General features: G+C 62.8%; 145 protein-coding genes and 3 tRNA genes (2 of these 148 running past the window's edge). 80 read left to right on the plus strand and 68 right to left on the minus strand.

What is annotated here, in order from left to right; genetic code table 11:
• The 4 genes from rpsA to aroA all read right to left on the minus strand — a co-directional run.
• Positions 1-1327, minus strand: the 5' portion of a protein-coding gene (gene rpsA, locus LH19_RS06335; RefSeq protein WP_054725981.1) for a 30S ribosomal protein S1. Its footprint begins 386 nt before the window's first position; the window shows 1327 of its 1713 coding nt (coding positions 1-1327); it begins with the start codon at positions 1325-1327; its stop codon lies off the left edge, out of view.
• Between the two features lie 170 nt (positions 1328-1497).
• Positions 1498-2130 (minus strand): (d)CMP kinase, encoded by a 633-nt coding sequence (locus LH19_RS06340; RefSeq protein ID WP_054725985.1) that lies wholly within the window; start codon positions 2128-2130, stop codon positions 1498-1500.
• Positions 2130-2657, minus strand: a complete 528-nt coding sequence (locus LH19_RS06345; protein ID WP_054725988.1) for a hypothetical protein — start codon at positions 2655-2657, stop codon at positions 2130-2132. The genes LH19_RS06340 and LH19_RS06345 overlap by 1 nt, the downstream gene beginning before the upstream one ends.
• Before the next feature lie 103 nt (positions 2658-2760).
• Complete coding sequence (gene aroA / locus LH19_RS06350; RefSeq protein WP_054725991.1) at positions 2761-4104, minus strand: 3-phosphoshikimate 1-carboxyvinyltransferase; 1344 nt, start codon at positions 4102-4104, stop codon at positions 2761-2763.
• 125 nt (positions 4105-4229) lie between these two features.
• On the opposite strand from aroA, the gene LH19_RS06355 reads away from it, so the two are divergent.
• The 3 genes from LH19_RS06355 to LH19_RS06365 all read left to right on the plus strand — a co-directional run bounded on the left by LH19_RS06355 (position 4230) and on the right by LH19_RS06365 (position 5418).
• On the plus strand, positions 4230-4553 hold the full coding sequence (locus LH19_RS06355; RefSeq protein WP_054725994.1) for a TIGR02300 family protein: 324 nt from the start codon (positions 4230-4232) through the stop codon (positions 4551-4553).
• A gap of 119 nt (positions 4554-4672) precedes the next feature.
• Positions 4673-4748, plus strand: a tRNA-Ala gene (locus LH19_RS06360).
• 436 nt (positions 4749-5184) lie between these two features.
• The gene (locus tag LH19_RS06365) at positions 5185-5418 is read left to right on the plus strand and encodes a hypothetical protein (RefSeq protein WP_054725996.1); all 234 of its coding nucleotides are present in this window, start codon (positions 5185-5187) and stop codon (positions 5416-5418) included.
• 34 nt (positions 5419-5452) lie between these two features.
• Here the strand turns inward: LH19_RS06365 and LH19_RS06370 are convergent, their stop codons facing one another.
• A complete protein-coding gene (locus LH19_RS06370) occupies positions 5453-5899 on the minus strand; it encodes an RrF2 family transcriptional regulator (protein ID WP_054587438.1) in 447 nt (148 codons plus the stop codon).
• Positions 5900-6093: 194 nt separating this feature from the next.
• Between LH19_RS06370 and LH19_RS06375 the strand changes: the two genes are divergently transcribed.
• The 4 genes from LH19_RS06375 (at position 6094) to LH19_RS06390 (ending at position 8243) form a co-directional block, all read left to right on the plus strand.
• Positions 6094-6609, plus strand: a complete 516-nt coding sequence (locus LH19_RS06375) for a hypothetical protein (RefSeq protein ID WP_234715762.1) — start codon at positions 6094-6096, stop codon at positions 6607-6609.
• A gap of 11 nt (positions 6610-6620) precedes the next feature.
• Positions 6621-6878, plus strand: coding sequence for a hypothetical protein (locus LH19_RS29735; protein ID WP_082395467.1), 258 nt, complete (start codon positions 6621-6623; stop codon positions 6876-6878).
• Positions 6862-7572: a COG3904 family protein gene (locus tag LH19_RS06385; RefSeq protein WP_054726002.1), complete on the plus strand. Its 711-nt coding sequence runs from the start codon at positions 6862-6864 to the stop codon at positions 7570-7572. The genes LH19_RS29735 and LH19_RS06385 overlap by 17 nt, the downstream gene beginning before the upstream one ends.
• A 71-nt stretch (positions 7573-7643) precedes the next feature.
• Positions 7644-8243, plus strand: a complete 600-nt coding sequence (locus tag LH19_RS06390) for an HD domain-containing protein (RefSeq protein ID WP_054726004.1) — start codon at positions 7644-7646, stop codon at positions 8241-8243.
• A gap of 39 nt (positions 8244-8282) precedes the next feature.
• Here the strand turns inward: LH19_RS06390 and LH19_RS06395 are convergent, their stop codons facing one another.
• Together LH19_RS06395 and LH19_RS06400 are read right to left on the minus strand one after the other, a co-directional pair.
• A complete protein-coding gene (locus LH19_RS06395) occupies positions 8283-9083 on the minus strand; it encodes an enoyl-CoA hydratase-related protein (protein WP_054726007.1) in 801 nt (266 codons plus the stop codon).
• A gap of 703 nt (positions 9084-9786) precedes the next feature.
• Positions 9787-10428 carry a hypothetical protein gene (locus LH19_RS06400; RefSeq protein WP_054726010.1) on the minus strand — a complete coding sequence of 214 codons (642 nt, stop codon included), beginning with the start codon at positions 10426-10428 and terminating at the stop codon, positions 9787-9789.
• A 76-nt stretch (positions 10429-10504) separates the two neighbouring features.
• Here LH19_RS06400 and LH19_RS06405 point away from each other — a divergent pair, with 76 nt between their 5' ends.
• The gene (locus tag LH19_RS06405) at positions 10505-12097 is read left to right on the plus strand and encodes a peptide chain release factor 3 (protein WP_054726013.1); all 1593 of its coding nucleotides are present in this window, start codon (positions 10505-10507) and stop codon (positions 12095-12097) included.
• A 56-nt stretch (positions 12098-12153) separates the two neighbouring features.
• A complete protein-coding gene (locus LH19_RS06410) occupies positions 12154-12615 on the plus strand; it encodes a hypothetical protein (protein WP_145923446.1) in 462 nt (153 codons plus the stop codon).
• Here the strand turns inward: LH19_RS06410 and dinB are convergent.
• Positions 12608-13738: a DNA polymerase IV gene (gene dinB, locus LH19_RS06415; RefSeq protein WP_054726019.1), complete on the minus strand. Its 1131-nt coding sequence runs from the start codon at positions 13736-13738 to the stop codon at positions 12608-12610. The genes LH19_RS06410 and dinB overlap by 8 nt on opposite strands.
• Positions 13739-13838: 100 nt before the next feature.
• Here dinB and LH19_RS06420 point away from each other — a divergent pair.
• A tRNA-Gly gene (locus tag LH19_RS06420) sits at positions 13839-13912 on the plus strand.
• Here LH19_RS06420 and LH19_RS27825 read toward each other — a convergent pair.
• Positions 13881-15512 (minus strand): recombinase family protein, encoded by a 1632-nt coding sequence (locus LH19_RS27825; protein ID WP_082395469.1) that lies wholly within the window; start codon positions 15510-15512, stop codon positions 13881-13883. The two genes, LH19_RS06420 and LH19_RS27825, sit on opposite strands and share 32 nt — an antisense overlap.
• 338 nt (positions 15513-15850) lie before the next feature.
• Between LH19_RS27825 and LH19_RS28445 the strand changes: the two genes are divergently transcribed.
• The 6 genes from LH19_RS28445 to LH19_RS06445 all read left to right on the plus strand — a co-directional run bounded on the left by LH19_RS28445 (position 15851) and on the right by LH19_RS06445 (position 19383).
• Entirely contained in the window at positions 15851-16711 is an 861-nt protein-coding gene (locus LH19_RS28445) for a hypothetical protein (protein WP_145923445.1), read from the plus strand.
• A 105-nt stretch (positions 16712-16816) separates the two neighbouring features.
• Entirely contained in the window at positions 16817-17056 is a 240-nt protein-coding gene (locus tag LH19_RS28450) for a helix-turn-helix transcriptional regulator (RefSeq protein ID WP_145923444.1), read from the plus strand.
• On the plus strand, positions 17053-17424 hold the full coding sequence (locus tag LH19_RS28455; protein ID WP_145923443.1) for a hypothetical protein: 372 nt from the start codon (positions 17053-17055) through the stop codon (positions 17422-17424). The genes LH19_RS28450 and LH19_RS28455 overlap by 4 nt, the downstream gene beginning before the upstream one ends.
• 16 nt (positions 17425-17440) lie before the next feature.
• Positions 17441-18655 carry an IS256-like element ISSpma2 family transposase gene (locus tag LH19_RS06435; protein ID WP_006954973.1) on the plus strand — a complete coding sequence of 405 codons (1215 nt, stop codon included), beginning with the start codon at positions 17441-17443 and terminating at the stop codon, positions 18653-18655.
• Between the two features lie 2 nt (positions 18656-18657).
• Complete coding sequence (locus LH19_RS06440) at positions 18658-19125, plus strand: hypothetical protein (RefSeq protein ID WP_054726028.1); 468 nt, start codon at positions 18658-18660, stop codon at positions 19123-19125.
• 3 nt (positions 19126-19128) lie between these two features.
• Positions 19129-19383 (plus strand): hypothetical protein, encoded by a 255-nt coding sequence (locus LH19_RS06445; protein WP_054726030.1) that lies wholly within the window; start codon positions 19129-19131, stop codon positions 19381-19383.
• Positions 19384-19479: 96 nt separating this feature from the next.
• Here LH19_RS06445 and LH19_RS28460 read toward each other — a convergent pair whose 3' ends face one another.
• Complete coding sequence (locus LH19_RS28460; protein WP_145923442.1) at positions 19480-19704, minus strand: hypothetical protein; 225 nt, start codon at positions 19702-19704, stop codon at positions 19480-19482.
• Between the two features lie 408 nt (positions 19705-20112).
• Between LH19_RS28460 and LH19_RS29830 the strand changes: the two genes are divergently transcribed.
• A complete protein-coding gene (locus LH19_RS29830) occupies positions 20113-20649 on the plus strand; it encodes a hypothetical protein (protein ID WP_407696711.1) in 537 nt (178 codons plus the stop codon).
• Positions 20650-20663: 14 nt separating this feature from the next.
• On the opposite strand, the gene LH19_RS06455 is transcribed toward LH19_RS29830, so the two are convergent.
• The 4 genes from LH19_RS06455 to LH19_RS06470 all read right to left on the minus strand — a co-directional run bounded on the left by LH19_RS06455 (position 20664) and on the right by LH19_RS06470 (position 22030).
• Positions 20664-20867, minus strand: coding sequence for a hypothetical protein (locus tag LH19_RS06455; RefSeq protein ID WP_054726037.1), 204 nt, complete (start codon positions 20865-20867; stop codon positions 20664-20666).
• An 81-nt stretch (positions 20868-20948) separates the two neighbouring features.
• Positions 20949-21188 (minus strand): hypothetical protein, encoded by a 240-nt coding sequence (locus LH19_RS06460; protein ID WP_054726039.1) that lies wholly within the window; start codon positions 21186-21188, stop codon positions 20949-20951.
• Position 21189: 1 nt separating this feature from the next.
• Complete coding sequence (locus LH19_RS06465) at positions 21190-21624, minus strand: hypothetical protein (RefSeq protein WP_054726044.1); 435 nt, start codon at positions 21622-21624, stop codon at positions 21190-21192.
• Between the two features lie 37 nt (positions 21625-21661).
• Positions 21662-22030 (minus strand): hypothetical protein, encoded by a 369-nt coding sequence (locus tag LH19_RS06470; protein WP_054726047.1) that lies wholly within the window; start codon positions 22028-22030, stop codon positions 21662-21664.
• Between the two features lie 427 nt (positions 22031-22457).
• Here LH19_RS06470 and LH19_RS06480 point away from each other — a divergent pair.
• Positions 22458-23629, plus strand: a protein-coding gene (locus tag LH19_RS06480; RefSeq protein WP_145923318.1) for an IS3-like element ISSpma3 family transposase whose coding sequence is annotated in 2 segments (ribosomal slippage) — positions 22458-22710 and positions 22710-23629 — 1173 coding nt in all. Because the reading frame shifts where the segments join, the coding sequence is not laid out codon by codon here.
• Here LH19_RS06480 and LH19_RS27830 read toward each other — a convergent pair.
• Entirely contained in the window at positions 23601-23918 is a 318-nt protein-coding gene (locus LH19_RS27830) for a response regulator transcription factor (protein WP_082395471.1), read from the minus strand. The genes LH19_RS06480 and LH19_RS27830 overlap by 29 nt on opposite strands.
• A gap of 437 nt (positions 23919-24355) precedes the next feature.
• Between LH19_RS27830 and LH19_RS06485 the strand changes: the two genes are divergently transcribed.
• A complete protein-coding gene (locus LH19_RS06485; protein WP_145923441.1) occupies positions 24356-24838 on the plus strand; it encodes a T6SS immunity protein Tdi1 domain-containing protein in 483 nt (160 codons plus the stop codon).
• A 124-nt stretch (positions 24839-24962) separates the two neighbouring features.
• Here LH19_RS06485 and LH19_RS06490 read toward each other — a convergent pair whose 3' ends face one another.
• Positions 24963-25274, minus strand: coding sequence for a hypothetical protein (locus tag LH19_RS06490; protein ID WP_054726053.1), 312 nt, complete (start codon positions 25272-25274; stop codon positions 24963-24965).
• Positions 25275-25368: 94 nt separating this feature from the next.
• Here LH19_RS06490 and LH19_RS06495 point away from each other — a divergent pair, with 94 nt between their 5' ends.
• The 3 genes from LH19_RS06495 (at position 25369) to LH19_RS27840 (ending at position 26798) form a co-directional block, all read left to right on the plus strand.
• Complete coding sequence (locus tag LH19_RS06495; RefSeq protein ID WP_054726055.1) at positions 25369-25677, plus strand: hypothetical protein; 309 nt, start codon at positions 25369-25371, stop codon at positions 25675-25677.
• A 1-nt stretch (position 25678) separates the two neighbouring features.
• The gene (locus LH19_RS06500) at positions 25679-25972 is read left to right on the plus strand and encodes a hypothetical protein (RefSeq protein WP_054726058.1); all 294 of its coding nucleotides are present in this window, start codon (positions 25679-25681) and stop codon (positions 25970-25972) included.
• A gap of 553 nt (positions 25973-26525) precedes the next feature.
• Positions 26526-26798: an excalibur calcium-binding domain-containing protein gene (locus LH19_RS27840; protein ID WP_082396258.1), complete on the plus strand. Its 273-nt coding sequence runs from the start codon at positions 26526-26528 to the stop codon at positions 26796-26798.
• A gap of 234 nt (positions 26799-27032) precedes the next feature.
• Here the strand turns inward: LH19_RS27840 and LH19_RS28465 are convergent, their stop codons facing one another.
• Positions 27033-27275 (minus strand): hypothetical protein, encoded by a 243-nt coding sequence (locus tag LH19_RS28465; protein WP_145923440.1) that lies wholly within the window; start codon positions 27273-27275, stop codon positions 27033-27035.
• A 35-nt stretch (positions 27276-27310) separates the two neighbouring features.
• Here LH19_RS28465 and LH19_RS06510 point away from each other — a divergent pair, with 35 nt between their 5' ends.
• The 6 genes from LH19_RS06510 (at position 27311) to LH19_RS06535 (ending at position 37684) form a co-directional block, all read left to right on the plus strand.
• Positions 27311-31261 carry a peptidoglycan DD-metalloendopeptidase family protein gene (locus tag LH19_RS06510; protein WP_054726065.1) on the plus strand — a complete coding sequence of 1317 codons (3951 nt, stop codon included), beginning with the start codon at positions 27311-27313 and terminating at the stop codon, positions 31259-31261.
• 1008 nt (positions 31262-32269) lie between these two features.
• Complete coding sequence (locus LH19_RS27845) at positions 32270-32443, plus strand: DUF1328 domain-containing protein (RefSeq protein ID WP_082395475.1); 174 nt, start codon at positions 32270-32272, stop codon at positions 32441-32443.
• A gap of 313 nt (positions 32444-32756) precedes the next feature.
• Positions 32757-33386, plus strand: coding sequence for an EF-hand domain-containing protein (locus LH19_RS06520; protein ID WP_054726070.1), 630 nt, complete (start codon positions 32757-32759; stop codon positions 33384-33386).
• A gap of 134 nt (positions 33387-33520) precedes the next feature.
• Entirely contained in the window at positions 33521-34255 is a 735-nt protein-coding gene (locus tag LH19_RS06525; RefSeq protein ID WP_054726073.1) for a response regulator, read from the plus strand.
• The gene (locus LH19_RS06530; protein ID WP_054726076.1) at positions 34252-35595 is read left to right on the plus strand and encodes a sensor histidine kinase; all 1344 of its coding nucleotides are present in this window, start codon (positions 34252-34254) and stop codon (positions 35593-35595) included. Before LH19_RS06525 ends, LH19_RS06530 begins: the two co-directional genes overlap by 4 nt.
• A 286-nt stretch (positions 35596-35881) precedes the next feature.
• The gene (locus LH19_RS06535; RefSeq protein ID WP_054726080.1) at positions 35882-37684 is read left to right on the plus strand and encodes a CocE/NonD family hydrolase; all 1803 of its coding nucleotides are present in this window, start codon (positions 35882-35884) and stop codon (positions 37682-37684) included.
• Here LH19_RS06535 and LH19_RS06540 read toward each other — a convergent pair.
• The 8 genes from LH19_RS06540 to LH19_RS06575 form a co-directional block, all read right to left on the minus strand.
• Positions 37675-38475: an acyl-CoA thioesterase gene (locus LH19_RS06540; protein WP_054726083.1), complete on the minus strand. Its 801-nt coding sequence runs from the start codon at positions 38473-38475 to the stop codon at positions 37675-37677. The two genes, LH19_RS06535 and LH19_RS06540, sit on opposite strands and share 10 nt — an antisense overlap.
• 7 nt (positions 38476-38482) lie before the next feature.
• Positions 38483-39655 carry a saccharopine dehydrogenase family protein gene (locus LH19_RS06545; protein ID WP_054726086.1) on the minus strand — a complete coding sequence of 391 codons (1173 nt, stop codon included), beginning with the start codon at positions 39653-39655 and terminating at the stop codon, positions 38483-38485.
• Between the two features lie 71 nt (positions 39656-39726).
• Positions 39727-40239: a DoxX family protein gene (locus tag LH19_RS06550; protein WP_054726089.1), complete on the minus strand. Its 513-nt coding sequence runs from the start codon at positions 40237-40239 to the stop codon at positions 39727-39729.
• 67 nt (positions 40240-40306) lie between these two features.
• The gene (locus LH19_RS06555; RefSeq protein ID WP_054726092.1) at positions 40307-42028 is read right to left on the minus strand and encodes a cellulase family glycosylhydrolase; all 1722 of its coding nucleotides are present in this window, start codon (positions 42026-42028) and stop codon (positions 40307-40309) included.
• A 179-nt stretch (positions 42029-42207) separates the two neighbouring features.
• A complete protein-coding gene (gene dcd, locus LH19_RS06560) occupies positions 42208-42762 on the minus strand; it encodes a dCTP deaminase (RefSeq protein ID WP_054587467.1) in 555 nt (184 codons plus the stop codon).
• Between the two features lie 39 nt (positions 42763-42801).
• Positions 42802-43260 carry a cytidine deaminase gene (locus tag LH19_RS06565; RefSeq protein WP_054726095.1) on the minus strand — a complete coding sequence of 153 codons (459 nt, stop codon included), beginning with the start codon at positions 43258-43260 and terminating at the stop codon, positions 42802-42804.
• Positions 43257-44018, minus strand: coding sequence for a glycoside hydrolase family 25 protein (locus tag LH19_RS06570; protein WP_054726099.1), 762 nt, complete (start codon positions 44016-44018; stop codon positions 43257-43259). Before LH19_RS06570 ends, LH19_RS06565 begins: the two co-directional genes overlap by 4 nt.
• A 2-nt stretch (positions 44019-44020) precedes the next feature.
• Positions 44021-44518 carry a UPF0262 family protein gene (locus LH19_RS06575; RefSeq protein WP_054587470.1) on the minus strand — a complete coding sequence of 166 codons (498 nt, stop codon included), beginning with the start codon at positions 44516-44518 and terminating at the stop codon, positions 44021-44023.
• A 242-nt stretch (positions 44519-44760) separates the two neighbouring features.
• On the opposite strand from LH19_RS06575, the gene LH19_RS06580 reads away from it, so the two are divergent.
• On the plus strand, positions 44761-46272 hold the full coding sequence (locus LH19_RS06580; RefSeq protein ID WP_054733130.1) for a replicative DNA helicase: 1512 nt from the start codon (positions 44761-44763) through the stop codon (positions 46270-46272).
• A gap of 35 nt (positions 46273-46307) precedes the next feature.
• Here the strand turns inward: LH19_RS06580 and LH19_RS06585 are convergent, their stop codons facing one another.
• The 6 genes from LH19_RS06585 to astD form a co-directional block, all read right to left on the minus strand.
• Positions 46308-47093 (minus strand): phosphoadenylyl-sulfate reductase, encoded by a 786-nt coding sequence (locus LH19_RS06585; protein ID WP_054726102.1) that lies wholly within the window; start codon positions 47091-47093, stop codon positions 46308-46310.
• On the minus strand, positions 47086-47499 hold the full coding sequence (locus LH19_RS06590) for a DUF934 domain-containing protein (protein ID WP_054726105.1): 414 nt from the start codon (positions 47497-47499) through the stop codon (positions 47086-47088). Before LH19_RS06590 ends, LH19_RS06585 begins: the two co-directional genes overlap by 8 nt.
• Positions 47492-49123, minus strand: a complete 1632-nt coding sequence (locus tag LH19_RS06595) for a nitrite/sulfite reductase (protein ID WP_054726106.1) — start codon at positions 49121-49123, stop codon at positions 47492-47494. Before LH19_RS06595 ends, LH19_RS06590 begins: the two co-directional genes overlap by 8 nt.
• A 1-nt stretch (position 49124) precedes the next feature.
• Positions 49125-49421, minus strand: a complete 297-nt coding sequence (locus LH19_RS06600; RefSeq protein WP_054587476.1) for a DUF2849 domain-containing protein — start codon at positions 49419-49421, stop codon at positions 49125-49127.
• Complete coding sequence (gene cobA, locus LH19_RS06605) at positions 49418-50206, minus strand: uroporphyrinogen-III C-methyltransferase (RefSeq protein WP_054726109.1); 789 nt, start codon at positions 50204-50206, stop codon at positions 49418-49420. Before cobA ends, LH19_RS06600 begins: the two co-directional genes overlap by 4 nt.
• A gap of 79 nt (positions 50207-50285) precedes the next feature.
• Positions 50286-51737 (minus strand): succinylglutamate-semialdehyde dehydrogenase, encoded by a 1452-nt coding sequence (gene astD / locus LH19_RS06610; RefSeq protein WP_054726112.1) that lies wholly within the window; start codon positions 51735-51737, stop codon positions 50286-50288.
• Between the two features lie 123 nt (positions 51738-51860).
• Between astD and LH19_RS06615 the strand changes: the two genes are divergently transcribed.
• The 4 genes from LH19_RS06615 to LH19_RS28470 all read left to right on the plus strand — a co-directional run bounded on the left by LH19_RS06615 (position 51861) and on the right by LH19_RS28470 (position 55821).
• On the plus strand, positions 51861-52754 hold the full coding sequence (locus LH19_RS06615; protein ID WP_054733137.1) for an alpha/beta fold hydrolase: 894 nt from the start codon (positions 51861-51863) through the stop codon (positions 52752-52754).
• Complete coding sequence (locus tag LH19_RS06620) at positions 52751-53896, plus strand: glycosyltransferase family 4 protein (RefSeq protein WP_054733140.1); 1146 nt, start codon at positions 52751-52753, stop codon at positions 53894-53896. Before LH19_RS06615 ends, LH19_RS06620 begins: the two co-directional genes overlap by 4 nt.
• A 99-nt stretch (positions 53897-53995) precedes the next feature.
• On the plus strand, positions 53996-55399 hold the full coding sequence (locus LH19_RS06625) for an NAD(P)H-dependent flavin oxidoreductase (RefSeq protein ID WP_054726115.1): 1404 nt from the start codon (positions 53996-53998) through the stop codon (positions 55397-55399).
• A gap of 17 nt (positions 55400-55416) precedes the next feature.
• Positions 55417-55821 (plus strand): hypothetical protein, encoded by a 405-nt coding sequence (locus tag LH19_RS28470; protein WP_145923439.1) that lies wholly within the window; start codon positions 55417-55419, stop codon positions 55819-55821.
• Positions 55822-55827: 6 nt separating this feature from the next.
• Here the strand turns inward: LH19_RS28470 and LH19_RS06630 are convergent, their stop codons facing one another.
• On the minus strand, positions 55828-56826 hold the full coding sequence (locus tag LH19_RS06630) for a 2-hydroxyacid dehydrogenase (RefSeq protein ID WP_054726118.1): 999 nt from the start codon (positions 56824-56826) through the stop codon (positions 55828-55830).
• Between the two features lie 126 nt (positions 56827-56952).
• Here LH19_RS06630 and LH19_RS06635 point away from each other — a divergent pair, with 126 nt between their 5' ends.
• Entirely contained in the window at positions 56953-57411 is a 459-nt protein-coding gene (locus LH19_RS06635) for an SH3 domain-containing protein (RefSeq protein ID WP_054726121.1), read from the plus strand.
• A 22-nt stretch (positions 57412-57433) separates the two neighbouring features.
• On the opposite strand, the gene LH19_RS06640 is transcribed toward LH19_RS06635, so the two are convergent.
• From LH19_RS06640 to LH19_RS06650, 3 genes are all read right to left on the minus strand, one after another.
• Positions 57434-57829, minus strand: coding sequence for a hypothetical protein (locus LH19_RS06640; protein WP_054726124.1), 396 nt, complete (start codon positions 57827-57829; stop codon positions 57434-57436).
• Between the two features lie 130 nt (positions 57830-57959).
• The gene (locus tag LH19_RS06645; RefSeq protein ID WP_054726128.1) at positions 57960-58424 is read right to left on the minus strand and encodes a hypothetical protein; all 465 of its coding nucleotides are present in this window, start codon (positions 58422-58424) and stop codon (positions 57960-57962) included.
• 171 nt (positions 58425-58595) lie between these two features.
• Complete coding sequence (locus LH19_RS06650) at positions 58596-59783, minus strand: thiolase family protein (protein ID WP_054726131.1); 1188 nt, start codon at positions 59781-59783, stop codon at positions 58596-58598.
• Between the two features lie 157 nt (positions 59784-59940).
• Between LH19_RS06650 and LH19_RS06655 the strand changes: the two genes are divergently transcribed.
• Positions 59941-61395 carry a coniferyl aldehyde dehydrogenase gene (locus LH19_RS06655; RefSeq protein ID WP_054726134.1) on the plus strand — a complete coding sequence of 485 codons (1455 nt, stop codon included), beginning with the start codon at positions 59941-59943 and terminating at the stop codon, positions 61393-61395.
• Between the two features lies 1 nt (position 61396).
• Here LH19_RS06655 and LH19_RS06660 read toward each other — a convergent pair whose 3' ends face one another.
• Positions 61397-62494: an AI-2E family transporter gene (locus LH19_RS06660; protein WP_054726137.1), complete on the minus strand. Its 1098-nt coding sequence runs from the start codon at positions 62492-62494 to the stop codon at positions 61397-61399.
• A 115-nt stretch (positions 62495-62609) separates the two neighbouring features.
• Here LH19_RS06660 and LH19_RS06665 point away from each other — a divergent pair.
• Positions 62610-62694 (plus strand) — tRNA-Leu (locus LH19_RS06665).
• Between the two features lie 167 nt (positions 62695-62861).
• Complete coding sequence (locus LH19_RS06670; protein ID WP_054726140.1) at positions 62862-63857, plus strand: tyrosine-type recombinase/integrase; 996 nt, start codon at positions 62862-62864, stop codon at positions 63855-63857.
• A 2-nt stretch (positions 63858-63859) separates the two neighbouring features.
• On the opposite strand, the gene LH19_RS06675 is transcribed toward LH19_RS06670, so the two are convergent.
• Together LH19_RS06675 and LH19_RS28475 are read right to left on the minus strand one after the other, a co-directional pair.
• Entirely contained in the window at positions 63860-64135 is a 276-nt protein-coding gene (locus LH19_RS06675) for a helix-turn-helix transcriptional regulator (protein ID WP_054726143.1), read from the minus strand.
• 31 nt (positions 64136-64166) lie between these two features.
• The gene (locus LH19_RS28475) at positions 64167-64334 is read right to left on the minus strand and encodes a hypothetical protein (RefSeq protein ID WP_156344002.1); all 168 of its coding nucleotides are present in this window, start codon (positions 64332-64334) and stop codon (positions 64167-64169) included.
• A gap of 173 nt (positions 64335-64507) precedes the next feature.
• Here LH19_RS28475 and LH19_RS06680 point away from each other — a divergent pair, with 173 nt between their 5' ends.
• A complete protein-coding gene (locus tag LH19_RS06680) occupies positions 64508-65578 on the plus strand; it encodes an RNA-guided endonuclease InsQ/TnpB family protein (protein ID WP_054726146.1) in 1071 nt (356 codons plus the stop codon).
• A gap of 478 nt (positions 65579-66056) precedes the next feature.
• Here LH19_RS06680 and LH19_RS06690 read toward each other — a convergent pair whose 3' ends face one another.
• Positions 66057-66755 (minus strand): hypothetical protein, encoded by a 699-nt coding sequence (locus LH19_RS06690; RefSeq protein WP_054726151.1) that lies wholly within the window; start codon positions 66753-66755, stop codon positions 66057-66059.
• Positions 66752-67219: a helix-turn-helix transcriptional regulator gene (locus LH19_RS06695; RefSeq protein ID WP_167346267.1), complete on the minus strand. Its 468-nt coding sequence runs from the start codon at positions 67217-67219 to the stop codon at positions 66752-66754. Before LH19_RS06695 ends, LH19_RS06690 begins: the two co-directional genes overlap by 4 nt.
• 58 nt (positions 67220-67277) lie before the next feature.
• Between LH19_RS06695 and LH19_RS06700 the strand changes: the two genes are divergently transcribed.
• Entirely contained in the window at positions 67278-68492 is a 1215-nt protein-coding gene (locus LH19_RS06700) for an IS256-like element ISSpma2 family transposase (RefSeq protein ID WP_006954973.1), read from the plus strand.
• A gap of 120 nt (positions 68493-68612) precedes the next feature.
• On the opposite strand, the gene LH19_RS28480 is transcribed toward LH19_RS06700, so the two are convergent.
• From LH19_RS28480 to LH19_RS29405, 25 genes are all read right to left on the minus strand, one after another.
• Entirely contained in the window at positions 68613-68960 is a 348-nt protein-coding gene (locus tag LH19_RS28480; RefSeq protein ID WP_145923438.1) for a Lar family restriction alleviation protein, read from the minus strand.
• Complete coding sequence (locus LH19_RS06705) at positions 68957-69223, minus strand: TraR/DksA C4-type zinc finger protein (protein WP_054726158.1); 267 nt, start codon at positions 69221-69223, stop codon at positions 68957-68959. The genes LH19_RS28480 and LH19_RS06705 overlap by 4 nt, the downstream gene beginning before the upstream one ends.
• On the minus strand, positions 69220-69489 hold the full coding sequence (locus LH19_RS06710; protein WP_145923437.1) for a hypothetical protein: 270 nt from the start codon (positions 69487-69489) through the stop codon (positions 69220-69222). Before LH19_RS06710 ends, LH19_RS06705 begins: the two co-directional genes overlap by 4 nt.
• Positions 69482-69697 carry a hypothetical protein gene (locus tag LH19_RS28485; protein WP_145923436.1) on the minus strand — a complete coding sequence of 72 codons (216 nt, stop codon included), beginning with the start codon at positions 69695-69697 and terminating at the stop codon, positions 69482-69484. The genes LH19_RS06710 and LH19_RS28485 overlap by 8 nt, the downstream gene beginning before the upstream one ends.
• Positions 69690-69965 carry a hypothetical protein gene (locus LH19_RS06715; RefSeq protein ID WP_145923435.1) on the minus strand — a complete coding sequence of 92 codons (276 nt, stop codon included), beginning with the start codon at positions 69963-69965 and terminating at the stop codon, positions 69690-69692. Before LH19_RS06715 ends, LH19_RS28485 begins: the two co-directional genes overlap by 8 nt.
• The gene (locus LH19_RS28490) at positions 69962-70135 is read right to left on the minus strand and encodes a hypothetical protein (protein ID WP_156344003.1); all 174 of its coding nucleotides are present in this window, start codon (positions 70133-70135) and stop codon (positions 69962-69964) included. Before LH19_RS28490 ends, LH19_RS06715 begins: the two co-directional genes overlap by 4 nt.
• A complete protein-coding gene (locus LH19_RS06720; protein ID WP_054726168.1) occupies positions 70132-70530 on the minus strand; it encodes a hypothetical protein in 399 nt (132 codons plus the stop codon). Before LH19_RS06720 ends, LH19_RS28490 begins: the two co-directional genes overlap by 4 nt.
• 92 nt (positions 70531-70622) lie before the next feature.
• Entirely contained in the window at positions 70623-71033 is a 411-nt protein-coding gene (locus LH19_RS06725; RefSeq protein WP_054726171.1) for a DUF1367 family protein, read from the minus strand.
• Complete coding sequence (locus LH19_RS06730) at positions 71030-71368, minus strand: hypothetical protein (protein WP_054726172.1); 339 nt, start codon at positions 71366-71368, stop codon at positions 71030-71032. The genes LH19_RS06725 and LH19_RS06730 overlap by 4 nt, the downstream gene beginning before the upstream one ends.
• A gap of 1 nt (position 71369) precedes the next feature.
• A complete protein-coding gene (bet, locus tag LH19_RS06735; RefSeq protein ID WP_054726175.1) occupies positions 71370-72296 on the minus strand; it encodes a phage recombination protein Bet in 927 nt (308 codons plus the stop codon).
• 11 nt (positions 72297-72307) lie between these two features.
• Positions 72308-72667: a hypothetical protein gene (locus tag LH19_RS06740; RefSeq protein WP_054726178.1), complete on the minus strand. Its 360-nt coding sequence runs from the start codon at positions 72665-72667 to the stop codon at positions 72308-72310.
• A complete protein-coding gene (locus LH19_RS06745) occupies positions 72664-73518 on the minus strand; it encodes a hypothetical protein (RefSeq protein ID WP_054726181.1) in 855 nt (284 codons plus the stop codon). Before LH19_RS06745 ends, LH19_RS06740 begins: the two co-directional genes overlap by 4 nt.
• A gap of 13 nt (positions 73519-73531) precedes the next feature.
• Positions 73532-73921: a hypothetical protein gene (locus tag LH19_RS06750; RefSeq protein WP_054726184.1), complete on the minus strand. Its 390-nt coding sequence runs from the start codon at positions 73919-73921 to the stop codon at positions 73532-73534.
• Positions 73918-74112, minus strand: coding sequence for a hypothetical protein (locus LH19_RS06755; protein WP_054726188.1), 195 nt, complete (start codon positions 74110-74112; stop codon positions 73918-73920). The genes LH19_RS06750 and LH19_RS06755 overlap by 4 nt, the downstream gene beginning before the upstream one ends.
• On the minus strand, positions 74109-74333 hold the full coding sequence (locus LH19_RS06760) for a hypothetical protein (RefSeq protein WP_054726191.1): 225 nt from the start codon (positions 74331-74333) through the stop codon (positions 74109-74111). The genes LH19_RS06755 and LH19_RS06760 overlap by 4 nt, the downstream gene beginning before the upstream one ends.
• On the minus strand, positions 74330-74575 hold the full coding sequence (locus LH19_RS06765; RefSeq protein WP_054726193.1) for a hypothetical protein: 246 nt from the start codon (positions 74573-74575) through the stop codon (positions 74330-74332). The genes LH19_RS06760 and LH19_RS06765 overlap by 4 nt, the downstream gene beginning before the upstream one ends.
• Positions 74572-74745, minus strand: coding sequence for a hypothetical protein (locus tag LH19_RS28495; protein WP_156344004.1), 174 nt, complete (start codon positions 74743-74745; stop codon positions 74572-74574). Before LH19_RS28495 ends, LH19_RS06765 begins: the two co-directional genes overlap by 4 nt.
• Entirely contained in the window at positions 74742-75071 is a 330-nt protein-coding gene (locus LH19_RS06770; protein ID WP_054726196.1) for a hypothetical protein, read from the minus strand. The genes LH19_RS28495 and LH19_RS06770 overlap by 4 nt, the downstream gene beginning before the upstream one ends.
• Positions 75068-75532, minus strand: coding sequence for a hypothetical protein (locus LH19_RS06775; protein ID WP_054726199.1), 465 nt, complete (start codon positions 75530-75532; stop codon positions 75068-75070). The genes LH19_RS06770 and LH19_RS06775 overlap by 4 nt, the downstream gene beginning before the upstream one ends.
• A 560-nt stretch (positions 75533-76092) precedes the next feature.
• A complete protein-coding gene (locus LH19_RS06780) occupies positions 76093-76566 on the minus strand; it encodes a hypothetical protein (RefSeq protein WP_145923434.1) in 474 nt (157 codons plus the stop codon).
• Entirely contained in the window at positions 76544-76837 is a 294-nt protein-coding gene (locus LH19_RS06785; RefSeq protein WP_054726205.1) for a hypothetical protein, read from the minus strand. Before LH19_RS06785 ends, LH19_RS06780 begins: the two co-directional genes overlap by 23 nt.
• 78 nt (positions 76838-76915) lie before the next feature.
• Complete coding sequence (locus LH19_RS06790; RefSeq protein WP_054726208.1) at positions 76916-77314, minus strand: DUF2846 domain-containing protein; 399 nt, start codon at positions 77312-77314, stop codon at positions 76916-76918.
• Positions 77314-77745: a hypothetical protein gene (locus LH19_RS06795; RefSeq protein ID WP_054726211.1), complete on the minus strand. Its 432-nt coding sequence runs from the start codon at positions 77743-77745 to the stop codon at positions 77314-77316. The genes LH19_RS06790 and LH19_RS06795 overlap by 1 nt, the downstream gene beginning before the upstream one ends.
• Complete coding sequence (locus LH19_RS29005; protein WP_054726214.1) at positions 77742-78137, minus strand: HIRAN domain-containing protein; 396 nt, start codon at positions 78135-78137, stop codon at positions 77742-77744. The genes LH19_RS06795 and LH19_RS29005 overlap by 4 nt, the downstream gene beginning before the upstream one ends.
• 14 nt (positions 78138-78151) lie before the next feature.
• On the minus strand, positions 78152-78919 hold the full coding sequence (locus LH19_RS29405) for an XRE family transcriptional regulator (protein ID WP_082395480.1): 768 nt from the start codon (positions 78917-78919) through the stop codon (positions 78152-78154).
• A gap of 9 nt (positions 78920-78928) precedes the next feature.
• On the opposite strand from LH19_RS29405, the gene LH19_RS06810 reads away from it, so the two are divergent.
• Positions 78929-79156, plus strand: a complete 228-nt coding sequence (locus tag LH19_RS06810; protein ID WP_054726220.1) for a carph-isopro domain-containing protein — start codon at positions 78929-78931, stop codon at positions 79154-79156.
• Positions 79153-79671, plus strand: a complete 519-nt coding sequence (locus tag LH19_RS06815) for a hypothetical protein (RefSeq protein ID WP_054726222.1) — start codon at positions 79153-79155, stop codon at positions 79669-79671. Before LH19_RS06810 ends, LH19_RS06815 begins: the two co-directional genes overlap by 4 nt.
• Before the next feature lie 6 nt (positions 79672-79677).
• Here the strand turns inward: LH19_RS06815 and LH19_RS06820 are convergent, their stop codons facing one another.
• On the minus strand, positions 79678-79929 hold the full coding sequence (locus LH19_RS06820; RefSeq protein ID WP_145923433.1) for a hypothetical protein: 252 nt from the start codon (positions 79927-79929) through the stop codon (positions 79678-79680).
• Positions 79930-79955: 26 nt separating this feature from the next.
• On the opposite strand from LH19_RS06820, the gene LH19_RS06825 reads away from it, so the two are divergent.
• From LH19_RS06825 to LH19_RS06955, 31 genes are all read left to right on the plus strand, one after another.
• Positions 79956-80330: a LexA family protein gene (locus LH19_RS06825; protein ID WP_054726228.1), complete on the plus strand. Its 375-nt coding sequence runs from the start codon at positions 79956-79958 to the stop codon at positions 80328-80330.
• The gene (locus LH19_RS06830) at positions 80323-80820 is read left to right on the plus strand and encodes a hypothetical protein (protein WP_145923432.1); all 498 of its coding nucleotides are present in this window, start codon (positions 80323-80325) and stop codon (positions 80818-80820) included. Before LH19_RS06825 ends, LH19_RS06830 begins: the two co-directional genes overlap by 8 nt.
• 1 nt (position 80821) lies before the next feature.
• Positions 80822-82186, plus strand: a complete 1365-nt coding sequence (locus tag LH19_RS06835; protein ID WP_054726233.1) for a DNA-methyltransferase — start codon at positions 80822-80824, stop codon at positions 82184-82186.
• Positions 82183-82374, plus strand: coding sequence for a hypothetical protein (locus tag LH19_RS06840; protein WP_054726236.1), 192 nt, complete (start codon positions 82183-82185; stop codon positions 82372-82374). Before LH19_RS06835 ends, LH19_RS06840 begins: the two co-directional genes overlap by 4 nt.
• Entirely contained in the window at positions 82371-83231 is an 861-nt protein-coding gene (locus LH19_RS06845; RefSeq protein ID WP_054726239.1) for an MmcB family DNA repair protein, read from the plus strand. The genes LH19_RS06840 and LH19_RS06845 overlap by 4 nt, the downstream gene beginning before the upstream one ends.
• Position 83232: 1 nt before the next feature.
• On the plus strand, positions 83233-83499 hold the full coding sequence (locus tag LH19_RS06850; RefSeq protein WP_054726242.1) for a DUF2312 domain-containing protein: 267 nt from the start codon (positions 83233-83235) through the stop codon (positions 83497-83499).
• Positions 83496-83876, plus strand: coding sequence for a hypothetical protein (locus tag LH19_RS06855; protein ID WP_062912903.1), 381 nt, complete (start codon positions 83496-83498; stop codon positions 83874-83876). Before LH19_RS06850 ends, LH19_RS06855 begins: the two co-directional genes overlap by 4 nt.
• On the plus strand, positions 83873-84631 hold the full coding sequence (locus LH19_RS27850) for a DNA cytosine methyltransferase (protein WP_082395482.1): 759 nt from the start codon (positions 83873-83875) through the stop codon (positions 84629-84631). The genes LH19_RS06855 and LH19_RS27850 overlap by 4 nt, the downstream gene beginning before the upstream one ends.
• Positions 84628-84804, plus strand: coding sequence for a hypothetical protein (locus LH19_RS28505; protein WP_156344005.1), 177 nt, complete (start codon positions 84628-84630; stop codon positions 84802-84804). Before LH19_RS27850 ends, LH19_RS28505 begins: the two co-directional genes overlap by 4 nt.
• On the plus strand, positions 84750-85298 hold the full coding sequence (locus LH19_RS06860) for a MerR family transcriptional regulator (RefSeq protein WP_156344006.1): 549 nt from the start codon (positions 84750-84752) through the stop codon (positions 85296-85298). Before LH19_RS28505 ends, LH19_RS06860 begins: the two co-directional genes overlap by 55 nt.
• A complete protein-coding gene (locus tag LH19_RS27855; RefSeq protein WP_082395483.1) occupies positions 85298-85549 on the plus strand; it encodes a helix-turn-helix domain-containing protein in 252 nt (83 codons plus the stop codon). Before LH19_RS06860 ends, LH19_RS27855 begins: the two co-directional genes overlap by 1 nt.
• A gap of 31 nt (positions 85550-85580) precedes the next feature.
• Entirely contained in the window at positions 85581-86444 is an 864-nt protein-coding gene (locus tag LH19_RS27860; protein ID WP_145923431.1) for a hypothetical protein, read from the plus strand.
• Positions 86445-86460: 16 nt separating this feature from the next.
• Positions 86461-86757 (plus strand): hypothetical protein, encoded by a 297-nt coding sequence (locus LH19_RS06875; RefSeq protein ID WP_145923430.1) that lies wholly within the window; start codon positions 86461-86463, stop codon positions 86755-86757.
• Positions 86754-87056 (plus strand): hypothetical protein, encoded by a 303-nt coding sequence (locus LH19_RS06880; protein WP_054726259.1) that lies wholly within the window; start codon positions 86754-86756, stop codon positions 87054-87056. Before LH19_RS06875 ends, LH19_RS06880 begins: the two co-directional genes overlap by 4 nt.
• Positions 87053-87298 (plus strand): hypothetical protein, encoded by a 246-nt coding sequence (locus tag LH19_RS06885; RefSeq protein WP_054726261.1) that lies wholly within the window; start codon positions 87053-87055, stop codon positions 87296-87298. Before LH19_RS06880 ends, LH19_RS06885 begins: the two co-directional genes overlap by 4 nt.
• Before the next feature lies 1 nt (position 87299).
• Positions 87300-87602: a hypothetical protein gene (locus LH19_RS06890; protein WP_054726263.1), complete on the plus strand. Its 303-nt coding sequence runs from the start codon at positions 87300-87302 to the stop codon at positions 87600-87602.
• Positions 87599-87772, plus strand: a complete 174-nt coding sequence (locus LH19_RS28510) for a hypothetical protein (protein WP_156344007.1) — start codon at positions 87599-87601, stop codon at positions 87770-87772. Before LH19_RS06890 ends, LH19_RS28510 begins: the two co-directional genes overlap by 4 nt.
• A 92-nt stretch (positions 87773-87864) precedes the next feature.
• Positions 87865-88398 carry a putative metallopeptidase gene (locus LH19_RS06895; protein WP_234716104.1) on the plus strand — a complete coding sequence of 178 codons (534 nt, stop codon included), beginning with the start codon at positions 87865-87867 and terminating at the stop codon, positions 88396-88398.
• A gap of 23 nt (positions 88399-88421) precedes the next feature.
• Positions 88422-88898, plus strand: coding sequence for a DUF2280 domain-containing protein (locus LH19_RS06900; protein WP_201258451.1), 477 nt, complete (start codon positions 88422-88424; stop codon positions 88896-88898).
• Entirely contained in the window at positions 88870-90375 is a 1506-nt protein-coding gene (gene terL, locus LH19_RS06905; RefSeq protein WP_205626793.1) for a phage terminase large subunit, read from the plus strand. The genes LH19_RS06900 and terL overlap by 29 nt, the downstream gene beginning before the upstream one ends.
• A gap of 91 nt (positions 90376-90466) precedes the next feature.
• Positions 90467-91810, plus strand: a complete 1344-nt coding sequence (locus tag LH19_RS06910) for an anti-CBASS protein Acb1 family protein (protein ID WP_167346268.1) — start codon at positions 90467-90469, stop codon at positions 91808-91810.
• Complete coding sequence (locus LH19_RS06915) at positions 91807-92958, plus strand: hypothetical protein (protein WP_054726292.1); 1152 nt, start codon at positions 91807-91809, stop codon at positions 92956-92958. Before LH19_RS06910 ends, LH19_RS06915 begins: the two co-directional genes overlap by 4 nt.
• A 3-nt stretch (positions 92959-92961) precedes the next feature.
• Positions 92962-93450 (plus strand): hypothetical protein, encoded by a 489-nt coding sequence (locus LH19_RS06920; RefSeq protein ID WP_054726295.1) that lies wholly within the window; start codon positions 92962-92964, stop codon positions 93448-93450.
• Between the two features lie 12 nt (positions 93451-93462).
• A complete protein-coding gene (locus LH19_RS06925; RefSeq protein ID WP_054726298.1) occupies positions 93463-94545 on the plus strand; it encodes a major capsid protein in 1083 nt (360 codons plus the stop codon).
• A 14-nt stretch (positions 94546-94559) separates the two neighbouring features.
• Positions 94560-95144, plus strand: a complete 585-nt coding sequence (locus tag LH19_RS06930) for a hypothetical protein (protein WP_054726302.1) — start codon at positions 94560-94562, stop codon at positions 95142-95144.
• A 73-nt stretch (positions 95145-95217) separates the two neighbouring features.
• Entirely contained in the window at positions 95218-95715 is a 498-nt protein-coding gene (locus LH19_RS06935) for a DnaT-like ssDNA-binding protein (protein WP_054726304.1), read from the plus strand.
• Entirely contained in the window at positions 95715-96107 is a 393-nt protein-coding gene (locus LH19_RS06940) for a hypothetical protein (protein ID WP_054726306.1), read from the plus strand. Before LH19_RS06935 ends, LH19_RS06940 begins: the two co-directional genes overlap by 1 nt.
• Entirely contained in the window at positions 96104-97279 is a 1176-nt protein-coding gene (locus tag LH19_RS06945) for a structural protein (protein WP_054726308.1), read from the plus strand. Before LH19_RS06940 ends, LH19_RS06945 begins: the two co-directional genes overlap by 4 nt.
• 11 nt (positions 97280-97290) lie before the next feature.
• Positions 97291-97509: a hypothetical protein gene (locus LH19_RS28515; protein WP_145923429.1), complete on the plus strand. Its 219-nt coding sequence runs from the start codon at positions 97291-97293 to the stop codon at positions 97507-97509.
• Positions 97509-97931 (plus strand): hypothetical protein, encoded by a 423-nt coding sequence (locus LH19_RS06950; RefSeq protein WP_054726310.1) that lies wholly within the window; start codon positions 97509-97511, stop codon positions 97929-97931. The genes LH19_RS28515 and LH19_RS06950 overlap by 1 nt, the downstream gene beginning before the upstream one ends.
• The gene (locus LH19_RS06955) at positions 97931-98359 is read left to right on the plus strand and encodes a phage tail terminator-like protein (RefSeq protein WP_054726312.1); all 429 of its coding nucleotides are present in this window, start codon (positions 97931-97933) and stop codon (positions 98357-98359) included. The genes LH19_RS06950 and LH19_RS06955 overlap by 1 nt, the downstream gene beginning before the upstream one ends.
• On the opposite strand, the gene LH19_RS28520 is transcribed toward LH19_RS06955, so the two are convergent.
• Both LH19_RS28520 and LH19_RS06965 read right to left on the minus strand, forming a co-directional pair.
• A complete protein-coding gene (locus tag LH19_RS28520; RefSeq protein WP_145923428.1) occupies positions 98356-98829 on the minus strand; it encodes a hypothetical protein in 474 nt (157 codons plus the stop codon). The genes LH19_RS06955 and LH19_RS28520 overlap by 4 nt on opposite strands.
• A gap of 3 nt (positions 98830-98832) precedes the next feature.
• On the minus strand, positions 98833-99201 hold the full coding sequence (locus LH19_RS06965) for a hypothetical protein (RefSeq protein ID WP_054726319.1): 369 nt from the start codon (positions 99199-99201) through the stop codon (positions 98833-98835).
• Between the two features lie 246 nt (positions 99202-99447).
• Here LH19_RS06965 and LH19_RS06970 point away from each other — a divergent pair, with 246 nt between their 5' ends.
• The 8 genes from LH19_RS06970 to LH19_RS07005 form a co-directional block, all read left to right on the plus strand.
• Positions 99448-100125, plus strand: a complete 678-nt coding sequence (locus LH19_RS06970; RefSeq protein WP_145923427.1) for a hypothetical protein — start codon at positions 99448-99450, stop codon at positions 100123-100125.
• A gap of 70 nt (positions 100126-100195) precedes the next feature.
• The gene (locus LH19_RS06975) at positions 100196-100609 is read left to right on the plus strand and encodes a hypothetical protein (protein ID WP_054726326.1); all 414 of its coding nucleotides are present in this window, start codon (positions 100196-100198) and stop codon (positions 100607-100609) included.
• A gap of 110 nt (positions 100610-100719) precedes the next feature.
• A complete protein-coding gene (locus tag LH19_RS06980; RefSeq protein WP_054726329.1) occupies positions 100720-100989 on the plus strand; it encodes a hypothetical protein in 270 nt (89 codons plus the stop codon).
• Position 100990: 1 nt separating this feature from the next.
• On the plus strand, positions 100991-103510 hold the full coding sequence (locus LH19_RS06985; protein ID WP_054726331.1) for a phage tail tape measure protein: 2520 nt from the start codon (positions 100991-100993) through the stop codon (positions 103508-103510).
• A complete protein-coding gene (locus LH19_RS06990) occupies positions 103507-104166 on the plus strand; it encodes a hypothetical protein (RefSeq protein WP_054726333.1) in 660 nt (219 codons plus the stop codon). The genes LH19_RS06985 and LH19_RS06990 overlap by 4 nt, the downstream gene beginning before the upstream one ends.
• Positions 104167-104180: 14 nt before the next feature.
• Positions 104181-104822: a hypothetical protein gene (locus LH19_RS06995; protein WP_145923426.1), complete on the plus strand. Its 642-nt coding sequence runs from the start codon at positions 104181-104183 to the stop codon at positions 104820-104822.
• Entirely contained in the window at positions 104819-105211 is a 393-nt protein-coding gene (locus LH19_RS07000) for a DUF6950 family protein (protein WP_054726338.1), read from the plus strand. The genes LH19_RS06995 and LH19_RS07000 overlap by 4 nt, the downstream gene beginning before the upstream one ends.
• Positions 105211-105420, plus strand: partial view of a phage tail protein gene (locus tag LH19_RS07005; protein WP_201258449.1) — the 5' portion only. 1881 nt of this gene lie beyond the right edge of the window; the window shows 210 of its 2091 coding nt (coding positions 1-210); it begins with the start codon at positions 105211-105213; its stop codon lies beyond the right edge, outside the window. Before LH19_RS07000 ends, LH19_RS07005 begins: the two co-directional genes overlap by 1 nt.

Genomic DNA, 105420 nt, shown 5'->3' on the forward strand with positions numbered 1-105420 from the left:
GCTTGATGCCGAGGCTGATGCGTTCCTTCTCGACGTCGACGTCGAGAATGACGACCTGCACATTCTCGCCCTTGCGGTGGAGGTGCAGCGCTTCTTCGCCCGAGATGCCCCACGCGATGTCCGACATGTGGACCATGCCGTCGACGTCGCCGGGCAGGCCGATGAACAGGCCGAATTCGGTCGCGTTCTTGACTTCGCCTTCGACGACCGAGCCAACCGGATGTTCTTCGGCGAACGCGCCCCACGGGTTCGACTGGGCCTGCTTGAGGCCGAGCGAGATGCGGCGCTTGTCGCTGTCGACTTCGAGGACGATGACATCGACTTCCTGGCTCGTCGAAACGATCTTGCCGGGGTGGACGTTCTTCTTGACCCACGACATTTCGCTGACGTGGACCAGGCCTTCGATGCCGGGTTCGAGTTCGACGAACGTACCGTAATCGGTGATGTTCGTGACGGTGCCCGACAGCTTCGCACCGACGGGGTATTTGGCGGCGACGCCTTCCCACGGATCGCTTTCGAGCTGCTTCATGCCGAGGCTGATGCGCTGCGTGTCGCGGTTGATGCGGATGATCTGGACGCGGACGGTGTCACCGATGTTGATGACTTCGCTCGGGTGGTTGACACGCTTGTAGCTCATGTCGGTGACATGGAGCAGGCCGTCGATGCCGCCGAGGTCGACGAACGCACCGTAATCGGTGATGTTCTTGACCGCGCCTTCGATGATCTGGCCTTCTTCGAGGTTCTGGATCAGGCCCGAGCGCTGTTCGGCGCGCGTTTCCTCGAGGATGGCGCGGCGCGACACGACGATGTTGCCGCGGCGGCGATCCATCTTGAGGATCTGGAACGGCTGCGGCAGGTCCATGAGCGGGCCGACGTCGCGCACGGGGCGGATATCGACCTGCGAACCCGGAAGGAACGCCACGGCACCGCCGAGGTCGACGGTGAAGCCGCCCTTGACGCGGCCGAAGATGACGCCTTCGACGCGGGCTTCCTTGTTGAATTCTTCTTCCAGGCGGTCCCACGCGGCTTCGCGGCGAGCACGGTCGCGCGACAGCATGGTTTCGCCATTGGCGTTTTCGACGCGGTCGACATAGACTTCGACTTCGTCACCGACGTTGAGGTCGGCCTTCTGGCCCGGCATGGCGAATTCGCGAAGCGGCACACGGCCTTCGCTCTTCAGGCCGATGTCGATCACTGCCAGGTCGTTTTCGATCGCGGTCACGGTGCCCTTGACGACGCGGCCTTCAAAGCCGCCGTCGGCACCACCAAGCGATTCGTCGAGCATCGCGGCGAAATCGTCGCGCGTCGGGAAAGCCGTAGTGGCCATAGAGTGTATTCCTTACTTCATTGTTCCGGCCAAGCGGTTGGGTCCGCTGGTCTTGTGGCCGATCCGTCCTGCCCGCCGGATGCGAGGCAGAACATCCGCGAAGCGGCACGAAAGCGAAGCACGGGCAAAGCAAAATGGGCGCGACGGGTGAACCCCATCACGCCCGACGCTCAGGTGGAGCGGCGGCCTGTCAGTGCCTCAACCAGCGTTATCGCCCGTTGGACGGCGTCGCCTATAGTCAAATCGCCCGTATCGAGCAAGTCCGCATCGGCGGCACGCAGCAGCGGCGCATCGGCGCGCCCGGTATCGCGTGCGTCGCGCGCATGGATGTCGGCGAGCACGGCGTCGTAGGTCACGTTGACGCCGCGCTTCTGCATCTCGGCGAAGCGGCGCTGCGCGCGAACTTCGGGGCTTGCGGTGACGAACAGCTTGGCGTCGGCGTTCGGCGCGATGACGGTGCCGATATCGCGTCCGTCGAGCACCGCGCCGCCCGGCTGGTTCGCGAAATCGACCTGGCGCTGGAACAGCGCGGCGCGCACCGCCGGGTGCACCGATACCCGGCTGGCGAGGCCGCCGGTCGTTTCATAGCGCAGCGCCGGATCGCCCAGCAGGCTGTCTGGAAAATCGCAGGCGGCGAGCGCGTCGGCGGCATCGTCGGCGTCGCCATGATTGAGCTGCGTCTGATAGCCGACGGCGCGATAGAGCAATCCGGTGTCGAGCACGGGCACGCCGAAATGCTCGGCGAGCGCCTTGGCGATCGTGCCTTTTCCCGATGCAGTCGGGCCGTCGACGGCAATGATCATCAGTCGATCTGGAACGCGTCGATGCGCGCGCTCATCAGTCGGCTGTCCGGGCCGAACAACAATTTGAACCAGCCGCCATTGGCGAACGAGCCTTCGCACGAGGCGATGCCGTTGCCTTGCCCTGCCTTGCCGGGTTCGAGACAGTCGACCGGAATCTCGGGCAGGAAGGCGCGCACCTTCGCCAGTACCGCGCTGCGGGTGCGGGCGGGGCCGATCCCGAGCGCCGCAATGTCGCGGGCGCCGAGCGCCTTCGCATCGACGATCTTGATCGCAAGGATGTCGCCGGCGAAGATATGGACGACGCCGTCGGGGTCTTCCCACTCGCAGGCGAGGCCGTCATCGTCGCAGGAATCGCCGTTGGTCAGCCGCCCGATCGCTTGCGGCGTGCTCGGCAGGTTGAGCGGGTAGCGCGAGAAGCTCGCGTCGGCGCGATCGAACGGGTCGGCAAGGCGCTCGTCGGCATGCGCGGAGCTCGCAAAAGCGCTGGCGAACAGCGCGAGGGTGAGGGCGGCGGGCATGATCTTCATCGCATCGGGTTCCTTGGTTGTTGCATCCGGCCGCAGCTTGCCTCGTCATGGTGACAGCGTCGATGACATTGATCACACACGAGATTTTGTACCGAGCCGGCGCTCATGGTGCGCCTGCGGCCCCTTGCAATCCTGCGAGCAGCACCTCGAAATCGGGAAAGCTGGTTGCGACAGGGGCCATGTCGTCGACCGTTACCGGCGTGGTGCTGACCAGACCTGCGATGGCAAAGCTCATGCAAATGCGGTGATCGAGATGGCCGGCGATGGTTGCGCCGCCGGGCAGCGGGTCGCCGCCGGTGCCGTCGATGATCAGCCCGTCCTCGCTTTCCTCGACGCGCGCGCCGATTGCCTTGAGACCCGTCGCCATCACCGACAGCCGGTCGCTTTCCTTGACGCGCAATTCGTCGAGGCCGGTCGTCACGGTGCGCCCTTCGGCGAGGGCGGCGGCGACGAACAGGATCGGGAATTCGTCGATCATGCTGGGGGCGACGGCGGGATCGACGTCGATGCCCTTGAGCGCGCTGTGGCGGACGCGAAGGTCGGCGACGGGTTCGCCGCCGACGTCGCGGGCATCGAGCAGTTCGATGTCGCCGCCCATCGCCTGCAGAATCTCGATCAGCCCCGCACGCGTGGGGTTGAGGCCGACATTGGCGACGGTGATATCCGAACCGGGCACGATCAGCGCCGCGACGATGAAAAACGCCGCGGAAGAGGGATCGCCGGGAACGACGATCGTCTGCGGCTTCAGTTCGGCCTCGCCACGGATGCGGATATGGCGCGTGCCATCGGCATCGGTTTCGACTTCAAGGTCGGCGCCGAAGCCGCACAGCATGCGCTCGCTGTGGTCGCGTGTCGGGACCGGCTCGATCACCTCGGTGATGCCGGGGGTGTTGAGCCCGGCGAGCAGCACCGCGCTCTTCACCTGCGCCGACGCCATCGGCAGGCGGTAGGCGAGGGGAATGGCAGGCGCGAGGCCGCGCACCATCAGCGGCAGGCGGCCGCCCGGCGAGGCGCCGATGTCGGCGCCCATCTGCGAGAGCGGCTCGATGACGCGCCCCATCGGGCGGCCCGACAGGCTGGCGTCGCCGGTGAAGGTCGCGGTGATCGGGTGGCTGGCGACAAGTCCCATCAACAGCCGCGTCGAGGTGCCGCTGTTCCCCATGTCGAGTGCTTCGCGCGGCTGCAGCAGCCCGCCGACGCCGACGCCATGGATACGCCATTCGCCATCGTCGCGGCGTTCGATGCCCGCCCCCATCGCGCGCATCGCGGCGGCGGTGGCGAGAACGTCATGCCCCTCCAGCAGGCCGGTCACGCGGCTTTCGCCGACGGCCAGCGCCGACAACATCAGCGCGCGGTGCGAAATGCTCTTGTCGCCCGGAATCGCGATCCTACCTTTGAGCGGAAGGGAAGCGGAAAAGCTGCGCGGCGAGGCGGGGTGATCGGTCATGACGAGCGGCTTTTGACAGCGGCCTTGCAATCTGGCAAGGCGCACGCCGATTTGACGGATAGCTATTCAGCTGGCGTCGCTTTTCCGATATTTATATCCAGTTTCCAGAAGGTTATGAGGCGTTTATGGTGAAGGCTGAATGGGGCACGAAGCGTAGCTGCCCGAAATGCGCCACGCGATTCTATGATTTGACCAAGGATGATCCGGTAAGCTGCATCAACTGCGGCTATGCTTGGATCCCGGAATCGGTCCTGAAGTCGAAGCAGCCGATGCCGTTCGAAGAAGTCGAAAAGCCCGGCAAGGTCGTCAAGGAAGAAGGCGTCGATGAGGATCTGGATCTGGACGTCGATGTCGACGAGGACAGCGATTCGCCGGACAATGACGTCGACCTTGGCGGCGACGACGATCTGGGCGTTGCCACGGCTGACGACGACGACGACGAAAGCTGATTTTTTGGTGAGGGGCCAAAAAAGCATCGCAGGATGCATTTGGCCCCTTGCATAACGGACGTGCGCTGGTAAAGGCGGCGTCCCGGTCGCACCACCCAGGGCGACCCGCAAAATGGCACGGGGCCTTAGCTCAGCTGGGAGAGCGCTACAATGGCATTGTAGAGGTCAGCGGTTCGATCCCGCTAGGCTCCACCATTTTTGGATATCGGCGCCGGAGCGCCGTTTCTCCCATAATTATCCGGCCTTTGCCTCGCTGGCCCGCCGCCCGGCATTTCCCTCTTGCGCAACGCGTGCGCACTGCCCACATTCCTTCTATCGTCAACAAGCGAAAGGAGGTGGTCGAATGTCTCATTGTCCGATGCCCGGTGCGGCAGGAAATACGAGCATGGCCTTCCTTGCGGGGGCCCGGCTGAACTAAGCTGACCGCGTCAGGCAAGACAATGGAAGGGTCGTCCGCAAGGGCGGCCCTTCATGTCTTCATGGTCTCAAAGCGTCATGCATTGGCTTTCGACGTGTCATCCAACTTCGCCCCTGCAGAAAAATTTGCGAATGGTTCCGGTTCCGATCGGATCGAATTGGCGGTTTCGTGCGTTATCTCCGTTCTGAGGACCAATTGTGACGGAGATACAGAATGGCCTTGCTAAAGAAAGCTGCGATTTCGGCCGCAGTCCTGTCGGTGATTGCGGCGCCGATCGCGGCGGCAGCCGCGCCCGCGTTCGACGGCGCGCGCGCCACTTCGGCGAGTAAAGGAAAGAATAATCTCGACAGTGAATGGAGTGCGGCGCTCGGGGTGCTGGGCTTGATCGCGGGCGTGGTTGCCATCGCTATTGTTGCCGACAATAACGACGATCCCGTCAGCCCGTAATCACCTTCACGGGATGCAAACGGGGCGGCGCGGTTTACTGCGCCGCCTCTTCTGTTTCGAACAGCGGCTCGAGCTTGATGGGATCCGCCAGCGAAATCCGGTCGAGGATCGACGCCGTGTCATCTCGCACCCTCAGCATCAGGCTCCGCAGGCGGCATTCCGCCTCCGGCAGACAATTCTTGCAATGTTCGTGCGCATTGCGCGCGGCACAGGGAACAAGCGCGAGCGATCCGCGGGTGAGCCGCACGAGGTCGCCGTAGCTGATATCGATCGGCGGCAAGGCGAGCTGATAGCCGCCGTCGCGGCCGCGCTGCGAAATGAGCAGCCCTTCGCGCGCCATTTCCGACAGGATCACCGTCAGGAATTTCGGCGGAATATTCTGCGCTTCCGCAATATCCGCAAGCTGGACCTGCCCCTTGCCCCAATGGTCGGCAAGATGCTGAAAGGCACGGATCGTATAGCGGGTCTTCTGCGACAGCATGACCGTGGTACTGTGACATATTCAGCTTTAATTCAACCTGTCTGGATGAGATTTCGGCAAGAGTTGATGAAAATCACAGCGGGTGGCATCAGGGCGGAATAAGAGGGCCGCCTGTCGCCCGATCAGGGCAGCGATTTGGGGTGAAGCGGATGACACGCAAAATATTGGCAGTTCCGGCAGTTCTGGCAGCATGCATGCTCGCGGTCGCACCCGCACAGGCACAGTTCGGCGGATTGCTTCGCAAGGTGACGACGCCGGCGCCGAAGCCGAGCGAAGACGATAATGGCGGCTGCCCCAAGGGCAAGAAGGGCAGCGGCATCGGCCGGAATATCCTCGGCAATGTCCTGAACGATGCCGTCGGCGACGTCGCAAGCAAGGCCGGCGTCTACAGCTATGTGCCGATCGCCGAAGTCAGCGGCACGCTCACCGATGCGATCGCCTGCCGGCTCGATCCCGGCGAGCAGGTGCAGGCCGCCGCAGCGACCGAGGAAGTGACTCGCGGCGAAAAGGTCGGTGCCACCGCGAGCTGGACGAGCGAAACCCGCCCCGAAGTCAGCGGTTCGTCGACCGTGGCGTCGATCAACACCGAAAGCGGCGGGCGCAAATGCATGAACGTCAACGACTTCATCATCGTCGATGGGGAGGAGACACAGGTCTCGAAGCGCATGTGCAAGGGGCCGGGTGATACGCGCTATGTCCTTGCGGCCTAGAGCGCGATGTCATGATATTCACCCACCGCGATTGCCGCCGGAAGTTTGCCGGCAAGAAGCGTCTCGCAGGCCGGGCCGGTGGCCCGGTCCAGGGGCGCGACGCCGTCCGGCGGGCTTCCGGCGGCAACCCCTGCGGGGCGGGCCGATTTTGGCCGATTGCCACGTTGCTCGTCGGGCACGATGTCCCGCATCGTGCCGCTCCTCGCGCCTCGCACTCGGCCAAAATCGGCTCCGTCACGATGGGTGAATATCATGACATCGCGCTCTAAACTCTTCCGGCTGGCGCTGTCCGCCTTTGCGCTGGTCGGACTGACCGCCGCGACCGATATCGATCCCGCGAATCCCACCTGCCCGCTCAATCCGAACTGGTCGGCGAATCCGACCATGACGCTGAAGGTGGAAAAGCGCGGCCGCATGAAGGTGATGCTCGCCGAAGGGCGGATCGATTCCGGGCTCCCCGACCGGCTCTCCGCTGCGTTGAAGGCGAATCCCGACGTCGAGGAAATCTGGCTGCGTTCGCCGGGCGGCGATGCGCGCGCCGGAAATACGGCCGGCCGCATCATCCGCAGCAATCCGGGCATATTGACCCGGGTGCCGACCGGCTGGACCTGTTTCAGCGCATGCAATTTCGTGTTCATGGGCGGCTTGCCGCGGGTCATCGATCCCGGCGGCGTTTTCATGGTCCATATGTTCACCCGCACCGGCGACAGGTCGACGATCGACATGAGCGTCGCGATGGGAACCGACGCGACGCGCGAACTGATCGGCGGCATCGAACAGGATTCGGCGCTGCTGGCGAGCGAGGATAATGATTTCCTGATCAAGATGGGGGTCTCGCGCAAGTTGCTGACCGACGTCATGTATCAGCAGCAAGCGGTCGCCACTGCCGAGGATAGGTCGACGCGGCGCTGCCTGACCCTCGACGAGGCCTTGAAATATGGCGTCACCTACGCACCCGAATGAGCGGGAATGCGGACAAGGTTGCATTCAGAAACGAATGACGTAGGCTGGCGGCCATAACAGGAGAGGCTGCCATGAACGAGATGACGCACGACCACGCCAAATTCCGCTCGATGATCGACGGAACGCAGCAGGACTGGGACATCATCGCGCGCGAGCAAAAGGAATTTGCGCCGGGCAACGGCGCGCGCATCCTCGAGCATCTGAAGCTGCTCGGCGGCGATTATGGCGGTTTCCCGGTCGACCGGCTCGAGCATTGCCTGCAGACTGCGACGCGTGCCCACAGGGACGGCCGCGACGAGGAATATGTCGTGATGGCGCTGCTCCACGACATCGGCGACACGCTCGGCGCGTTCAACCACCCCGACGTCGCCGCGGCGATCCTCAAGCCTTTCCTGTCAGAGGAAAATCTGTGGATCGTCCAGCACCATGGCATCTTCCAGGGCCATTATTTCTTCCACTATCTGGGGCTCGACCGCGACATGCGCGATCGGTTCCGCGATCATCCCTATTATGGCGCGTGCGCCGAATTCTGCGAAAAATATGACGCGCCAGCGTTCGACCCCGATTACGACAGCGAACCGCTGGAATTTTTCGAACCGATGGTGAAGCGGCTCTGTTCCTATCCCAAGGCGAGCATCTACAAAAAGGTGATGACCGAAGAAGCGGCGTGAGGTCATTGCCCTCCGCTTTCGCGGAGGGCGCCGTTGCTCTTATTTCCCCTTGAACGCGGTCTTGCGCTTTTCCTGGAAGGCCAGCACGCCTTCGACCGCGTCTTCGCTGTTGCCGGCGACAAACTGGCCCATCGCCTCGGCGTCGAGCGTTTCGGAGAAGCTCTGCGACAGCCCCGCGCGGAGGATCTTGCGCATCGTGCCGAGCGAGACCGTCGGGCCGGCTGCGAGGCGCGCGGCAAGCGCCTTTGCTTCGCTGAGCAGGTCGGCGTCGTCGACGCATTTATAGACCATGCCCCAGTCGGAGGCTTGCTCGCCCGAAATCTTTTCGCCCAGCATCATCATCTGCAGCGCGCGCGGCACGCCGACGAGGCGCGGCAGCAGCCACGACGAGCCGCCGTCGGGGACAAGGCCGATGTTGACGAAGGCCTGAAGGAAATAGCCGCTCTTGCCGACGAGGGTGAAGTCGCCCGAGAGCGCAAAGCTGCAGCCGACGCCCGCCGCCGGACCGTTCACCGCGGTGACGACGGGAATGTCGAGATTGGCGAGCGCAAGCAGCATCGGGTTGTAATGGTTGCGCAGCGCCTTGCGGCTGTTCGCGCCGCCGCCGACCGCCGACGCCGTGCGGTCGCCGCCAAGATCGGCGCCCGAGCAGAAGCCGCGGCCTTCGCCGGTGATCAACAATGCACGCGCGCCCAGCACCGGCAGATAATCGAGCGCTTCGCGGATTTCGTCGGCCATTGCGGGGGGCATCGAATTGAGACGCTCGGGCCGGTTGAGCGTGAGCGTTGCGACATTGTCGGCGATGTCGAGCTTGATCGTTTCGAAGGTCGGGGTGGTCATGGGGAAGAAATCCTCTCGGCTCTGCTTCGGTCTTTACCTTTACGTTCACGTAAAGTTGTGACCGATTTGTCGGATAAGCGCAAGAGGGATGGGGGAGGATATCGGACGTTATGCTGTCGATTGCGAACGCCTTATCTAGCCAATCATTGCCGGCGCAGTCGTCGATCCAGCTCTTTGAGATGCTGCTTGTAGCGTTCCATTCCTCCGCGATAGTGTCGGCAGCCTAGGTGCACGGGTATAATGTCGTCATTGTCGCCGGGCATAGTTGCTCGAAAGGCCCATAGTTTCTGTTCAAGCTTGCGATAAGGCCGCAAGATTTTTGATACGGAGTCCGGGTCTAAACCTCGGCACCTTAAGTCCAGAAACGCGTCACTACTGCTAGTGGATTTCCACAATGCTTCGATGCTCATGCTCCTAATGCTTTCGTGTCGGGAGGCGCATCCGCTCAACGCCAATGCGGCAGCCAAAACGATAAGGGCGCATTGAATTTTCATAACAAAAACTATGCCTCGGCTGGGTTAACGTCCGCTTTCCACCTCAAAGCGGCCCTCGGCTACCCGTTAAAATCGCTGTCCTACAATGCCATGCCGTGCCAGCCTCTGGGCGGTTCTTTGATATCGTCGGCTGTCCGCGAACCGAGATTGAAGCGACAAAGCACACAGTTTCGATGCATGCGCGCGGGGCTCTTGAGGCTTTAAGCGCGCTATTCGGCCCCCAGCTTGCGAAAGCGCAGTTCGCCGTCGGTCCGGTGGAGGATCGTGCGGCCATCCTCGCCAGCTTTCAGGCACGCGCCGTCAAAAGCAACGACGCCCATATCATTGGGGATCAGGTTGACGTGCAGCTTGCCGCCGTCGGCATCGGTCAGCTCGTAGCGCGGGGCGGTAACGTCATAGATCGGCTCGCGGACCTCGATCCAGCGCGGGATGCGCTTTTCGTCTTCGGGCAGCGTCCAGCCATAATCCTGGGTATAATCCTCGACCGGATCGCCGCTGTCGAAGCCGATGGTGAAATCGACACCCGCGATGCCTCTGCCGTTCGGCCAACTGACGAACAGCGTCGGGATCGCGCCGTCGACTTTGACCGGTTCGGCCTTTTCGAAAGCGGGCGGCACCGGCTTCGGCTCGGTGAACAGGCAGATGGTATCGCCGCGCGCTTCCCACCGCCCCTCGGCGCGCTCGTCGAGGGCGCCCGCAGCGAGGACATATTGGAAGCGACCATCGTTCCGGATGAGCAGCCCGCCGCCGACGTCGGGGCCTTCGGCGAGGCTGTATTCGCCGACGAAGGGCGAATCCTGTGCCGCGGCGGGCGCGGCGATCAGGGCGGCGGCGAGGAGCAGGGTGCGCATGTGGCGATCATGCGGTCATCGGCGCAGGGACGCCAGCCCTTTCCACATCTCACGCCACCTGCTAGGCGCCCGCGCCATGTCCAAGCACCCCGACCGCCGCACCTTCGCCATCATCTCGCACCCCGACGCGGGCAAGACGACGCTGACCGAGAAACTGCTCGTCGCGGGCGGCGCGATCCATATTGCGGGCGAGGTCAAGGCGCGTGGTGCGGCCCGCCGCGCGCGCTCCGACTGGATGAAGATCGAGCAGCAGCGCGGCATTTCGGTGACCTCGTCGGTGATGACCTTCGAGCATCAGGGGCTCGTCTTCAACCTGCTCGACACGCCGGGGCACGAGGATTTCAGCGAGGATACCTATCGCACGCTAACCGCCGTCGACAGCGCGGTGATGGTGATCGACGCGGCCAAGGGCATCGAGCCGCAGACGCTGAAGCTGTTCGAGGTCTGCCGCCTGCGTTCGGTGCCGATCATCACCTTCGTCAACAAGGTCGACCGCGAGGGGCTGCCGCCGTTCGAACTGCTCGACGAGGTCGCCGACCGGCTCGCGCTCGATGTGTGCCCGATGAACTGGCCCGCGGGCATGGGCGGGCAGTTCGAGGGAATTTACGACCTCGCCGAGCCGGCAATCATGCGGCCGGGCGGCGACGCCTCGCGCATGTACGAGGGGCACCGCGCCAAAGTCTCGGGGCTTGATGACGCGGCGCTGGCGGCAGAGCTTTCGGAGCGCGCGCTCGCGCTGCTCAAGGAAGAAACCGAGCTGGCGTCGGCCTGTTACGCGCCCTTCGATGCCGCCGCCTACCGCAATGGCGACCTGACGCCCGTCTATTTCGGATCGGCGCTCAAGGAATTCGGCGTCGTCGACCTGCTTTCCGCGCTCGCCAACCACGCGCCGGGGCCGCAGCCGCAGCCCGCCGAACCCGCACCGGTGCGCCCGGACGACGACGCGGTGACCGGCTTCGTCTTCAAGGTGCAGGCGAACATGAACCCCGCGCACCGCGACCGCATCGCCTTCATGCGCCTCTGCTCGGGCAAGTTCGAGCGCGGCATGCGGTTGATGCAGGGCGGCACGGGCAAGGCGATCGCGATCAGCCGCCCGATGCTGTTCCTCGCGCAGGACCGCGAAATGGCCGAAGAGGCTTATCCCGGCGACATCATCGGCATTCCGAACCACGGCACGCTGCGCGTCGGCGACACGCTGTCCGAGCGCACCGACATTACGATCACCGGACTGCCGAACTTCGCGCCCGAAATCCTGCGCCGCGTCGCGCTCGTCGATCCGACGAAGACCAAACAGCTCCGCAAGGCGCTCGACGACATGGCGGAGGAGGGGATCATCCAGGTCTTCTACCCCGAAATCGGCTCGAACATGATCGTCGGCGTCGTCGGCCAGTTGCAGCTCGAAGTGCTGATCAGCCGCCTCGATGCCGAATATAAGGTCGAGGCGAAGCTCGAGCAGTCGCCGTGGGACACCGCGCGCTGGATCGCCAGCGACGATGCCGCGGCGCTGAAGGCGTTTCAGGCCGACCATCGCGGCGCCAGCGCGACCGATCGCGATGGCGCGCCGGTGTTCATGGCGAAGGATGCGTGGGAGGTCGGCTATGTGACGCAGCGCCACCCGGCGATCCGCTTCACCGCGACCAAGGAACGCGTTTTCGCCGACGCGGGTTGATTGCCGCGCCCGATTTCGCCACCATGACGCCGGTTTCGGCAAGGGTGGGGGGATCGATGCGCGGATGGATTGTGGCGGTTGTCGCAATGGCGAGCAGTGTGCCGGGCTTGGCTGCGGAGCCCGTCATCGATTTGCCGATCGCCCCGGGGTTCTGGACTGTCGAAACCGAAAAATGCGCGACGGTCTATTACGGCTATGTCTTCGACGGCACGCGCTGGGGCGCTCTCTATTATTATGGTCCGGGCGGTACGATGGGACCCGCCGCCGAACTCGAGCCGATCACCCAGACCCGCGCCGTCGACGATGGCTTCACCCAGATGCAGTTCGGTGGCTATGACGGTGCGGGCTATTTTCGTGTGAAGCCGTTAGGCACCGACCGCGCGCTCTATCGCGTCGGGGCGCCGTTCCGCGACGAAATACAGGTTTCCGACGAACCGCTGATCCGCTGCGATTTCAAGGCGCTGTCGCCGAAAATGCAGGCGGCGCTGCGGCGCAACGCGCCGGGTCTGGTCAGATAAGGCTCAGCAAGTCGGCGGGGGCGGCGGTCTCTTCGTCAGCTTCGTCTTCTTCCCCCTCGAACTTGCTCAGCGTCACGCCGAGCAGACGGATGCCCTGCTCCGTAGGCAGCAGGGAGCCAAGGATCGCCTCGCCCGCGGCGAGCAGCGCGCTGCCGTCGAGGATGGGCGAAGGGACCGATCGTGCGCGCGTGATCGTCCGGAAATCGGCGTAGCGCAGCTTCAGCGTCACCGTCCGCCCGCGCGCGCCTTTCTTGGCGGCGCGATCCCACACGACGGTGCAGACATGCGCGAGCGCCTCGCGGATTTCGGTGTCGGTGATCAGGTCGTTGAAGAAGGTGCGTTCGCCGCCCAGCGATTTCAGCGGCCGGTTCGACTTGACGCGGCGATGGTCGATTCCGCGCGCGAGATTATGGAGCCATTCGGCGCTGTTGCCGAAATGCTCGGCCAGCCAGACCCCGTCCTTCGCGGCGAGATCTGCGCCCGAAAAAACACCCAGCCCCTCCATTTTTGCGGCAGTGACCGGACCGATGCCGTGGAAGCGGCGGATCGATAGCGTCTGGACGAAATCGGCCCCCTTGCCGGGCGGGATGACGGTGAGGCCGTCGGGCTTGTTCTGGTCCGACGCCAGCTTGGCGATGAACTTGTTGTACGAGACGCCGGCCGAAGCGGTGAGGCCGGTTTCTTCGCGGATGCGGCGGCGGATCAGCCTGGCCGCTGCGGTTGCGCTGCCGAGACCGCCCTTGTCGGCGCTGACGTCGAGATAGGCTTCGTCGAGCGACAAAGGTTCGACCTCGTCGGCATAGTCGCGAAAGATGGCGCGGATCTGGTGCGAGATGTCGCGATAGACCTCGAAGCGCGGCGGCACGAAAATCAGCTGGGGGCACTGGCGCTTCGCGGTGATGCTGGGCATCGCCGACCGGACACCGAATTTCCGCGCCTCATAGCTCGCCGCCGCGACGACGCCGCGCCGCGACGAGCCGCCGACCGCGACGGGCTTGCCGCGCAGCGCAGGATCGTCGCGCTGCTCGACCGATGCATAGAAGGCATCCATATCGACATGGATGATCTTGCGAACCCGAACGTCCGCGCCGTCGCCGGCAGGCTGGTCTTCGCCGTCTTCCACGGACGGGTCTTACCATGTTGCTGAAATGTTCTCAAACGATATGCATGCGCGCGCTTGACGGCGGCCGGGCAAAATGGCAATCGCCGCCGACCTTGGCGATGCGGGTATAGCATAGTGGTAATGCTCTAGCCTTCCAAGCTAGCTAGGCGGGTTCGATTCCCGCTACCCGCTCCAACTGGATCATACCTGAAGAATTGCGAGATTTCGGGGCTTTTCCGGTCGCCAGTTCCAACATCGCAGCCAAATGACCGGTCAACTCGATGTCCACGCCCTGACGTTCGTCTTTCGGCAAGACCACAATCGAGTCAATCATTGCTCGCAGCGACGGTGCTGCCTCGCTGCGGTCTGCCGGGTCCGAGAGTGCATCGGCGAGGTTACGAACGAGTCGGCGATATTCGTCAGCAAGCTGGGGATGTAGCGCGACTACGGGTGCCGCATCGGCGTCGGCAAGTACCTGACGCAATGAATCCCGATCACGGGTCGCATCGGCGAGTGCCGACCGCAGTTCCGTAAATTCGCCGCCACCGGTTGCGACAGCTTCAACAAGGCGGGCAATACGACCTTCGGCGTCGCTAAGCTTGCGACGTAGCCCTGCGTCCCGTTTGGCTTCCTCACGGGAGCGCTGTGCCCGTTCGGCATGGTATTTCTTCACAAACGCCGACACGAGATCCGGATCAAGGAGGCGATCCGACAGGCCACCGAGTACCCGGCGTTCGAGATCAGCCGTCGCAATTGTTCGCTCGTTGGCGCAGGCTGCGGACCCACTGTCGCGGTGCGAACTGCAGCCCCACCGCTCGGGACGTACCACGATGTAATTCGAACCGCAGCAACCGCATTTCACCAACCCGGATAACAGTCGCTTCGGTCGCACCGTCTGCTGGAGGGGCTTCATGTCGTAGACCAGTCGCGCTGCGTCGCTGGCGGCCCACAGCTCGTCGTCGATGATCCGCAGATGCGGAACAGGCGTTACCTGCCACTCAGACGCGGGCTTGGGCTTGATCCGGACTTTTCGCGTCCTCGGGTCGATGGTCTTCTGCGTGCGTCCGACGACCAGTTCGCCGCGGTACAGCCGGTTTCGTAGAATTCCGTCGCCGCGTTTCGCGGAACCCGAGACAGTGTTGCTGCGCCAGAATTTGCCGCTCGGTGGCGGAATACCTTCAGCGTTCAGCCCGTTGACGATATCGCGGATGGATTTTCCCGCTGCGTGTTCGGTGAAAATCCGAACAACGACGGCCGCGGTCTCCGGATTTGGCTCGCGGAGGCCCTTTATCTGTTCGCCGCGGTCGTCGAACTTCAGCACCTTCCGATAGCCGTAAGCGATGCCGGCGGGCGACAGCCCTTGCGCGGCTCGCCCCTTCTGGGCGCGTCGGATGTTGTGGGCCAATTCGACCCGCATATGCTCGTCGATGACGCCCTTTATTCCGCCGACCAGATTATCGACTTGCCCGTCAGCGAGCGTGAACAGCCGCGCGCCGGCATGCGTGATGCATTTGCGGATATGGTCGCTGTCGCCGACTCCGCGTGCGATGCGACTGGTCGTGTCCGCGATGACCTGATCGATGTCGCCGGCATCCAGGCGCGCGAGCAACGCTGCCATACCGGGGCGCTGATCCTCTGAAACGCCGGCGCCGCCGCCGATCGCGTAATCGGTGAAGATGTCGACCACCGTCCAGCCTTCCGCCTCGCAGCGGGTCCGGCAGGCTGTGACCTGATCGTCGATCGAGCGCCTATTTTGAAGAGCGCTGCTGAAGCGGGCGTAGATGAGCGTTCGCATGGGTATTTCGATTCGTGGACGATTGATGGGGCGCACTGTCGCGTCTGGCGAGGATGCGCGCAAGCGCGTGGACGAAATCGATCAGCAGTGGGTCGGGGGAGGTAGTGGCGTTCATGGAGGTGGTTCCGTCAGACGGTGAAATCCGCCTGTGAGGAGGCGTTCACCGCGATGTCGGTAGAACCCGAACAGTGTTTTGAACGCGAAGATTCTACCGCTGCGTTGGTCCGGACTAGGCTTCCGAAATCGGCGCCTTGCGGTTCGTGTTAATCGAAATTTGGGGCTGTTCCTTGCGCCGTGGTAATCTCTGTTAGTCCTCTTAGCTGCTTATAGGTTTGTCCATGACATCCATGCCCAACGAAGAAATAACCGAGAACGTGCTACGCGAGTTCATACGATACTCGATTGCGCCGTGGCCCTATCTTGCGAAAAAGTTAGATCAAAGAAATTTACGGGAACACTGGCGATTTGAGGCGCAATCGGTTGTTAACGGCAAACGGTTTGGTGAAAGCCGGAAATGGAAAGATCGGCGCACTGAATTATATCAGAACCTGATCAAACGTGTCGTGAACGACATAAGTCGGTATCGGAGTTGGAGCCCTTCCCGGACAGACTGGATTAGTCTCTGGGTGGCTTCGTCTGGTCAGGTGAGCTTCAATTACAAGCCGAAAGCCCGGCGGCCTAAAGCAGAGGCGGACCATGTCCGTGATAAGTGGTACAATCATTATCTAGAGACCATTGATGAAGAGACCGGCAGGCCGCACTCCACGCGGCAAGCGGCACGAAAGGCTGCGAATCGTATCAATCGAATGATTGGTGCAGGGGTTTATCCCGCAGAATACGCCCTGAAGCCGGAATCATTAAAAGCAGGGGCTTGCGAGCGAAAACGAGCAATCCGAAGCCGAGAAATTGCTGAAGCCAATTCACAGGCCGACAAGTACGTCGCCAAGGCTGAATGGTTTCGTGCGATGGCTGATAGGGCTAGCTCGGCTCGCGCAAAACATCTCCGGCGTGCTGCAGATAAGTGGGCGCAACACGCAGAAAATCTTCGCGGAAAGCCAGTTTTTGTCGAGGCCGAATGGTGGGAAATGCCGCCGGATCTGGATGAAGCGCTCCGCTTGCAAGAGGCCTTGGAAGGTTTTTCACAGCGCTTCGCTATTGCAGTAGCATCTTGCGAGATGATGTCCGAACCAAGCGAGTGACGCGGTAGAATCTTTTGTGTGGGCGCTCCTTAGCCCTCCTACCGCTGTTTCTGAGAAAACTTCGTCAGTCGCCGGAATCACCCGTCGACTGATGAGGAAAATGGAATGACCATCAGTTCCAAACCGTGGTTAGGCATTTCGCCCACCGGGCCGCTTTTAAGGGCTAAAGATGCTGCGGAATACGTGGCCTGCTCAAAGGCACATTTTTTTACTCAGATCGAGAAAGGGATACTGCCACCTCTGATTCACATAGACCCGGAATGCAGGGCGCGAGGTGTTCCGAAGCCATGGCTCGATGCTGTGATCGCCGAACGCGCCGCGGCCACGCTGGATGCTTCGGCATGAGGGCCGAATTGGAGAAGGCGCGCGATGCATTCATCGCGGTGGAACAGGCTCAGTCGGAGATCGCCGATGCTCGTCGTATCCTCGCCGAACTGCAGCGCTCACATGCCCTCAGCCGTGAGGAACTGGAAGAATTGCGCAGCGAAAAGGAGCAGGATGACGCGGAGCGCCTGCTCGATGGTGACGAGGCAGTGCCCTTGAGCCCTAAGCGTGACACGAAGATCGCCGAGGTTAGCGTCCGCGCTCGTGGTGTAATTTCCGGTGTAGGCGATGGTGTATTCCGGGGTGGGGCATGCCCCACCCCGGAATGCGGCGTCGCTGGTGGCCACCGGGTTCATCGTTATGGTGGAGTTTGCACACTTCAACCGTGACGAAGAGGAGTTCCCGATGACCGAGGACAGATTACTGATCGAAGAGCTTGCTGCGAAGGGCGGCCAACCGGATTTTTTGCGCACCATCGCCGAGAACGTGCTGCAGCTGATCATGGAGGCCGACGTTGATGGCCTGATCGGCGCGGGTCGCCACGAACGCAGCAGCGAGCGCGCGACCTGGCGCAACGGCTATCGCGACCGTTCGCTGGATACCCGGGTAGGCACGCTGAACCTGAAAATCCCCAAGCTGCGTGCTGGGTCCTACTTTCCGGGCTTCCTTGAGCCCCGCAAGATGGTCGAGAAAGCGCTGGTTGCGGTGATCCAGGAAGCGTGGATCGGCGGGGTCAGCACCCGGCGGGTCGATGAACTCGTCCAGGCCATGGGCATGACCGGCATCTCCAAGTCCACCGTCTCCAAGCTTTGCAAGGACATTGACGAGCGCGTCCATGCCTTTCTGAAACGCCCGCTCACCGGCGAATGGCCGTATCTCTGGCTCGATGCCACCTATCTCAAGGTACGCGAAGGCGGGCGGATCATCAGCGTTGCCGCAATAATCGCCATGGCCGTCAACACCGAGGGCCGGCGCGAGATCGTCGGCCTGCATATCGGCCCCTCGGAAGCGGAGGTCTTCTGGTCCGACTTCCTGAAGGACCTTGTTCGGCGCGGTCTTACCGGCGTGAAGCTGGTCATCTCCGATGCTCACGAGGGCCTCAAGGGCGCGATCACCCGCGTCATGGGCGCCACCTGGCAGCGCTGCCGGGTGCACTTCATGCGCAATGCCCTGTCCTATGTGCCCAAGGGCCAGAACACTGTCGTCGCCGCCGCGATCCGCCAGGTCTTCCTGCAGCCCGATCAGAAAAGCGCAACGCAGGTCTGGCGACAGGTCGCCGACCAGTTGCGCACCCGTTGGCCCAAGCTCGGCGCCTGCATGGACGAGGCCGAAACCGACGTGCTCGCCTACACCGGCTTTCCCACCCAGCACCGCACGAAGTTACACTCAACCAATCCGCTCGAGCGGCTCAACAAGGAGGTCAAGCGCCGCGCCGACGTCGTCGGAATCTTCCCGAACGAAGACAGCATCATCCGCCTCGTCGGGGCTGTGCTGATGGAGCAGAACGACGAGTGGCAGCTCCAGCACCGATACATGCAGATCGAAGGCATGGCCGAACTCAACCAACCCATGATCGAGGAGGAAAATCAGCCCCTACACATCACCGCCAAAGCCGCCTGACGATGGCCCACGGCCACAGCCGAAATTACACCACCTTGACGGACGCGACCATCGCCGAGCTTGAGGGCAAGATTCCGACTCTGCTTGCAGCTATGGAAATGCAGCGGCGTCGTATCGCAGATGTTGAGCGGGCAGCAATCAAGCCTCTGACGCCGCTCGCTGCCGCAGTTTTAGACCTGACAACGCAAATCCAGAACGAAGCTGTCGGGGAAGTCGAGGTGGCGTTGGCGGCGCTGGCGCCGGCTTTCGCCAAGCTTATCGCTGTCGACCAGATTCAGGCGGCAACGCTGGGCAAAGACTTCCCCGTACCTGCTGGCTCCGTTGTGCCTTTCAAAGGCTTCATGGTTGTTCAGGGAACAGCCAAAGGCATTCACGAGCGCTTTAGGCCTGCCGAACTCGAAGACCGGGCTTTGCTGGTCGCTGCCGACGCGATCTCGGCTCCGATCATCTCCCAAATCAAAGGAAAATGAACCATGGCAATCGTTGTTGCAGTGAACAAACTCGGTGTCAGCGATCCGGAATGCGAAATGCGCCATACCGGAACATACGACAAGCTCGGTAATCCAGTCCTTCGAAAATCCACTAACTGGCTCCCGCCCGGCGTCACGTTCGAAACCTCAACGTATTTCGACGATGAAGAAAAAGATCAGCTTCTCGACAGAGGCGCGATCCGGCTTCCGACGAAAGCTGAAATCGTCGCGTTCAATGAACAGCAGGAGGTCGAATAATGACCCGAAAAATGACGGCTGCCGAAGCAAGTCAGCACATCCGAGCCCTTCGCCTTCCGAAAGGCCGTATCGCCAACATCGATCCAGTGCTCGCCCTCAACAAGCACCTACTCGCCAATGGGCTAACAGCGTCGAGCGAACGCGGCCGCGCTGCCGAAATGCGTAGATTGTCTTTCCCATCGTTCGCGATCGGCGAACCATATACCAGCCGGGCCAGATGATGCGCAGGCGGGCACCATCGCGGGTGATCAAATATCCGAGGCGGGGGAAGGAAACCGCGATCTCGTGCCAGTCGAAGGTTTCAGGTTCGTCATCATCCATAGTGGGATGCTCATGCCGAAGCGACCCCCTTAAGCTCTGCCTGCTCCCGTGTCTCAATGACGTCAATGATCTTGCGCCAAACGGAAGCTCAAGAGGAACTATAGCACCCGGTTACCAGTGCCACCCAAGTCCGCTAATTCCGCGCCAGATATAGATGATCATTCCGAAAGCGATTGTCGCGACCACGAACCAAGTCCAGCCGGGATGCTCCGGCTCGTCGTCGCGTGGGTCAGGCCAAAGTCGGGGCATTTCGGTGCTGTGACCGCCAATCACTATCCGGTCAACACCCGCAACCCAGATACTGCCAGACTGGCGACGTTCACGGTCCACATTGGATAATTATTTTGCGGTAACCATATTCGAAATGGGGCATCATGCATCCGTGTTGGCAACGAAACGGGGGCGAAAATGGAGCAACACAATTCCGTAAGCGCGGGGGCTGATGCCTTTCTACACCAGCGGCTTTCTTGGATCGAAGGCGAACTGCAGAGACTAATGTCGTTGCAGAACAATCAGTCGCCGCAGGAGCCTCAGCCAGCGCCAGATAAATTTCCGCCGCAGAGATTATTCAATCCGGAGGTCCTGGCGCGTCCACCCGCACAATCCTTTGCTGCGGGTCGGGCGAAAATGGTTCGTAAACTGATACACAAACGGCGCCGACGTGAACGTCATTTTGACGCCGAAATATTCGCCGATCCGGCGTGGGACATGCTGTTAGACCTCTACGCCGCTCATTACGAGCGGCAGCGGGTCTCGGTATCGAGCCTTTGCATTGCCGCAGCAGTCCCGGCGACGACGGCGCTACGATGGATCAAGACAATGTGCGACACCGGCAAGTTTCTGCGCGAGTGCGATCCGCATGACGGGCGCCGGATTTTTATCAGCCTGAGCGAGGAAACCCGGCTGAAAATGGACGCATATTTCGAAGATTGCGCGGAGGATTGAACCGCCCTCCGTTGTCAATTCATGAAGCGCTTGGTCCAGAGCGCGATGACCTCGTTGTCGTCGGTGGGCTCGCCCAGTCGCTTGTTGAGGATTTCGATAGCCGAGTTCAGTTCGATCGTGGCGATATCCTCGCCCAGTCGATCGAGCTCCGCGAGATCGGCTAATAGCCGATCTCTGATCGCGCGGATTGCCGCTTCATTTTTGTCCTTGCCTGCCATGCAACCCCCCGGCGCGCGTGCCCGCTCTCACAGGGCGCGCAGCGCTTAGCAGACTAATTGCTGCGCGGAAATGGCAAAGCGTCAATTGAAGGCCGCGGGGTCGAATGGAAACCGCATTTTCAGGCACAGGTGCCCATCGACAACTTGGGCCTCGATCCTCTTATCCTCAACCAGCAGGGTTGCGACGCGGACGATCGTTGTCGCCGGCAGGCCCGTTGCGTCGGCGATATCTTCCAATAGGGCCTTTCCGCTGTTGACCGCGCAATAGACGGCGTGGAGCTTCCAAAACACGGCCATTGGCCGGGGCTCATAGTTTTCCATGTCAGAGGTCTTCTCTGTGTCGGTTGTGTCGATGATGGAAAATCGCGGCCAGCAGGATGATGAGTATCTGGGGATATGACCAGAAGCCTTGGGCGGCCGAATAGACATCATAGAAGATGTCCGCAGCGATCAAGCGCATTGCGTGCGTAATGCACACCACCATCTGCAGGCTCGCGATTGTGGTCGGCCAATGACGTCGGCTGACGAAGGCGCGGTTCAGAAACACGACCAATGCCGCCAAGTCGATGGCGATGATGATCGGATTTGCTTCGGTCCAATAGTCGCCCGACAATATGACCGTGGCGAGCGTCGAAGCCGACAACAGGAAGACCGTGACGATCGAAATCCGGGTTTCACGATCGCCGATCCATAGCACCGCCACGGTCACCGTGATCAGCAAGCCGACGTAAAGATATCCCCAGATCGCAGGTGTCATATTGGCGGTAGTCTACCTTCGATCCGGGGAGATTTTATCAGGCCGCCAGCGGCACCTGGTCGTCGACCTGGTCGTCGTTGAGTCCCGTCGGGCGCACAATCTTGGATGCATCGCCCCCGGCGGTAATCTTGATATTGCGCAAGCCTACGCCGGGCTTGATGTTGTTTGCCAGCTCGTTGTGCAAGTGGATCATGCCTTGCCGACACTGCAGGAGGCCGAAGAGGGAGGTTTCGAGGTGCGCGAAAGCGACTTCCCCGGATACTGGCGACAGCTTCACCGCGGCCTGCGCCTGAGGCAGGCTGCTGGTGAGGACGCCGACGGCGATCAGTGCCTGATCGATTGCCGATTCAGCGTTGGCCAGCTTTTTGGCGATATCGGTTGCGACTTCGAGACGGTCCTTCAGCATATGGTTTCCCCCGGCCCGCATGTGTGGGCCAAATCAAGGAGTTTTGAACATTTCCGACAGGCCGATTAGTGCATTGAAGAAGACGCCAGCGCCGATAAGAATGATCGCGGCAGTGGCGAGAACGTCGATGATTATCTGACCGGTCGAGCGATTGTTCGCACCCCCCAAGAATGCGGCATACGGTCGCGATTCCCGAAGCCAAGACTTCCCACCTCCGGAATCTGATCGACCCGGTCGAGATGCTTGTTTTTGCTCGGATGCGGCGAGACCGTTGCCTCCTCTCGCCGCCGCTTGCTTGTCGTCGCAAGTGTCGGTCGGAGCTAGGTCCGGTGATTGGGATACCAAATTGGTATGGTCGCTCGTGACGTGACCCCCTGATTTTCCTCCAACAGTGATTAGAGTCCGGCCTTGAAGGAAGGACGGACAGATGAAGCGTTTGAGGTTTTCGGAAGAGCAGATCATCGGGGTATTGAAGGAAGCGGAGGCGGGCGCGAAGACCGGCGAGCTGGCGCGGCGACACGGGGTGTCGGAAGCAACGATCTACAACTGGAAGGCCAAGTATGGCGGCCTGGAGGTGTCCGAGGCGAAGCGGCTGCGCTCGCTCGAGGACGAGAACGCGAAGCTGAAGCGGCTGCTTGCGGACTCGATGCTCGACAATGCGGCGCTGAAGGATCTTCTCACAAAAAAATGGTGACGCCCGCCGTTCAGCGGGAAGCGGTCGCCCATCTCCAGGCTTGCCATGGGATGAGCGAGCGGCGGGCGTGCCGTGTCACAGGGGCCGATCGGAAGAGCATGCGCTACCGGTCGCAGCGTGGTGACGATGCCGAGGTTCGGGAGAAGCTGCGCGAGCTGGCGCAGCAGCGTCGCCGGTTCGGTTATCGACGCCTGCATATCCTGCTGCGCCGGGAGGGCGTGATGATCAACAGGAAGAAGACTCAGCGCCTGTATCGGGAGGAAGGACTGATGGTCCGACGAAGACGTAACCGGCGCCGGGCGATCGGTGCTCGGGCGCCCGCACCGGTGCTGGCGCTACCGAACCAGCGGTGGAGCCTCGACTTCGTGCATGATCAGATGGCGTCAGGCCGGCGGTTCCGGGTGCTCAACATCGTCGACGACGTGACGCGGGAGTGCCTGCGCGCGGTGCCCGACACGTCGATCTCCGGGCGCCGGGTCGTGCGCGAGCTCAGCGATCTGATCGAGGAACGCGGCAGGCCGGGGATGATCGTCAGCGACAACGGGACCGAGCTGACATCGAACGCGGTGCTCGCATGGTGCGGTGAGGTCGGCGTCGAGTGGCATTATATCGCACCCGGCAAGCCGATGCAGAACGGCTATGTCGAGAGCTTCAATGGCCGGATGCGTGATGAGCTTCTGAACGAGACGCTGTTCCTCGACCTCGACCATGCCCGCACAGTGATCGCGGCCTGGGCCGAAGATTACAACCAGTCGCGGCCGCACTCGGCACTTGGATATGAGACACCGGCGGCGTTCGCCGCCGAACTGCATAAGCAATGGCCTGCGCAGCTACGCCCTTCGGGCTCCGCTGCGCAGGCCATTGCTTACACCGCGCTCATGCGCAACAAAGCTGCTGGGCTCTAATCCCGGCTGGTGGAAACCAGGGGGTCACGTCACTCGTCACGGTAACATCGTGGCCAAGCGTTTCACTTTCGATGAAAATCAACGCAGCCATGTCACGCGAAGCGGCATCGAGTTTCCTCATTGCCGACTTAATTCTCGCATCCACCGTGTGTGGAGAGATGCCGAGAATCGCCGCAATTTCCTTAGATCCTTTGCGTTGAACTACCAATTCAAGGCATTCGCGCTCGCGAGGAGTGATTCGAGAAATTCGAGCAAATGGGTCATTTTTATCTGTTTGTTTTTGAACCATTATGCATGAATGCTCCCGAAGAGCCTTATGATGCCCCTTTTGGAAGCGCTCAATCAAGCTTTGGTTTCGGCGAGATTAAGGAAAGTGTGAGATCGGCGCCGGTGACGTTAATTTATGTTAATCCTTAGGTTCGTTTCTGGGGCATCTGGATTAGCGTTGCCAACCAAAAACCCCGCCAGACACGAGGCCGGGCGGGGTCAGGAGCGGATCGTCGAGAAGACTGCTAACAGCGATCCGGCTCGGTGCTTTGGAGGAGCGACCGGGTAACGTGCGATGTCGGGTTCGGTTGCTGTAAAAATTCCCGCCGGAGAGACGTTTGCCCGGCGGGGATTAGTTTAGCCCAGCGCTCACGAGAATATCGGTTGGCGGCAGAATGACAGCAAACGACCGATTGCGGACGTTTGAGCTTGCGCTCTAGTGTGGCGATGGGAGACGAAATGACGGTCACTTTGAACGACATAGCCTTTCAGCTTGAGCAGTCTGTCGCACAAGCTGCGACGACGGAATGGTCATGGCTTGTGCCGGAGCCGTGGACACCTCTTGTCTGTTCTATGGTCGGCGGCGTGTTTTTCGAGAAGCCCAATGAGTCAATTCACTGGCTGGATACCGGAACGGGACTGGTCGAGCAGGTAGCGAAAAATCGTGTTGAATTTGAGGAGGTTATGAAAACCTCTCCCGCTCTGACCGACGAATGGTTTCTTCCCTCGTTGATCGAGCGGCTTCACGCAGCTGGCAAGAAACCGGGCGCCGGCGAGTGTTATGGCTTCTCCGTTTTACCCGTTTTTGCCGAGGGAAAATACGAGGTTGGCAATATGTTCGTTGTTCCAGTTTGGGAGCAGTTCGTCGGGATGGCTGACGTGCATCGCCAAATCAGCGAACTGCCAGAAGGGGCGTCGGTTCAGGTGAAAATCATCGATTAGGGGCAGTCCGCTTTCCACCCCATTTGCGTCGTCGGCCGCGATCACGATGCGATGGCAGCAGTCGACCGGTTGCGGACATTCACCAGTTTTGTTTTGGTCAGCGCCTTGGCGGAATGATGCCAGCCTATTCCATAATCTTTGCGATCAGCAGCATCTCGGCGCAACGCTGCCAAGGGTTGCTAGCAACCGGCGGCCTTAATGGTGGGCGACGACCCGCCTCCGCTGCTGCACCAAAGAGTAAGTCTGAGATCGTCCCCACTTCCCATCCGAGCGGTCCCGCCGCGTATTTATACTGTTCGGGGTCTGCATCGACCAATGCGCGATCGGCCTCGAAGTCGACTGCTAGAGCGTGAAGGAAGGTGCCGAAGGTCGCTTCGTCCTGCACATCGTCAAGCAGAGCTTCTAGATCTGCGGGGGCAGCTATTTCGCTATTCAATTTCCATGTCTTTCGGTGCCGAATCCTTGGATGAGCTACCACCCTGAACGCCGCAGCGTCGGATATACGCGCCCGTTTGTACGAGGATTGAGCCGTGATCGCGATCTATGGCCAAGATAAATTGACGGCAGACGCCCGCACGGCCGCGCTTGCCGCTGCTGCGGAAACTCTTTCAAGCCGGGGCGTGTCAGCAGACGCCGCTATGAAGGCAGCCAGCGTTGACCTGTTGCTTGCGGAGGGCATAGAGCCCGGCGAGCGCACCGATGATCATTATAGAGAGCATGGCGCCTCTCTGACCGCGCTCGATGCCTATCATGCCGCCAGAGCAGCGGCTGAGGCTGAAATTGCCCGCCTCGATCCCGACAATGCGGCATTCCGCGTTATGTTCATCGCGGACGCCTGACATGGTGTATCGCAAGGGCGAGCGCCCGGTCGAAAAGCAGGTGGTCGACTATTCGCCGGATCATCCGGTCGCCAGCGCCATCGCAGACGGAGATCATTGGTTGGACGCTTGGCTCGGGCAGATGTGCACGCCATGGGAAGCGATCACGCGCAAGACCGGCATTTCGCGCGAGCGCATTGAGGAATTGAACGACGACGCTGAGCCGACGTCGGACGAGATCGAGAAGCTGGCCGCTCTATGGTGGGTTACGCCGGAAGGGCTGCGAACGTCGATCGATCAGGCTAATGGTACCTGATGATCATCGCACTATTGCTTGCCGCCACCGTGGTTCCCGCCGGCCAGTCATTTGATTGTACCCCAACCGCCGTCTGGGACGGCGATGGCCCGATCTGGTGCGCAGAGGGACCGCACATTCGCCTGTCGGGTATAGCTGCGCGGGAAATGGATGGAACGTGCAGTCCCGGCCACCCGTGCCCGAATGCTGACGCTCGCGCGGCGCGCGATCACCTCGCCCGACTAATAGGAACGCCGACGGGAAATCTGCGAACCGGGCACGTCACGGTCGCCCGCCCCACTCTGCGATGCAGATCTGCGGGCGGCGCTGGCGCTAATCGGACCGCAGCGTTCTGTACCTCACCAAAATCGGGCGACATTTCCTGTGCGATGGTTCGGGACGGTTACGCCGCGAAATGGGACCGGTATTGGCAGGGTCACAAGTGCCCGTAATACGCAGCCCCTGATTCGACTCTTTGCATCGACCATGGCAGTTTGCGCACATGGGGAAGAGGGGCAATAGCAACATCGGCACAATTGCCGTCGTCGCGCTGGTAGCGTTCGCGTTCGGCAGAATGTCGGGCAGCGATGCCGAGCCTCCATCCGGCGCACCGCAAGCGTTCGTCAGTTCCGTTCAAGCCGATGTGCAGGACACCTGGGCCTACGAAGCGCCGGAAGCGAACGCGTCAACATCGCCAGCGTCCGATAGGCCTCAAACCGCGTTCGGCTCCAAACCATTCCGAAACTGCTCCCATGCCCGTGCCGCTGGCGCCGCACCGGTTTATGCTGGCGATCCGGGATATGGACCGCACCTCGACCGCGACCGTGACGGCGTAGGCTGTGAATGACCGATATCTAGCACGGCGTATCTGAATCGGTAGAACGATCCAACCTCTCCGTGGATATCCCGGCGGTAGAATCTTTTATCGCCGCCAGTCGTACTCTTCCTACCGCAATCCAACTGAAAACCTCCGTCTCAAGGTAGCATTGGCTGCCGCCAGTCGAGGTTTCAAATGGCCCAATGCCTGTCGCTTGAACAAGTTCGCTTCATTGCCGCAACAGTAGCGCCCTACTTCGGCCCGCTAATCGACCACGCTGCCGATGGCCCACCTATTGAGGAGCCGCGCGACATTATCGTTCGCGCGGCAGCCGCAATCGAGCGGAATAATAGCTTGATGGAGATGATTGTCCTCGAAGCGGGCGGCCAATCTGAAGGCAATTCTTGGGCCACCAAATTTCGCGCGCTTGGCATATGTCAGGCGACCTTGGCGTCCCATACTGCGGAGCTGGTCGCAGAGGTAGTAATCGATGAGTTGAGTCGCCACGCCAGTTCCCTCTGCGATCCAGATGGTAAGCTACCGTGACCACTCGCACTCAAACTGATGTTTCGCTCGTAATCCGCGCCCGCGACGAAGCCAGTCGCGCGGTCACCGCAATCGACGATGCGCTCCGCGGTCTTTTCGACACTCAGAAACAGGTTGCGAGCGGCGCCACGTCTGTGTCGTCGGGTTTCAGGAAAGTCATCACGACGCTGGCCGGGCTCGACAAGGCCTATGCGCGCGCGAACGCCGCCACCGATGCCAGTACTGCGGCGACGGAGCGTCAACTAAGCGCGTTCTCTCGCAATCAGGATGCTCTGGCGTCCTATCGTAAGCAGCTTGATGCCGCGAAGGCCTCGCAGCAGCGGTTCAATGACACGATCGGCCCGAAGACCGAAGCCTCGCAGCAGCGCTACGCACTGGTCGGACAAGAGATCAAATCGCTGGAAGGGAATATTAAATCCCTCGAACGCGAACTCACGAAACAGGAATCGCAGTTTCAGCGCTCCGCGTCATCGTTGCGCGAAGTGGCGCGCGACCAGAAACTGGCCGGCGCGGTAACGACGTTCGCGGCGCAGGAGGCGAAGGAATACGCGCGTGCGCTCGATGAACAGGCGGCAGCGGCGCAGCGGGCAGCCGCCGCGGCAGCGTTGCAGGCGAATGTGGCTCGCTCGACGGATAGTCGGGGCTATAAATCGGCCGCTGCGTCGGCGAGTGTATTCCAGTCGATGGGTCCGACCAGCTTCGAGGCCGGGGAGGCACGCGCCGCCCAAGCCGAGTTGAACGCGCTCGCGTCGGCCGGCGCTCGCTTGCGCGGTGCAATGAATCCGCTCGCGGCGATCCAGGACAAGCTGAACCGCGAACTAGCTGAATTGCCGCGCGTGGCGAAGGCGGCGAAATTCAGTGCCGAGGAACTGGCCGCTGCAGAAAAACTGCTGCGGATGGAAGCCGATCGTGCCGCGCAAGCTATCGGACGCCAGGGCGCCAGTAGCGGGAAACCGACGCTGTTCGGTCTGAAGCCATACGAGATGACCAATCTCGGCTACCAGATCAACGACGTAGTGACGCAACTCGCCTCGGGCACATCGCTGGTTCAGACGATGGCTCAGCAGGGCGGCCAGATCCTGCAGTTGTTCCCGCGTGCGGGTTCGGCGATCGTTGCTGCGTTGAGTAATCCGCTGGTTCTGGGATTCGCCGCGACGATCGGTGTCATCGTTGCCGGCATCAAAGAAGTCGGGAATGAAGCGGAACGCATTCGGCAGTTCGGTGGCATCCTCGGTCTCAACGCGGATGGCGGCGATTACAACGCGCAGGCACTGAACGATGCGTCTGAGGCGCTGGATCGCTATGGCATGTCCGCCGAGGACGCCGTGGCGACCGTGAAACTGTTCGTCAAGGAAGGCGTGAATCCGGCGGCGATCGAAGAGTTCGGGCGCGCGGCACTCGACCTCGCCGACATCATGGGCGTCGATCTGAAGGACGCCGCGGAACAGGTGGCGACCGCGTTCACCGGCGGTTATACCCAGATCAAGGAATTGGACGACGCCTACAATTTCCTGACTGCGACGCAGCGGGAGCACATCCGCACTCTGTTCGAAGAGGGACGGGCCAGCGAGGCGCGGACTCAGGCCTTTGAGATTTTCTCCGGTAAGGTTGAAGAGACGGCCGATGCGATGCGCGGGCCGTGGGCAGCCGCCGTTCGCGAACTCAGCGGAGCCTGGCGCGAATTCATCGATTGGGTTTCAAACACCGCCCCAATCGCTGCCGCCGGTCGCGCGCTGGAAGGGCTCGGGAAAAAGGTCCGTGAACTCCTGAAGACTCTCCGCGAAGGGGATCGTGGCCGGCTCTTGCGAGAAAACGCATTGCTGGAACGCGATATCGCGGATGCCAACAAGACGCTTCGCGATAACCCCGGAAACATGATCGCCAAACTGGCACGCGATGCGTCGCAGAGGCAGCTTGATCTGAATCTCCGCGAACTCGCGAAGATCGATGCCGCCGAAAGCAAAATCACGGATACAGTCGCCAAACAGGCCGAGGCCCGCCGGAAGTCAACCGAAGGATTGAAGCGGGAAACTGCTGCCGGAAAAGAGAACAAGTCCGCCGCCGAGGCCGAGGCAGAGGCCCGTCGGAAGGCGACCGAATTTATTTCGAAGAATTTCAAACTCGCAGATGAGGCGTCGAAGCAGGCGTACATCGACCAGGAGGTGACGAAGGCTCGCGAAGCCGCTGAAAAGCGCATCACCGGGGAAAAGAAGAAGCAGGCGGACGAAACCGAGCGGCAGCGCAAGGAAGCCGAACGCCTCGCGAAACAGACGGCTTTCATCAATCCGGTGGACGGCCGCATTTCGTCCGGCTTCGGCATGCGGAAGAATCCGGTCACGGGCAAGCAGTCGATGCACAACGGCACCGACTTCGCGGTTCCGACCGGGACCGCGGTGAAGGCGCCCGGCCCCGGCACGATTACGCTGATCGCCGAAGACGCGACCAACGGTAAATACGTTGTGATCGACCACGGCGGCGGTGTCGTCTCGAAGATGCTCCACCTGAGCGACAATGCCCTGTTGCAGCAGGGTGATTTCGTTCGCCAGGGCGACGTGGTCGGCAAGTCGGGCAACACGGGCCGCTCGACCGGCGCGCATCTACATTGGCAGATCACCGTCAACGGGAAGCCGGTCGACTCGCAGAAGGGCATGTTCGCACTCGACGGCGCGCAGCGGTTTGCAATCAATCCCGGTGACTCGGTCGACGACTTCGAGAAACTGACCGACCAGCGCAACGAAAAGGCCGAAGAATTCCTCCGCAAGATGCGGGAGGAGAATGCGGAACGCGCCGTCGCGACGATCGCGTTGCGCGAACAGGTCGGGTTGCAGGGCGACGCGCTTCTGGCTGCACAGCGTCAGCAGGCCATGGCTCAGGCCGAAGCGGATCTGCGCGAGAAATTCGCCCGCTTCAATGAGGGCCTGAAGCCCGGTCAGGTGTCGTTGGAACTCACCCAGGACATGGTGGACGAAGTCCGCGAACTGGCCGGCGCGTATCATGACGCAGCGAATGCACGCGATCGATTCCAGAATGCCCGCACCACGGTGGATCGCCCCGTCGAGGAACTGTCGTCGCTCCGCGATCAACTGGAGCAGCGTGTCGCCTTCTATCAGGAGCGCGGACAGACCGGACTCGCGAACCAGCTACAGCCACAACTAGATGCCGTGATCGCGAAGTTGCAGGCGGCCCGCGACGAGGCAATCGCATTCTATCAGGCGCTCACGCCCGGCAGCGAGCAGTTTCCCGGCACCCGCGAGGAACTGGATCTCATTATCCAGCGCCTGCAACTCGCCGGCGAGCAGTCCCAGAACCTCGGCTATTACATGGGAATCGCCGGGCAGCAGATCGCCCAGACGTTTGCTAATACCGCGACGTCTGCCATCGATCGCTTCTCGCAGTCGGTAGCCGAGGGGCGCAATGTCTTCGGTTCGCTGCTGGATGCTTTCCGGCAGTTCGCGGCCGAATTCCTGCGTCAGATCGCGCAGATGATCATCCAGCAAACGGTATTCAATCTTGTGTCAGGCATACTGGCCGGGATGGGCGGCGGGGCTTCAGGTGGAGGGAGCGGCGGTAGCCTTGGGGTGGGATTGCCGGGGATTAAGCTGCACAGTGGTGGCGTCGTTGGTCAGCATGGCACCCCGATCACCGGAAATCCGGCATGGTACGTGAATGCAGTTCGCTACCACACTGGTGGCTTCGCCGGCCTGAAGCCAAACGAAATCCCCGCCATCTTGGAACGCGGTGAAGAAATCCTGACCCGCGGTGACCCGCGCCACGCGCTGAATGGCGGCGGGGCAGGGGAGCCGCCAGTGGTGAACATCCGTAATATCAACATTAATGACTCTGTCGATCAGCTCGACCAGGCGCTGAACGGCGGATCGAAGGGGGACAGAGTCATGTTGAATTGGATTAGGGGAAATTCGGGGGCGGTGAAAGCAGCGATAGGCTGAAGGCACCACAGCAGTTTATATGGCACGATGGGCGGCACACTAACTGCCTATGCCCGCGCCTTCAGTCTGGGATAAATCGTTTCTGAATTGCTTCCCTACGAGCGATCATCCGCTGACTTGGCTCGCCGCCTTTCGCGATGATCTTAAGGTCCTCTATTACCGTTAACGTGTTGCTGCTAGCCGAACTTTGGGTGACTTCCATCGATCGGTGGTGCGGACCCTTTGAGCGCGCTTTCTGTTGCCGTGACGCGACAATGACGTCGAACTGTTCCCTGGTTACCAACATCGTTCGCCCTAACCGATAGCAGGCGCCTAGTTTGTTGGCCCATTCCCGAAAAGACCGCTCCGAGACCTCACAATCATGATCGGCAAGTATGCGAACCCAGTGTGCTGGCGTGAAACCCTCGTCTAGAATTCTTGATCCTGTTGATGCCCGGCTTGGCATTTGCGCTTCATCGGTCATGCGTGATCCTCTCTGCGGTAGATGTGCCGAAGCAAAATGCAATGATCAGGTATTAATGGGGAAGTCAATATAGATATAACAAAATGTACGAGAAGAATTCAAATTAAACCGCTTCTAGTTTAATATTAAACTTTCGGTTTATTGGCTTCTCGTTGAAGTTTATTATCGCGACAGGGAAGCGTTCTATTGGTATCCTGTTCGCAGATGGCTCTACGTGCAGCCCTCCCTCCATATTCGTTTGAAGTCTGGGCAATTCGATTCCCTCCTAAACCTTCGTTTTTGCCAAGGTATGATCCGGTTCGATTCCCGCTACCCGCTCCAGGTCCTTCTTCCGAACTTTCTCTTGCCGGTTCGATGTCACGCGGTGTTCGATCTGCGTAGCGCAGGAACTTTCGACGCCGCCCGACGTTACCCTAGCGCACTCGATATATGGGAAAACGAGGATCGGTCACCGGCCGCATTTCCTTCCGAAAGGGCGCGATCGTGCCGCTTCGGATGCCGGACTGTTGCGTCCCTCGCTCCCGCACGATGGAAGGATATCTGAAATGTTCAAATGGGCTTTGATCTTCGCCGTGATCGCACTGGTTGCTGCAGTGCTCGGCTTCGGCGGCGTCGCGGGCGCGGCGGCCGGGATTGCCAAGATCCTGTTCTTCGTCGGCCTTGCCCTTGTCGTGCTGTTCCTGATCCTCGGATCGGCCGCGGCGAAAAAAATCACATAAGTTCGGGACGCGACGGAACCAAACAGGTTGCCGAGGCGTTTCACTTACCTATCGGATCGAAAGAGAAGGTAGAATTTGGTTCCTGTCTTCGGACGGAACCTAGGGAGCCCCGCCGCAGAAATGCGACGGGGCTTACTCGTTTCTGCGTCCGAAGCGATCGACCCGCTTGCAGGCCGATGAACGAGGCGTCCGTTTTGCGACAATCTGCGACAATTTTTCGTCCACACGGCAACGGCTTGGGACAAATGGCACCTAGAACGGCGTCATCGGGACAAATTCTCCCCTGAATGTCCCCTGACAAGGAGTTCGTTACGTGAAAAAGATCACTCTTTTTACCTTGGGCGCCGCGTTGATCGCCGTGCCCGCGCTCGCTGCCCCGGGCGGCAAGATGGGCGATGCCGATGGCAATGGCGTGCTGACCCGCGCCGAGGTGCAGGCCAATGCCGTGCAGCGGTTTGCCAAGATGGATGCCAACAAGGACGGCAAGATCGACGCGACCGACCACGCCGCGCGCCGCGCCGAAATGCAGGCGAAGCGCTTTGCCGCGCTCGACGCCAATTCGGACGGCAGCGTCAGCAAGGCCGAATGGGACCAGCATGGTGCCGATCGCGCCGCGAAACGCGCCGAGCGCAAGGAAAAGCGCGCGGCTGCCGGTGAAGCCGGCGAAGGCCAGCGCGACGGCATGCGCGGCCATCACGGCAAGCGCGGCGGACACGGAATGCGTGGCGGTCGCGGCGGCTGGATGAAGGCCGATGCGAATGGCGACAAGGCGATCACGCAGGCCGAGTTCGAGACCGCGGCGCTCGCGCGTTTCGACCGCCTCGACGCGAACAAGGATGGTCAGGTGACCGCCGAGGAACGTCAGGCGCAGCGCGAAGCGTGGAAGGCCAAGGCCGCCGAATGGCGCGCGAAGCGCGGCGCGGCTGCCCCGACCACCGACTGAGCCATTTGGCAGGGGCGGGCGGTCGACGGACAGGCCATCCCCCTCCCGGCATTGCCTTTGCCGCCGGTCCCTGCCAGCTATCGCCCACCGGTCCCTGGCGACCGGTGGGCGAACTACCATGTGACGGACGATAGATGACCGATAGCGACACGCCGCGCATTCTGCTGATCGACGACGAACCGTCGATCCGCGAGCCGTTGGGCGAATATCTGGAAACGCAGGGCTTTGCGGTGACCGATGCGGCGAGCGCTGCCGAGGCGCGGTCGGTGCTTCGCGCGCAGTCGGTCGACCTTGTCGTCAGCGACATCATGATGCCGGGCGAGGATGGGCTGTCGCTGACCCGCCACCTTCGCGAAACGAGCAGCATTCCGGTCATCCTGCTGACCGCGCGCGCCGAGGATACCGAGCGCATCATCGGGCTGGAGATCGGCGCCGACGATTATGTGGTCAAACCTTTCAACCCGCGCGAGCTGGTCGCGCGCATCCGCACTGTGCTGCGCCGGACCCAGCAGGGGGGGCGCGCGCTCGACCCGGGCGGGACGAGCTTTGCCTTCGGGCCGTGGGTGCTGCGCGAGGTCGAACGCGTGCTGGTCGATAGCGAAGGGCAGGAGGTCGCACTGTCGTCGGGCGAATATCATCTCCTCCACGCGCTGGTTCGCCATCCGCGCCAGGTGATGAGCCGCGACCGGTTGCTCGACCTCGTCCGCGGGCGTGAAGCCGATATCTTCGACCGTGCCATCGACAATCTGATCAGCCGCCTGCGCAAGAAGATCGAGGAAAATCCCGCGCACCCGCAACTCGTCAAGACCGTCTGGGGCGGCGGCTACACCCTCGCCTGCGAGGTCAAGCGGCTGGGGCCTGCGGCATGAAACTCCGCCTGTGGCCGCGCAGCCTGATCGGGCAATTGTTCGTCGCCGTCGCGCTGATGCTGTTCGTGGCGCAGGCGATCAACTTTACCCTGCTCGCGCGCGGGCAGCGGCAGCAGGTGCTGGCGCACGGCGGCGGCATGGCGGTCGGCCGGATCATCGATGCGATCGAACGTGATCGGCGCGGCGATTTCGGCCCCGGCCATGACGAAGACCGCATGCGCCGCGAGCGGATCCCGAAGCTGGTGATTTCGGACCGGCCGCCGCCGGTGCCCGCCGGGGCGGTGCGGATGCCCGATCTCGCCGACTATGTCACGGACCTGCTGAACGAAGCCGATCTGAAGGCCGAAGCGATCGACGCGTGGGTGCTGCCGCAGCGCCCGCGCGCGATGCGGCCCGATTTCCCCGCCCGCACCGTCATCGTGTCGGCCAAGGTCGACGGTCGCTATTTTGCCGTGCGCAGCCGCATTCAGGCGGGCGGGAACCGCCTGCAGGGCTTCCTCGTCTGGCAGACGCTGACGCTTTACCTGCTGCTGCTCGTGCCCATCATGCTGATCGCGTGGCGCGCGGCGCGGCCGCTGCGCGACCTGACGCGCGCGGTGCGTTCGAACCCGGCGCTCCGCGATACGACGCCGCTCGAGGAAGAGGGGCCGTCGGACGTGCGCGACCTGATCGGTGCGTTCAACGCCTATCGCGCCCGGATCGCGACGATGCTGTCCGACAAGGACCGGATGCTCGGCGCGGTCGGCCATGACCTGCGGACCCCGCTTGCCAGCCTGCGCGTTCGCGTCGAGCAGGTCGAGGACGAACGGCTGCGCGACAAGATGATCGCGTCGATCGAGGAAATGACCGCGATGCTCGCCGACATCTTGGCGCTTGCGCGGTCGGGTGCGGGGACGGAGGTGCAGGAGCGCCTCGACGCGGCCGCCCTGGCCCGGGAACTCGCCGCCGACTATGGCGAACAGGGCAAGGATGTCGGCGTTGGCGAACTCGCGGAGGCCGCGGTCATGGCGCGTCCGATGCTGCTCAGGCGCGCGCTGCGCAATTTGATCGACAATGCGCTCGCCTATGGCGTGCGGGCGCGGCTGTCGGTGGCGGCGATCGACGGGCAAGTGCGGCTGGTCGTATCGGATGACGGCCCCGGGTTGAGCGGGGAACAAATCCGGACGCTGGTCGAGCCATTCGCGCGCGGCGAGCAGTCGCGCAACCGCGCGACCGGCGGCGCGGGGCTGGGGCTGTCGATTGCCCGCGACATCGCCGAGGGCGAGGGCGGAACGCTGACGCTCGCCAATCGCGATAGCGGCGGGCTCGATGCGGTGATTGTGCTGTTGACAGCGCCCTAGCGGCTGGCTTCCGCGGGGTCTTCCAGCACCGGTTACGAATATCGACTTCGGGGCGGGCAGCGGACGTTGCTTACTCACCTTCGTCATCCCGGGCATGATCCGGGATCCATAGCCGCGCCGTCGTCGTGGACCCCGGATCAAGTCCGGAGTGACAATAATCATTAGGTTCGCAACCGGTCGGGAGCAGCCCGAACCGTACCACTTAGCGCGTGGATTTTGTTGACTCCCGCTTTCCTTCCGACAAAAGTCCCTATAGGATATAGTATACGAAATAGGGAAGGCGACGATGAATCGCAGGGAATATCTTCTATCCGCAACGTCGATCCTGACGCTGGCGGCCGCTCCCGGGGCAAAAGCGGCGATGGCCGGCGGCGACGACTCTGCGGCCCAGCCCAAATTCTCGTCACAGATGAAATATGAAGTGCGCATTCCGATGCGCGATGGCGTTCATCTGGGCGCGACGCTCTATCTCCCGCGTGGCCTGAAGACACCGCGTCCGACGATTTTTGCGCTCACGCCCTATACGGCCGACGGCTATCATGCCGAGGGCGTCGATTTCTCCCGGAACGGCTATCCGTTTCTGGCGGTCGACATGCGCGGGCGCGGCGATTCGGATGGTGAGTTTGCGCCTTTCGGAACCGAGCCGGAGGACGGCCACGACATCGTCGAATGGCTGATCCAGCAGCCCTTCTGCAACGGCAAGGTCGGCATGTGCGGCCTGTCGTGGGTCGGCTATACGCAGTGGGCGACGGTGCGCGGCGATCCGAAGGGGCTTGCCACGATCATCCCCTCGGCCCCCGCCTTTGCCGGGTTCGATTTCCCGATCCGCTACAACATCTTCTTCAACTTCGCGGGCGGGCAGTGGATGACCTTCGTCAAGGGTAACACCCGGCGAAACAATGTCTTTGCCGATGAAGGCTGGGGCACCGAATATCTGCGCTTCCTCGAAGCGGGTCTGCCGTTCCGCAAGATGCCGGAGTTTTTCGGGTTTGAGTCCAAACCGTTTCAGCAGTGGGTCGATCATCCCCGGCAGGACGAATATTACGACCGGCTCAACCCGTCGCCCGAACAATTCGCCAAGCTGACGATGCCGGTGCTGTCGCTGTGCGGCATCTATGACGGCGATCAACTCGGCACGCTCGAATTCCATCGCCAGCATCTTCGATATGCGGGGGCGAAGGCCAATCATTATCTGGTGATCGGCCCGTGGGGGCACGACGAGGTGCGCAACCCGACCGCCGAATTCTATGGCATCAAGGTCGGCGAGGCGAGCGTGCTCGACATGAAGAAGCTGCATCGCGACTGGTACGCCTTTGCGATGGAAGACGGCCCGCGGCCGGAGTTTCTCAAGAAGAAATTCGCTTATTATGTGATGGTCGCCGACAAGTGGCGCTATGCCGACAGGATCGAGGATGCGACGGCGCGCTACGAAACGCTCCACCTGCATTCGTCGGGCAACCCGGACAATGTCTATGCTTCGGGGACGCTGAAGCCCGCGCCCGCGACAAAGGCGCAGCCCGATCGCTATATCTACGACCCGCGCGATCTCAGCGGCCTCCGGCTCGAGGCTTCGCTCGCCGAATGGCACACGACCGGCCAGACGCTGGTCGCCGCCACCGCGGGCGGCAAGCTGATCTATCACAGCGATCCGTTCGAGCAGGACACCGAAGTAACCGGCTTCTTCAAGTTCAACGCGTCGATTGCGATCGATACGCCGGACACCGATTTCATGGTCTCGATCTATGAAATCGCGCCCGACGGATCGAGCCTGTTCCTGACCGAGCAGCACAAGCGCGCGCGCCATCGCGAAGGGCTTCGTACCGAGCGGCTGATCGCAACGAAAGAGCCGCTACGCTACGACTTCGACGGCTTCTTCTTCATTTCGCGGTTGATCAAAAAGGGATGCCGCCTGCGGTTGGTGGTAAAGCCCAATCACGATCTGAAATGGCAGAAGAATTATAACAGCGGCAAGCCGGTGGCCGACGAGACGATGGCCGATGCGCGCACGGTCACCGTGCGCCTCTATCACGACGCCACGCGCCCGAGCACGCTCAGCATCCCGATCGGCCAGCCGGAGGATCAGGCGTAGATCGCGATGCCCTGACTGCCGCTCAGCACCGGTTCGCCGGTGCGGTTCCACAGCATCATGTCCTGCACCGAGAAGCCGCCGCGCGCGTAGCCGGTCTTCGCCGACAGCAGCCACCAGCCGTCGTCGGTCTGCGGGTTGCCGGTGAGCATGTTGACGGTCCAGTTCATCGAGCTGATCGGCCCGAATTCGGTAAAAAGCGCCATCGCTGCGGGCGGCAAGGCGTCACCCATCGCGAGCAGGGCGACCGCAGGATGGCAGGCGGGTTCCTCGACGAAGCGCACCCAGGTCAGATATTCGCCGACCTCCCGCTTCCAGTCGAAACGCGGGCCGGTGGTCGGGCGCATGTCGAAATGGCGGGTGAAGCTGGGGCGCACCTTGTGATCGGGAACCGGTGCCAGCGTTTCGGGCGCGGGCACGTCGGGCATGGTCAGGCTGTTGTGGTCGAGATGACTCGCGCGGTCGCCCGAGAAGGCGAAGACTGCGGCGGTGCCGAAACCCGCGTCGCTCGACACGCCCGCGTCGATGAACAGGCTCGATTTCGACTGGCGCAGCACGCGCGTTGCGACGGTGCAGTCGCCGCCGACGGGCCCCACGAAGCTGATCTGCGCGTAGCGTAGCGGCGTCTCGGTCGGGTGGAGCGCCATCGCGCCCGCCAGCGCGACGGCAGAGCTGATCCCGCCATAGGCGGTGCGGCCCTGCATCCATCCTTCGTCGATATGCGCCTTCGCCACGCCCTCTTCGGTACGCAGCGTCGAAAGCAGCGCGTCGAGCGCGCTGGGGGAGGTCGTCATTCTTGTCCTATTCCTCGATCTGGAAGGTCATTCCGGCATGCTTGGTCAGCCGTGCGATCAGGGTGTCGCCGAGCAGCGCGCCGGGGGTCCACACGCCGCCCTCGCCCTTGTTTGCGAGCAGCGCGATACCGGTTTCGGCGAGCATCTTCGAGGTCGAGCCATAGCCGGGGTCGCGGTCGCCCTGGACACTGGCATGGACCGCCCGGCCATCGGGATATTCGCCGATGAACAGCACGTCGTAGAACCCGTTCTCGCGCTCTTCCTTGCTCGGGCCTTCGCCCGGCTGGAGTTTCGATTCACCGAACGGGTTGGCCTTGGCGATCGCTTCGGCCATCGCCTTGCCGGCATCCCCGATCGTCGTCATCAGCATCTCGTCATAGACGAGGTCGGCGCCCCAGGGCTGGCCGAGCAGGAAATTGGTGCGGTGGACATTCTTGGTGTTGATCGGCGCCATCACGAAAGGTGCGGTCCATGTGCCCGTGGCGGCGTCATATTCGGGGATCAGGCCAGTGGGCTGCGACGGCCCCTCGAAGCCCGGGGTCAGCGCAAAGCTCGATTTGAGGAGCAGCGCGAGCGAGGGCTTTTTGGCGATCGCCTTCATCGTTTCGGTCAGGCTGGCGATCGTGCCGCCCGACGCACCGCCGGCCATCTTGCGGACGCGGCCCTTGACGCGCGGCGCCGGGCTGCCGTGACGCTTCACCGCTTCGGCCTGCAGGAACAGCACGCCGAGGTCGAACGGAATGCTGTCGAAGCCGCAACTGAAGGTGATGCGCGCGCCCGACGCCTTGGCGGCGTCCTGATATTCGTCGATCATCTCGCGCATCCAGCCGGGCTCGCCGCAGAGGTCGGCATAGGCGGTGCCCGCCTTGACGCACGCGGCGACGAGCGGCTCGCCATAAAGCTGGTACGGGCCGACAGTGGTCAGGACGACCTGCGTCCGCGCCGCCATGGCATCGAGGCTGGCGGGATCGCTCGCGTCGGCGACGACGAGCGGAATATCCTTCGGCGCTCCGATCAGGTCGCGGACTTCGGCCAGCTTGTCGGCGCTGCGCCCCGCCATCGCCCATTTGGGCGCATCGGCGCGGCCCGCATAATGTGCGGCGAGATATTCCGCGACGAGGCGGCCGGTGAACCCGGTCGCGCCATAGACGATGATGTCGAATTCACGCGCAGCGGCCATGGCACCCTCCCATTTACGTAAACGTCAAGCTGAGGCTAGCGCACGTAAGGAAGGATGCCAAGCGCGAAGCGTCAGCGCCGCCAGAAGGGGCGCTTTTCGACGACCACCGGCGTGTCGACCGCTTCGGCGCGGCCCTCGGCGCGGGCCGCACGCAATTCGGCTTCGCGGGCGCGAAGTTCGGCGTCGTGCTGCGCAATCTCGCCGCGGCGCCGCGCGCGCAGCGCGTCGTAGCTCCAGCGCGTGTGGCCGTAACCGAAGAGGCAGAGCAGCCCGCCCGCGATCGCCAGATTCTTCATCGCCATCATCGCCTGCATCGGATCGGTGAATTCGCGGTGGAAGAACAGGATGGTGAGGAGGACGAAACCGGCGAGCAGGATCGCCCACAGTCGCGTTGCGATACCGAGCGCAAGGCAGACGCCGGCAATCAGCTCGAATAGCCCGGTCGGGATAGCGAGCCCTGATGGCAGGCCGGCGGCGGAAATCATCGCATTGGTATCGGCGACGTGGATCAGCTTGTTGATCCCAGACACGATGAAAATCACGGCAATGAACAGGCGGCCGATGAAGACGGCGATCATGGACATGGGTCATCCTCCACTACTGCCCGCCCGCTTGTGCAGACAGGACGCGCGGAGAGGCGATGGGTTCCGGTCAGCGCGGCGTGAAGACCAGCTCGGCAACCTCGCAATCGCTGCAATCGATCGCGCGCAGCGTCGCCGCGCCGGGGCCGGCGGGCAGGTCGACGTCGGCAAGCTTGATCACTTGCCATGCGGTGCCGGCCGGAACGGCGACGCCGCGTTCGTCGATGCCGATACGGCCGCCCTTTGCCGAGCGTGCGCGCGCCGAGACCGTCCAGCGCCCGGCCTTCGCAACGTCGGCGCTGTAACGCATGAACTCGCCGGTCACGAAGTCGCTGACATAGGGCATGCCATCGCTTTCGCGGGCAATGTCGACGCCGTCGTTGCGATAGGTCGTCCCGTTGTTCCACGGCGTCCGCTCGCCGCCGGTCGCGACGTGATAATTGGCGTCGACCATATCGTAGTAAGCGACGTCCGGCGGCCCGAGATCATAATCGACGGCAGCGATGATCAGCGGCGCCCGATCCAGCGTGCGGGCGACGAAGGGACGATAGCCCGGATCGTGCGGTTGGCGCAGCATCGCATCGATCACGTCGGGCTTCGCGATATTCCGGTCGAAGCGGCTGTTTTCGGCAAGTTGCATCATCGCGGCGAAGGCCGCGTCGGGCTCCGGTTTCGCGCCCTTGTCCGTCATCCATGCGACAATCGCGGCCCAGCCCGGACCGGGGTCGATCTCCAGCGGCTGGTTGAAGCCGATCTTCTTGAGCGGCCAGAAATTCCAGCCGATGCCTTCGCCCTCGACCAGCGCGATCGCATCGCGATACCAGCCGTTGCTGTTCTCGCCCGACTCGCCCAGCCAGATAGGGCGATTATAGCTGGTGCGTAATGCGGTGATCTCGGCGATGCTGGCTGCGTCGTTGCGGTTCCAATATTTGTGGAAGCTCAGCACCATATTGGCGTCCCACGCGGGCGGCAGGCCCTTGTAATTATTGCCCCAGCAATTGCCCTCGACGATCACGATATGCTGCGTGTCGACCTTGCGGATTGCCGCCGTGATCCGCTTTTGCAAATCCCATACCGCCTTGCTTTCGGTCTCGTCGCAGCCATTGCCTTTGCCGGGGGTCGCGAAACTCCAGTTGGGCTCGTTGATCAGGTCATAGCCGCCGACCCACGGCTCCTTTGCATAGCGTTCCGCCAGCTTCGTCCACAGCGCGATCGTCTTTCGCCGGTTCTCCTCGCTCTGCCACAGCGACGGTTTCGCCGGGTCGCGGTCGGAGATGGCAAGGTCGTTGCCCTGTCCGCCGGGCGTAGCATGGAGGTCGAGGATCAGGTAGATACGGTTCGCCTTGCTCCACGCCAGCAGGCGGTCGATGCGCTCGAAACCTTCCTCGTGCCATGTGTCCTGCCCCGCCACAGGTTCCTTGTCGACGGGGAGGGTGAGCTGGTCGAAATGGATCGGCAGGCGCACCGAATTAAAGCCCCATTTCGCCATCTGCGCGATATCGGCTTCGGTCGTGTGGTTATCGAGCCAGGCGCGGTAGAATTCGGCCGTCCTCTCCTCGCCGACAAGTTCGACCAGCCTGGCGCGGATCCTGTGCTGTTGCCCGATTTCGCCGAGCTTCAGCATATATCCTTCCTGCAACATCCAGCCGCCGAGCCCCATGCCGCGGAGGATGACAGGCCGGCCGCTGTCGTCGACGATCTGCGTCCCGCGGACCTTCAACATCCCTTCGGCGTGCGCGGCGGTGGACGAAAGCAACGCGGTGAGCATCAGCGCGACGGTACGGAATGTCATGACCTCATCCCCATTCGATTTATGGGAACGTTATCAAATCTTGCAGAGGGCGCAACCGATCTTCGTCATTGCGACCCCGGCGAAGGCCGGGGGAAGCAATCTCCAGCTCTCGGCCTTGCGCAGGGCCGAGAGCTGGAGATTGTCGCGTCGCCTACGGCTCCTCGCAATGACAGTGACTGTCAAAGCTTCGGCAGCGTCACGCCCTGTTGTCCCATATATTTGCCCGCGCGGTCGGCGTAGCTCGTCTCGCACGGCTCATTGCCCTGGAGGAACAGGAACTGGCACGCGCCCTCATTGGCGTAGATTTTCGCGGGCAGGGGGGTGGTGTTTGAGAATTCCAGCGTCACATGGCCTTCCCAGCCGGGTTCGAGCGGGGTGACGTTGACGATGATGCCGCAGCGCGCATAGGTCGACTTGCCGAGGCAGATCACCAGCACATCGCGCGGGATACGGAAATATTCGACGGTGCGGGCGAGCGCGAAGCTGTTCGGCGGGATGATGCAGACGTCGGTTTCGCGGTCGACGAAATTCTTCGGGTCGAAATCCTTGGGGTCGACGATCGTGCTGTCGACGTTGGTGAAGATCTTGAACTCGGGCGCGACGCGCGCGTCATAGCCGTAGGAGGACAGGCCATAGCTGATGCACCCGTCGCGGCGCTGCGCCTCGACGAATGGTTCGATCATGCCCTGCGTCCGGGCGGCTTCGCGAATCCAGCGATCGGAAAGAATGGCCATGCGTGTCTCTTGTAAGGGCGGCGCGCTTTGCGCAAGCGGTCAGTCGGGGATCAGCCCGAGGTCCTTCGGGCCGAAGGCGGCGGGAAACAGTTCGCTGAGCCTGTAGCTCTGCACGGCCTTGCCGTCGCCGGATGCACAGTGGACGAGGATATCGGTCTTCGATCGCTCGGCCGCTTCGTTGAGCATCTGGCGGCAGCGGCCGCACGGGTGGACCGGATCGCTGCCGAGCAGCGCATCGCGCTCCGGGCGGCCGCCGACAATCGCGATCTCCGTAAGTTCGCCGATCCAGCCTTCGTTGGCGATCTTGGCGATCGCTGCGGTTTCGGCGCACAGCGTCAGCCCATAGCTGGCATTTTCGACATTGGCGCCGGTGACGACGTCGCCATTCTTCAGCAGCAGGGCTGCGCCGACGTGAAAGCCGGAATAGGGCGCATAGGCGCGGCTTGCGGCATCGCGCGCGGCAGCGATCAACGCGTCGCGGGTCGCGTCGTCGGTCATGGCGCCTCTCCCCCGCCGCGCAGCACGTTCCAGCCAACGGTGCCGTCGGCGCCCGACAGCCGGACATAATTATTGGCCTGCCACATCGCCCACGGATGGGCCCCATAATCGGGCTCGAAGAAATCGCGGCGCAGCCATGTGGTGCGCGCGATACCCTGCGTTACCTTGTAATCGGCCTCGAAAGCGGGACCGGGCGCGATCAGGCTGCGTTTGCCCATATGCGCCTCGATCTGGGCGAGGAAGGTCGCGAGTTCGGACAGCAGCAAGGCGCGCGTCGGCCGGTCGGGGCAGCGATCGTCATAGTCGAGCCACACCACCGCCGGCAGCGCGTCGGCGCGGCGGGGGACGTGACGAATGAAATTCGCGGCCTGATCGGTGGCAAGCTGGCACAGGCTGTAGCGGTGGATCGCGCCGGTCTGGATCCCGGCCTCGCGCGCTGCCGTCATGTTGCGTGCGAACATCGGATCGAGGCCGGCGGTGCCGTCGGTCGCCATGACATAAGCGAAATCGGCGCCTGCGGCCTTGATCGAGCCCCAGTGGACCGCGCCGTTGGCGGCGTCGATCGTCACCCCCTGGATCGGATATTGTTCGCGCGGCGGCGTCCAGCGCGCCGCCCACCAGATCGCGAGCCCGGCGGCCAGGATGAGCAGCAATAGCACGCCGCCGATACGCCGCAGCCAGCGCGCGAGCACGCCTCGCCAGTCCGCCGCGATCCGCGCTGGCTTTCTGTTCCTGCTGCTGGCTGCCCCCGTCGCCATCGCTAACCCTTGATATGCAGCACGCAGATCAGCGTGAAGAGCCGGCGCGCGGTGTCGAAATCGACCGCGATCTTGCCGTCGAGCCGGTCCATCAGCATCTCCGCCGCCTCGTTGTGCAGGCCGCGGCGCGCCATGTCGACGGTCTCGATCTGTTGCGCAGTCGCGGTCTTGATCGCCTGATAATAGCTGTCGCAGATCGCGAAATAATCGCGGATCGGACGGCGAAAGCGGCCGAGCCCGAGGATGATCGCCTCGAGCGGCGAACCGTCTTCGCGGCTGATTTCGAAGATCAGCCGGCCTTCCTCGACGCGCAGCATCAGGCGATAGGGACCGGCGTAGCCGTCGGCATGGCCGCGCTGCGGGACGAACTTGTTGTCCTCGATCAGGTCGAAGATCGCGACGCGGCGTTCCTGCTCGACATCGGGGTTGCGCCAGACGATCGAGCCCTCGTCGAGCTCGACCGAGATGATGCGCTGTTTCGAGGGGTCTGCGTCGGCCATGCTGCAAGTGCTTCTACTTGGCCCGCCACGAAGGGCAAGGGGGCGACTTGGCGCAACATTCCAAACCCGTTCGTGTCGAGCGAAGTCGAGACACCCATCGGGATCGCGCCAAGCCGAGAGGAATCTCGACTTCGCTCGATGCGAACGGGATTTGAAGTTATCCCCGAGATGCTCCACGGCGCAGGATGAGCATCAGAGGAACTCGGTTGCATGGTGTTTCGTGCCGTCGCATGAAGGTCGCTATGCCAGAGCTCGCCCTGATTCCGACCCCGACCAGTGCCGGGGACGAACGCCAATTGCCGCGTAATATCGAGGCGGAGGCCGCGTTTCTGGGCGCGATCCTGATCGATAACCGAGTCGTCGAGGACCTTCCCGTCCATCTGACTCCCGATCATTTCTTCGAGCCGCTGCACGGCCGCATCTTCCAGCAGGCGATGGCGCTGATCGAGCGTAACAGCATCGCGACCCCGGTGACGCTCAAACCCTATTTCGAAGCCGACGAGGCGATGAAGGCGGTCGGCGGCGTCGGCTATCTCGCGCAACTGACCGGCAGCGGTGCGGGGTTGATCGGCGCCCGCGACTTTGCGCGGCAGATATTCGACCTTGCGCTGCTTCGCGAGCTGGTCGGCGTCGGACGCACGCTTGTCGACAGCGCGCTCGACACCAGCGAAAGCGTCGATCCGCAGTCGCAGATCGAAGAGGCCGAAACCGCGCTCTATCGCGTCGCCGGCGGCGAGGCCGAGATGGGGTCGGTCAAAAGCTTCAACGCCGCGAGCCTCGTCGCGCTGCAAGCGGCGGAACGCGCCCTGAATTCGGGCGGCCACCTGTCAGGGATCACCACCGGGATCGCCAGCATGAACGCCAAGATCGGCGGCATGCACAATAGCGACCTGATGATCCTCGCGGGGCGTCCGGGCATGGGCAAGACCTCGCTCGCCACCAACATCGCCTACAACGCCGCCGAGCGTTTCCGCCGCGACGAGGAAGACGGCATCCCGCCCGAGAAGAATATGGGCGCGAAGGTTGCTTTCTTCAGCCTCGAAATGTCCGCCGACCAGCTTGCGACGCGCGTCCTCGCCGAACAGTCGGGGGTGTCGGGCGAAGCGCTGCGCATGGGCAAGATCAGCAAGGACCAGTTCCAGCAGCTTTCGCGCGCGGCGCAGGCGCTGCAGACGCTGCCGCTGTTCATCGACGATACGCCCGGCCTGACGATCGCTGGCCTGCGCACCCGCGCGCGGCGGCTGCAGCGCCGCCACGGTATCGGCTTCATCATCGTCGATTATCTGCAATTGCTACAAGGTTCGTCGAAGAGCGGTGACAATCGAGTCCAGGAGATTTCCGAAATTTCGCGTGGTTTGAAGACTTTGGCGAAAGAACTGAACGTGCCCGTGATGGCGCTGTCGCAGCTCAGCCGTCAGGTCGAAAGTCGCGAGGACAAGCGTCCGCAACTCTCCGACCTTCGCGAATCGGGCTCGATCGAACAGGACGCCGACATGGTGCTCTTCGTGTTCCGCGAGGATTATTATGTCGCGGCGCGCGAACCCAAGCGCCCGGTCGAGGGCGACGATGTCAAGATCCACGCGCAGCATGAGGAATGGGCGGCCGAAATGGAACGCGTCTTCGGTCTTGCCGAAGTTATCGTCGCCAAATCGCGTCACGGCTCGACCGGCAAGGTCCGCATGCACTTCGAGGCGAAGACGACCAAGTTCAGCGACCTCGCCGACGACAGCATGGCGTATGAGGATTATGAGTGACGTCATTCCGGCTTTCGCCGGGACGACGGGCAGGATCAGAACGCCGGGTCGTTCGCCGGATCGTCGTCGATCGGGGTCACCGCTTCGTGGATGCCGCATTCGGTCTTGTCCCAGCCGCGCCAGCGGCCCGAGCGCGGGTCTTCGCCCGGCTTGACCTTCGATGTGCAGGGCGAGCAGCCGATCGACGGATAGCCTTCGGCTTCCAGCGGATGGCGCGGCAGATCGTGCTCGGCAAAATAGGCGTCGAGCATCTCGCGCGTCCAGTTGGCGAGCGGATTGAATTTCAGGCGGCCGGTCGAGCCGTCGAGTTCGAAGCGGGCGAGGCCCTGCCGCGTCGCCGACTGGAAGCCCTTCCGCCCGGTAATCGAGGTGTCGAAATCCGCGAGCGCCTTTTCGAGCGGCTTGACCTTGCGGATCTCGCAGCAGCCGTCGGGATCGTACGACCAGCGCAGTTCGGTCGCGTCCTTTTTCGCCAGTTCTTCCGGATCGGGGGTCAGGTTGACGATGTTGAGCCCGAGCTTCGCCGCCAGTTCGTCGCGATAGGCAAGCGTTTCGGGAAAATGCTTGCCGGTATCGAGGAACAGCACCGGCATGTCGGGTGCGACGCGCGTGACAAGGTGCAGCAACACCGCGCTTTCGGCGCCGAAGCTCGACACGATGCCGGTATCGCCGAGCAGGCCGGCCCCGATGACGCTCGCGACCGCTTCCGCGGCATCCTGGCCGCGGAACAGGTTGTTGAGGCGGATGACGTCGGCCTGCGTGAAACGCGGCGCCACGTCGATCCGGTCGCGGGAGCGGGGCTCGGCCTTCACGTCAGCCATGCCTCAGTTTCCAGATCGGCACCGCGCCGTCGGCCGCGCCCTGATAATGTTCGGGCCAGCGGGCCAGCGCCGCTTCGACATCGGCGGGATTGAGCGCCTTTTCGGGCGCGAAGCTGTCGAAACCGCAGCGCTTCATATAGGCGATCTGATCGACCAGCACGTCGCCCTGCGCGCGCAGTTCGCCGTCATAGCCCGCCTCGCGCAGGATGCGCGCCGACGAATAGCCGCGGCCGTCGCGGAACTTGGGGAAAGCGACCTCGATCAGCGCCAGCCGGTCGAGGTGCGGGATCAGCGCGCGCGCGTCCTCGTCGGGCTCGAGCCTCACGGCCGTCGCGTTCGACTGCTGCAAGAAGGCGTCGAGCGTGACGCAGGGTTCCTCGCCGTCGCTGTGCAGATGTTCAACCATAGATCGCCTCCTTGAAGGGGGCCATGCCGACACGGCGGAAGGTGTCGACGAAGCGTTCGCCATCGGTGCGTTCGGCAAGATATTTGTCGGTGACGCGTTCGATCGCGTCGACGATGCCGTCCTCGTTGAAACCCGGGCCGGTGATCGTGCCCAGCGAGACGTCCTCCGCGCCCGACCCGCCGAGCAGCAACTGGTAGTTTTCGGTGCCCTTGCGGTCGACGCCGAGGATGCCGATGTGGCCGGCGTGATGGTGTCCGCACGCGTTGATGCAGCCCGAAATCTTGAGCTTCAATTCGCCCAGTTCCTTCTGGCGGCCAAGGTCCGAGAAGCGCTCGGCGATCTTCTGCGCGACCGGGATCGAACGCGCATTGGCGAGGCTGCAATAGTCGAGCCCGGGGCAGGCGATGATATCGCTGATCAGGTCGAGGTTCGGCGTTGCGAGCCCCGCAGCATCGAGCGCCTGCCAGATCGTGTAAAGATCGGCCTTGCGGACATGCGGCAGCACGATGTTCTGGGCGTGGGTGACGCGCAGTTCGTCATGGCTGTACTGCTCGGCAAGGTCGGCCATCAGGTCGATCTGCGCCGAGCTGGCGTCGCCGGGGATACCGCCGACGGGCTTCAGGCTGATGTTGACGATCGCATGGCCCGCCACCTTGTGCGCGGCGACATTCTGGTCGACCCAGACCGCGAAGTCGGGATCGCTGCGGTCGATGGCGTCGGGCGCCGACGCGTCGAGCGCGGGCGGCGCGAACTGCTTCGCGATACGGTCGAATTCGGCCTTCGGCGGGTCGATGCCGAGCGACTTCACATGTGCATATTCTTCCTCGACCTGGCGGCGATATTCGTCGGCGCCAAGCTCGTGGATCAGGATCTTGATCCGCGCCTTGTAGATATTGTCGCGGCGGCCGTAGCGATTGTAGACGCGCAGGCACGCCTCGGCATAGCTCAGCATATCCTCGAGCGGCACAAAATCCTTGATCAGCGGCGCGATCATCGGGGTACGGCCCATGCCGCCGCCGACATAGAAGGCGGCGCCGTGGACACCGTCCCGCTCCACGATCTGGATGCCGATGTCATGGAGGCGCATCGCGGCGCGATCCTCGTCGGCGGCGATCACCGCGATCTTGAACTTGCGCGGCAGATAGCTGAATTCGGGGTGGAAGCTCGACCATTGGCGCAGCAGTTCGGCCCATGGGCGCGGATCGGTGATCTCGTCGGCAGCGGCACCGGCCCACTGGTCCGAGCTGATGTTGCGGATGCAATTGCCACTGGTCTGGATCGCGTGCATCTCGACCGACGCGAGGTCTTCGAGGATCGCGGGCGCATCTTCCAGCTTGATCCAGTTATACTGGATATTCTGGCGGGTGGTGAAATGGCCGTAATCGCGGTCGTACTTGCGCGCGATATGCGCGAGCATGCGCATCTGGCGGCTGTCGAGCGTCCCGTAAGGCACCGCAACGCGCAGCATATAGGCATGGAGCTGGAGATAGAGGCCGTTCATCAGGCGCAGCGGCTTGAACTGGTCCTCGGTGATCTCGCCCGCGAGGCGGCGGCGCACCTGGTCGCTGAATTCGGCGACGCGCGCGGCGACCATCGCATGGTCATATTCGTCATATTTATACATGTCAGATCACCCAGTCGCCGGCCGCAGGATCGGCGGGTTTCAATGTCAGGTCGGGGCGCACGGTCGGGCCGAGCGCACGGATGCGGTCCTTGATATGCGCGGGGCGCGGCCCCTCGGGCGTTTGCTCGCCGTCGATGATATAGGGGGCGTTGACGCGGCGGGCGCCTTCCTCGGCGGCCAGAACCGCTTCGCCTTGTTCTCCGACGTCGGCGGCGTCCTCGATGTGCAGCGACCAGTCGGCGCCGGTCCACCAGGTGACAAATCCTGTTTTCAGGTCGTTGCCCGTGAGTAGTTTCATGTGAAGTCCCTTATTTTTGCGGCGACGCCCGGCGCGCCGAGGCAGTCGAGCGCATCGGCGCGCGCCGCGACCTTGCCGACGATGATCAGCGCCGGACTCGCGACATTTTCACGCGCGACGAGGTCGCCGAGGTCGGTGAGCAAGGTGCGCAGCACGCGCGCGTCGGCGGTCGTGCCGCGTTCGATCACAGCGACCGGCAGGTCGGGCGAAACGCCGTCGGCGATCAGCTTGTCGGCGATGGCGTTGGCGGTCGCAAGACCCATATAGATGACGAGCGTGCGGCCATGACCCGCGAGGCCCGACCAGTCCTGATCGGTCAGATCCTTGCACTGGCCCGCGACGAAACTCACCGCGCTCGCGTCTTCGCGGTGGGTAAGGGGAAGCCCTGCCTGCGCGGCACAGCCCGCCGCCGCGGTGATGCCAGGGACGACCTCCACCGCGACGCCGGACTTGCGCGCTGCGTCGAGTTCCTCGCCGCCGCGACCGAAAATGAAAGGATCGCCGCCTTTCAGGCGCACGACCTGCCTGCCCGCCAGCGTCTCGCGCACGAGCAGTTCGTTGATCAATTCCTGCTTCATCGTATGGCGGCTGCGCTGTTTGGCGACGCTGATCCGCTCGACATGCTCCGGGATCAGCGCCAGCACGCCATCGCCGACCAGCCCGTCGTGAACGACGAGGTCGGCGCTGGCCAGCAACCGCGCCGCGCGCAGTGTCAGCAGGTCGGGGTCACCCGGCCCGGCACCGACGAGCCACAGCTTGCCCGCAGAAATCGGAGTCTTTTCCATGCAGCGTAGATGGGCGGCGGCCGTCCATATGGCAAAGCAGGCTTTTTTGACGGCGATGAAGGTAAAATTGGGCCGCGGGTTAAAGGAAGCCCTTGCGGATCAATTTCGGCTTTCCATCGTCGGTTTCGCGGAGACCGACGCCGATCGACGCGCGCATCGAGTCGCTTTCCGAACTGGCGACCGGATAGGCGCAATAATCGGCGGCGTAAAAGGCGCTCGGCCGGTAATTGCCCGACAGGCCGATGCCGCCGAACGGGGCGGCCGACGAGGCGCCGTTGGTCGGCCGGTTCCAGTTGATCACCCCGGCGCGCGCATTCGCCCAGAACTGATCGTAAAGCTTGGGCGAGCCGCCGATCAGCGCCGCCGACAGGCCGAAGCTGGTGTTGTTCGCCTCGGCGATCGCGGCTTCGAAGCTTTCGACGCGGATCACCTGCAACAGCGGGCCGAACAGCTCGATATCGGGCCGCTCGGGCATCGCGGTGACGTCGATGATCCCCGGGGTCAGGAACGGCCGGCCGGGCACCGGGCGCGTCATGTGGCGGATGACCTGACCGCCGTTCGACATCAGGATCAGGAAGCTTTCGGTCAGCCCGTCGGCGGCGTCATTGTCGATCACCGGGCCCATATAGGGCGCAGGCTCGGCGTGCGGATGGTCGACGATCAGCCGGTTCGCAAGGTCGCGAACCTGTTCGATCAACCCGTCGGCGAGCGCTTCCTTGACGATCAGCCGCCGCGCATTGGTACAGCGTTGTCCGGCGCTGAGAAACGCCGACTGGACGACGAGGATCGCGGCGGTCCGGATATCGGCGGTATCCCAGACGACGATCGGGTTGTTACCGCCCATTTCGAGCGCGAGAATCTTGTCGGGGCGATTTGCAAACTGGCGGTTGAGCGCGAGGCCAGTGCGCGCCGAACCGGTGAAGAGCAGGCCGTCGATGTCCGGATGGCCGGCCAGTGCCTTGCCCGTATCGGGCCCGCCGACGACAAGGCGGAGCACCTCCTTGGGGACACCGGCGCTGTGGAACAGATCGACCAGCATCGCGCCGACCGCCGGCGTCTTTTCCGACGGTTTGAAGATCACCGAATTGCCCGCGAGCAACGCGGGGACGATGTGGCCGTTCGGCAGATGTGCGGGGAAGTTATAGGGGCCGAGCACCGCCAGCGCGCCGTGCGGCTTGTGGCGCACCGCGTTGCGCAACCCCATCGCCCCCTCGATGCGGCGGTTCGGCGTCCGTTCGGCATAGGCGGTGACCGAAATATCGACCTTGTTCGCGACGGATTCGACCTCGGTGCGCGCTTCCCACAGCGGCTTGCCGGTTTCGCGCGCGATCAGGTCGGCCAGTTTTTCGCCTTCGGCCTTCACCCGATCGGCGAAACGGCGGAGCGTTTCGCTCCGGAAGGTCAGGGGCTTTGCGGCCCATTCGGGCCATGCTGCCCTGGCGATGGGCACCTCTTGATCGACATTGCTGACGGGCGCGCGCCACAATTCTTCGCCGGAGGCGGGCTCGTACGAAAGCAACTCTTCGCTCATGCCGGATGCCTTATCGGCGAAAGGCGGCGGCGGCAACCGACGGATGGCTTGCGCGCGGCCGTCGGGTTGGCGATAGACGCGGGCGGAGCAGCGAACGCAGGCAGGCGAAAAAGGGGACGCGCGATTTCGGTCAAACAGGATAGCCGCCGCGACTGGTCGGACCATTATTGGTGGTCGGGCGACGGGGTTCGGCTGCATGCGCGAATCTATGCCGCGCCGCCGGGACGCGAAAATGCGCCGCCGGTCCTGTGCCTGCCGGGGCTCGCGCGCAATGCCCGCGATTTCGAAGCGGTCGCGCCGCACGTGGCGCAGGAACGGAGGGTGATCGTCGTCGAATTTCGCGGCCGCGGCGAGAGCGCCTATGCCAAGGATCCGATGACCTATGTGCCGCTGACCTATGTTCAGGACGTTGTCGCGCTGCTCGATGAGCTGGCGATCGATCGCTTTGCGACGATCGGCACCTCGCTCGGCGGGCTCGTCTCGATGTTGATGGCGGCAAGTCTGCCCGGGCGCCTTGCCGGCGCGGTGCTCAACGATGTCGGACCCGAACTCGAGACTGCCGGGCTGGAACGCATCCGCGACTATATCGGCGTGGGCGGCAGCCAGCCGACATGGATGCACGCCGCGCGCGCCGTCGCCGAACTCAATGGCGCGGTCTATCCCGGTTATGAAATCCATGACTGGTTGCGCCTGACCAAGCGCACGCATCGCCTGACCCCCGAGGGCCGTATCGTTACCGACTATGACAAGCAGATCGCGGCGCCGCTGCGCGTCCCGAACAGCGACGGCGGGGTTGATCTGTGGCCGGCGTATCAGGCGCTGGGCGATGTGCCGGTGCTGATACTGCGCGGCGAGCATTCGGATATTCTGGCCAGGCCCGCGGCGGAGAAGATGGCGGCGAAGCTGCCACGCGCGCGCGTTGTCGAGGTGCCGGGCGTTGGCCATGCGCCGACGATGGACGAGCCCGAGGCGCGTGCGGCGATCGATGCGTGGGTCGCGGAATTGCCGGGCGCGTGACGACCCCCGTTCCCCCGGCGCGGCTACTGCATCTCCATTCGAGCTTCTCGCTGGGCGGCAAGGAGGCCCGCGCCGTGCGGTTGATGAACCTGATGGGGCCGCGCGCCAGCCACGTCATCCTGTCGGCGGTTCCCGACGCGCTCGGCGCGCAGGGCGCGATCGATCCGGGCATAGACGTCCACTTTCCCGCCGATGCGCCGCCGCTTCATGGCAAGCCCGGACCGGCACGCTACCGCGATCTTGCGCGGTACATGCAGCAGTTCGATCTCGTCCTCAGCTATAATTGGGGCTCGATGGACGGGGTGATGGCGCATCGGATATTCGCGCCCTTTCACGCGCTGCCGCCGCTGATCCATCACGAGGACGGGTTCAACGAGGACGAGAGCGTCAAACGCAACCGGAAACGCAACGCGTTCCGGCGACTTGCGCTGCCGACCGCCGATGCGCTGGTTGTGCCGTCGGTGATGCTCGAACGCATCGCGGCCGAGGAATGGGGGGCAGGGCGCCGTACCCGGCTGATCCGCAACGGGATCGACGTTGCCGCCTATACGGGCGGGCCCGACCTGCCGATCCCCGGCCTTGAGCGCCGCGACGGCGATGTGGTGATCGGCACGGTTGCCGGACTGCGCAAGGTCAAGGATCTGCCACGCTTGGTGCGGGCGGTGGCGACCCTGTCGCGGAATGTCCGGCTGGTGATTGTCGGCGAGGGGGCCGAGCGCGACGCGATTGCCGCCGCAGCGGCGGCATGCGGTATGGCCGACCGTCTGGTGATGCCCGGCTTCATGACCGAGCCGGCGCGCTGGATCGGCCATTTCGACCTGCTTGCCCTGTCGTCGCGCAGCGAACAGGCACCGATCGCGGTGATCGAGGCGATGGCGGCGGGTCTGCCGGTCGTCAGCCCCGACGTCGGCGATGTCGCGGCGATGGTGAGCGAGGAAAACCGGCGCTTCGTTGCCCCCAACGAAGTTGGTTTTCGTGCTGCGCTGGCGGAGCTGGCGAGCGATGCGGCGTTGCGGGCGCGGATCGGCGCCGCAAACCGGCGTGTGGCGGCCGGATGCTTCGACGAATCTACCATGGTCGCCGCTTATGAAAATCTCTATGGTCAGGCGCTTGCAGGGCGCCGCCTGTTCTCCGGGGAGTGAAGCGGCGCGCCATTGACTTTCGTCACCGGTTTCCGCTTACGGAAGCCGCATCGGGGGCCCGCCGGTACCAGCAAGCGGGTGGAGAGAAAGAGGTTTAACGTGTTCAAAGGTTTGAAGCCCATCATGTACGGCGGCCGCGAAGTCTGGCCGTTGGTCGAGGGCGGCAAGGGCGTGTCGGCAACCAACCATATGTCGAGCGGCGCGTGGGCGGCCGCTGGCGGCATCGGTACCGTCTCGGCGGTCAATGCCGACAGCTATGACGCCGAAGGCAAGATCATTCCGCAAATCTATCGCGCGCTCACCCGCCGCGAACGCCACGAAGAACTGATCCAATATGCGATCGACGGCGCGGTCGAGCAGGTCAAGCGCGCCTATGATATCGCCAGCGGCAAGGGCGCGATCAACATCAACGTCCTGTGGGAAATGGGCGGCGCGCAGCAAGTGCTCGAAGGCGTGCTCGAAAAGACGAAGGGCCTCGTCACCGGCGTCACCTGCGGCGCGGGCATGCCGTACAAGCTCAGCGAGATCGCGGCGCGGCACAATGTCAATTACCTGCCGATCATCTCGTCGGGCCGCGCGTTCCGCGCGCTGTGGAAACGTGCCTATCACAAGGTGTCCGAACTGATGGGCGCGGTGGTCTATGAGGATCCCTGGCTGGCCGGCGGCCATAACGGCCTCTCGAATGCCGAGGACCCGCTGGTCCCGGAAGATCCCTATCCGCGCGTCAAGGCGCTGCGCGACGTGATGCGTGCCGAGGGCATTTCGGACGATGTGCCGATCGTGATGGCGGGCGGCGTCTGGTATCTGCGCGACTGGGAGCATTGGATCGACAATCCCGAGCTTGGGCAGATCGCGTTCCAGTACGGCACGCGCCCGCTGCTGACCGAGGAAAGCCCGATCCCGCAGCAGTGGAAGGACCGCCTGCGCACGCTCGACGACGGCGACGTGCTGCTCCATCGTTTCTCGCCGACCGGTTTCTATTCGAGCGCGGTGCGCAACCCGTTCCTCCGCGATCTCGAAGCCCGGTCGGAACGCCAGATCCCCTATTCGAAACAGGAAGCAGGCGATCATATCGTCCAGCTCGATGTCGGGGTGAAGGGCAAGAATTTCTGGGTAACCCCGCATGATCGTGCCCGCGCCCGCGACTGGTTCGCCGAAGGCTATACCGAAGCGCTGAAGACCCCCGACAACACGGTGGTGTTCGTGACCGAGACCGACAAGGGTATCATCCGCAAGGATCAGGCCGACTGCATGGGCTGCCTGTCGCACTGCGGCTTTTCGGCATGGAAGGACCATGACGATTATTCGACCGGCTATCTCGCCGATCCGCGCAGCTTCTGCATCCAGAAGACGCTGCAGGACATCGCACACGGCGGCGACACCGAACAGAATCTGATGTTCGCGGGCCACGCCGCGTTCAATTTCAAGACCGATCCCTTTTATTCGAACAACTTCACCCCGACGGTGAAGCAGCTGGTGGATCGGATTCTGACGGGGGATTGATTCAGAGGGGTAGGGCAATGGGGGAAGTTGATTGGGCGGGCCGCATGGCTCGCCTGCCCGATGAGGATTTGATTGAGATCGCCTCATCGGGCGACACCGATGGTTTCGAATCCGAGGCTGTTGAGGCCGCAACGGCGGAATTGGAACGTCGAAAGCCCGATGTAGAAATAATTGCCGATGTTCAACAGGCGGTTCGGTCGAAAAACGCGGCGCGGGAAGGACGATCAATCGAGCCGTTGAGCAATCCAGCTTGGGTTGCATTCGTATTTTTTGGCCCGTTTTTTCTGTTCACTATACCCGCGATAATCATGCTCGCGACGATGGGCTATTATCAGAAAGCAAAAGATGCGGGATGGGCAATTCTGCTTTCATTCCTGTTTTGGGGAATGATTTCTGCGGCAATGGCGCTCTTTTTGGGATAGCCTGCTCTAAACCCACCCCTCCAGCACCTGATCGGGCGGGCGGTGGCCGTCGCACCAGGCACGGATGTTGGCGATGACCTTTTCGCCCGATGCCTCGCGTCCCTCGATCGTCGCCGAGCCGAGGTGCGGGAGCAGCACGACATTGTCGAGCGCGAGCAGGGCGGGGTCGACCGCCGGTTCGTGCGTGTAGACGTCGAGCCCGGCGCCGGCGATGCGGCCGGTCTGGAGCGCCGCGACCAGCGCCTTTTCGTCGACGATCTCGCCGCGCGCGGTGTTGATGAGGTAAGCGGTCGGCTTCATCGCCGCGATCCGCTTGGCGCTCACCAGTTCGTGGGTTTCGCTGGTGTGCGGGCAGTGGATGGTCAGGATGTCGCTGATCCGCAGCAGCGTATCGATGCTGGCGTGATAGCTCGCGCCCAGTTCTTCCTCGATCGCCTCGGGCAGGCGTTTGCGGTTGTGATAATGGATCGACAGGCCGAAGGCGCGGGCGCGGCGCGCGACCGCCAGGCCGATGCGCCCCATGCCGACGATGCCGAGCAGCTTGCCGCCGACCCGGTGGCCCAGCATCGTGCTCGGCGCCCAGCCTTCCCATTTGCCCGAACGCATCAGTTTCTCGCCTTCGGCAAGGCGGCGCGGCACCGACAGGATCAGCGCCATCGTCATGTCGGCGGTATCCTCGGTGAAGACGCCGGGCGTATTCGACACCATGATGCCCTTGGCGCGCGCCGCGGCGAGGTCGATATGATCCACCCCGGCACCGAAATTGGCAATGAGCTTCAGCCGGTCGCCCGCCGCCGCGATAATCTCCGCATCGATATTGTCGGTCACCGTCGGCACGAAGACGTCGCAATCGGCCACGGCGGCCTTCAGTTGCTCGATCGAAAAAGCCTCGTCATGCGCGGACAGCGCGACGTCGAACAATTCGGCCATGCGCCCTTCGACATGGGGCATCAACTGGCGGGTGACGATGACGCGCGGGCGTTTCGGGCGGGATGAATCGGTCATGGGCGCCGATAGAGCGCGCCGATGCGCGGGGGTCAAGGGGCAGGGAACGGGCCGATGTTGTGGAGATCGTTCGTTGCAGTGCAGCGACCGGTTGAAAAGACCCGCCGATTTTGACAAGGCTGACGCATGACCAGCCGCCGCTTAGCCGTAATTCTGCTGTCGCTTGCCGTCGTGGGACCGGCGAGCGCGCAATCCGACCCGCAGCTTCCCTATTGGGCGTCGATCAGCGTCGACGAGGCGCGGATGCGCAAGGGGCCGTCGCCCGACGTGCCGGTGATCTGGGAATATCGGCGCAAGGATTTGCCGGTAAAAGTTGTTGCGCGTTTCGAAAACTGGCGGAAGATCGAAGACCCCGACGGCACGCAGGGCTGGATGGCGGCGCGGCTGCTCAGCCGGACCCGCACCGCCATCGTCACCGAAGAAATCCGCCCGCTGCGCGAGGCGGCAAGCCTGTCGTCGGCGATCGCCTACCGCGCCGAGCCCGGCGTCGTCGGCAAGATTACCGACTGCGCGAACGGCTGGTGCCTGTTCGACGTCAGGGGCCGGCGCGGCTGGATACAGACCGACCATATCTGGGGCGACTGACGCCCCGGATATGGGCAGATGATTATTTCGCCTTGGGCGTGACTGTTACGACAGTCCCGTCGTCGGCGGTCGCGGTGAAGCTGCCGTCGGCGCCGGGCTTCGTGACCGCCCAGCACATGCCCATTTCATCGCCGTCCGGGTCGAAGCAATCCTTGCCGTCGTGGGTCGCATATTGGCCCTTCACCTGTTTGCCCTTGGCGTCGGTGTCGACATAGGTGCCATCGGCGTTGATCGTCGTGGTCGCCATCGTGCCATCGGCCATTTTCACGTCGTACGTCCCCGGCCGCGTTCCCGAGTCGGCAGCAGGTGCGGGCGCGGCCTCGGCGGCCGGCTCGGCGGCAACTTCCTTTGTCTCTTCAGCCTTTTGCGAACAGGCCGACAGCGCCGCGCATGCGGCCAGCAGAACCAGCTTTTTCATGTCCGTCTCTCCCCCTCTTCGGAGCACGAAGGCTATGCCTTTCGTGAGGGAGCGGCAACGACAATCGCCATGACGAAAAGGGCCGATGGTTGTCCATCGACCCTTCACGGGATTCGAGCGATAGTATCGCTCAGCGCCAGCGGAAGTGGTTGCGATAAACCTGGATCACCTTGCCGCTGCGGACATTGACCAGCAGCAGGTCGTTGTAATGACGCACATAGGTCAGGTTGCGGTTCGCCCGCGGTACGCCCCAGCGGCTGTCCCAAGCGGGGCGATAGGCCGGAGCATAATAGCTCGAGCGCAACGTCGACCCGACACGGAACGACTGGTAGCGGAACGGCGCGCGATAATTCTGGTATCGCGTGTCGCGGCGCCAGTCGCGCTGGCTTTCGCGCAAGTCCTTGCGCGCGTCGCGCACATCGTGGCGGGCATCGCGAACGTCGCCGCGGTCGCCGTAACGCTGGGCGTGGCGGAGATCGCGCTTCTCTTCGCGCAATTCCTTGCGGTCGTTGCGGATTTCACGCGTCTGGGCCTGCGCCATCGCCGGGACCATCATCGCGGCGATCAGGCCGGCGGTGAGAAATTTGCTCTTCATGGTGCCATTCCTTTCAGTCGGTCAGGGGGGAGAGATCTGCCCGATGACAAGGATGGAATAGGCGCGCCGGCTTGAACCGAACCGGAATGCCGCGTTTATTTTCAGGTCATTAGTGTCGCAAAATGTCGCGAACCCCGGCCGGCCGTGCGCCAGGCCGGGGCGTGCCGGCGATCAGACGATTTCGATCGCCACCGCCGTCGCTTCGCCGCCGCCGATGCACAGGCTGGCGATGCCGCGCTTCTTGCCATGGCGCTGCAGCGCCGCGATCAGCGTGGTGATGATGCGCGTGCCGCTGGCGCCGATCGGATGGCCGAGCGCGGTGGCGCCGCCATGGACGTTGATCTTGTCGTGCGGGATACCGAGGTCGTGCATCGCGAACATCGCGACGCAGGCAAAGGCTTCGTTGACCTCGAACAGTTCGACGTCGCCGATCGTCCAGCCAGCCTTCGCGAGCACCTTGTTGATCGCGCCGACCGGAGCGATGGTGAAATCCTTCGGTTCCTGCGCGTGCGCGGCGTGCGCGACGAGCCGCGCTACCGGCTTCGCACCCTTGGCTTCGGCGACCGACTGGCGCGCCAGCACGACCGCGGCGGCGCCGTCGGAGATCGACGAGCTGGTCGCCGCGGTGATCGTGCCGTCCTTGGCGAAGGCGGGCTTCAGCGTCGGGATCTTGTCGGGCATGCCCTTGCCGGGCGCTTCGTCGGTGTCGACGACGACATCGCCCTTGCGGCCCGCGATGGTGACCGGCGCGATTTCATTGGCGAAAGCGCCATCGGCAATCGCGGCCTTGGCGCGATTGAGCGACTCGATCGAATAATCGTCCTGCGCCTGACGGCTGAGCTGATAGGCGTCGGCGGTGTCCTGCGCGAAGGTGCCCATCGCGCGCCCGGCTTCATAGGCATCCTCGAGCCCGTCGAGGAACATATGGTCATAGGCGGTGTCGTGACCGATGCGCGCGCCCGAACGATGCTTCTTCAGCAGATAAGGCGCGTTGGTCATCGATTCCATGCCGCCCGCGACGACAACGTCGACGCTGCCTGCGGCGAGCGCTTCGGCGCCCATGATCACGGTCTGCATGCCCGAACCGCATACCTTGTTGACGGTCGTCGCCTGCACCGACTTGGGCAAGCCGGCCTTGATCGCCGCCTGTCGCGCCGGTGCCTGGCCGAGACCGGCGGGAAGCACGCAGCCCATATAGATGCGTTCGATATCGTCGCCCGACACACCGGCGCGCTCGACCGCCGCCTTGACCGCGGTCGCGCCGAGGTCGGTCGCGCTCGCGTCCGACAGGCTGCCCTGCATGCTGCCCATCGGAGTGCGGGCATAGGAGAGGAAGACGACGGGATCGGTGGCGGTCATGGGACAAGACTCCGTAAGGGAAAGATACGTCGGCGGGTCGCTTAGCGGAAATGCTGCACGTGCGAAAGGGGCGGGAAGGAGATGGGGAGCCGGTTTCATCTTGCAACCCGCCGCGCAGCGTGATCAAACGCAGCGAACAGATATGGGGAGACGGGTCATGGCCACCGCAATCAAGCAGGATATCGCCGGCGAAACCGCGCGCATGCACGAAGTGCTCGCGGCGCAGAAGGCCAGCTTCACCGCGGCGATGCCCGAAAGCCTTGCCGTCCGCCGCGACCGCATCGACCGCGCGATCGCGCTGCTCGTCGACAATGCCGAGGAGTTCGCGAAAGCGGTGAGCGAGGATTTCGGTCACCGCAGCCGCGACCAGACGCTGATGACCGACATCATGCCGTCGGTCAGCGCGCTCAAGCATGCCAAAAAGCACATGGCGGCCTGGTCGAAGGGCGAGAAGCGCAAGCCGACCTTTCCGCTCGGCCTCCTCGGCGCGAAGGCCGAGGTCGTCTATCAGCCCAAGGGCGTCGTCGGCGTCGTGGCGCCGTGGAACTTCCCCGTCGGCATGGTCTTCGTGCCGATGGCGGGCATCCTCGCCGCCGGTAACCGCGCGATGGTCAAGCCGAGCGAGTTCACCGAAAATGTCTCGGCGCTGATGGCGCGGCTGGTCCCCGACTATTTCGACGAGAGCGAAATGGCGGTGTTCACCGGCGACGCCGAGGTCGGCATCGCTTTCTCGAAGCTTGCCTTCGACCATATGATCTTCACCGGCGCGACGAGCGTCGGGCGCCATATCATGCGCGCCGCGGCCGATAACCTCGTGCCGGTGACGCTCGAACTGGGCGGCAAGTCGCCGACCTTCATCGGGCGCAGCGCGAACAAGGACCTCGTCGGCCAGCGCGTCGCACTCGGTAAGATGATGAACGCCGGGCAGATCTGCCTGGCGCCCGACTATCTGCTCGTTGCCGAGGATCAGGAAGGCGCGGTGATCGATAGCGTGACGAAGGGCGCGGCCGCGCTCTATCCGACTTTGCTCGCCAATGATGATTACACGTCGGTCGTCAACACGCGCAATTACGACCGGCTGCAATCCTATCTGACCGACGCGCGCGAGAAGGGCGCCGAGGTGATCGAGGTCAATCCCGGCGGCGAGGATTTCGCGAGCTCGAACGGCCACAAGATGCCGCTGCATATCGTGCGCAACCCGACCGACGATATGAAGGTGATGCAGGAGGAAATCTTCGGTCCGATCCTGCCGGTGAAGACGTACAAGACGATCGACGACGCAATCGATTATGTGAACGCCAACGACCGCCCGCTCGGCCTCTATTATTTCGGGCAAGACAAGAGCGAAGAGGATCGTGTGCTGACGCGGACGATCTCGGGCGGGGTGACCGTCAACGACGTGCTCTTCCACAATGCGATGGAGGATCTGCCCTTCGGCGGTGTCGGGCCGTCGGGCATGGGCAATTATCACGGGGTCGACGGTTTCCGCACCTTCAGCCACGCGCGCGCGGTGTATCGCCAGCCCAAGCTCGACGTCGCAGGGCTCGCCGGGTTCAAGCCGCCCTATGGCAAGGCAACCGCGAAGACGCTGGCCAAGGAACTGAAGAAATAGCTCAGTCTTTCCCGGCGATCTTGATGTCCTTGCCGAGCAGGGTTTTCACATAGACACGCTGGACAAGCACATAGACGACGACGGTCAGCGGCGCGGCGAGCAGGACGCCGAGGAAGCCGAACAATATCCCTGCCGCGACGACCGCGAACAGCAGCACCCCGGGCGGCACGTCGACCGCCTGCTTCTGGATCATCGGCTGCAGGAAATTGCCCTGCAATTGCTGGATCGCGAGGAACAGGATCAGCGTCCACAGCGCGGTCGCGGGCGACACGGTGAAGGCGAGCAGCACGGCGGGGACGCCGGCGATGATCGGGCCGATCATCGGGATCACGTCGAGCAGCCCGGCGATCAGGCTGAGGCCGCCCGCCGCAGGGACACCGAGCGCAGCAAGCCCCGCCCAGGTGAGCGCCGCGACGACGAGCGAGGAGACCGCCTGACCGACCATCCAGCCCTTGAGGCCGCGCCCGGCATCGTCGAGCGCGAGCGCGGCAATGTCTTCGGCTTTAGCGGGCATCATCAGCAACAGCCCGCGCCGGTAGGTGGCGGGGTCGCTGGCGAGGAAGATCGCGGCGACGAGGACGAGCACGAAATCGGCGATCCCGCTGCCCGCGGCCAGCGCATAACCGCCCGCCTCGGACAGCAGCCGCGAGATATCGTCGCTGCCGACTGCGGCAAGTTCGCGCACGCGTTGGCCGAGCCCGTAGCGGTCGAGAAAGGCTTCGAGGCCCGCCAGCGCTTGCGGAATCCGGCGCTGGATGGTGTCGATCTCGTTCGCGAGCTGCGAACCGAACAGCATGAAGGCGCCCGCGAAGATCGCGATGATCCCCGCGACCGAAAGGGCGAGGGCAATGCCGCGTCCGATCCGCGTCCGGCGGCACAGCCAGCTCGCGATCGCATCGAACACCGCGCCCAGGACGATGGCGGCGAAGACCAGCATGAAAAAGCGGGTCAGCGTCACCGTAAGCCATGCCACCGCAACAATCGCAATAACGATCACCGCCGCGCCTGCGATCCGGCCGGGCCCGAAGGCGGGCGCCGGTTCGGCCTTGGCGCGCGAGCGGGAGGATGGGGCGGGCGACGCCTTGGTCTTTTCGGTCATCTTCCCGTCTTATGCACGAAGCCGCTTATCCACTAGACTAAAACCACCTTTCTGTGGCAACGGCTCCGCGCATCGGCTTCGGTGGGAATCATTTTCTACCTTCGACCGTCCACGGGCCCCTGTGGTGAAATTGGTAGACGCGCTCGACTCAAAATCGAGTTCCGCAAGGAGTGCTGGTTCGAGTCCGGCCAGGGGCACCATAAAAAACAAGGTTTCGGCGCTTAACCATAGCCTTTCTGCCGATTATTGCCATATTTTCTGCCGTAATGCAAGCGGAACGTTCGCGGAACATTGTAGAAACCTTGCGAAAACGCGCGGGCATCTTTACGTCAAAGCCTCCGACACGATTACGGCAACGGAGGATTCGGTGGCCAGCATCCGGCAGCGCGGCAAAAAGTGGCATGTCGAGGTGTATAGGCTTGGGATTCGCAAGGGCAAGTCCTTCGACACAAAGCGCGCGGCGGCGGCGTGGGCAGCCGTCACAGAGGCCGATATTACGGCACGGCACGAGCGCGGGGAGTATGACACGACCGGCCCCGGTCTTCGCACGGTTCGCGATATGATGGATCGATACCTTGCCGAGGTGACGCCGTCCAAGCGCGGGGTGCGCAACGAGACAGCGCGGCTGCGGGCGTTCATGCGCGACCCTATCGCCAACGTCTCCCTCGCGAGCATCGCAGCCCCCGACATTGCCGCATGGCGCGACCGGCGCTTGGAGTCCGTCAGTTCGGCGTCGGTCGCCCGCGATATGAATTTGATGGTGAGTATTTTTAGCCGCGCCGTGAAGGAATGGCACTGGCTGACCGCTAACCCCTGTTCCGGCGTCCAGCGGCCGAAAGATTCGCCGCCGCGCGAAAGGCGAATAAGCGACGCCGAGATTGCCGCCATCTGCCATGCTTGTGGTTTCGATCGGGCTAGCGATCATCTGGCGGTGACCAAGCCGCAAAGGGTGGCCGTGGCGTTTCTGTTCGCTATCGAGACGGCGATGCGCGCGGGCGAGATATGCGGACTGACCGGTCGGGACGTGTCCGGCAGTGTCGCGCGGCTCGACATGACGAAGAACGGTTACGGGAGAGACGTGCCGCTGTCGTCGCGCGCGCTTGCCTTGCTCGCTCGCCTTCCTGCCACTGACGGCCCGCTTTTCGACATCACCGCCGGCACTCTCGATGCCCTGTTTCGCAAATACCGGGACAAGGCCATGGTGACGGGGCTGCATTTCCACGACACGCGGCATGAAGCCATTTCGCGGCTGGCGCTCAAGATCGACGTTCTTGATCTCGCCCGCATGACTGGCCATCGGGATATTCGCATGTTGATGCGCTATTATCATCGGTCCGCTTCCGACGTGGCGGGGCAGTTGTAAGGTCACCTCCCGGCAGCCCATGCGCGTACCTCGGCCGCTCGCCATCGGGGCTGGCCCGGGCGATCAACCAGATTTGGGAAGCCGGGGGTCGCGCGGCGCTGATAGAATGTGCTCGTGCTTATGCCGAGATATTCCCGCACCTGCTGCGCGCTCCAAAGTTCGTCGGGGTCCGGCATCTCTGCCGACTGCTGCGGCACGACAAGCCCGCGCTGAACGAGCTGGTCCGCAAGGGCGCTGGCCAGCTCGCCCACGTCGATGTTGAGAGTTATCGCGTTCATATGCCGCCTTTCATGTTATGCCGCTCTGCCGTCATCTCTTCCACCATCGAAAGGGGCGGGGTTCGGGTTGCGGCTGTGGCTTTTCCGGGATCGTGCGGACGTGCTGCCCGTCGATGACATAGCCGGTGCTGGTCATCTTCACGACGCCGGGGGCTTCGGGAAGGCGCTCTATGCGCTTCCAGTTGCGGGATTGCATCATGGCTGTTCTCCACGAGAAACCCTGTTCTTCAGAATAGGGAGGGGCAGCGATAGCCGCTCACCCCGGGCGTTGATGTTTTTCGCTACATCTGGTAGAAACGGCGAACGCGCCACCGGACGGCAATCCGATGACGCGTTCTTGATCCGGCCTGGCATACACAGGACAGACCCGCAGTGAGCTTTCTCAGTTTCAAGTTCCGCGTCAAGAGCGGCGAGCGCAGGCTCCGCAAGCACGCGATCGCGTGCAATCAGGTGTGGAACTTCTGCGTCGCCACCCAGCGCGAGGCCGAACGTCGGTGGCGTGGTGGGGCCAAAGTCCACTGGCCCACGGCCTTCGACCTGATCCGCCTTGTCACCGGCGGTGCCGCTGGACTCGGCATCCATTCTGACACTGCCAGCCAGATTTGCCGCCAGTTCGTCAATTCGCGCAACCTGCATCGGCGCTGCCCGCGTTTCCGCCCCAGCTTCGGAGCGAAGCGCGCCCTTGGATGGATCGCCTTCATTCCACGTGCCGTGAAGGTCGAAGGCCCCAGTGCGATCTATCTCAAGCAGCGCTACGCCTTCTGGAAGTCGCGCGACATCGAAGGCGCAATCAAGTCCGGTTCCTTCGTCGAGGACGCACAGGGGCGCTGGTATGTGGTGTTTCAGTGCGAGGTTCCAGACGACCTGCCCACTAACGACGGGATGGTGGGCATTGACCTTGGCCTCAAGACGCTGGCCACAACCAGCGATGGCGAGAAGATTGAAAATCTGCGTCACTACGACAGATACGCCGCAAAACTTGCTGTCGCTCAGCGCGCTGGCAACAAGAAGCGGCTGCGCGCGATCCATGCGAAGATCGCCAATGCGCGTCGTCACCACCTTCACGAGCATTCCACGCGGATTGCTCGGGAGAATAAAATGATCGTTGTCGGCGATGTGAACTCCGCTCGGCTTAAGCGAACGAAGATGGCGAAATCCGTCTCGGACGCTGGCTGGTCGTCGTTCCGGCACATGCTGCGATACAAGGCTGCCAGAAGGCAGGCGGTATATGTTGAAGCTGACGAACGATGGACTTCCCAAACGTGCTCGGCTTGCGGGGTGATACCCGTCAGCAGCCCGAAAGGTATGGGCGCGCTTGGAATGAGGCGCTGGGATTGCTCGGATTGTGGAGCGTCGCACGATCGCGACGTCAACGCGGCTCGAAACATCCTTCGTGTCGGGCTGGAACATCAGCCTCCCGCTGGGGAAATCGCCGTTCTGTAAGTCGGTGAACATGTTAATTCTCCCTCCCTATCTGAGATACAGGATGATCGGGGTTGGGGGTGACGAATTGGCTGCCGGGCTGAAACGGGTATCGTCCTTCGGCTCGCGCCGTTTGATTATACGCGCCCACGTCCTCGCCATGAATATGTGGGGCCTTGCCCGCGCACTCGTCGCGGGAGCACTGGACGTCGCAATCGTACCAAATGTTGAAGCACGGTCGGCAGACATCATTGAGGCCGCCCGTTCCGTGGCTTTCCAAAAGGAATTCACTGCCTCCGCAGCATGTGCATTTGTCACCCACGGTTCACCTCCCCCTCTGCTTGGGGACGGTCGGACTCTTCACCGGGAATGCGGACAAGCGAAAATTCACCCATGAACCAGCTTTCGTAGGGTTCCCACCATATCCACACATCGCCGATCTTAACCGGGAGCCACGCGAAACGCCGCCGCCAGCCATCCTCTTTCGCAGCCCAGCGCATCAGCCAGTCCCCTTCTTCACGCCGAGCAATTCGTCGTGCGCGGCATGGGCGTCGGCCAGATTTTTGAAGTGCACCTTGAGATACGGCGTCGGTCCGTCACCCGACACGCAGGTCGAGAACGTTCGCCTATCCATTGCCCGCAGTCTCTCGGTTTCATCAACCTCGGGCGCGAGCCTCCATGCCGGTGGAACGATCCCCGCCGCCTCAGCGCGAGCGATGAAGCAATTCGGGCAAAGAATGCCGCCGGGGTCATCTTTCGCACCAGCGCCGCCCACAGCGCGATTCCAGATATCATTCGGAGCGAACCACACCGGGTTGATGCGGGCACACTCGTCGCAAGTCAGACTGCCCTTGTCGGTTTCATCAACGGCCGAGGCGGGGGTGGCGGAATGGCGGATTTCCGAGTTTTTCCCCGCTTGGGGAAAATCCTCCTGTGCGGGTGGGGTGGTGGAGAGGGCGCGGCGAGCCCCGTCGATTGCATTTAGGTGGCCCAGCGCAGCAAGGCCCAACCGGTCGGCGCTCACGCGGGACTGGTCGAACTCGCTGCCCGCGAGAAACGATTGGATGAACGAAAATCCTTCTCTGGCATTGGCCAGCGCCTCCCTCAGCGCATCCCCGTCATATTCCTGACCAAGGCGCTGTAGATCGGTGAGGGGGGTGGTGAGGAGGGTCTGCGCGCCTTTTTCTTCTTCGCTCATGGTTCACCGGCTCCTTGCTGGGAAGGGAGGGCGGCGCGGCGAAATGTGGTGATCCGTTCGAACCCAAGGCGCGCTGCCAACCCGTCAGATATGTCGCGCCGACCGTTCAGGACGTCAGATAGGTACGATGGCGTGATCCCGAGCCTATGCGCGATGTCCCGCTGCGAAGCCTCCGAAGACCGCAATTCGGCCAAGACCTCTTCCGCCGTCAGCGAGGATTCGAGCAGCGAGCGGAGAATCTCGGCGTGCGATGCCGCCTGTTGAGCCGTCCGCCCCCAGTCGTCTTTGAACCGATCATGGAAGGCTTCGAGCCATTCAGCGATGGCTGCTAACGGGCAAGCCTCGGCGGCAACAACAAATCGCCCGTTAGCGTCCGCGCTCGTGGTGTAATTTCCGGTGTAGGCGATGGTGTATTCCGGGGTGGGGCATGCCCCACCCCGGAATGCGGCGTCGCTGGTGGCCACCGGGTTCATCGTTATGGTGGAGTTTGCACACTTCAACCGTGACGAAGAGGAGTTCCCGATGACCGAGGACAGATTACTGATCGAAGAGCTTGCTGCGAAGGGCGGCCAACCGGATTTTTTGCGCACCATCGCCGAGAACGTGCTGCAGCTGATCATGGAGGCCGACGTTGATGGCCTGATCGGCGCGGGTCGCCACGAACGCAGCAGCGAGCGCGCGACCTGGCGCAACGGCTATCGCGACCGTTCGCTGGATACCCGGGTAGGCACGCTGAACCTGAAAATCCCCAAGCTGCGTGCTGGGTCCTACTTTCCGGGCTTCCTTGAGCCCCGCAAGATGGTCGAGAAAGCGCTGGTTGCGGTGATCCAGGAAGCGTGGATCGGCGGGGTCAGCACCCGGCGGGTCGATGAACTCGTCCAGGCCATGGGCATGACCGGCATCTCCAAGTCCACCGTCTCCAAGCTTTGCAAGGACATTGACGAGCGCGTCCATGCCTTTCTGAAACGCCCGCTCACCGGCGAATGGCCGTATCTCTGGCTCGATGCCACCTATCTCAAGGTACGCGAAGGCGGGCGGATCATCAGCGTTGCCGCAATAATCGCCATGGCCGTCAACACCGAGGGCCGGCGCGAGATCGTCGGCCTGCATATCGGCCCCTCGGAAGCGGAGGTCTTCTGGTCCGACTTCCTGAAGGACCTTGTTCGGCGCGGTCTTACCGGCGTGAAGCTGGTCATCTCCGATGCTCACGAGGGCCTCAAGGGCGCGATCACCCGCGTCATGGGCGCCACCTGGCAGCGCTGCCGGGTGCACTTCATGCGCAATGCCCTGTCCTATGTGCCCAAGGGCCAGAACACTGTCGTCGCCGCCGCGATCCGCCAGGTCTTCCTGCAGCCCGATCAGAAAAGCGCAACGCAGGTCTGGCGACAGGTCGCCGACCAGTTGCGCACCCGTTGGCCCAAGCTCGGCGCCTGCATGGACGAGGCCGAAACCGACGTGCTCGCCTACACCGGCTTTCCCACCCAGCACCGCACGAAGTTACACTCAACCAATCCGCTCGAGCGGCTCAACAAGGAGGTCAAGCGCCGCGCCGACGTCGTCGGAATCTTCCCGAACGAAGACAGCATCATCCGCCTCGTCGGGGCTGTGCTGATGGAGCAGAACGACGAGTGGCAGCTCCAGCACCGATACATGCAGATCGAAGGCATGGCCGAACTCAACCAACCCATGATCGAGGAGGAAAATCAGCCCCTACACATCACCGCCAAAGCCGCCTGACGATGGCCCACGGCCACAGCCGAAATTACACCACCTTGACGGACGCGACCAATCGCCCTCCCATGCGAGAGGCCAGCTTTTCGGCTGTCGCAATGATTTCTGCGCGTTCATCGGTTCGGGTCATTCTCCCTCTCCCGCATCGCCGGTCGGTTCAGCCGTGGGGGTAGATAGAGAGGCGAGGGCTTGGCGTAGGCGCGCGACGCTGCGGCGCGAGGCCTGTCCATATCCGCATACGTCCGTAGCGGCGGCGATCAATTCCCCCACCGAGGCAGCATTACTGCTCTGGCGGTGGCGCTGGTTCCATGCTGCGAAGGCTTTTTCGGGCTCATCTTTTCGGGCCTGAACGAACGGCTCAGCCTCACAGCGGCACCCGATGCCGCAATGGCCGTAACTGTCGTCGGGGCAGAATTTAGGCGCGCCGCCGCAAAACGGACACGGCTCAAGCGCCTGCTTAGGGGTGGGGGTCATGATTTTGCTCCGTCGATGACGCGAAACGGGACCAGCCGGACGCCATGCTCGCTGGGGATTGCCCGAACACGGCCTTCATCGAACCATTTGTCCACATCGCGGGTCTCGTCGTAACTGGCGCAAGTCGGAGCCAGGCAGCCGCTCCACTGGTCGTCCTGCTCGGGCTCCGGCGCAGGGCAGATGGTGAATGTCTCACCGCAGCTTTCGCACCGGTACTCGACGACCGGTGTGCCATATTCGTTGGTGGTTTCGCGCAGTCTCATCGACGCAACTCCTGCTTCTGCCGCCATGCGGCCTCGTAATGCTCTTGCATCGACACCGGCGGCTCTCCGCTGGCAGCATCTTCCGCCTGACGCTCGGCCATGTTGGCAAGTTCGTCGTCAGTCGGCGCGCGCCAGCCCTTGCCGTCGCAGGCGGGGCAAGGATCGTCTGCCGTCCGAAGCGTCATCAAGCCCGACGCGCTCTTGACCACCGTAGAACCCCACCCGTCGCATTGTGGGCATTCGATTTCGATCTCGCTGCTACTCATGGGGGTGGACTCCGGTGGCTTGGGCGCGCTTGGCTTCCACGGCGGCAATGTATCCGGGCCGGTTCTGATTGGTCGGGATCAGGTGATAGGCATCGGTGCAAACCTCGACCTCGCCCTCAAATGCCATCGCCGGGTGACGATGAGGGTCGGGGCTGTCGCAGGTCGGACAACGGTGGCCGGGGTGCAGCGCATAGCGGGCGTTATTCATCGGGCGATTCCTTTCGGGCTGCGGCCGACGCCAACAGGCGGTCGAGGTTGCCGGGCTTGAGCATGAAGCGGATTGCCGCGCGGGCCTGCTTCGTGGCGTGCTTGCGGGCGCGAAATGCGGCATCGCTATTGCGCTTCGACCGGCGGCGGCCATCGAACGCGCAGGGGTCGAGATACCGTGCAAGGTTCTCGTGGAGAGGCCGCACGCGATCATCTGCCGATGCATCCGGCCTATGCCCTCCTACAGGGGGAGTGATGGAATCGGTCATGAGGGGGTGCCCTGCTTGGCGGCGCGGAGGCGGTGAATCTCGATAAAGCCGCAAAGGCCGAGCGCGACGCCCATCTCCGCAAGGGTCGCGTCATTGCCCATGACCCGCGTGACGATGGCATAGACTGCGATGACGAACAGTCCGTGCAGGAGACCGAAAACCGCGCTCACTTGCCCGCTCCCTTCACCGGAGCCTTGGCTGCCCGCTTTGCTGCCTTCTGCTCGCGATCCCGTTTCAGGCGGGCGCGGTGGGCGAGGGCATCGGGTTTCAGAGAGGCAATGGCGCGCTCTAGGCCAGCAACCATTCCAGTCTGGGCGATGGCCCCACGGATGCGCTCGCTGCGGGAATGGGAACACCCTTCGATCCCGCCGCATATCGGGCACGGCCCGGAGAGGCTGAACCCGAGCGCGCTTTCGTAGCCAGCCACATCATCCTGTGCCGCAGCAAGGTCGGTGATGGCCTTCTTGAATTTGGCCTCGAAGTCGTCGCGCTCGGTTTCTGCTGTCGCAAGACGCTCCTTGAGGCTGGCGTGCGCCGCTTCGTGGGTGCTTTTGAGCATGAACATCGGTCAAATCCTTGTTTCTACCGCCGGTCCTAAATCGGGGGCAATTTGCGAGCAGGACCGGCGGATTGTTCGCGCTCGCGGCGGGGTGAAATTCAGGCGGCTTCCTGCGAGAGCATCTCGGGGTCAGCCCCGAGCGCCTCGGTCAGAAGCCGGATCGTGTCGGAATAAAGCCGCTCGAAGTCCTCTCGGGTCATCGAGGCAACGGCCATTGAATGCGGGATCTGGACGATCTCGCCGGTGAATTCGTTGACGTACTCGTCGTACCGATGAAGGCTGATCAGGATGTCGCGGCGCAGATGCTCGGTCGATGTCCAGCGGCCGGTTGCTTCGACGACGTTGTTGAGGATCGCGAAATATTTCCGATGCTGGGCCATATTCCGCGGCGACCAGACTTCGACGAGAACCGCATCGCCGTCCTTGACGCCAGACAGAAGTTCTCGCGCGTCGCGGTTCGCGGGGGCGAGCGCCAATCCGGCGCGGCGGAAAAGTGCGTTGCCCTTCATGAGAGAATTCCCATCGCATAGCTTTCGGCGCGGATGGTCTCGGCGGCGCGAACGTCGACGTTGTTGCGCGCGCACCAGGTCATTTCGTTGCCGATGCCGTGGATGCCGTTCGGCCCTTGGTGGCAATCTGGGCAGACCGGCACGAGAAACTCGTGATCGCGGCGCCAGCGCTTAGCCGGAAACGACAACATCGTATGATGAGCGTCGGAACGGCCAACCACGCCGCAGCCGACGCAAGGCAGCGATTTGACGCGCGCCTTGTGCCGTTTCTCGGCCGCGTTCATCACGGGCGAGTATTTCGGCTTCATGCGCTTATGATTGACCGGCGCGCCCATCTTATTTGCCCTCGAGATGCTCGCGGCGCACGCTCACGGCGGCGTCGATGCGGGCGTTCTCGCCGTCGGGCAGGGCCTCCATATGCTTCTGCCAGTCCTTTTCGACCGCTTTCAGGTCGATGATGGTCCCGGCGCCGGCGGCGCGTTCGATCAGTTCGGCGACGATTGCGGCGTGCGGTTCTTCGCTGCCGTCATGCTGGTCGCCGTGGTCGGCATCGGCGCGGCCCTCGGCGGCGTTCGGATTGTCAGCCGTCACGGTATCGATGATTTCGCCGGTGTCTTGGTCGATCATCTGCGCGCGCGTCGGCGGCGTGACGTTCCGGGCCTCGACAGGATCGCCGATGATCTGGATTTCAACCTCGTCGTCGGCGTAGATGCCCGAGAAGCCGAAGGCATAGCGGGCGCCTTGGATCAGCGCGCGGTGGCGCAGCATCCGGTTCGGCGACTTGTTCCACGGATCGGTGTTGCGCTTGCACTCGTCGAGATATTCGGTGACCTTGATCGGGCGGCTGCGATCCTTGCGCCAGATGATGCTTTCGATCGCGTAGAGCTTGCCCTTTTCGTCAACGATATCCTCGAACTCGATGCCGTCGAACTGCGGATGCTCGTTCATGATGCGAACCCATCCGTCGATCGACACGAGCGGAACAATGCCGCCGCCCTTCGCTGCGAAGGCGTAAATCTCCTTGGTGAGCGGGTTCAGCTTATATTCGTTCGCCACGACGATCAGTGCCGCGAACTCGGAATCATTCGCCCCCTTGAAGACCGTCGCGCGGAGCGTTTCCTGCAGCTTCGCGGGCGAGAGGTTGAGGCGCTGGGCCATCGCCTGAATAGCAGTCGGGCGCATCTTCGCCTCTTCGATCTGGGCGATGTTATTCTGGATGGCATCCTCTTGCGTGGCGAGGGCGCGGCTGCGGGCGGTATTCATGTCGGTTCCTTTCAGAAGGGAATTTCGTCGCCGCGGCGCGCGGCAAGGTCTTCGGCGCGGTATTGGGCGAGCACGTCTTCTATGACCTGGCGGGCGACCTTGACCTCGCTCTGTCGCGGGACGCGGACGGCATCGACCAAGCGCTCGAACTCGGCGAACGACAGGATGACAGCCGTTTCATCGCCCATCCGGCGAACGCTCGCGTTGTTGATGTGGGTCAGAAAGATGCGGACGTCGTTGAGCTGGGATTCAAGCCGCAGATGTTCACCCGCCCCTTCGTCGATCGACGCCGGGCGCGCGGCGGCAAAGCCCTTGAGCCACCAGATGGCGTCGGCGAGCTTGTCGCGCGCGGTTTCGATGTCGGTGATCATCGGATCGCCGTCCCGGTTTCGGAATAAATCCGAACGCCCTTCATTTCGCGCGTGCCGCCGCGAACCTGCGCCGCGATCACCTTGTCGATAGCCTCGACGACCTTGGCGTGTTTCAAGATGCTGTCGGGAAGCTGGCGCACGCTCAGGATTTCGTGCTTCCAGTTCGTCGTGCGGACCACCTTGGCGCCGTAGTCGCCGCGCACGATTGGCGCTGTCGTCTCGGGCTCGGGCTCCGGCTCGACCTCAACGACTGGCGCGGCGACTTCGACGGCAACGGCCTCGCGGGCTTCGGCGGCGGCGCGCTCGTTCTCGATGGCTTGCAGCCGCTCGCGTTCCTTCCGCGCTTCCTCGTCGGCGATGGCCTGCAACCGCTGGCGCTCCGCCTCCTGCTCGCGGCGGATTTCCGCCTGGCGCTGCCGTTCCTTTTCCTGCTCGGCGTCGTCGAACGCTTTGACCCGAGCTCGCGCGGTTCGCTCAGCTTCGGCGAGCGGCTGGACGATCGCGTCGGCGCGGCCTTTGAGTGCGCGCTGCGCTATCAGGAGCGGACGGTTGAGCTTTTCGCGCTCGCCCTCAACCGCTTTCCCGGCGGCGACCATCTGCTTGATCAGGTCGGCATAGCTGCCTGCCATTTCAGCATCGGCGATGACGACCGGGGCGCGGCCGGCGCTCGCGAGCAAGTCGGCGATGCGCTTCGAGATGCCCCCAACCTCAAGCGCTTCGGCAAGGTCGACGACGATCTGCTCTTCGATGGGCGGATTGTTGTGGCCGATGCTGGCCGCAACGGCGGCAATGTTTTCGCTACGCTGAGCGTCGTCGCGATGTTTTTCAGCAAGGCGCTGGACAATGGCCATTCTTCTTCTCCTGTCAAAACGGGGGAGGCGCGGTCATCGGATCGATGCGCCGGGTCGGGTTGGCGTGAGGGCTGGTCGGCGCATTTTCGCGCGCCCAAGCCGCTCGCTCGGTCAGGAAGCGATATTCTCGGCCGTCGATCGCCTCGCGGGCGCAGCGGGGCCAGACCTGCTCAAGGTCGATCGGTTCGCCGTTCGCCGCCGCCTGCCAGCGGTGACCGCGGTCCATTTCCTCGCCGATGACCGGATCGAGCGGCGGCCCGAACCATATGCGGATGCCGACGGGCGCCGCCCCGCTGCGCAGGGCCATCCGATAGAAACCCGCGACAGGGGTCTCGACGTCGAGGCCATCGAACGGGCGCGCATTCTCCGCACCGGCGGCATAAGGGCGAGCCGATCGCGTCACAGCACATTCGCCCAAACAATCGGCAGCAGCATCCCCAGCACAAAGGCCATCGGCACAGCGACCCAGCAATGGCTACCGGCGATGGGCTGCTCGACCTGCAGCGTCTCAGCCGGCGCAAGTTCGAGTTCCGGCGTCTGCGGGTCGAAGGTTGCTCGGTTCCATGCTTCGAGGGCGGCGGGGTGCGGGGTCATTGCCATTGTCCGTGATCGTGAAGTTCGGCGGGGTGCATCGGGCGGCAGCCGTCATCATCGACAGGCCTGCCGCCGCGGCCGATGCCGGTTCGCTGCGTCTGGCGGATCGCCTTGCAGGACTTCGAGCAGAAGCGAGCCCATCCGCGTTTGCGGTCGGCGGTGCGGGCGCGGAACGGATCGCCGCAGCGCGCGCATTTGTAGATTCCGGTCGCGCCCCTCACTGTCCGCGCCCCCGTTCGGCCAGCATGGCGTCAGCAATCGAATACGCCCACACCACCGCTTTTTCTTCGACGACCACGAATCCTTGGCTCGGGCCCTCTTCGTCAAATGCTTGTTTCACGGTCGCTGAGAGAGCCTGCCCCGCGAACCAGTCTCGAAGCCCCATCCCGGGGACGCTCGCCGGGTGCTCGGGATCGTTGAGGCAGACGCTCGGGAAGGCTAGCGGATCGTAATGCTTGCTCATGCTTTCGGCTCCCGCGAAGCCGCCTCGACCGCATGGATAGCGTCGTCGATCAAGCAGGCGGCAAGGTTGGCGTCCCGGCGAACCAGCATGTCGCGCAGGCGGGACAGGGCGAGGAGGGCAGCATCTGCGTGCGCTTCCTCGGCTTCGGTGATGCGGAGGGCGAGGGTCATGCTGCACCTCGGGCTTTGACGATGGCAGCGGCAATCCGGCGCAGTTCGCCCATGGTCACATCAAGCGGCACAACGGTGCTGTCAGGGATGTTCGGGTTGGTCAGGCAAAGGTTGCGCGGCAGCATCTCGCAAGCGACCGCGAGAAGGTCAGGTGCGGCGGCGACCAAAAATGCGTTGGCAGAAACCTCGGACGGATCGCGCATGTTGCTGACCACGGCAGCGACCGCGCGGCAGTCGTTGGCGCTGCTCAGAAGCACGATGTTGTGATCGCCGAACACATCGGCCGCCTCGGCAAGCCACGGCCCCGACGTGTGCCGCTCCCTCACTGGACCGCTCCCATCACCGGAAAGTCCTCGTCAACGAACTCCTCCACGCTCGGCATGTGCTGGATAAGCCAGTGGCAGACCTTGCCTTCGTGGCTCGGCATCCGAACCTTCGGCTTATCGGCATAGAGCCAGTCGATCAGGCGCTTCTCGTACTCGCGGCGGATACCGCGCAGGGCCTCCGCAGCCTCGCCGCCATAGCGCCGGGTGTCCTCGTGATAACGGACGGTCTCGTAATAGACCGGCATTTCATCGGTGAGCTGGACCGCGAACACGCGCGGGTCGAAACGCCAGTCTGCAATCGGCGCGCCAAGGTCGAGCAAGCGACCGACGACCATGCGGAAGTCGATGCTGCCGGGCTCGATATCATGGAAGAGGTGGAAGTTCGCCGAACCGATTACGGCCTCGGCATAGTCCAGCGTCGACCGGAGTTCGTTGGCGGGGATGCGATCGTGGCGGGCCACTTGGGTTTCTCCATCTGCCGTGATTGGCTGATGGAGGTGTTGTACAAACCTTTTGCACACTGTGCAACAGAAAAGTTGCACAAGAATTTGCACACACCAAAAACCCCGCCCAACGAAAGCCGGGCGGGGTCAGGAGCGGATCGTCGAGAAGACGGCTAACAGCGATCCGGCTCGGTGCTTTGGAGGAGCGATGGGGAACGCGTGATGTCGGGTTGGGTTGCTGCAAAAATCCCCGCCGGAGAGACATTTGCCCGGCGGGGATTAGTTTAGCCCAGCGCCCATCAGAAGACAGGAGGACGGGCGCGGTCGGGTAACGCGGCGCGATCGGCATAGTTGCCGCAGCGTTGGCGAAATCAAGTTTAGGTGTGGGACGCAGAAAAGGCCCTGCTGTCCGACAGGGCCTCTTCCATCCTCTGTGCTCTTGACCAAAGGAAGCCCCATCGGCTTTCCGGGTCGCAGGAAAGCCTTTGTGGAGAGACCCTAGGCCTATTCGGGCGGGAGTCGAGTCGTAACCCTGCCGGGTGAGGGCTGGGACGTCAGTTTGGTAATGATTAACGAGGTTAGGGCTTCAGAAAATCAGCCATCTGTACGGTATACGCCAACATGCCGATTACCAGTGCCGCCATACCAATGAACGCGCCAATTAGCGTCGTCACGATGATCGTTTTGGAACTGAAGGCCTTCGCTTCAACAGCTTCAAGCTTCCCGTCGAACCCGTCCATGCGGCGATCTAGCTGGCGCACGTCATCCTTCACACCGGCCACGGATTCGATGAGCGTCTCAATCTTGCCCATGAGTTGGGCAAACTTCGTTTCCGTTCGAGCTTCGACGGCCTCAAGCTTGGCATCAAGTAAGCGGTCATCAATTGCCTGAATCGCCGCTGTGGTGGGCGCGGGCGCGTAAACGGGAGGCGGGGCCTTTGTCATTTCGGCATCTATATTAGCATTGAATGACGAAAATGTAACCGCCGCCGCCGTGGCCGGCAGCCCGATTCCCCATGCCGCCGTCGGCTTATTTTTCTTCGAGATGTCCATTGGCCGCCAATTGATCCCCCAGCACCGAATGAATTTGAACAGCAACCTCGATCGGCATAACCATGCTGGCGACATTCTTGAGCACTACCGTCGTCGTTCCCTTGTCAGGATCGTTGATCAGATTCTGCTCCCGAAAAACAATAAGAGCGTGGTCGCTGTTCAGGAAGACCTGGGCCCCCGTTGCCCACTCCCTCGGAATATCGCTCGCGATGAGAAACTCAGGGCCCTTTTCCTTAAGCGCCTCTGCCATTAACTTTTGAGCGTCGTCCATGTTTTCTCCTGTCCCGCGACCAATATCCCCAGTCGAGTAAGAGTCAATTCAGTTCCGCCCCACAAAAGAAGCGCAGGGCTACGGCTTACTCCCCGCCACCACCGGACTAACCTCCTTCCGCTCGAACTCGCCGGCCTTGGCCTCGAAGCTGGCTCGATCGGAAATCTGAAGATCCGCACGGCCGGTCATGAAGCCCATCTTGATCGCGCAGCGGACATAGCGCGTCTCGCCGGGCGCCACCGTCACCTCGAGGCCCGCGGTCTTGTTCATGAAGATGTAGCGGCCCGGCGGCACTTCCCATTCCGCATATTTGTTGCGGCCCAGCTCGACGATCTCCTTGCCCTCATATCGGATCGGGCAGGCGACAGCTAAGCCGACCATCGCACCGGGCCGGTAGAAGATGATCTTGCCGGGCTGCTCTTGAGCGGCCGCGGTGACTGATGCCAGCGCGAGGCTAGCGGCTAGAATGTATCGCATTAGAACTTCACCTCGAATTGCGGGAAGCCGGAAAAGGACTTCCGTTCACATTGCCCGTCCCATGTCCACATAGCGAAACTTACGATCCGCGATTCCAGCGTCATCGTCCCCGTATATTTCCCCGTCACCCTGTCGACGGATATGGAAATGTCACTCTTGCGACCCGGCTCGGCGACGTGCTCTTTCTGCAGCATAAGAAAGGCTGGCGCGATTTCGGCCAATTTTCGGGTCGATCGGCATTGCTCCTCGCAATATACGCCCTTCGATAGGTCAACTCGAAATTGCTTCTCGAATTGCTTGGTACTTTTACCAGTGCCCGACGAGTTCACATTCTCAATGCCTCGGCAAAGCAGATCGAATTGCTCCGGCGATGCCGCCCCTGCTGACGTCGATATCAACGTGATCAGAGCCAAAAACACCCGCTTCATCATTCATCCTCCCAAATTTCGTCCGGCCACCAGTCCTGATCTTCTCCGCCGCGGCTGTGCGACGGACTTGCCGCCTTCTCCGCGATTGCGGGAAGGGTGGGCTCGTCACCTTCCAAATTGGCTCGGATGGTCGCGCCCCACGCTTCCGGCTGCTGGAATATAGCGGTCACGATACCGCGGCGCATGGCCGCGCCGATCATTGGCGCCCGCTCCGCCCGCAGGTAGCCGATCTGGATATCCCGAGCCGAAAAGACCGCGACCGCGTTCGGGTCGGCCGGATTTCGGGGTTCGTGGACCAGCTTCACCGGTTCGCCAGGTGTGCACATCGCGATCTCGAATTGCCGCGGCGGGCCCTTCTTGTTGTCGTGCGCGATGCCGACGACCGCGAGCGACAATTCACGCACCGCTGTCAGGTCTTCCGGACAATCGCGACGACGCGGCCGACGACATGCAATTCGCCGTCGTAAGCCACCTCCTGCGGCACCGATGGATTGTCGGAGAGGATTTTGACGCTGCCGTCCGGCGAAGGCCGAAGTCGCTTTATGATTCCAACCTGCCCGAACGCGGCTGCCCATATGCGATCGGCCATGCGAACCTCGCGCTGCGTCGTGTCGATCATCACCTTGTCGGCGTCGAGGATCGTCGGGAACATCGAATCACCGGTCCCATCGGCGAGGAATATCTTCTCGGGCGGAGCCGACGTAAATTGCCGGAGCCACGACCGGGAGAACTTGTGTCGTTCCCCGGTCGTCGGAAGGTCGAGATAGCCGCCGGCGCCCATGCCATATGCAACATCCCATTGCTCGATTTCTACATCGTCGTCGTCGGTGGTCGCCGGCAAGATAGGGCGGGGCGCTTCGTCGTCCTCGACGAGTTCAGCAAGCTTCATCACTTCGTCGCGATCGATCCCGTACTTTTCGAAAACATCGGCAAAATCGCGCGCCAAGTGCAGCGGTAGCGTCGGCTTGGAGAAGCCCTTCTCATAATAATTGTACTTGTTGTGGTTGTCCCCATAGCCAAGCTCTTCCGCCATTTTGCGAACCGAGAGGGCGGGCCGGGCGCTTTCGCGAATGGCCTTTAATCGGGCGGCGACTGATTCCATTCCGCACCTGTACAAAATATTCGAACAGTGTCTGTGCAAAACTCCTGTTGCACAGTGTGCAAGTTCGTTGTACATCAGTTGCCCATGACCCACATAGCATCAGTGCTCGCCCGGTTCGGCAACGTCCGCGAAGCCGCAACCAAGATCGGCCGCCCTCCGTCGGTCATCCAGTATTGGCGGACGACAGGGCGAATTCCGGCCACCGCCATGGGACAGGTTCTCGACGCCGCGCGACGACACGAGATTGCCGTTGACCCGGCTGAGCTTATCCCCGGCGCGTCCGATGCGCCGACCCACGGCGCCGCGGCATGAAGGGGTTCGCGTTCGCCTATGTCGTGCAACTCGACCTGCCCGGCGGCCCGGTAAAGATCGGGCGTTCGGCACGACCCCGCTCGCGTTTTAAGCAGTTCGAACTCGGTACTCCGGTCAACGCGCGCCTCGTGGGCATCACGTTCGACGGCTATGAGCGGGAAGCCGAGATGCTCGCGGCGACCGCTGATCGCACGATCAAGGGAGAGTGGCGCTACCCGACCCGGGAGCTTTACCGCCTCATCTCGAAATATCACAGTTCCGGGGAATGGTTTGTCCCCGCAGTCGATCATCAAGCGCACTTCGATGCCGCAGATGTAGAGGCTCGCGTCCATCGCATTATCCCCAAAACGGCCCATCCGGTTTCGCCCAGTGCGCTCAATTACTTCTGGTCCAAGGAAGTGCTTGCAGCCGTCACCGTTCACGACCGCATGATCCCGGTCGATTGGGCGGGCTTCACGCTCGCCACGGACGCGCCGTCGCTTTCGTGGCCCGAGGCCGACCGGAAGGCCGCCTGACCCATGTCAAGCCGTCCAAACCTCCCTGGCCACATCGAACCCGTCGCACCGTCTAACCGGAGCGCCGCTTTCGAGCACGATGTCACCGGCAAGCCCGCGCAGGTCTTCGAGATCGGCCGGGCTGAGCATATCCGACGGCTCCTTGAAGAATTCGACCATCGACCTGCCGACGCGTTCCATCTGCCTCGGGCTGATAATGCCTGCGTCCCTGAGTCCGGTGACGAGCGCGAGGCCCATTTGCGCCGCTGCGTGCTCCATCTTTCCTCCTTCGTTTCGGTGCTCGCGTGAGCGTCGACGGTTCCCCCCAGCTCGCCACCCTGGCGAGCGCCCCGGCTGATCGGCCCGCTACGGTCAGCCGGGGCATTGGGCTGACCGAGCGACAGCGCGAAACGCTCCGGTACATCGACGCCTATCAGCAGGCTTCGGATGGAATCTCGCCGTCGTTCGTCGAAATCCGCGACCGCCTTCGCCTCAACGCCAAGTCCGGCGTGCACCGCCTCCTGTCGGGGCTGGAAGAGCGCGGGCACATCCGCCGCAGCCGCACACATTTCACGCGCCATCGCGCCCTTGAGGTTGTCGACCCGCAGCCGTTTCCCCGGCCTTCGCTCAACGGCGAGCCCCTTCTTCTCGTACCTGTTCATGGAGGCAATAATGGCTGAGGCCAGCAACCCTGTCGTTCCGCAAAAACAGCCTCTTACGGAAGAGGATTTCCACAACGCGATGATGGAGTCGCTGAGCCGCCTCTATCGCAAGCACGGGAAGCCGCGCGTCGCGGAATGGCTCGGCGTCTCGGTTCGCCAGCTCGCCAATATCGCGGGCGGCTCCCTCCCGGCGCCGCATCGGCTGTTCAACCTCGTCCTGCACGACGACGACGCGCTCGACCCGATCGACCGGGAATATGGCCTGCGCCGGGTGCCGCGGAACGCGGTCTGCTCCTCCGATCCGGTATCAACCCGTCTGGCCATGCTGCTGACCAGCACGATCGACATGGAGCACCCGGACAGCGACGGGGGTGTCGACGCCACGCTCTCCGAGCTGCTGGACCTGCCCGAAGACGTGCTGCGCGCGGTCGCGCACAAGTTCAACGGCTGGGTCGAGCGGATCGACGTTCACCGGCATGGAAAGCCCAAAGCTGTGGTGAACGGCTGATATGGGCGTCCAAATCCTCATCGGCGACGTCATGGATCGCCTGCGCGCTCTCCCCGATGAAAGCGTCGACTGCGTGATCACCAGTCCGCCCTATTGGGGGCTGCGCGATTACGATGTCGAAGGTCAGATCGGCATGGAGCCGACGCTGGCCGAGCATCTGGCGATCATGGTCGAGATTTTCGAGGAAATCCGGCGGGTGCTGAAGCCGACGGGCACCGTCTGGCTGAACTATGGCGATTGCTATGCCACCGCGCCGAACGGGCGCAGCGCGGCCGATACCAAGGCCGAAGGCAGTGACGACCGGACGTTTCGCGACAAGCCGTTTTCGACGGTCGGGCCGGTGTTCGGCGCGCATCCGGGCGGGTCGACCGATGCAAGTGGCGCGCGCCGTCCCGGCCCTCCACTGAACGGAACCGGTCGACGGGGCGGCGGGAACAACCCCGCCGGCGGATATCTGAAACCCAAAGACCTGTGCATGTTGCCGAACCGGCTGGCGATCGCCCTGCAGGAGGCGGGCTGGTGGGTGCGGTCCGAAATCATCTGGGGCAAGCCGAACGCGATGCCCGACAGCAGCGGCAAATATCGCCCGTCGACCGCGCATGAGAAGATTTTCCTGCTGACCAAGAGCGGCGATGCCGACGTGTGGGTTGCGCGCGACACCGGCGAAATCAGTTTCTCACCCGACCTGTCCGAGCAATGCCCGCTGGTGACGAAGCCGAAGGAGCTTGGCGCGCGCTGGATGCGGTTGGGCGCTCACTATGACGCGGGCGCGGTCAAGCTGCCCGTCTCGGGAAACAGCAACGCCCGCTGCGCGAAGGTCAAGGCGCCCGATAGCTGGGACACCGGCCCCGGCGCCCACGGCAGCTATCACCGCAATGGCCGCGAAAAGGGCAAGGTACTCGGCGGCGGTCCGAAGACCGTTCCGGTCGGCACCTTCAAAACCAAGTCGAACGAGAGCATGCATGCCGCGCTGGTCGATCAGGTCGGTGAACGCCTGCTCCGCAATTTCGAGACGGCCGAGACCATCGCCGAACTGGTGCCGCCCGATATCATGGCGTGGGAAATTGCCATTGCGGGCTTTTCGGGGGCGCATTTCGCGACCTTTCCCCCGGCACTGGTCGTGCCGTGTGTGCTGGCAGGCTGTCCGAAAGGCGGAACCGTTCTGGACCCGTTCGGCGGCGCTGGGACGACTGGAATGGTCGCTGACCGGCTTGGCCGTGAAGCCATCCTGATCGAACTCAACCATGGATATGCCGAGATCGCGCGGGACCGGCTTCGCAATGCTCTTTGCCGCGTGACCCTCGATGGCGAACAGGCGCGGGCGCAATCCGCTGGACCGCTGTTCGACGACGCGGTGGCCGCATGACGCTCCTCTCCACCCTCCGCACCATCTTCCGCCGCCCTCAGCCGGTCACCTGCGCTGACGCAGGACGCCTCGGCAATCTCGTCCGCCACGAAAAGGAGCGGGCGAAGATCCGCGCGAAGACGATCGCGCTGGCCGAGCAGATCGGCAAGCCCGAGCTGGCCGAGCCCCTGAAGGGAGCGGTAGAATGAAAGGCGCAACCAAATCGCCGAAGGTCGATGCCTGGGGCCACGACAACCTCGCCAACGACCTTGCGCGCCGTCTCCGCGATGGCGGGAAGCTCTGGACATGGACGAACCTGACCGTCGGCGCATGGTCGGGACCGCGTCCGGATATCATGTCATTCGCCCGCTGGCGCTACGACAATCCCCAGATCGCGGCCTTTGAAATCAAGGTACAGCGCAGCGACCTCCTGTCTGACCTGAACAGCGACAAGTGGCGGAAATACCTTGAGCACTGCCAGTCGGTGACATTTGCGATGCCGCATGGTCTCGCGACCAAGGATGAAATCCCCGCCGAATGCGGTGTGATGTTCCGCACCGGTCGCGGCTGGCGCACCGAGCGGCGCCCGACGAATATCGGCAGCCCATGCTCGATTCAGGCGATGGCGAAGCTGCTGACCTGCCACCCGGATCGCGAACCCTATCCCGGCATGGACAAATGGCAGGCGGATGCCGAGCGTCAGCGTTGCCAGGACAAGTTCCGGCAACAGGCCGGGCATCGGTTCGGCCACGCGCTCGCACGCCTCGCCAGCGACGTCGCCGAAGGCAAAGACCCCGCCGAAGAAGCCCGCAAGCGCGCTGACCAGATCATCGCTGAGGCGAGGGCGGAAGCCGAAACCATAGCGGCCGACATCAAGCCGCTTCTCGCGGCGCTCGGCATCCCCGAATCGTCGGGCAGTTATGCCGTCAAAGACGCCGTGCGCCGAGCGATCACGGACCTGTCAGCCGATGGCCGGGTCCAGCGGGCAGAAGGCGCGATCGCTGAGATCGAACGTGCGCTCGCCCGCGCAAAATCTTCCCTGTCCCCCGAAGCAATAGGAGCCTGACATGGCCGAAGTCACCGATCCCCAACTGCGCCTTTTCATCGAGAGGATCCAGCGCCTTGAGGAAGAAAAGAAGGGCATCAGCGATGATGTCCGCGACACGTACAATGAGGCCAAGTCGCAGGGCTACGACCCGAAGATCATGCGCCAGATTATCCGGCTGCTCAAAATGCCCGCCCACGACCGCAAGGAAATGGAAGCGCTCCTCGACGTCTATAAGTGCGCGCTCGGCATGGAGCAGATGAGCTTGCCGCTGGGCGTGGCTGCGTGATCACCTTGCCTTGGCCTCATCCCTCGACGTTCCCGAACGCGAAGCGCCGGTTGCACTGGTCGCGCTACCAGCCGCACTGCAACCGCGCGCGGGGTGAGGCGAGGCTGGTCACGCGCGGATGGCTGAACGGCAATCCCGGCCAGCGTCCGCCCGCCGACGCGCCCCTGCCGCTGCGCGTGACCTTCACGCCGCCCAACCGGATCCGCCGCGACGATGACGGCATGATCGGGGCCTTCAAGCATTATCGCGATGGAATCGCCGACGCCCTCGGCATGGATGACGCCCTGTTCCGGCCTGAATATCGGTTCGCCGATCCTGCGAAGCCCGGCTGCGTCATCGTCGAGTTTCCGCCGCTGATCGAAGGGGTGGGGGCGTGACGAAGCTTCGCGTCCTCGATCTGTTCAGCGGCATTGGCGGCTTTTCGTTGGGCCTTGAACGCACTGGCGGTTTCGAGACCGTCGCCTTCTGTGAAATAGAGGAGTTCCCCCGCCGTGTCCTTGCAGAGCATTGGCCAGCCGTCCCTTGTTACGGAGACGTGCGAACCCTCACCGCAGACCGGCTTTCTGCCGATGGAATTGCCGTTGATGTCATCTGCGGAGGGTTCCCCTGCCAGGATCTATCAGCCAGCGGCAGTGGGCTCGGACTTGCCGGCGCCAGAAGCGGATTGTGGTTCGAATATGAGCGCCTCATTGGCGAGCTTCGACCGCGCTACATCATCGTGGAGAACAGCCCAGAACTGCTTGATCGATGGCTTGGCGTTATTCTCGGAGCGCTGGCCTCGCTCGGGTACGATGCGGAATGGCATTGCGTTCCGGCTTCCGCCGTTGGTGCGCCTCACCGCCGAGACCGGGCTTGGATTGTTGCCCACGCCATTGGCGAGCGACAACCGGGATCGCGGCAACTTATCGAATCCGTCCATTCAACGTCGCTTCCGTTTAGGGAAGCAGACGCACTTGTCGCATCGCTTCAAGGGCCCGTCGTGCCCTTCATGTGTGGAAGGCATGATGGGGTTCCCCGCCGGCTGGGTCAATTGCAGCTTCACGCCCTCGGAAACGCCGTAGTCCCTCAAATTCCCGAACTGATCGGCCGCGCGATCATCGCCTCGATCGAGCGCGAAAGGCTCGTAGCATGAAACCCGAAGCCCTGAAACTCCAGCGCACGATCGCGCTCAATGAGGTCGCCCGCTGCCGTGCGGCGGAAGAACGTCACCCGATGTCGGAACATCGCATCGCGAATGTCGCGGCCCGCGCGTGCGGAGCCTCACCCGATCAGGTGTTGAAATGGATGCGGGAGGCGAGGGTATGACGATCCCTGCCGACTTCAACCCTGCGCTGACGATGAAGCAATCCGCCAAAATCCACGGCGTATCGCCGACCGCGATCTTCAAATGGCGCAAAAAGCTGGGGTATGTCGCCCGCGATGACCTCTGGACTGATGATGACATCCGCCGTCTCAAGTCTCTCTATTCCGGCAGCAGCCTGAACGACATCGCCGCGGCCCTTGGTCGATCGGTATCGGCGGTAAAGTCGAAAGCCGTCTCGCTTGGTCTGCGGCGGGCGACCGGGCAGTTCGCGCCTGACCGCGCGCCGAAAATCAGCGGACGGGTACAAGGCGTCGCCGATATGGCCGCGCAACACCTTCGCCGGGACGCGCCGACATTTCGCTGTGACGCGAACGGGAAAGCCAACCCCAAGGGCAAATTCTGGCGCTTCGGCAATATCACGCTGACCGAAGACGACATGCTCGCGAAGGCGGAGCGCAAGGGCTGGTCGGCCGATGCGTGGCGGGAGATCGCTTGATGCTGCCCGCCTGGTATCGCCCACCGCCATATGCGGCTCACACCGGCCTCGAGATTGTCTCGTTGATCGCGCGCGAGCACGGCCTGACCTTGGGCGACCTCACGGGCCCGTCGCGGGTCCGCACCGTCTGCATCGTCCGCTGGCGCGCCATGAAGGCATTGCGAGACAAGGGCCGGTCGCTCTCTTCGATCGGGCGGACGTTCAATCGAGATCATTCCAGCGTCGCGCACGGGCTGCGGAGGGCGGGGTGAGCTTCATCATCACATTCAAGGAGGCCGAATAGTGGCTCGCATCCGTTCGGTTCATCCCGGCTTTTTCACTGACGAAGGCGTCGTCTCCGTCAGCATGGTCGCGCGCGTCTGCGTCATAGGCCTTGGCATCGAGGCCGACGACAAGGGTATTTTCGAATGGAAGCCGCTCATGCTCAAAATGCGGCTGTTCCCTGCCGACAATATCGACATGAGCGAGGTGCTTGCGGAATTGCAGGCCGCTGACCTCATCCGCCAATATGAATTTGGCGGCAAACAATATGGCGCGGTTCGGAATTTCCGGAAGTTCCAGAAGCCGAAAACCCCCAATGACATACACCCTGCACCCGATGATATCCGAAATTACGTAGGGTTGGATGCCGCAACTTCCGAAACAGGCGACGGTGAAGGAACTCCATTTCCCCCAAAAGGAGAAAAGCCTCCGCTGATGGAGGATGGAGGAGGGAAGAGGAGTTCCGAACCTATCGGTTCGGGCGCCGCGACCGGCGCCGTGGACTTGACGAAAGCAGTCTTCGATTCCGGGTTGAAGCTCCTGATGACCACTGGCCTGCCCGAACCGCGCGCCCGGTCGATGATCGGAAAATGGCGGAGCCAGTACGGCGACGGCGCGACCCTCGCTGTCATCTCTCGCGCCGAGATCGTCCGCCCCGAAGTCCCAATCGAATGGATCACCGAAGGCCTGAAAGCCGAAAGGAACCGCAGCAATGGCCAGCCAATCCAACCTCTCACGCGGGGCACAACCCTCGACGCAATCCGGGGAGCCATTGACGCTACAGGCGGCGCGGAGGGCGGCGGCTCCCCTGCCGAGGGAGCAGGCGATTGGGGAGCTTGGGATATGCCTGACCCTATGCTCGCCCTCGGGCATGTCGAACGATGAGCGTAAAATCTGGCTCATGGCTGCTTGGGCTGTCGTCCGCGACATCCCTGCCGAGCCGTTCCGAAGCGCGTGCGCGCGTGCTCAGCGGATTGTCGAGCATCCGGCCAAGCTTGTCCCGACCATCGTTCGCGAAAGCCAGGAACTCGCCGACCTCTACCGCAAGCGCCTCGCCCGCGAAGAGGCCGCATGGGCGAACCGCAATGCGCCGCGGCTCGGACACGCTCCGGAGCGCCGGCAGTCGCCCAGCGAAACCGCAGAGGTTGGATCGATGATGTCCGACCTGATCGCCAAGCTGAAAGGGCAGGCCGAATGAAAAAGTACGACGCCCAAGAGGTGATCGATCGCATCGCCGCAGTCGCGACCGCAGTCGGCGAACAAGCCGGTGTCGGCGCCATGGAAACGGCGGGCGGTATCATCGGCTATCTCGCCGAGAACCCGCGCGACCTCGAGCCCTTCATGAACGGCGGCATCTTCGAACTGCCGTTGGATTGGCACGAGCGCCACAGCCTCACTTGGCACGACAGCAAGGGCATCGTCCGCCACCCCGCCGATGTCCGCCGCGCGCGCCAAGTCCGCGACCTTATCAAGACCGCCGCAACAGGAGTGCAATGACCGTGCTGACCGTCACCGACCATGCGATTACGCGCTACCGCGAGCGGGTGGAGGACATCCCCGACGAGTGCATCATCGAGCGCCGTACCGGCCCGATGTTCGACCTTGCCGCTCGGATGGGCGGCGGGTCCGTCATTCTCGCCAGCGGCCATCGGGTCGTGTGCAGCAGCATCGCGATCATCACCGTCCTGCCCCGCGGCGCGAAGTGCCTGGCGCGGCCGGGCTATAGCGGGAGGGATTGAGATGGCCGCGCTTGAAACTCTGGATGCGGCAACTTGCGCGTTGACCGCCACGCTCCGCAACCACGGCGTTGAGATGCACCCGGACGATGTCCGCGGCCTCGCGATCGACGCCTTCGGGCTGGCGCCGATCAACTGGCGCGTCGGCCTATCGCGGATGCCGATTGATCGCCTCGACGGTCGCGAGATGCTTCTGTGGGCAGGATATGCCGTCCTTTGCTCATGGTGCGACGGGTGGCGCGATCCCGTCGGTCGTCCGGTTCGGGGCGCGACGCATTGGGCCGATGTAGAAGGGCCGGGGGTATGAAAGACTGCGCAATCATCATCGGCACATTGTGCGCCCTCAGCATCGTGTCGGGTTTGTTCGGGCAGAGCGTTTCATTGTGGCTGGCGTCGGTATTGCTGGCGTTCTCTGTCGGCGTGCTTTGGGGCGCGGGCAATGAGATCGGGAAGCAGCGCAACGGAGGCGGAAAATGACTCGCCCCTATCCGCCAACCCACCTTGTCGAACCGGCGTTCATTGACGCTCCCGACCGCTTCGAACCCGACGCCGAACTGACGAGCTGGATCATGGACACCTTCATCAACGGCAGCGGCCCGCTCGTGAACCCGGAGCACGTTCACCTGTCGGATGCGCATCTCGGCTTCCTCTGGACGAACAGCTACAACGCGAAACAGATGCGCGTGGTCCTTGGCCAGACCGAGATCATGCCGCCGATGGCCATGGGTAAATGGCAGCGCGCCCGCGCGATCCAGCAGATTGAGGAATGGTTCGGCGGGGAGATGCCGGACTTCCTCATCACCTTCAGCGCGCCCGCGTGCGACGGAATGAACGACGCCAGCTTCTGCGCGCTCGTTGAACACGAACTCTACCATTGCGCGCAGGCACTCGACGCATTCGGGATGCCGAAGTTCAACAAGGCGGGCCAGCCAATCTACGCGATGCGCGGGCACGACGTGGAAGAGTTCGTCGGCGTCGTCCGGCGATATGGTGCAGAGGCCGCCGGCGTCCAGCCGATGATCGATGCAGCGAATGCGAAGCCGCTGATTGCTGGTGCTGAGATTGATGGCATCTGCGGCACCTGCGCTTTGAAGGCGGCTTGACCATGGCAGCAAATCGATCCGACATGACCGACGAGATTAAAGCCTTTGTGGTTCAAGGGCTTGCGTCGTTCGACACGCCGACGCAGGTCGTGGAGGCGGTAAAGGCGGAATATGGGGTCGTGCTCACCCCACAGGCTGTGCAGGCCTATGACCCGACGAAGTATGCCGGTCGCAAACTAGCGGCGAAGTGGAAGCTCTATTTCGAACAGGCGCGGAAGTCGTTTGTCGAAGACACGAGCACGATCCCGATCGCGCATCGTTCGACGCGGCTGCGCGCCCTCTATCGCATGGCGGCGAAGGCCGAAGCGAAAGGCAATTTCCCGCTTGCCGCGGCCCTCAACAAGCAGGCGGCCGAAGAGATGGGCAATGCATACACCAACGAACGCCGCCTCGCCGGACCGAATGGCGGGCCAATCCTGACTGAGGACCGAACTCAAGCATCTCTCATCGAGGAGGCAAAGCGCCTTGGCATTGATCCAGCCTCGCTCGGCCTCGAATGACGATCGCGCCGCCCGCCTTTCGCTGCTTGCGGCTGTCGTCGCCAAGCGGAAGGCGGCGGCGCTCGCCCCCGAAGGAAAGGTTCTCGACTTCACGCGCTGGTTCTTCCCCGAACGCGAGGGGATGGAATTCATCGAGGGGCCGCATCACCGCGTCATAGGCGACACGCTGGACCTCGTTCTGGCAGGAGAGATCGCACGCCTGATCATCACCGTCCCGCCTGGCTACACGAAGACCGAAGCGGCCGTCGTCAACTTCATCGCCAAGGGCTTCCACATCAACCCCGGCGCCCGGTTCATCCACTCGACCTTTTCCGACGACCTCGCCCGCGAAAACAGCGACAAGGTGCTGCAGCTCATCGCGCTCGACGGCTACCAGTCGGTCAGGGCCGTCTCGGTTCGCGTCGATAGCAAGGCCAAGGATCGCTGGAAGACGAGCGAGGGCGGCGGAGTGCTCGCCAAGGCCGCGGGCGGCCCGATCACCGGCTTCCGCGCCGGCACGATGGACCGTGCCATATTCACGGGCGCGCTCGTAATCGACGACCCGCTGAAACCGGATGACGCGTTCTCGCCGACGAAGCGGAAAAACGTGAACCAGCGTGCGACGAACACCTTCCGCTCGCGTCTGGCGCATGAGGGTGTGCCGATCATTGTCATCATGCAGCGTCTGCATTCGGATGATTTCGTCGGCCATCTGCTGACCGGCGGGACCGGCGAGAAATGGCATCACCTCAATCTGCCCGTCGTCATCAACAATGCCGAGGAATATCCGCCGGAATGGACGCACGGCATACCCATCGCGCACGGATTGCCCGACGGCCCCCTGTGGGAAGACAAGCACAACGCGGATGAAATCGAAGTCCTGAAGGCCGATGCCTACACTTTCGCCAGCCAATACATGCAGCGCCCCGTCTCAGCCGAGGGTGCGCTGTTCAACATGGACGGCTTCAAATGGTGGCACGAACTGCCGCCGATCGAATATTACGCGATCTACGCGGACACGGCCCAGAAGACCGGCGAGCGTAACGACTATTCCGTCTTCCAGCTATGGGGGAAGGCTGAGACCGGGATTTATCTCGTCGACCAGATCCGCGACAAATGGGAGGCGCCCCAGCTCGAGAAGATGGCCATCACCTTCTGGGAGAAGCACAAGGGTAAATATATTCGCGGCTTCAACGTCGAGGACAAGGCTTCGGGAACGGGCCTGATCCAGTCGCTCCGCAAGAAGACGATTCCAGTCATCGGCATCCCGCGAGACCGCGATAAATATACGCGCGGCCTAGATGCAGCACCTTGGGTCGCGACCGGAATGGTCCACCTTCCCGCCGACGCAGAATATACCGTCGCGCTACGCGCCGAATTGCAGATGTTCGACGGGCTCGGGACAGGTTGGGACGATCAGGTTGACCCGCTCATGGACGCCATTTCCGACATGCTAGCAGAGACCAACGCGCAACAGGGCTGGATCCTCACTCGGTAATATTATTGCGCGATTACGCAACATCGCGTAACTAAGCGTCATGTCGGCGCAACCATCTCTCATCGCGAACGCCTATGATCGAGGCCGGGATTTGCTCCGCCGGTTTTGGCCCTTCGCATATGGGCTGAACACCAAGCACGACTATGCGAAGGACTATGGCTGGCCTGAAACGCTTGGGTTCGACCAGTTCCATCGCATGTACTGCCGCTCGGGCCTCGCCGCTGCGGCCGTAGACAAGACCATCGGCAAGACATGGCAGACCATGCCCGCGCTCTGGGAGGGGGAGAAGCCAGCCGAGAGCCCCGCCGAAGCCGCGATCCGCAAGCACTTCACAAAGCGCAAAATCTGGCGCTCGCTCATGGATGCCGATCGCCGGTCGATGGTCGGCGAATATGCGGGCGCAATCATCCTGCTTCGGGATGGCATGGCGCTGGACCAGCCCGTCACCGCCGTGCGTCGCGGCATCGAGAATGTCGTCGGCGTCATCCCGGCGTGGCAGGGCCAACTTGAGCCGGTCGAGTGGGACGAGGTTCCGACCAGCGAGACCTATGGCGACCCGCTCTACTACCAGTTCAACGAGCAGGCCGTCGGCAATCCCACCACCGCGAAGAAGAGCCAGGTCCGCATCCACCGCGACCGCGTGCTGATCTGGTCGGACGACGGGACGCTGAACTGCAACTCCGCGCTCGAACCCGGCTTCAACGACGTCGCCGATGCTGAGAAGATCAAGGGCGCCGGGGGCGAAGGCTTCTGGAAGTCATCGCGTGGCGCTCCGATCATCGAGGCGCCGAAAGGTGTAACGCCCGCTGACGTGCAGCGGGGGATGGGCGCCAGCACACCCGCCGATGTCATCGACAAGCTCAACGAACAGGTCGGCGAATTCCAGTCCGGCCACGACAATATGCTGATGCTCGGCGGTTTCAGTGTCTCGCCCCTGACAATCACGCTCCCCCAGCCCAAGGAGCTTTGGGAGCCCTGCGTTCAGTCGTTCGCGGCCTCCATGGGCATCCCGTTCAAGATCCTCGTCGGCAACATCACCGGCGAGCGCGCCAGCACCGAAGACAAGACCGAATGGGCCGAGACCTGCATGTCCCGCCGCGAGAACCGCGTACTGCCGATCCTGCAGGACTTCATCGACCGCCTCGTTGCATGGGGCGTGCTCGAAAAGAAGGATTGGACCATCGGCTGGACTTCGCTCCTCGAAGCTTCGCCCGACGACAAGCTCGACCGCGCAACGAAGATGTCGGCCATCAACCAGCAGGCCGGTGCCGAACCCGTCTTCCTCCCCGACGAAATCAGGGAAGAGGCTGGTTACAAGCCCGGCGATGAGGTCGAAGGCTTTGCCGAATATCTCGCCGAACGCGAGGCGAAGGCGCGCGAGAGGGCCGAGGATGGGCCGACGCAGACGATTCCCGATGATGAGGTAGAACCATGACGCAGATTCGCGTGAACGTCGCTACGCTGGTCAATGCCAGCAAAATCCGTCGCGAGATGCGCGATGGCCGTGAAGTGATTGTCGTGCCGAGCGCGACCCTTCCCGACGATGTCGTGATGCACGGCAAGGGCAACGGCAGCCATCAAGGCGGCATCATGTACCCCGCCGAAGAAATCGAGAAGGCCTACAAGGCGCTGGAAGGCGCGCCGGCTCCTCTCGGGCACCCCGTCGTCAACGGCAAGTTCGTGCTGGCGCGTAGTCCCGAGGGATTGGCCCGCTCCTATGTCGGCGCCCACAATGAGAATGTGCGCCGGGAGAACGGCCGCGTCTTCTTGGACAAGGCGATCGACGTCCAAGTCGCCAACCAATCGCAGGGCGGCCGCGAACTTCTTGAACGCATCGAGCAGGAACAGCCGATTCACACCAGCACGTGCGTGCTCGCCAACCTTGAGGCGGCCCCGGCGGGCAAGGAATATAGCTTCATCGCGCGAGACATGTTCCTCGAGCATGACGCGATTCTCCTGAACGAGGCGGGCGCTGCCAATCCCGACGACGGCGTTGGTATTTTTGTCAACGCTGCTGGCGATGAGATCGAAGTCGTCAACTGCACGCTCGCTGATGACATCGACCGCGATCTGGGCTGGTCTGTTGAAAGTATGTTGCGTGCTATTGAACGAAAAGAACGATTATCGTTGATTGAACGCATCAAAAGTTTTATCAGTGGCATCGTGCAGGGCGACCCGACGCCCGAAACCACCAAGGGCGCTGCCCTGAATGCAAGCGAGGACGACATGGACAAAGCGCAGTTTGACGCACTTTCGGGGGAGGTGAAGACGCTGTCCGAAACCGTCGCCTCGATCCCGGAAACGATCGCGAATGCTGTCAGCACCGCGCTCAAGCCCTTCACCGATGCGCAGGCCGCACGCGATGCCGCCGATAAGGCCAAGGCCGACGCCGAGCATGCCGCTCTGGTCAACGAGGCCGTCGAGGCTGGCGTGCTCGAAGAGGCGGTCGCGAAGGAAACCCCCGCGATCGTGCTGAACGCCCTTCTCGAAAAGGCGAAGCAGCCGACCACCGCCTTCCGCGTGAACAGCGCGTTCAAGCCTTCCGGCGAAAAGCCGGATTACAAGCTGCCCGAGGGGGACTGATCCATGGCACGCTACACCCGCATCCACCTTGGCCCGGCTCGTCGTAACGACCCGCAGGTCCGAGAAGCCGAGGCCGGCGCGGCGATCACGCCGGGCTGCCTCATTGTTCTGTCGAGCGGCCGTTTCGCCCTCGCTGGAGCAGCCACCGTCGGCAAGGTCTGGCTCGCGCAGGAAAACTACCTCGCGCAGAAGAACGTCGATGCCGCCTACAAGGCGTATGCCGCCGGCCCGCCCGAAGTGCGCGGCGACCGCGTTATCGGTCTCGAACTGGAAGATGACACCCATTACGCGGCCCGCGTCGCGAATGGCGTGAACATCACCGCGGTCGGCACGCCGCTGACCCCGGCAGCCAACGGCACGCTCGGGATCGCCAGCACGTCGGACCTGATCGTCGCCTATTCGGACGAGATCTACAACAACAACACCGGCAGCACCCAGCTCGTCCGCATCCGCCCGGCGGGTTCGGCAAGCTACCTGTCCGCGGCGTCGTAAGGGGGCATCGAAATGCGTTATTTCTCACAGAACCTCATGGCAAACAGCCGCCCGCATCAGGCATGGTGGGCTGAGGTATCGGCGCAGCGCGAGGCCTTCCGCATGGGCGAGGATGCCATGGCGCCGCTCATGGCCAATATGGCGCGCAACTACGGTCTGGTGACCAACGCCGCCGCAGTCCTGCCGCGCGATGCCTGGCTCGAAATGGACACCATCACCCGCCGCGTTATGCGCGACGACGAAGGTCAGACCTATATGGCCGACCTCATGGCGCTGGCCCGCCCGATCCACATCGGCAAGATCGCCTTCAAATATCGCGTGGCCAGCGATTCGGGCACGGTCCGCCGCTCGCTGTCGGGCAAGGTCCCCGAAGTGCTCGGCAAGACCGATTACGACTATCGTGGCACGCTCGTCCCGATCTTCAACACCGGTTATGGCCGGTCTTGGCGCGAATGGAACTCGCTGCAGAGCGAGAACTTCGACGCGCTGTCGGATGACCAGGAATCGCACACCGCTGCGATCCGCGAGGACATGGCCGACTATGCGCTCGACGGCGACACGACCCTGACCTTCGAGGGCGAAGTCGGTTACGGCATCCGCAACCACCCCTATGCCAAGTCGATCAACCTCGGCTCGGCTGTGGGCGGCGCGAATATCGACCTCGCCGATCCGAACACGACCGCCGACGATATCGACGAATTCTTCACGCAAACGTTCGGCGCGATGCTGGACGCCAACCTCGTGACGGAAGCTGTCAATCTCTACATCTCGCCCGAGATCGCTCGCAACTGGGATCGCCAGTACAGCGGCTCGGCCGGCTTTAAGGGCGGCCGCATCTTCGACTTCATGCTGACCAACCGTCGCATCAAGTCGATCAAGGTCACGCACAAGCTTTCGGGCAACCAGTTCTTCGGTTTCGTCCCGAGCAGCAACTACATCCGCCCGCTGATCGGCATGGCCGCTTCGACGACCGCCGCCGTCCGCCTCAACCCCGTCGATGACTATAACTTCCTCGTCATGGCGGCGATGGGCATCGACATCCGTTCCGACTGGAACGGCAAGAGCGGCGTCTTCTACAGCGTCGTGGTCAACTGATCGGAGGCCGGGTGATGGCAAAGGAAAAGCTCGTTCGCGTGATTGGTCCCGGCATCTATGGTGTCGCGACCGCGGAAAACCCGACGGGTGAAGTTCCCCTCGGAACCGAGTTCAGCATGTCGGGCGATATTCCCGTCGGCTGGCAGGGTCGCGTTGCTATCGTCGGGGCAGAACCCGCCGAGGGTGCCGAACTCATCGTCAACGACGATGACGACAGCGACGTTGGCCGGGCGCGCCGCGAGGTGATCGCCAAGGCGCAGGAGCACATCGACGGCCTGAAGGCTGACCATGCGACCGCGATCACCGCTCTCACGGCACGCGCCGAGACGGCGGAAACCGCCCTCGCGACCGCCAACGAGCACATCGACGGCCTGAAGGCTCAGATCGTCGAACTGCTCAAGGGCAAGGAGCCTTCGACCGACCCCGCCACCGCGGACGAGATCAAGGCAGCGGTCGATCTGCTCGATGCCAAGAACGGTGAGCACTGGACCAAGGCCGGGCTTCCTGCGGTCGAGGTCGTCGCCGAGATCACCGGCAAGGTCGTGACGCGCGAGGCGATCGAAGCTGCGGCACCGGACGCGAAGCGCCCGACCGAATAACCACCCGCTTCATTCCGGGGCGAAGGGCGGGCCGCGTGAAAACGTCGCCCGCCCTTTTTCGTAGGACCGACCCATGGCCGCATATGGCACCGACCAAGGCTTCACCGACTGGCTCGCGGAACAGGGCTATGAACTGCCCGACGGTGCGCCTGCGCCGGCGGTCTTGCGCGCACGCGGCAGCGCCTATGTCGACGGATACGAACGGTTCTGGACCGGCCAGCGCGTCGGCGGGGTGATGCAGGAACTCGGCTGGCCGCGCACCGGGGCGACGGTAAACTGCACCGTCCCCGTCCCCGATGATGTGATTCCGCCTGCGGTCATCACCGCCTCCTATCGCGCGGGCTGGTTGGACGCGCAGGCGCCCGGCATCCTCACCGGTGGGACCGGAACGGCCGGTGAGCGCGTGAAGCGCCAGAAGGTCGACGTGATCGAGCGCGAATTCTTCGACGACGGCAAGGCCGAGATCGGCGGCGGGCCGTCTTTCATCGACAGCCAGATCGATGGGCTGCTCTCGCAATTCGTCTGCGACGATACCGGCGCGGCCTTCCTCTGGACGCTGGGTGGCTGCTAATGGGCGAATTCTACGCCGATATGCGCGCCATGGCGACGGAACTGCTCGCCCCGACCAGTGAGGGAGGACTGGGGCAGGGATCGATAGCGCTCGTCCGTGAAACACCCGGCGCGCCCGGTGCGAACCCATGGGATCCGCCTGCACCCTCGACGTATGTCCGTACCCCCCTCAACGGCGCAGCGCGCGGCGTCGCGAAGGAGTTGATCGGCGCCCCGGTCGAAACCGGTGGCCAGATCGTCGCCACCGATAAGCAGGTCATCGTCGCACCGTGGGGCGCGGCCTATGACCCCGGCGACGTGCTCGAACTCGACGGCGCGCCGGTGACAGTCCTCAAGATCGACAACATTCCCGCGGTCGGCGTCGTCTGCGCGATCAGGTTCATCGTGCGATGAACGACGAGCTGCAGTCCCTGATCGATAAGCTCGAGCCGCGGCTGCGGGATGCCTTCCTCGCTGCCATCCGGGACTTGCGCAACGGCATCGATATGCCAGCTCTGGAAGCGGCTCTGCGCGCCGGCGACATTGATCGCGCTGTTGCCGCGCTGAATATCGAGAACTCGGCCTTTTCGTCGTACCTGATCGAGCGCCAGGCGGGATATGCGGACGCGGGCGCGGCGGTGTCCGAACAGATCACGAAACGCCGCGCAGCCTTGCCGAAGCGCGAGACGACGGACCTGCCTTCGATCAGCTCGCCGTTGATCCCGCCAACCGACGAGCCGCCGCATCCGCCGACATTGGCCGCCCCCGGCGGTGGGAACGTGAATTTCCGGTTCGATATGTCGAATCCACGCGCGGCAGAGAAAATCCGCAGCGAGGCCGCGTCGCGCGTCGTCGGATATGTATCCGAACAGGTCGACACGGCCCGAAAAGTGATCGCCGATGGTTTCGCGCGGGGCGAGGGTCCGACGACAATTGCGACGGATATTGCCGGGCGTGTCAATCCGCTAAGCGGTCGCCGGGAGGGCGGGATAATCGGCCTTTCCGACCCCCAGGCTGGGTATGTTGAGAATATGCGTCGACGCCTCCAATCGGGCGATGCCGACGAAATGATGAAGGTTCTCGGCCGCTTCGACAAGCAGGGCAAATGGGTACCGGGTTCTGGCATGACGCTGCGCGATCGTCGGTTCGATCCAGCGATCAAGAAAGCCATCACCGCGGTTGCTGCCGGCAAGCCAAATCCGCTGTCCGATGACAAGATCAGTGAGATGGTCGCGAAATATTCGGATCGGCTGGTCGCCCGCCGCGCCGAGGATATCGCTCGGACAGAAACGGCGCAGGGCGTGATGTCGGCCCGCGCCGAAGCCTATCAGCAAGCCCTCGACAAGGAGGGACTGCCCGCCGAGGCCGTGGAAAAGACGTGGCGCCACTACGGCGACCCGGAGAACGCACGCGACACCCACGAGGCAATCGACGGAAAGACCGTCACCGGGATCAACGCCCCGTTCTTTCTCCCCGACGGCAGCGTCATGCTTCACAGCCACGACCCGGCTGGTGGTGTCAAGAATAACGCTAACTGCCGATGTGGGACCGATTTTTTCCTGAACTTTGCATACGGTTTAACCTGAGGAGAACGACAATGGCTTGCCAGAACTGTCAGAAAATTCGCACGGCGATCCTGCATGGTCGCATGGCCGAAGCAGCCGGCATCACGGTGGAAGTGCTGCGCGAGAAGATCGGCTTCAAGGCGCCCGAAGATGCGCCGCCGGCCATCGCCGCGATCGGCGAAGTTCCGCAGGAATGGACGGCAGACCATAAGCTGCAGCCCGCCGAACCGAAAGCCGCCAAGGGCAAGTAATGGCGACCGGCTGGACAGGCATTAACCCCGCCGCGTGGGCTGAGAACGCAGAGAAGCGCATGACGGCGCTGCTCAAGAACTCCGTCCAGAAGCTCGGCGAGGCGGCCGCCGCCGAGGTTCCTGTCAGGTCAGGAAACCTCGCGCGGTCGGTCGTCATCGACGACAAGCCGCCGAAGCGCGGGGAGCCTGATCAGAAATTCACCGCGCAGGACTTCGTGCTCGGGGTGTCCAAGCTCGTGCCAGGCGGAGAGGCGTATGTCGGCTGGCAGGCGATCTACTCTGCCCGCGTCAACTATGGCTTCAAGGGCGAGGACAGTTTGGGGCGGACCTATAATCAGAGCGCAAATGGCTTTGCCGAGCGGGTGGCAGCCAAATGGCCCGCGATCCTCAAAGCCGAAGCCGCGCGGCTCGGAGGGAAATAATGCCATCTATACAGACCACCGACTGGCTCGCGCTGAAATCCCGCATCGATACGCTGGTGACGGATCCGGTGATGCCGCGCTTCGAGCCGGGGGACATCTTCACGCCGCCCACTGACGATGGCAATCCTGCGCCCTACTTGCTGCTCAGCGACGTGACCAACACGCCCGATCGCGTCGGCATCGATCCTCGTTTGCATATCCGCAGCGGGACGTTGATGATCACCGTCCAGTGGCCAATTGCGCGGGCGATCGAGCACACGCAGCTCAAGGAAATCGCGGGCCAGATCGCCGCCCACTTCCCCGCGGATCAGTGCATGTCGTTCGGCCCGTCGCGGTTGCGCGTGACGCAGGATTCGGAAGTGATGCAGCCGTTCGTCGATGGGGCGGTTAGGGTTTGTGTGGTCAGGGTGTTTTGGGCGTCGACTTAGGATATAACCCCTATTTTACTTGCACGAGCAAGAATTCTACAGTTTTTGGGTGTCGTAAATGGCGTCATGTAGTGGCGGATAAACGCGGCCAGAAAGTCGCGCTCCAATTCGAACTCCTTGGCCTTCCTCAGTAAAACGCATATTCGGTCGGGCCAATGGGGCGGCATGAAATGAGCGTTGGCGAACCAATCATCCAGCAAGCGACCGAGAAATTGTACGTTCCAGCCCAAATCTTGATCAGCCATCTTCCCAAAAAATTCACCGTGCTTTGGCGCGATATCGAAGGCTCTCGCCCGATAGCGCGCACGGTGTCGCTCCAATATAGCGGGACCGATGTCCGTTCCGCTCCAATCAAATAGATGGGCGCCTCGCATCGCCTCTGACTGATTCCAGTTGAGTGGTTCGGTAGTATTGAGTCGATCAATCAATCCGCGAAGGGCTCGAGTCTCATCCTCGCTGACTTGGGCCAAGGATCAGTCGCCTTGGGTTTTCACCCATTTGGACATATCGCAGGCCTCATCCGATGACGAAATCTCGCCCATGTCTTGCTTTAGACGAGCGGTACGGCATTCAATTGCCGGGATGAGATAGAGCCCGCCCTTAGGGGTGGTGGTTGGCAGACTGCACTTGTGTGCCACCATCAGATTTAGCGTTTGCTGCGCCTCGGCCAATACGTTCGCATCTTGAGTTTCACGCATTGTTTTGCGAATTGCGCTAGTGTCTCCGAGACCGTCGGCCATCGACATTGCCAGCTTTTTACTGGCACCCTCATATTCCTCGGCGAGCTTGTCGCATGTCCCTGACGCTGGGACGGCGCCTACCAGAAGTATCGCAAGAATCATGAGGGGCCTCCGAAAACAAGCCGCAGGCTACTCGGCCGCGGGACCCAATTCAATCAGCCAACGAGCGGCGGCAATCGAATGCCCCGGTAGCGACTTAAAAATTCTCCACGACGTAAGAATATTGCGCATATGGGGCTTCTGATGTAACGTTCGGCAACTTTGGAGCCGCATTGGCGGTCAACAGGAGCGACGAACATGTTGCAGCGGATTGGCGGATCAAAAATCTATATCGGGACGAAAGTCGCATTGCCGACCGATCTTCGCGTCACCCTCGCCGACTTCACGGCACAGGAATCCGAATGGCTCGAAATCAACGGCTGGACCAACTCGGGGCCGCTCGGCGATGCGCGCGCCGCCATCACTCAGAGTTTCATCGGCGCTGATCGCGACGCCACCATTGCAGGCACGGCAAATTCCCCGGCGATGGAAAACGTTTTCGCGCCGCTTCCCACGGACCCCGGCCAGATCCGCCTGCGTCAGGCTGTCGATGGCTGCGCGAATTACGCCTTCAAAGTCGAATGGGGCGCCGGTTGCGCATCGGAAGGGCCGGTCACGATCAGCGTAGCTGCGCCCGGCATTGTGACATGGCCCGGTGGGCACGGGCTTGCGGCGGGATCGCCCGTCATCTTCGAGCCTGAGGGCGGCAACCTGCCCACCGGACTCACCGCTGGGACCGTATATTACGTCCGCGAAACCGGACTGACCCCGACAAGCTTCTCGGTTTCGGCGACGCCAGGCGGGGCCGGCATCACGACCACGCTCGCGGCAACGGCTGACGAGATCATCGCTACCGCACAGCCGGCGGGCGAAACCGACCTCTTTTACGGCATTGTGCTCTCGAAGAGCAAAAACGGCGGTGAAGCCAACGCCGCCCGAATGGCGACGCATTCGATCAAGCCCAACACGAACATCGTCGAAGTCTAACCAGCTAAGGGCGGCGGCAATTCGGGCTGCCGTCGTCCTTAGGCCCGAACCTGCCCGAGCGAGAAGAGCTATGGATATTGGAAATCTCGGCAAGAAAATCGACTTGAACCCCGGCACGTGGATCGAAGACGTTCCGGACATGGAAGGCGTCCGGTTCCTCGTCCGCTCGACCAACTTCAAGCCGTTCAAGATTGCCAGCGCCGGCCTTGCGCGGCGAAGCGGCAAGAAGCTGCGTACCGATGCCGGCGTCGTCAATTTCGCTGTCACCATGGGCAGCGCGCTCGCCGAACACATCCTGCTTGATTGGGATGGCGTGACCGAGAACGGCAAGCCGCTCAAATATGACGCGAAAAAGGCGCTGGCGTTGCTCACGGCCGACGATGATTTCGGGATCGGCGATGCATACCGCCGGGCCGTTGAATGGGCCGGCGATCAGGTCGCTGAACGCATCGCCGAGACGGCCGAGGAAGCGGCGGGAAACTAACCGCTGCCCTCCTCTGGTCGCTCGATCGTCATGAAGAATGGAAGGCGGCACGGGAAAGCGAAGAGGAGCACGGAACGGAAATCCCGGAAGACCTCTATCCGCCCGAAATATTGGAAGGGTACGATGTCTGGCTTGGCGACTTCTGGCGGCTCTCCACCGAAAGGCAGATCGGCTTCGGCTACGGCCCCATCCCGGCGAGTGCGATTGCAGCGCATGTCTCGGGATGGGGCGACGAAGATGCTCATCTGTTCGAGCACTGCATCCGCGCCCTCGATCGCGTTTTTCTCATGAAGGCCAACCAGTCAGAAGACGAGCCGCTCGCCACAGGATCTCCGATGGAAGCCTGGCGCTCAGCCACGAACCGGCAGAGGGAGAAGTGACGTGGATGTCGCCGCGCTAAATCTCAGCGTCGAAAGCAAGGATGTCGTCAGCGCGACGACGGATCTCGACAAGTTCAGCGCCTCGGCTGATCGGGCAGCGGCATCGGCCGGGAAGCTGTCCGGCAATGGGAATGCCGCGAAGCTCGCGCAGGATTACGCTCGCGCCGCTCGCGCCGCCGATCAGGCGGGCGGGTCTGTCGCGAAGGCCACGCAGATGGTCGCCGCGGCTAATGCCCACGTCGTGACATATCGCAATCATCTTCAGGGCATTGTCACGGCGTCGGGGCATGCCGCCACCGCGCAGACGGCGCTCGCTGGGGCTGTTTCGCGAACCTCTACGGCAACACAGCAATCTGACGCGCACGTCATAGCATACCGGAACAATCTCGAGCGGCTGGCGACAGCGAACAAATCGGCTGGGACTGCGTCAACGAGTGCAGCTACGGGGGTCGCGGCGGTGGGCACGGCGTCTCGTGCCACATCGGCAATCGTTTCCGGCCTCGCCGGAATTTTGGGCGGGCTCATTGGCGTTATCATCGGCGGCATGCTCGACGCACTGTTGCAGATGGTCGCGGGCCTGTTTGAGGCCGACAAGGCCATGGAGCGTGTCGAACTGGCATCTGACGGTCTCAGCGATGCGCAAGGCGTGCTCGGCAAGATGTTCGATTTGACCACGGGCAAGATCAAATCGCAGAACGAAATGCTCATCCTTAACGCGCGCCTGATGGCGGCGAATCTGCGTGGCGAGGCCGCGCGGGATAAGGAAGCCGCAGCGTCCGGTTTGCAGGATGCCGTGAATTCCCCCGTGCGAGGCTATGGCGGCGTCCTGCAATCGATCTTCAATCCAAGGGGATATGATGCGTCTCAGTTCGAGCGCGAGAAATTGCGGGACATCGCGCGCCGAGTGGATATCGGCATCCTTGGGGAAAGTGCTGCCGCCCGTGAGGCCAAGAACATCGATTTTTCGAAGACCGGGATTTCGGAAAGTGACTTCCTGACGACGCTCGCCAAGCGGTATTCTTCGGCGGCAAAGGTGAAGATCGCCGATGAAATCGAAAAGTCGATCGACACCGGAACTTTGTCCGACGTTTTCCGCGAGGAGGCTTCCGCCGGTCGCAAGGCGCGGGAGCGTTCCGGACGTCGGGGCGGCAAGACCGATGCTGAAAAGACGGCCGATCTCATCCGCAATGCCGAAGCCGAGATCACTGTCGAGCAGAACCGTTCCAGGGCGGTTGAAATGTCGGCGGAGGCGGCCGCAGAACTTGAGCAAAAAACGAAGCTGCTCAATGCCGCCGCATCGGCTGGCATTAAGGTTACGCCCGAACTGACGAAGAAAATCGAGGATCTGGCGGCCACCTACGCTGGCGCCAAGGTCGCCGCCGATATGTCTGAGGTCATCACGTCCAACACTGACGACATCCGTAAGCAGACTGATGCAATGGAAGATCAGCGGAAGCTGGTTGGTCTCTACGGAGACGATTTGGCCCGCGCGACAAGGGAGATGGAAGCCCAAAAGAAGATCCGCGATGCTTTGCCTAAAGGCGCAATTTGGGTCGTCGGCAAGCCCATCACTGGCGGCCTGTCCGATCAAATTGAGGCGGATGCCCAAGCGAAGCGAATCGCTGATCTTAAAAAATGGTCGGAAGACACAGCGTATGCCATGGACCTTGAGCGGTCCGGGCTTCAACTGACCGGAGAGGCAGCGCTTGAATATGCCTTCATCTCGGAGCGGCTCAACGAGGCGCAGCGCGCGCGTGTTAGGCAATCCCCTGAAGAGATCGCCGCCATACGAGAAGCCGGCGCCGCATACGCGAAAGCCCGGTACGCCATCGACCAGCAGGCGAAGGCAATCGCAGATGCGCGCGAGGTGACGCGGGGCTTCTTTTCGGATTGGGCCTACGGTGTCCGACAGGGCGAAAACATTTTCAAGGCGTTCGCCGATAGCGTCGTCAATGGCCTAAACCGCATAATCGACAAGCTCATGGATCGTGCGTTTGAGAACATGTTCTCGGGCGGCGGAGGCGGCGGGTTTCTGGGAAAATTGTTCGGCAGTTTCAGCGGTCTTTTTGGAGGCTCCAGTCTCCAATCAGCGTCGTTGAACCTCATCGCCGCGAACCCCGGCATCTTCGCCAAAGGCGCTGCTTTCGACCGCGCGCACTATTTTGCGAATGGCGCGGCATTCAGCAATTCGATCCTCAACAGCCCGACCCTCTTCAAATTCGCGAATGGAGGCAAACTGGGCGTGGCCGGCGAGGCCGGGCCAGAAGCTGTTATGCCGCTCACGCGCGGTAGCGACGGCAAGCTTGGCGTGCAGGCGCACGGCGGAGGCGGCGGCCGGGGCGGCCCGCCGCCCATCATCATGGGCGACATCAATCAGGAAATCAGGATTGACGGCGGTTTCACACCGGAATCAGCGGTCGCGATGATCAAGCAAGGCGGCGAAGCGACAATCGCGCAGATAAAACGCGAGCTGCAATCGCTGCTCGAGCAGCTCGAGCGCGACGGGGTGCTAGTGGGATGAAAATTTACCAGTTCCCGACCTTTCGCATCGAAAACCAGCTCTTTCATACGCCGGGCGCCGGATATGACGGCGGCCTGACCTCGGGCGGCGCGCAGTTCATCACGCCCGAGCCCGGCGGCTTCGGCGTTCTCGAGATGCAGCCGGCGATCATTGACACCGAATGGGACGCCCCGCTCGCATCGTGGATCATGTCGAAGATCAGCGGGCAGGTCTTCCGCGCCCGCCTCGCTCCCTCGCCGCAGGTCGCATACAGCCGCAAGCGCGGCATGCTCGCACTGCCGTGGGATAATGGCGAAACATGGTCCAATCAGGAGAATTGGGACGGCGACTTCACGGCCGTCTATACCGCCCCCGCGCTCCGCGGCTCGCTCGTCGTCGAATTCGACCTGACCGGCGTCGGCCAGATCGTCTCGCCCGGGCATGTCATCGGTCATGATTACGACTGCTATCTGGTCGATGAGGTCATCTATTCCGGGGACATCGCCGCCGCGACAGTGACCACGCCGCTGTGCCGTGATATCGCGCCGGGCGACAACTGCTATCTTCGCCCTTGGTTCACCGGGCGCATCAGCAACGGCGCCGATATTCGCTCGGCCTATAATAGCCTCGGCCATGTGAAGCCCGGCAACATCATCCTGCAGCAGGCGATCGTATGAGCGCCTTCTACGACATGATCGACGAAATCCTCGGCGATGCCGACGATGTGACCGATATCGTCGCGACCGCGCGGAAGTGCTGGCACTACGAATTCGCCGACGAGCCCGTTCGTCTCTGGGACGGTCAGGGCAATGCTATCGACAGCAACGGGAATGAATGGCTCGGGACGATCAACGCGAACGGTGGCAATCTACACAAGACCCCCTCGCTTCAGGATGGTCGCGACGGAACGGCGGCGTCCTACAATTTTGCGCTGAACATCCCAACGATTCCCGGCGAAGACACGCTTGAACTCTACAACTCTCTGAAGGCCGATCAGGCTCAGGTCTTCGGCCGCAAGCTGACCTGTTATCTCGTGCTCTTTGTCGAGGGCGAGGGCCTGCGTCCGAACACGCCGGTCAGCTTCTATAAAGAGATGATCATGTTCTCGCCGAAGTTCGACGAGCAGATCCAGCGCGCCGCATCTGGAACGATTGTCAAGAATTACACGGCCTCGATCACGGCCAAGGACAACAATCACGGTCGCAGCGAAACGCCCGGACGCACCTATGCCGACACCATGCAGAAGCGCCGCGCACAGCAGCTTGGCGTTTCCGTCGATCGCGGGGCCGAATATCTGGCGCTGCTCGCGAACCGAACCTACCAGGTGCCATGATGGATGTGGTCGACGAAACGCTGCGCGAGTGGCGGCGATCGGCCTTCGTCTATGGCCAGTCGGATTGCATGTTGTCGATCGGGCAGTACCTCGCGCGAACCGGACACCGGGACGTCACCGGGCAATTTCTCAGCCAATATTCGACGGCAGAAGGCGCAGAGGCGCAGATGGCCGCCCATGGAGGCATTCCGGGTTTGCTGGCGCTTGCCGGCGCTGTCGTGAAGACCGGCGCCCCCTCGCGCGGCGACGTGCTTGAGATCGCCTATGATGACGGTTCCATCGGCGGCCTTTGCACCGGTGATAGCGCGGCCGTGAGGCTGGAACGCGGGGTGGTGGAACTCAAGCTCCGATTTTTGACCATCCTCGGCGTCTGGGCGGGGTCGGCCTGATGGCGGCCGTCAAGAAGATCGTGGGTCTCGTCGCGCTCGCCGCTCTGGCTGTGTTTGTGCCCTATGTTGCGCTGATCGTCGGCCCGAAATTGCTCGGCGCCGCGATCGGCGCTGTGTTCGGCAACAAGTCTCGGTCCAAGATGGAGGCGAGCAAGGTCAATGTGAAAATCCCCGAGCCGCCGCGCTGGCTGAATTGCGGCACGGCCCGG

Source organism: Sphingopyxis macrogoltabida, from assembly GCF_001314325.1.
In the GTDB taxonomy this organism is placed as follows: Bacteria; Pseudomonadota; Alphaproteobacteria; order Sphingomonadales; family Sphingomonadaceae; genus Sphingopyxis; species Sphingopyxis macrogoltabida.

What these genes read in the sequence shown, in the direction of transcription:
- LH19_RS06965 (WP_054726319.1), bottom strand. Translation starts at nt 99,201, where the DNA reads ATGATTCTTGCGATACTTCTGGTAGGCGCCGTCCCAGCGTCAGGGACA.
- LH19_RS06530 (WP_054726076.1), top strand. Translation starts at nt 34,252, where the DNA reads ATGAAACTCCGCCTGTGGCCGCGCAGCCTGATCGGGCAATTGTTCGTC.
- LH19_RS06465 (WP_054726044.1), bottom strand. Translation starts at nt 21,624, where the DNA reads ATGACACCTGCGATCTGGGGATATCTTTACGTCGGCTTGCTGATCACG.
- aroA (WP_054725991.1), bottom strand. Translation starts at nt 4,104, where the DNA reads ATGACCGATCACCCCGCCTCGCCGCGCAGCTTTTCCGCTTCCCTTCCG.
- LH19_RS28450 (WP_145923444.1), top strand. Translation starts at nt 16,817, where the DNA reads ATGACCATCAGTTCCAAACCGTGGTTAGGCATTTCGCCCACCGGGCCG.
- LH19_RS06635 (WP_054726121.1), top strand. Translation starts at nt 56,953, where the DNA reads ATGACCAGCCGCCGCTTAGCCGTAATTCTGCTGTCGCTTGCCGTCGTG.
- LH19_RS06845 (WP_054726239.1), top strand. Translation starts at nt 82,371, where the DNA reads ATGAAAGGCGCAACCAAATCGCCGAAGGTCGATGCCTGGGGCCACGAC.
- LH19_RS06890 (WP_054726263.1), top strand. Translation starts at nt 87,300, where the DNA reads ATGGCCGCGCTTGAAACTCTGGATGCGGCAACTTGCGCGTTGACCGCC.
- LH19_RS06370 (WP_054587438.1), bottom strand. Translation starts at nt 5,899, where the DNA reads ATGCTGTCGCAGAAGACCCGCTATACGATCCGTGCCTTTCAGCATCTT.
- LH19_RS28485 (WP_145923436.1), bottom strand. Translation starts at nt 69,697, where the DNA reads ATGAATAACGCCCGCTATGCGCTGCACCCCGGCCACCGTTGTCCGACC.
- LH19_RS06525 (WP_054726073.1), top strand. Translation starts at nt 33,521, where the DNA reads ATGACCGATAGCGACACGCCGCGCATTCTGCTGATCGACGACGAACCG.
- LH19_RS06435 (WP_006954973.1), top strand. Translation starts at nt 17,441, where the DNA reads ATGACCGAGGACAGATTACTGATCGAAGAGCTTGCTGCGAAGGGCGGC.
- LH19_RS06755 (WP_054726188.1), bottom strand. Translation starts at nt 74,112, where the DNA reads ATGACCCCGCACCCCGCCGCCCTCGAAGCATGGAACCGAGCAACCTTC.
- LH19_RS06650 (WP_054726131.1), bottom strand. Translation starts at nt 59,783, where the DNA reads ATGACCGCCACCGATCCCGTCGTCTTCCTCTCCTATGCCCGCACTCCG.
- LH19_RS06455 (WP_054726037.1), bottom strand. Translation starts at nt 20,867, where the DNA reads ATGGCAGGCAAGGACAAAAATGAAGCGGCAATCCGCGCGATCAGAGAT.
- LH19_RS06900 (WP_201258451.1), top strand. Translation starts at nt 88,422, where the DNA reads ATGACCGACGAGATTAAAGCCTTTGTGGTTCAAGGGCTTGCGTCGTTC.
- LH19_RS06725 (WP_054726171.1), bottom strand. Translation starts at nt 71,033, where the DNA reads ATGAAGGGCAACGCACTTTTCCGCCGCGCCGGATTGGCGCTCGCCCCC.
- LH19_RS06945 (WP_054726308.1), top strand. Translation starts at nt 96,104, where the DNA reads ATGAACGACGAGCTGCAGTCCCTGATCGATAAGCTCGAGCCGCGGCTG.
- LH19_RS28455 (WP_145923443.1), top strand. Translation starts at nt 17,053, where the DNA reads ATGAGGGCCGAATTGGAGAAGGCGCGCGATGCATTCATCGCGGTGGAA.
- LH19_RS06410 (WP_145923446.1), top strand. Translation starts at nt 12,154, where the DNA reads ATGCGCGGATGGATTGTGGCGGTTGTCGCAATGGCGAGCAGTGTGCCG.
- LH19_RS06730 (WP_054726172.1), bottom strand. Translation starts at nt 71,368, where the DNA reads ATGGGCGCGCCGGTCAATCATAAGCGCATGAAGCCGAAATACTCGCCC.
- LH19_RS06590 (WP_054726105.1), bottom strand. Translation starts at nt 47,499, where the DNA reads ATGGTTGAACATCTGCACAGCGACGGCGAGGAACCCTGCGTCACGCTC.
- LH19_RS06500 (WP_054726058.1), top strand. Translation starts at nt 25,679, where the DNA reads ATGGTGTATCGCAAGGGCGAGCGCCCGGTCGAAAAGCAGGTGGTCGAC.
- LH19_RS28510 (WP_156344007.1), top strand. Translation starts at nt 87,599, where the DNA reads ATGAAAGACTGCGCAATCATCATCGGCACATTGTGCGCCCTCAGCATC.
- LH19_RS06700 (WP_006954973.1), top strand. Translation starts at nt 67,278, where the DNA reads ATGACCGAGGACAGATTACTGATCGAAGAGCTTGCTGCGAAGGGCGGC.
- LH19_RS06365 (WP_054725996.1), top strand. Translation starts at nt 5,185, where the DNA reads ATGGCCTTGCTAAAGAAAGCTGCGATTTCGGCCGCAGTCCTGTCGGTG.
- dcd (WP_054587467.1), bottom strand. Translation starts at nt 42,762, where the DNA reads ATGGCCATTCTTTCCGATCGCTGGATTCGCGAAGCCGCCCGGACGCAG.
- LH19_RS06885 (WP_054726261.1), top strand. Translation starts at nt 87,053, where the DNA reads ATGACCGTGCTGACCGTCACCGACCATGCGATTACGCGCTACCGCGAG.
- LH19_RS06540 (WP_054726083.1), bottom strand. Translation starts at nt 38,475, where the DNA reads ATGACGACCTCCCCCAGCGCGCTCGACGCGCTGCTTTCGACGCTGCGT.
- LH19_RS06955 (WP_054726312.1), top strand. Translation starts at nt 97,931, where the DNA reads ATGCCATCTATACAGACCACCGACTGGCTCGCGCTGAAATCCCGCATC.
- LH19_RS06715 (WP_145923435.1), bottom strand. Translation starts at nt 69,965, where the DNA reads ATGACCGATTCCATCACTCCCCCTGTAGGAGGGCATAGGCCGGATGCA.
- LH19_RS06570 (WP_054726099.1), bottom strand. Translation starts at nt 44,018, where the DNA reads ATGGCGACGGGGGCAGCCAGCAGCAGGAACAGAAAGCCAGCGCGGATC.
- LH19_RS28445 (WP_145923445.1), top strand. Translation starts at nt 15,851, where the DNA reads ATGACATCCATGCCCAACGAAGAAATAACCGAGAACGTGCTACGCGAG.
- LH19_RS06785 (WP_054726205.1), bottom strand. Translation starts at nt 76,837, where the DNA reads ATGGACGACGCTCAAAAGTTAATGGCAGAGGCGCTTAAGGAAAAGGGC.
- LH19_RS06710 (WP_145923437.1), bottom strand. Translation starts at nt 69,489, where the DNA reads ATGAGTAGCAGCGAGATCGAAATCGAATGCCCACAATGCGACGGGTGG.
- LH19_RS28505 (WP_156344005.1), top strand. Translation starts at nt 84,628, where the DNA reads ATGAAACCCGAAGCCCTGAAACTCCAGCGCACGATCGCGCTCAATGAG.
- LH19_RS28480 (WP_145923438.1), bottom strand. Translation starts at nt 68,960, where the DNA reads ATGACCCCCACCCCTAAGCAGGCGCTTGAGCCGTGTCCGTTTTGCGGC.
- LH19_RS28475 (WP_156344002.1), bottom strand. Translation starts at nt 64,334, where the DNA reads ATGATGCAATCCCGCAACTGGAAGCGCATAGAGCGCCTTCCCGAAGCC.
- LH19_RS06470 (WP_054726047.1), bottom strand. Translation starts at nt 22,030, where the DNA reads ATGCTGAAGGACCGTCTCGAAGTCGCAACCGATATCGCCAAAAAGCTG.
- LH19_RS29735 (WP_082395467.1), top strand. Translation starts at nt 6,621, where the DNA reads ATGATATTCACCCACCGCGATTGCCGCCGGAAGTTTGCCGGCAAGAAG.
- LH19_RS06790 (WP_054726208.1), bottom strand. Translation starts at nt 77,314, where the DNA reads ATGCGATACATTCTAGCCGCTAGCCTCGCGCTGGCATCAGTCACCGCG.
- LH19_RS06930 (WP_054726302.1), top strand. Translation starts at nt 94,560, where the DNA reads ATGGCAAAGGAAAAGCTCGTTCGCGTGATTGGTCCCGGCATCTATGGT.
- LH19_RS06690 (WP_054726151.1), bottom strand. Translation starts at nt 66,755, where the DNA reads ATGAGCGAAGAAGAAAAAGGCGCGCAGACCCTCCTCACCACCCCCCTC.
- LH19_RS06925 (WP_054726298.1), top strand. Translation starts at nt 93,463, where the DNA reads ATGCGTTATTTCTCACAGAACCTCATGGCAAACAGCCGCCCGCATCAG.
- LH19_RS06850 (WP_054726242.1), top strand. Translation starts at nt 83,233, where the DNA reads ATGGCCGAAGTCACCGATCCCCAACTGCGCCTTTTCATCGAGAGGATC.
- LH19_RS06600 (WP_054587476.1), bottom strand. Translation starts at nt 49,421, where the DNA reads ATGAAACTACTCACGGGCAACGACCTGAAAACAGGATTTGTCACCTGG.
- LH19_RS06940 (WP_054726306.1), top strand. Translation starts at nt 95,715, where the DNA reads ATGGGCGAATTCTACGCCGATATGCGCGCCATGGCGACGGAACTGCTC.
- bet (WP_054726175.1), bottom strand. Translation starts at nt 72,296, where the DNA reads ATGAATACCGCCCGCAGCCGCGCCCTCGCCACGCAAGAGGATGCCATC.
- LH19_RS06535 (WP_054726080.1), top strand. Translation starts at nt 35,882, where the DNA reads ATGAATCGCAGGGAATATCTTCTATCCGCAACGTCGATCCTGACGCTG.
- LH19_RS06375 (WP_234715762.1), top strand. Translation starts at nt 6,094, where the DNA reads ATGCTCGCGGTCGCACCCGCACAGGCACAGTTCGGCGGATTGCTTCGC.
- LH19_RS06550 (WP_054726089.1), bottom strand. Translation starts at nt 40,239, where the DNA reads ATGTCCATGATCGCCGTCTTCATCGGCCGCCTGTTCATTGCCGTGATT.
- LH19_RS06660 (WP_054726137.1), bottom strand. Translation starts at nt 62,494, where the DNA reads ATGACCGAAAAGACCAAGGCGTCGCCCGCCCCATCCTCCCGCTCGCGC.
- LH19_RS06555 (WP_054726092.1), bottom strand. Translation starts at nt 42,028, where the DNA reads ATGACATTCCGTACCGTCGCGCTGATGCTCACCGCGTTGCTTTCGTCC.
- LH19_RS06820 (WP_145923433.1), bottom strand. Translation starts at nt 79,929, where the DNA reads ATGGAGCACGCAGCGGCGCAAATGGGCCTCGCGCTCGTCACCGGACTC.
- astD (WP_054726112.1), bottom strand. Translation starts at nt 51,737, where the DNA reads ATGAGCGAAGAGTTGCTTTCGTACGAGCCCGCCTCCGGCGAAGAATTG.
- LH19_RS06830 (WP_145923432.1), top strand. Translation starts at nt 80,323, where the DNA reads ATGGCTGAGGCCAGCAACCCTGTCGTTCCGCAAAAACAGCCTCTTACG.
- LH19_RS06880 (WP_054726259.1), top strand. Translation starts at nt 86,754, where the DNA reads ATGAAAAAGTACGACGCCCAAGAGGTGATCGATCGCATCGCCGCAGTC.
- LH19_RS06935 (WP_054726304.1), top strand. Translation starts at nt 95,218, where the DNA reads ATGGCCGCATATGGCACCGACCAAGGCTTCACCGACTGGCTCGCGGAA.
- LH19_RS06385 (WP_054726002.1), top strand. Translation starts at nt 6,862, where the DNA reads ATGACATCGCGCTCTAAACTCTTCCGGCTGGCGCTGTCCGCCTTTGCG.
- LH19_RS29830 (WP_407696711.1), top strand. Translation starts at nt 20,113, where the DNA reads ATGGAGCAACACAATTCCGTAAGCGCGGGGGCTGATGCCTTTCTACAC.
- LH19_RS06575 (WP_054587470.1), bottom strand. Translation starts at nt 44,518, where the DNA reads ATGGCCGACGCAGACCCCTCGAAACAGCGCATCATCTCGGTCGAGCTC.
- LH19_RS06675 (WP_054726143.1), bottom strand. Translation starts at nt 64,135, where the DNA reads ATGAACGCGATAACTCTCAACATCGACGTGGGCGAGCTGGCCAGCGCC.
- LH19_RS06460 (WP_054726039.1), bottom strand. Translation starts at nt 21,188, where the DNA reads ATGGAAAACTATGAGCCCCGGCCAATGGCCGTGTTTTGGAAGCTCCAC.
- cobA (WP_054726109.1), bottom strand. Translation starts at nt 50,206, where the DNA reads ATGGAAAAGACTCCGATTTCTGCGGGCAAGCTGTGGCTCGTCGGTGCC.
- LH19_RS06485 (WP_145923441.1), top strand. Translation starts at nt 24,356, where the DNA reads ATGACGGTCACTTTGAACGACATAGCCTTTCAGCTTGAGCAGTCTGTC.
- LH19_RS06840 (WP_054726236.1), top strand. Translation starts at nt 82,183, where the DNA reads ATGACGCTCCTCTCCACCCTCCGCACCATCTTCCGCCGCCCTCAGCCG.
- LH19_RS06445 (WP_054726030.1), top strand. Translation starts at nt 19,129, where the DNA reads ATGGCAATCGTTGTTGCAGTGAACAAACTCGGTGTCAGCGATCCGGAA.
- LH19_RS06705 (WP_054726158.1), bottom strand. Translation starts at nt 69,223, where the DNA reads ATGAGACTGCGCGAAACCACCAACGAATATGGCACACCGGTCGTCGAG.
- LH19_RS06895 (WP_234716104.1), top strand. Translation starts at nt 87,865, where the DNA reads ATGGACACCTTCATCAACGGCAGCGGCCCGCTCGTGAACCCGGAGCAC.
- LH19_RS06720 (WP_054726168.1), bottom strand. Translation starts at nt 70,530, where the DNA reads ATGTTCATGCTCAAAAGCACCCACGAAGCGGCGCACGCCAGCCTCAAG.
- LH19_RS06355 (WP_054725994.1), top strand. Translation starts at nt 4,230, where the DNA reads ATGGTGAAGGCTGAATGGGGCACGAAGCGTAGCTGCCCGAAATGCGCC.
- LH19_RS06595 (WP_054726106.1), bottom strand. Translation starts at nt 49,123, where the DNA reads ATGTATAAATATGACGAATATGACCATGCGATGGTCGCCGCGCGCGTC.
- LH19_RS06915 (WP_054726292.1), top strand. Translation starts at nt 91,807, where the DNA reads ATGACGCAGATTCGCGTGAACGTCGCTACGCTGGTCAATGCCAGCAAA.
- LH19_RS06405 (WP_054726013.1), top strand. Translation starts at nt 10,505, where the DNA reads ATGTCCAAGCACCCCGACCGCCGCACCTTCGCCATCATCTCGCACCCC.
- LH19_RS06585 (WP_054726102.1), bottom strand. Translation starts at nt 47,093, where the DNA reads ATGGCTGACGTGAAGGCCGAGCCCCGCTCCCGCGACCGGATCGACGTG.
- LH19_RS06975 (WP_054726326.1), top strand. Translation starts at nt 100,196, where the DNA reads ATGGATATTGGAAATCTCGGCAAGAAAATCGACTTGAACCCCGGCACG.
- LH19_RS06400 (WP_054726010.1), bottom strand. Translation starts at nt 10,428, where the DNA reads ATGCGCACCCTGCTCCTCGCCGCCGCCCTGATCGCCGCGCCCGCCGCG.
- LH19_RS06655 (WP_054726134.1), top strand. Translation starts at nt 59,941, where the DNA reads ATGGCCACCGCAATCAAGCAGGATATCGCCGGCGAAACCGCGCGCATG.
- LH19_RS06645 (WP_054726128.1), bottom strand. Translation starts at nt 58,424, where the DNA reads ATGAAGAGCAAATTTCTCACCGCCGGCCTGATCGCCGCGATGATGGTC.
- LH19_RS06795 (WP_054726211.1), bottom strand. Translation starts at nt 77,745, where the DNA reads ATGATGAAGCGGGTGTTTTTGGCTCTGATCACGTTGATATCGACGTCA.
- LH19_RS06640 (WP_054726124.1), bottom strand. Translation starts at nt 57,829, where the DNA reads ATGAAAAAGCTGGTTCTGCTGGCCGCATGCGCGGCGCTGTCGGCCTGT.
- LH19_RS06920 (WP_054726295.1), top strand. Translation starts at nt 92,962, where the DNA reads ATGGCACGCTACACCCGCATCCACCTTGGCCCGGCTCGTCGTAACGAC.
- LH19_RS06875 (WP_145923430.1), top strand. Translation starts at nt 86,461, where the DNA reads ATGGCTGCTTGGGCTGTCGTCCGCGACATCCCTGCCGAGCCGTTCCGA.
- LH19_RS06740 (WP_054726178.1), bottom strand. Translation starts at nt 72,667, where the DNA reads ATGATCACCGACATCGAAACCGCGCGCGACAAGCTCGCCGACGCCATC.
- LH19_RS06340 (WP_054725985.1), bottom strand. Translation starts at nt 2,130, where the DNA reads ATGATCATTGCCGTCGACGGCCCGACTGCATCGGGAAAAGGCACGATC.
- LH19_RS06390 (WP_054726004.1), top strand. Translation starts at nt 7,644, where the DNA reads ATGAACGAGATGACGCACGACCACGCCAAATTCCGCTCGATGATCGAC.
- LH19_RS06745 (WP_054726181.1), bottom strand. Translation starts at nt 73,518, where the DNA reads ATGGCCATTGTCCAGCGCCTTGCTGAAAAACATCGCGACGACGCTCAG.
- LH19_RS06815 (WP_054726222.1), top strand. Translation starts at nt 79,153, where the DNA reads ATGAAGGGGTTCGCGTTCGCCTATGTCGTGCAACTCGACCTGCCCGGC.
- LH19_RS06630 (WP_054726118.1), bottom strand. Translation starts at nt 56,826, where the DNA reads ATGACCGATTCATCCCGCCCGAAACGCCCGCGCGTCATCGTCACCCGC.
- LH19_RS06950 (WP_054726310.1), top strand. Translation starts at nt 97,509, where the DNA reads ATGGCGACCGGCTGGACAGGCATTAACCCCGCCGCGTGGGCTGAGAAC.
- LH19_RS06580 (WP_054733130.1), top strand. Translation starts at nt 44,761, where the DNA reads ATGCCAGAGCTCGCCCTGATTCCGACCCCGACCAGTGCCGGGGACGAA.
- LH19_RS06995 (WP_145923426.1), top strand. Translation starts at nt 104,181, where the DNA reads ATGATCGACGAAATCCTCGGCGATGCCGACGATGTGACCGATATCGTC.
- LH19_RS06835 (WP_054726233.1), top strand. Translation starts at nt 80,822, where the DNA reads ATGGGCGTCCAAATCCTCATCGGCGACGTCATGGATCGCCTGCGCGCT.
- LH19_RS27845 (WP_082395475.1), top strand. Translation starts at nt 32,270, where the DNA reads ATGTTCAAATGGGCTTTGATCTTCGCCGTGATCGCACTGGTTGCTGCA.
- LH19_RS06765 (WP_054726193.1), bottom strand. Translation starts at nt 74,575, where the DNA reads ATGAGCAAGCATTACGATCCGCTAGCCTTCCCGAGCGTCTGCCTCAAC.
- LH19_RS07000 (WP_054726338.1), top strand. Translation starts at nt 104,819, where the DNA reads ATGATGGATGTGGTCGACGAAACGCTGCGCGAGTGGCGGCGATCGGCC.
- LH19_RS27830 (WP_082395471.1), bottom strand. Translation starts at nt 23,918, where the DNA reads ATGGTTCAAAAACAAACAGATAAAAATGACCCATTTGCTCGAATTTCT.
- LH19_RS29405 (WP_082395480.1), bottom strand. Translation starts at nt 78,919, where the DNA reads ATGTACAACGAACTTGCACACTGTGCAACAGGAGTTTTGCACAGACAC.
- LH19_RS06810 (WP_054726220.1), top strand. Translation starts at nt 78,929, where the DNA reads ATGACCCACATAGCATCAGTGCTCGCCCGGTTCGGCAACGTCCGCGAA.
- LH19_RS06545 (WP_054726086.1), bottom strand. Translation starts at nt 39,655, where the DNA reads ATGGCCGCTGCGCGTGAATTCGACATCATCGTCTATGGCGCGACCGGG.
- LH19_RS06780 (WP_145923434.1), bottom strand. Translation starts at nt 76,566, where the DNA reads ATGGACATCTCGAAGAAAAATAAGCCGACGGCGGCATGGGGAATCGGG.
- LH19_RS28470 (WP_145923439.1), top strand. Translation starts at nt 55,417, where the DNA reads ATGGGGGAAGTTGATTGGGCGGGCCGCATGGCTCGCCTGCCCGATGAG.
- LH19_RS06440 (WP_054726028.1), top strand. Translation starts at nt 18,658, where the DNA reads ATGGCCCACGGCCACAGCCGAAATTACACCACCTTGACGGACGCGACC.
- LH19_RS28495 (WP_156344004.1), bottom strand. Translation starts at nt 74,745, where the DNA reads ATGACCCTCGCCCTCCGCATCACCGAAGCCGAGGAAGCGCACGCAGAT.
- LH19_RS06565 (WP_054726095.1), bottom strand. Translation starts at nt 43,260, where the DNA reads ATGACCGACGACGCGACCCGCGACGCGTTGATCGCTGCCGCGCGCGAT.
- LH19_RS28460 (WP_145923442.1), bottom strand. Translation starts at nt 19,704, where the DNA reads ATGGATGATGACGAACCTGAAACCTTCGACTGGCACGAGATCGCGGTT.
- LH19_RS06345 (WP_054725988.1), bottom strand. Translation starts at nt 2,657, where the DNA reads ATGAAGATCATGCCCGCCGCCCTCACCCTCGCGCTGTTCGCCAGCGCT.
- LH19_RS28515 (WP_145923429.1), top strand. Translation starts at nt 97,291, where the DNA reads ATGGCTTGCCAGAACTGTCAGAAAATTCGCACGGCGATCCTGCATGGT.
- LH19_RS06395 (WP_054726007.1), bottom strand. Translation starts at nt 9,083, where the DNA reads ATGACCACCCCGACCTTCGAAACGATCAAGCTCGACATCGCCGACAAT.
- LH19_RS27855 (WP_082395483.1), top strand. Translation starts at nt 85,298, where the DNA reads ATGCTGCCCGCCTGGTATCGCCCACCGCCATATGCGGCTCACACCGGC.
- LH19_RS06990 (WP_054726333.1), top strand. Translation starts at nt 103,507, where the DNA reads ATGAAAATTTACCAGTTCCCGACCTTTCGCATCGAAAACCAGCTCTTT.
- LH19_RS27825 (WP_082395469.1), bottom strand. Translation starts at nt 15,512, where the DNA reads ATGCGAACGCTCATCTACGCCCGCTTCAGCAGCGCTCTTCAAAATAGG.
- LH19_RS27840 (WP_082396258.1), top strand. Translation starts at nt 26,526, where the DNA reads ATGTCGGGCAGCGATGCCGAGCCTCCATCCGGCGCACCGCAAGCGTTC.